Genomic DNA, 114,845 nt, shown 5'->3' on the forward strand with positions numbered 1-114,845 from the left:
CGACGCCACCCGCCGGTCCCTGGTCGAGGCGGCGGCGGAGCTCTTCGCCGAACGCGGCTACGACCGGACGACCGTACGCGCGATAGCCGCCCGTGCCGGCGTCAACCAGGCGCTCCTCTTCCGCTACTTCGGCTCGAAGACCGCCCTCTTCGGCGAAGTGGTGGCGAGGGACGGACGCCGGCAGCTCCGGGAGACGCCGGCCGAGCGACTGCTGGAGACCGCCCTGCGGAACCTCCTCGCGCCACCCGGCGACGCGCCGCCCGGGGACCGCTCCCTGGAAGTCTTCCTGCGCTCGGTCGGGGGCGACGACGAGGCCGCACGGACGAACCGGCGCCTGACCGAGGAGTACACCGGCGTACTGGCCGGCCTCACCGACGCGGACGACGCCGAGGTGCGCTCCGCCCTGGTCCTCGCCTGGCTCCTCGGCATCGGCCTCACCCGCGTCGTCGTCCGCCAGGAGCCCCTGGCCGGCGCCGACCCGGAGCACGTCTGCCGCCTGATGCTGACCGCTGCCCGCACGCTCCTGGAACACCTGCCCGTCGAATGACGCGCGTGGCACCGGGCCCGCCGGCGACCGGACGACCGGACGACCGGACGGCCGTCCGGCCGGACGGGTCAGGAGGCGGCGGCGAACGCGGCTTCCAGGCGCGGGACGTAGTCCACGAGGTCCTGGGCCCAGCAGCCGTACGTGTGGCCGCCCTTGCACGCGTTGCCCCAGCCGGCGCCGTTGCCGTAGTCGACGAAGTGGTAGGGGTACTTGAGGGCGTCCAGACGGTCCTTGACGTGCTGCGCCGCGGACTGCACCCAGAACTCGGCGTCGCTGGGGTTGCCGGCGCCGTTGCCGGTGTAGAGCGCGATGCCCATGCCCGCCAGCACGCCCATGTGCGTGGAGGGGTCCACCGCGTTCCAGCGCCAGTCGGCGTTCAGCACCGGGTACGGAGAGCCGAAGACCGCGTCGCTGGAGACCGTGGGCCCGAAGTTGAGGGCGCAGTCGGGGGAGCTGGAGCCGCACAGCGGCGCCCCGACGTTGGTGAGCGTGGCGACGACGGCGGCACGCATGACGAGGTGGTCCACCGAGAAGTCGCTGGCACCCGAGAACGAGGCGACCTGGCTGAACAGGCCCGGATGGTTCTGGGCGTAGTGCAGCGCGCCGAAGCCGCCCATCGAGATGCCGCCGACGGCCCGCCCCTGCTTGGTGGCCAGGGTGCGGAGGTTGGCGTCGATGAACGGGATCACCTGGTTGATGTGGAAGTTCTCCCAGTTCTGCGCCCCGGCCGCCGTCTTCTGGTCGAGCCAGTTGGTGTACCAGCCCCGCTTGCCCCCGTCCGGAATGACCGTGATCATCGACTTGGACGCGGTGAGGGCGGGGTAGGCCAGGTAGGGATTGCCCGGGTCGTCGGACGCACCGTGCAGCAGGTAGAACACCGGGTACCGCTTGGTCGGCTCGGCCGCGTAGTCGCTGGGCAGCAGGATCCGGATGCGGTGCGGTCCGGCGACCTGGCCGGTGTTGACGGTGACCACGAAGTTGGTGGCGGTGCCCGTCGCGGCGCCGGCCTGCGTCAGGCCGAAGCCGTCGGCCATGGGCGGCGGAGCGGAATCAGCGGCTTGTGCGGAAGGCGAGCCCATCATGAGGACGGCGGCGGCCATGGCGGTGGCCGCCGCCTTGGCGCGCAGGAGCCAGGAGGGCAGGACTGATCTCATCAGTGGGTCCTTGGGGTGGACTGATTGCCATCGGGACCGGTTACGTTCATCCGGCACCGACAATCTCTCGCAGCACCCCTGCCGATGCCATAGCGGACCTTGGCGCACCTGAGCCACTGGCGCAGGTGCGCCAACCGCCCGTAGGCTCCCCGGGTCGGCCGGCTCGACCGGTACCACACGGCGAGGGGGCCTCGTGCACGACGTGTTGGACCCTGATTCCGACCGGGGGCGGGTGTACCGCTGCCTGGTCGGTCATCCGCATGCGCCGGTCGGCGCGTTGGCGGCCCGCGTCGGTCTGGACGAGGCCGTCACGACGGCGGTGCTGGAGGAACTGGCGGCCGAGGACATCGTCGTGACGACGGATCCCGGGGGCCGGGCCTGGGAGGCGTTACCGCCGGCCCAGGTCGTCGAAGCGATGCTGCAGCGCGAGGCCGCCCGGCGGGCGGCGTTACGGCAGGCAGGCGCGGAGCTGGAGCGGCTCTACCGGTTCGCCAGGAAGGACGCCGGCCATTACGGCGCGCTGGAGGTCGTCGAGGACATCGCGCGCGTTCTGGCCGTCAGCCGGCAACTCCAGCACTCCGCGCGCCACCAGGTCCGGGTCATCGACGTGCCGCCGTACTCCGGAACCTCGGACCACTACCTGGACCAGGAGGCCCTGCAGCGCAGACGGATGGCCTCCGGGGTCGTCTACCGCACCATCTACCACGGATCGGTGTGCCAGGACCCGATCGCGGGACCCAACATGGCGCGCATGGTCGAGGCCGGCGAGCAGGCCCGGACCCTGGACGACCCGCCCATGAAGCTCGCCATCAGCGACGACGAACTGGCCGTCGTGACCCTCGCCGCCGACGACCACTCCGGTGTCGTCTCGCTCCTGATACGCCCGTCCGGCCTGTTCCTGGCCCTGTCGAACGTCTTCGAGTCCCTGTGGCGGCTCGCCGTTCCCGTGTCGGTGGCGGGGAACGACGCGCAGATCGACGCCCGCGACCGTCAGATCCTCACCATGATGGCCAGCGGTGCCACGGACGACGCCATCGCCCGGCGCCTGGGACTGGGCCGCCGCACCGTGGTGCGCCGGGTCTCCACGCTCCTGGCGAGGCTGGGCGCCACCACCCGGTTCCAGGCCGGAGTCCAGGCGGCCCGGCGCGGCTGGCTCTGAGCGGTGCGGGCGTCGTGGTGCTCGCTAGTGCGGCGGCGGCACGGGCACGGACGCCGAGACCCGGTGCAGGTGCACGACGACGTCGAAGGCGCTGCCGAGCGCCAGCGGCGGCGTCGGGTCGTTGGGGTACCGCCCCGGGACGACGAAGGTGGGGCGCGCCGTGTCCAGCCAGCCGGCCACGGCCGGATCGCGGCGGGCCCCGCGCAGATCGACGTAGAAGTCGCGGTGGCGCACCTTGTCGAGGGTGTACTCGTTGCTTCCGGGCGCGGCGGGGCCGACGCTGAAGGTTCCCGACTCGCCCGTCGCCGTCCGGGCGCGGTAGTCGCCGCCGTGGAAGGAGGTTCCGACGGCGAGATAGTCGCGGCCCGCGAGCTCGCGCAGGTCCGCACCCATGGTGACCGGGTAGTGCTCGGGCACCGCGGACTCGTAGGAGACGTGCCCGTTGTGGGCCGAGACCACGATCCGCTCGCCGGTCTGCCGCTGCCACCACACGGCGGTCTCCGCCATGATCCGGTCGCGGCGGCGGCTCGCGGCCTTCGCCTGGGCCGGGTCGCTCCAGTCAGTGGTGTACTCCGTCGCCATGTACGACAGGATCCGGGCCTCCTGCAGCACCCAGGGGTCCTGCTTCCCGGCCCTGGACAGCAGCTGGTACGCAGCCTCCGCGTCCTTCGCGATCGCCTTCCGTCCGTCGAGCGGCAGGGCGTTGTACGCGGCCATGCGCACGGCCACCCCGGTGGGCAGGGCGCGCAGAGCGGCGTAGCGGCGGCGGAGTTCGGGCAGGACGGCGGGTTCGTTGGCCTCCGCCCAGGTGAGGATGCGCTCGTACTGCTCCGGGTCGGCGTCGGAGAAGTCCATGCCCACGACGCGGATCTTGTGCGATCCGGTGCGGTTGTGCTTCCGCATCCACTCGAACAGCTGGGCGAGTTCCTCCGTGTTGAGCAGGGAGTACCCGTCCTGGAACTCCTCACGCATGATCTGCCGGACGTCGCCCTCGCCGGTGAGGAGGTACGTGTTCAGGCGGGTGGCCGCCGACCAGCTGATCTCCATGGCGTAGGCGGAGAAGCCCTCCCGTGCCACCAGCTGCCGGAACAGCCGGTCCTTCACGGTGAACAGTTCCTTCGAGCCGTGCGACGCCTCGCCGATGCCGACGATGGACGCGCCCCCGGTCATCGAGGCGAAGGCGGCCAGGTCGCCGCCGGGGGCGCCCGGCGCGGTGCTGCGCAGCGGGTGGGCGTACCGCTCCAGCCGGGTCACCACCTCGTGGTCCGGGGCCTGGGCGTGGGCCGGGAGGGAGGGGGAGGGGCCGGCCGCAGCCGCGGTGGCCGCGGCCGGCCCGAGAAGTGCCGTCAGAGCGAGCGTCGCAGCCATGGCACGACGTAAATTCCGGTGTGTCATACAGGAAGTTATACCGGGTGCCTTTTGGGGCTCGTGGGGAAGCCGGTGCCCTCGGTGCGATGCCTCCCGCGCCCCCGGCGCCCCCGGCGCTCTCGCGTCAGCCGACCCTGACCTTGAGGATGCGGCCGGACGCCTCGACGACGAAGAGGTCGCGCTGCGGGTCGTGGCCGCCGAACGCCCGGGGGACGCGGACGCTGGTGGGCATCCGCAGACCGCTGACCAGGACGCAGGACCGTCCGGTCGCCGGGTTCACGCGCACGAGTTCGCCGCTGCGGAAGCCGGCGACCACCAGGTCGCCGCCGAAGGCAGTGAGGTCGTCGAGGAACTTGATGTCCAGCGGGTTCGTGCTGAGGTCGGCGACCGTGGTGTGGTGCGCCGGGTCGTTCAGGGGGATGCGGACGACGGGGGACGCGGTGTCGAGGAGGACGCTCGCGTACAGCTGGTCGCCGATGATCTCCAGGCCGTTGGTGCCGAAGACGTTCGCCTTCTTCGTCCACTCCTCGTCCCTGGTGCCGTCCGGGCGGAACTTCAGGATGCCGGTGGCCAGTTCGCGGCTGACGTAGAAGTTCCCGGCGGCGTCGATGGCGAGGCCGTTGATGCCGGTGACCCCGTCGACGACCTTCTCCGGCTCCGGCCGGTCGGCGTCCGGGTCGAACCGCATGATGCCGCCGTGCGGGGTCAGGGGATTGACCCCGTAGTTGACGTACATCTTCCCGTCGGGGCCGCGCCGGATGCCGCCGGGCCCGGGGACCGGGAAGCCGGCCGTCAGCGTCCCGTCAGGGGCGTACGCCTCGACCCGGTGCTTGGTCACGTGTGAGACCCAGAGCCTGCCCCGGCCGTCGAACTCCATGTTCTCCCGCCAGTCGAGCAGCGGTATGCCGCCCTTCCGGAACACCTCCACGCTCGCGCGCTCCGGGCACGAGGCCAGGGCGGCGGCCCGCGACGGCACGGCGGTGGCACTCGCCGCCCACGGCCCGCCAAATACCAGCCCGGTCAGGAGAGTTGCTGTGAATGCTAACGAACGAATACGCATGCGCACCGTTGTACCGTCCCGCCCCCATCCCCACCAGTCACGAGGAGGCGTTGCGCGACGGGCCCCGCCTCCGGACGGTGCCGGGAGCGGGGCCCTGCCGCGACGTCCGCCGTCGCCGCGACGGCCTCACGGCGTCACCAGCGGTCGATGCCCATCGTCTTCGCCGCACTGTGAATCGCGTTGTAGTGCGGTATCGACATGTCGGACTTCTTCTGCTTCGGCGGCAGGTTGCGGTCGGTCTGCCGGAACTCGTCCCGCGCGGCGGCCAGCAGGCTGGTCCCGTAGCTGACCGGCACGTCGTCCTTGCCGTGAATGGGGTGGGACTTGGCCGCGGTCTGGCTTCCGGCGTTCGCCAGGATGCTGCGTGCCTGGTTGTACGCCGCCGGCTTGATGGTCTTCGGGTTGGCCAGCACGTGGGCGCTGGAGGCCGCGTGCCCGGTGCCGACGCCGACGGCGGCGGAGGCGGGCGCAACGGCCACGGCGATGGCTCCGGTCGCTACCGCCGCGGCCAGCCCTGCTCGGGTGATGAACTTCATGGTGACAGGCCCCTTCTCGTTCGGTGCGGGTGGATCTGCGCAGTTGGTGCGGTACCGAGTGGTAGCCAATCACGGGCACGTAGGTGCATCAGTGAAGACAGGACATTCTGATCCCCTGTGCGACCTGGGGGTCTTCCTGGGCGGACGTGCGGCACGACCGCGGTCGGGCTGGGGCCTCGCCGGGTCTCATCAGGCTGATTTGCGGCGCATCAGTCTGATAGGACTGTTAGGAAGGGTTGCCCCATTCTTCGCGGTAAGGCACCCTGCGCGGCATGCGTCATCCAGTGCCGGGGCGTTCCCGGGCGCACCCGCGTTCCGCTCGCCGCAGCAGGAAGGGAACCACCAGATGGTGGACGGGCGTGGCCGCCGCCCACACCGCACGGCCGACGCGCCCCCGATAACGCACCAGGGTCACCCACACCACCTGCGCGTCCTCCACGACCACGACGTTGCGTGCCGTGATCAGCCGCGAGGGCGCTTCCAGGACGACCGAGCCGGAGCCGTCCACGGCAACGCGCCAGCCCAGCACGTGTCCGGGCGAGGGCCGGGGCCCCAGGCGCAGCCCCAGGACGAGGACCCACGCCGCCACCAGCACCTGGCGCAGGGGAGTCGGAGCCCGTTCGAAGACAGCCCCGGCCCATTGCCGGGCCGTGAGCGTCCGGGCGGAAGACGTCGACAAGGCGAACGCCGAGGCGTAGTCCCAGCGATCGCAGCCTTTGCTGCCGTGCAGCGCGCCGGGCACCTCGACCCGGCGTACGCGTGCGGTGCCGGCCATGGGAACTCCTTCAACGGGAGGGGAAGCCGCCCCTGCATTGTCGCCCACGGCTTCACCGAGCGGGCGGGCGTCCCGGCAGCCGGCGGACGGGTCGTCAGGAGACCGGCGTGTCCCCGTCCTCGTCGAGGGCCCTGCCCGTTCCGTGCGTGGTCCCGTTCGCGTCGGGCTGCCCGAGGGTGACGTCGCCCCGGACGGTACCGGCCTGGATCACCTCCCCTGTGTACACCTGCCCCGAGACCTCGTTGTGCACGATGACGTGACCGTTCTGCTGGGCAGGACCGTCCAGGGGAGGCCGCCAGCGCGCACCGGCGAAGTGGCGGAGGGCCGCTGCGAGGTCCACCGGGACGGTGTCGGTGACGGACAGAGGAAGAATGAAGAACCAACCGTCGTTGCCGCGGAAGTACCGGGCGGGCTCGGGAGCGCCGGGGCGCAGCCGGACGTGCAGGGCGTAGGTCTTGGTGTCCTTCTTGCGGTGGATGAGCTTGCGCAGGGCGACGTCCTCCACGTCGGCCCACGCCAGCCGGTGCCGACGGCGCCCCAGGGTGAACGCCACGCTCTCCGCCGTCATGTGCAGCTCCATCAGCCGCGGCGGCATCAGCCAGCCGAGCAGCATGATCACCACCCCGAAGCCGCAGAAGACGACCGAGGAGAGCAGTGCCCTCCGCCAGTGACCCTCCACGCCGAAGCGGATGAACACCATTGCGGCGAAGACCAGGAGCGACGGCCAGTGAGCCATGCGGATCTGACGTTGCCTGCTCCGGGCCGTGAACGTGTGCCCGTCGGAGTGGACCGTCCAGCCCTTGCGCGAGGACAGCGCGGACTGTTCCGCGCCGACGACCAGGTCGCGAAAGCCGGTGGCGGCCGGGGCCGTGGCCGCCGTGGCGGGCGACGGCCCGACGGGCTGCAGGGGCCGGCCGTGGACGGCGGGCGAGTACGCCGCCGCGTGCGCCGGGGCGCCGGCGGCCAGGTGCTCCTGGAGTCGCAGGTGACGGAACCGGTAGACGCCCCCGCTGCGCTGCAGCAACCCGCCGTGGTGGGCGTCGCGCAGGAACTCCATCAGCGACCAGGGCACCCGCCCCACGGTCGCCAGGCAGCCCTTCGCCATCAGCCAGCGGCTCCACGAACTCATCAGCAGCAGCATCGCCGAGGCGCCGAACCAGCCGGCCACGGCCCGTGCCATGCCTTCGTCGAACGTTCCGTAGGTGTACCAGCCCAGCGCTCCCTGCCCGATGCCGATCGCCACGGCCACCGTGCCCATGGACAGCAGGGCGGCCGTGCGCTCGCTGCCCAGCACCTCGTCGGGCGTGCTCGCGTCCTCGGTGTCCGCGGGTGCGGCGATCGTGACCATGAGCACGGGTGCCACGACGGTGCTGCAGAGTGCCATCACCAGGTAGGGCCGCGGATCGTGCGTTCCCAGGGCCATCAAGGTGAACAACCCGGCCGGGACGACGACCACCGCGGCCGCCTTCAGGGCCCGCCCCACGGAGGCGGCGCGGCCCGCCGAGCGCAGGGCCGCACCGATGCGGAACGGGTTGGCGCGACGGCGCGGTCGCCACCGTTTGAAGCCGAACCACACCTCCACGGCGATCCACACGCCCATGGCGTGGACGAGGCCGCCGCTCACGGCGAGTTCCAGGCCCCATTGCGTGGTGAACCCGCCGAGGGCTCCCAGCCGGTCGCCGGAGGTCTGCCGGTCCACGAACCAGCCGCCGGCCGTCGCGGCGACCCGGGACAGGGCGAGGCACACCAGGAGGAGGACGAGCGGCGTCGTGAGGCGCACCAGGAGCGTGCGGTGCAGGTCCCACCAGGCCAGCTCGGTGGTGCGGCGTCGGGAGAGGTGGCCCGCGAGGGACGAGAGCCAGTGCCGGGCACGCCGGTGGTTCCACTGCCGCGGGGCGTGCAAGCGGTCCGGAGCGTGGGGCTGCTGGGTGAACACCGCCGGAATGATCAGGTCGAGGAGGTGCTTCTCCACCTCCTCCCGGGACCGGAACGGCCGGCGGGCCAGGTCCAGCGGGTCGGCGGGCGGTGTGCGGAAGCCCTGCCGGGCCAGCCAGATCATCAAGGGGCTCGACAGGGCCTGCGCGACGGGGCCGTCCGGCTGCTGGTCCACCTCGTCGAGCATCAGCTTCCAGCTGCGACGGGTCTGCGGCGCGGCGGAGTGCAGCAGATAGGCGGTGGCCTCCGCCAGGCCGACCGGCCGGGCCTCGATCACCGCGGCCCCCGCGATGGCCGCGCCCCTCTCCTCGCCCGCGCGGTACTCCGCGGTGCGGGACGTGAGGACGAGCGCGTCCTTGTCGCCGAGGGCACGGTCGATCTCGCGCACCACCACCGGACGCCGGTGCCCGGGAAGTTCGTCGAGCCCGTCGAGAACGGGCAGGATCCGCCGCTCCTGGACCAGCCGCGCCGCCGGATGCCTGCCGTCGACCCGCGGCAGACCGGGATGGTCCTCGGCGATCCGCCGGGCCAGCCACGCGCGGAAGTGCTCGCGGTCCGGGTCCCACGATTCCAGGGTCAGGACGACGGGCACGGGAGGCGCCTCACCGCTCACCCCGTCCTCAGGCAGCGCGCGTGGCCCGGGCGCGCCCGGTAAGCCCGGCGCACCCGGTATTCGCCTCGCCCCCGGCAGACAGCGCTCCGCCAGTTCCAGCGTCAGCAGCACCGCCAGCGTCGACTTGCCCGCGCCCGGTGCACCGAGCACCACCAGGCGGCGGCGGGCCAGGCCGAGGAAGGTGTCCGCCATCCTCGCGATCTGAGGGCCGTGCTGCTGGACGGGGTCCTTCCGGTCGCCGTGCGCCGCACCGTGCCGCGGCTCGGCCCAGGTCGCCTGCCAGTGCACGGACAAGGGGTCGGCCGATGCCAGGTCCCAGGCAGTGAGCTCCGCCGTCCACTGGGCGCGGATGCTGCGGGCCAGGGACCACGCGGCACGCTCCAACGGCTCCGCGCCGGGCGGCAGGTGCACACTGACGTTGCCGTGGACCTGCCCGATCTGCAGGACGTACTCCGCCGTGCCCTGCATGACGTTGTGGATGCGCGACTCGTCTGCCATGACGGCATTGTGGGCCAGAACGACGCCTGTTTCCCCTGCGTCGAACGGCAGTTGGTGGGGCGACACCCCCAACGGCTGTGACAGAACCGGGCGAACGTTCCAAGGAGGGCACTGCTTTCGTCGTCGGCGTCAGGACAGGATGCCCGTTACACCCTCCCGGGGGACACATCCCAACTCGACCGGGTGATCGGTGGATTGGGACGTTTTCTGCATGCGCAATCCGCGTAACCTCCCGGAGGGATGACGAGGTCATGCACGGCTCCGGTGACGGCGCCGCACGCACCGGGGTGGTCCGATGAGGACCGGTCGTCATCGAGTCATCCCACAGGGAGGGAGCAACGATGGGATCCGCCGTGACGTTCGCGGAGCTGAGCCGCCTCTTCGGAGAGGAACTGCCCCCGCGGACCGTCCTGTCGAGCTTGTCGCCGGCAGGCGCCGATCACCAGTGGGAACCCATGCTGGTGAGGACGGAGCACGGTACGACGGTGCTCTACGCCTGTCAGTACCGACAGGACGCGGCCAGCCCCGGTCTTCTCGCCGCACTGGGACTGGCACCCAGTACTCCGGGGCACACCACGACGTGCATTCCCGCGGGCGTCTCCCGCCACTGAACTGCCATTCGTCAAGGATGGCTGCTCGGATTGCTGACCTGGGAATCCGAGAGCGCACAACCAGCGAGTGCGGAAACCAGAGAAAGGGAATGGAATGGACAACGCCATCAGCTTCGAAGAGCTCGACGCCATCGCGGGAGAGGTGCTGCCGGAGCGCACCGTCATGGGCATCGTGGCCACTCCGTTCAACGCCCTCAGCGCCGGCCCCGGCCCCGACGGCGGCGCCGGTGCCGGTGCCGCCAGCAGCAGCTCCGCGGCCTCGGGCGGCGGCGTGTTCGCCCCGGCCCCGAGCGACCACGGCACCACCATCCTGTCGTCCTGCCAGTCCATCGACCGGCAGGGGACGCCCGGTCTGTTCGGCTCGCTCGGCCTGGGTTCCGAGCAGCCGACCAACAGCCTGACCTGCACCCCCGCGGCCATCTCCAGCCACTGATCCCCTAGCGGATCGCCGCACGCGCCCGGCGGGGGAGGGCCGCGAGCCTCCGGTCCTTCCCCGCCGCGACGCGGCCGTCGTCCGTCCCCGACTCCTGGAGTGCGCCCATGTCCCTGCCCTTCGCCCCGCGCACCGGCGAAGCCGGGCCGGCACCGGGGCGACGGCCGGCCCCGGCCGACCGGACGGGGGAGCCCGCTCTGGTGCCCGGCACCGAGCTGGTCGGCGAGTTCGAGGACTCCGGGTACCGCGAGCCACCCCAGCTGGTCTGCCGTCCCGACGGTCAGCTCGTACGGCTCCCCACCCTGCTCTACCAGGTCGTCAAGGCCCTGGACGCCCGGCGCCGGGAAAGGGACGACGACCGGTCACTGCCCGACCGCGAACCGGTCATGGCCGGGGTCGCGGCCGACCTCAGCCGGGAAACGGGCCGGCAGTTCACCACGGAACACGTCGCCTTCCTCATCGACGAGAAACTCGCCCCGCTCGGCGTCACCAGCCACAGCGACGGTTCGCCGCCGCCCCCGACCCCCGGAAGCGACCCGTTCCTCGCGTTCCGCTACCGGCTGGCGGTGCTGCCGGAGCGCGTCACCTGGATCCTCTCCGGGCTCTTCGCCTGGCTCTTCCGCCCGGTGCTGATCGTCCTCACCGTCAGTGCGTTCCTGGCGGGCGAGGCATGGCTGTGGACGACACAGGAAACGGGCGCCGCACTGCAGGAAGTGCTCACCTCCCCGGCGAACGTCCTCCTCGTCGTCCTCCTGGCCATCGCCTCCTGCGCTTTCCATGAATTCGGCCATGGCGCAGCGTGCCGTTACGGAGGCGTACGGCCCGGTGTCATGGGGTGCGGCATCTATCTGGTCTGGCCCGCCTTCTACACGGACATCACCCATTCCTACCGGCTGGGCCGTGCAGGACGCATCCGGGCCGACCTGGGCGGCGTCTACTTCAACGCGCTGTTCGTCCTCGGTCTGCTCGCACTCTATGCGGCAACCGGATTCCGGCCGCTCCTGGTGGCGATCCTCTCCGTCAACCTGGAAATCATCCAACAGCTGCTTCCCACACTCCGGTTCGACGGCTACTACATCGTCGCGGATCTCATCGGCATTCCGGACCTCTTCCGATACGTCGCCCCCATTCTCAAGCGGGTTGTGCTGCGGCAACCACAGGACGACCGGCTCCGGTCCCTCAAGCGGTGGCCCCAGATCGTGGTCGCCGTCTGGGTCATGTGCCTGGTCCCCGTGCTCGTTCTCCAACTGGGCATGCTGGTCTTCAATCTCCCGCAATTGCTCCGGGCCGACTGGCAGAAGGTCAACCTGCTGATCGAGAACGCCGGCGCCTCGGGCAACTACGCCCTCGGCATGACCTCGGCATGCCTCCAGATCCTGCTGCTCGCCCTTCCGCTCGCGGGCATCACGCTCGTCCTGGCGGGTCTGTCACGTTCCCTCGTCCGCTTGGCCTTCCGGCGCAGGGGTGCGGGAGGGGGCGACAGCACCGTCCGGCCGGTGCCGCCGGCGTAGACCCGCGTGGATACGATCAAGGAGGTGAGGGCAGCCGGAAGCGAGTGCCCCGGGCCGCGTGCCCTCCGCACCGCTGTCCCGCAAGGAGGCCGACATGACCGACTGGATCACCACCCCCATCGAGCCCCGCATCCTGCGCGGCGCCCTCGATGTGGAACGCACCGCGCACGGCGTCCTGCCCCACCGGTTGCCCGCCGCGGCCCGAAAACAGTTCCCCGACGACGCCGTCGCCATGGCCGAGACGAAGCCGTCCGGCGTGCGCCTGGCCTTCCGGACCCGGGCCACCGTCGTCGAGCTGGACGTGCTTCCCACGAAGATCGTCTACAAGGGCCTGCCCGGCCCGCAGGACGGCGTGTACGACCTGCTCGTCGACGGCCGCAGGACCGCCCAGGCCGCCGCGGCCGGCGGGAACGTCCGCACCCTCGACATGGCCACCGGGGCCACGGTCACCACGCCCGGTCCGCCCGGCACCGTCCGGTTCGCCGGGCTGCCCGAGGACATGAAGGACGTGGAGATCTGGCTGCCGCACGCGGAGATGACCGAGCTGCTCGCCCTGCGCACCGACGCCCCGGTCGATGACCCCGTGGACCGTGGCCGCAGGGTGTGGCTGCACCACGGCAGTTCGATCAGCCACGGCTCCTCCGCCGACAGCCCGACCGGGATCTGGCCGGCACTGGCCGCCGCCCGGGGCGGCGTGGAGCTGGTCAATCTGGGCCTGGGCGGCAACGCCCTCCTCGACCCGTTCGTCGCGCGCGCGATGCGGGACACCCCCGCGGACCTGATCAGCGTCAAGATCGGCATCAACCTGGTCAACACCGACCTGATGCGCCTGCGGGCCTTCGCCCCGGCGGTCCACGGCTTCCTCGACACCATCCGTGAGGGGCACCCCACCACGCCGTTGCTGGTCGTCTCGCCCGTACTCTGCCCCCTGCAGGAGGACACCCCTGGGCCCCTCGCACCCGACTTCGAGGGCGGGAGCATGGGCTTCCGGGCCATGGGCGACCCGTCGGATCCCTCACGGCTGACCCTGAACGTCATCCGGGCCGAGCTCTCCCGCCTCACCGCGCAACGGGCGGACGAGGACCCGAACCTGCACTACCTCGACGGCCGCTCGCTCTACGGCGAAGCGGACTTCGCCGAACTGCCGCTGCCCGACGGACTCCACCCGGACGCCGCCGGTCACCGTCGCATCGGCGAGCGTTTCGCCGAGTGCGCCTTCGGTGCCGGCGGCCCGTTCGCCGCGGCGTCCGGTCGGTGAACCAGGGCCGGGCCAGGACGCGCTGGGCGGGCTGAGCGTCCTGCGGACGCGGCCCGGCCTCACCGGGTCAGGAGGCGAGGCGCCGCCGTTCGCGGTCCGGCCAGTCCGGCAGGCTCATCAGCGGCGGCAGTTCCGCCGTCCGCGCGGCGCGCGGGACGACCTCGCCGGGGCGGTCGCCGGGCGTCATGACGACGCTGCCCCAGTGGTCGGGGAGCTCGCCGCCCAGGGCGCGGAACTCCGTCCGCAGGGCCACGTACAGGAGCTCGAACGCCTGCAACGAGATGTGGGCCCAGTTCCCCTTGACGTGCTCCTTGTAGCGGAGGTCGACCTGGCCGATGGCCGCGGCGCCGTGCCGGCGGCTGATCTGGTCGAGGATGCTGAACTCCGTGCCCCAGCCCACGGGGAAGACCAGCTCGGCCAGCGTCGAGCGCCGCGTGGCGTGCTCCCCGCTGAGGGGCTGGCGCATGCCGGCCAGTTCCGGGTGCAGCAGGGACAGCACCGGGCGGGCCATGGCCTCGGTGGTGCGACCTCCCTCGTAACGGTCGTAGAAGGCCCGCACGTGCTGAAGGGAGGCGTCGTGCAGCAGCGGCCCGACCAGCCGGGAGACCTTGGTGGAGTCGAACTTCAGGTGGTCGCCGTCGATGAAGACGACGATGTCGCCCTCGCTGGCCCAGATGCCCTTCCACATCACCGACCCCTTGCCGGAGTCCGGGATGTCGGCGATCGGCCCGGCCGTGGAGAAGCCGATCAGCCGGGCGCCGGCGCGGGCCGCGCGCTCGGCCGTGTCGTCGGTGGAGTCGTGATTGACGACCAGGACCTCGTCGACGGCACCGACCGCCACGAGGTCCTCGACGACCGGCGCCACCACGCCCTCGATGGTCGCGGCGCAGTTGCGGGCCGGGATGACGACGGAGACGCGCAGGGGAGCCCCGGTGGCCGTCGTACAGGCCCGCTTGGCGGCGGCCAGCTCAAGGGGGCTGTCCATGCCGGACCCGGGGAAGGTCTTGATCGTCACTGTGGCCGGGTCCCTCGTCGTTCCCATGCGGTTCACCTCCCACAACGACCGTAAGCGGCATGGCACGGCATCGGTAGGCGCGCGCACCCATCCGGATGGAACCCGGGTGGTGTGCCGCCCCCGGCCGGAAGCCGGCGGGCGTCGGCCGGCGGGCGTCGGCCGGTCAGTGGGGCGGTGCCTTGTCCGGGCCGGGCGCCGGGACGGGCTCCGGCTCGGGTTCGGGGCTGGGCGGCCGGGGGAGCGGGGCGGGGTCCGGTGGGGTCTGGGCGCGGGGTGCCCGGCTGTCGGCTCCGGCCGGCCCGGGGGCGGCGGCCGCCTCGGTCGCTGTGCGCATGGGGTTCTCCTGTCGGAGCACGGGCCGCCGCCCCGGCCATGGGTCACAGCGGTGGCCGTTCTGTTCCCCACCAGGCTGGGCCTCCCACCGCGCCCGCGCCACCCGTCACCGTCCGGGAGGGGCCATCGAGCGGTGGACGTCGTCCTGACGACGTCAGGACGACGTCAGGAAGCGACCGATCTCCCGGGCGACGATCCCGGGCTCGTCCAGCATGGACAGCACGTACGCGCCGGGTACCTCGGCGTACCGTCCTGCGGGCAGCAGCTCGGCCAGACGGCGGCCGTGCTCGGGCGGCATCACGCGATTGTCGGGCGACCACAGCACCAGTGCGTCCCCCGCGAACCGGCGCAGCGCCTCGGTGTCCCGGACGAGTTCCTTCCTGTCCAGCGGTCCGCGGCAGTAGGCCAGCAGGTCGCGCCGGACGCCGGGGTTGCGCAGCAGCGGCTCGGTCCAGCGGTGGACGAGGTCGTCCGGCAGCGGTCGCCGCGCCATCTGCCCGAACATCATGGGCAGCCGGCGGAGCGGGCCGATGCGCAGTTGCCGGGCGGCGAAGCGCAGGCCGCCCGGCAGCCGGACGGCGAGGGTCAGCGTCTTGCCGGGCAGGCCGGGCGGGAAGTTGTCGAACGCCTCGCACGGGAGGATCACCTGCCGGGCCACCCGCCGGTCCAGGCCGTGGGCGGTGAGGAACAGCGCCCCGCCCCAGTCGGTGTGCACCAGCGTGACGCCGTCGAGGTCGAGTGCGTCGAGGAAGTCGGCGACCAGACGGACCAGTCCGCGCAGGCTGAGGTCGGCGTCCGGCGCCATCGGCCGGCGGTGGGCCCCCAGCGGAAGGACGGGGCGCACGTACCGGAACCCCTCCGGGAGGAGTGGCAGGGCACGGTCCCACTGCTTGTGGTCCATCAGCAGCCCGTGCAGCAGGACGACCGGCGGCCCCGACCCGGTCTCGTCGTACTCGATGACTCCGGCCGGTAACGCGACGTCCTTCATGACGGCCTCCTGTCCGTGGTCATGACAGCACTGTAGAAGTACCGTCAAGCGCGCTCCCCCACCGCACGGGGCCCGGGCTACGCGCAGAGCCTCTGCTCCCGCACCCACTCGGCGAGGATCTTGGCGCAGCCGTCCACGGAGTCGCGCCACGTGCGGTCGGCCCCGGCCCCGGCTTCGTCGCTGACGTGCTTGATCAGGCGGAGGGGGATGCCCTCGCGGCGGGCGACGGTGGCGAGCGCGTAGCCCTCCATGTCGACCAGATCGGCCTGCTCGGCCAGGCGGGCGCGGGCGTCGGGGTCGGAGACGAACAGGTCACCGGTGGCCAGCGTCGGCCCGTCGGCGCCGGTCAGGGTGACGGGCGCGCCGTACGTGCGGCCGGTGAGCGCCCGCAGGACGGGGGTGTCGAGGTCGTGCTGGATCACCTTGGCCACCTCGTGGATGCCCTCCCAGCCCGGGCGGAGGGCACCGGCGGTGCCGAGGTTGATGATCTCGGACGGCCGCTCGCCCCGGGCCAGCACCGTGGCCAGCGCTGCCGTCGCGTTGACCTTGCCTATGCCGGTGAGGAGGACGGGGAGATCGCCGTCGAGATGGACGGCCTCCTCCCGGACGGCGACGACGAGCAGCGGGCGGTTGGGGTCGATCGTTCCGAGGAGACGCATGCGATCATGCTATTGACCCCGGAAGGCGAGCGACGACCGGGTGCGGGCGACGCTTTACGATCTTGCGGTCGGGAAGCACGGGAGGAGCACGTTGCGGTGACGGGGCCGGCTGACCATGTGCCGCCGATGCCGGGGGCGGTGCCGCCCTGGCCGGCGCCGAGCGGCATCGAGCAAGCGCTGTACGAGGCGAAGACGCGCGGCGACTGGCCCGCGTACTTCGACGTGCTGGCCGGCACCGACCTGTTCATGGTCGTCTCGCGCGCGAGCGCCGACGCACACCCCGGTTCGGTGGTCTTCACCCCGTCCTGGAACCCGCAGGCCGGCATCGCCTGCCTGGCGGTCTTCACCGAGGGCATGCTGCCGGCGCCCGCCGAGGACCCGGTCTTCCAGGGGTACTCCCTCGGCTGGTACGCCCGGGTGTGGGAGGACCGCGACCCGCCGTTCCTGGTCGTCAACCCCGGCAGCCCCTGCGAGGGCGTCCTCCCCGCCGGCCCCGCGCACCGGGCCGTGTGGCAACAGCACGCCGAACGCGTGACCAGCGGCAACAGCTGCTGCAACCGTGTGCACGGGCAGCTGCGCGCCCTGCACATCGGCGGGCCGTTGCACGGCCCCGTCGCGCACGGACTCGCCTGCGGAGCACACCTGTCCGTCCGCAACGGGGAACTCTGGAACGCCCTGGCCTACCACGGCGGGGGCTACCGCCACGAAAGACGCCGGCTGGCGGACTCGTGGGGGATCACCAGCCGGCAGGGCTGGCTGAACACCCAGGAACGACTGCTGACGGCGGACATGGTCAGCGGCGTCTGGGAGTTCACCCTGGGCATCCGGCACTCCCTGGCCCGCGACTTCGCCGGCCCCGTCGACCTGGAGTACTGGCGCAACGCGGCCGAGCGCGTCATCCGGCAGCGCTCCGCCCGGTCGGGCGGCGTGGAGATCACCCCCGACGGCGTCACCACCGTCGAGGCTCCCGGCGCGGCGGAAGTGGAGTCGCAGGTCGCCGGCGTACGGAGGCTGATCGGCCGGATAGCCCGCTACGAGGCCCGCTTCCGCGCCGACGGGATCCTGCCCGAGGGAGCCTTCGTACGCACGGCGGAGGCATGGGACTACGGGCGGGCGTCCGGCATGGCCCGCTGGGGACTGGGCGCGCGCTACTGCACCCTGCCCGAGGCCGAGCAGGCGGTGCTGCGCGCCGGCCGCGCGGCCCGGGCGAACTACCGCTCGTGGCAGGAGTTCTCCGCCGCCTTCATCCTCGGGCGCTGCCTCCACTTCGACGAGGAGGAGTTCGGCCCCTGGTACACGGACATGCTCGCCGCACATCAGGTCCTCGGCACCGACCCCGCCAGCCCGTGGCTCACCATCCCCTGGACGTAACGGCTGCGCCCGGACGGGCGGGTCACGGCCCCTTGCCCCAGATCTTCCGGTAGGCGGCGCGGTAGCCGGGCGGGTCCCAGCTCGTATGCCCGGCGCTGTTGGCGGCCGTGGCGATGTGCACGGGGGTGACGTAGTCGCTGGCCGGTTCGCCGGAGAAGGCGCGGTTGAACTCGTCGACGATCTGCCAGCCCTGCGCGGAGAGCGGCTCGGGGACGGTGGCCGCCTGGAACTGGCCGCCGTTGATGCGCTGGAAGGCCGAGGGGTCGCCGTCGCCCGCGCCGATGTTGAAGGGGGCCGCGGTGCCCTTCCTGCGGGCCGCGCGCAGGGCGGGGGCGGCGTCGGCGAAGTAGACGTCGTTGATGGCGACGGAGTGGGTCCAGCGGTCGCCGAAGCGGGAGAGGAGCGAGGAGACCGCCTGGGGGGTGCGGCTGCTGGTGTCCGGGATCGGGATGTTCTCCTCGTCCAGGACCCTCACGTCGGCGCACGTGGCGAGCTCCTTCTTGATCAGCTCGGACTTGTTCCTGGCGAACGGGATGGAGGCGTCGGTGAAGACGACGGCCCCGGCCGTGCCGTGGGAGTGCGCGATGACCCAGTCCGAGCTGACCTTCGCGACGTCCTCGACCCTGGTGGTGACGTTGGTGAAGAGCCCGGGGTCCTTGCTCGGGCCGGGGGAGCCGACGGCGTGCCAGCCGATGAGCGGGATGTGCTCCGCGTGGGCCTTGGCGACCTGCTGGGACGTCAGCCGGGGATCGAAGCCGCCGATGACGATGCCGGACGGCCGCAGGGCGATGGCCTGGCTGAACGCCGCCTGGATGCCGGCGGGCGTGCCCTGACCGTCGATCACCCGGGTGTTCCAGCCGATGGCCCGTGCGGCTTCCTGCACGCCCCGGGCGGTGCCCGCGACGCCGGGATTGGTCATGGTCTGCGCGACGTAGACGACGGTCTTGCCGGGAACGGCCCCCGGGCCCCTGGCGGGCGCGCTTCCCCCTGCCGGATCGTTCTTCCCGGCCTGCCGGACGGCCGCTTCGGCCCTGGCCAGGGCGGCGGGGCAGCCGGCCCGGGCCGGCGCTGCGGGGGAGGGCGCCGCGCCGGTCGACGCACCGCGTTCGCAGCCGACGAGGAGGCCGGCCGCCAGGGCCAGCACGGCCGTGCCGACGGACGGCCGGGTCACGGGGTGACCCTCGGCAGGTCGCGGAGGGACCGGGAGGGTTCCGCCCGCCGTTGCCGCAGCTGCCGGCGGGCCTCGTAGCCGGCCAGGCCGACGGCGATGAGCAGGGTGCTGCCGTTGAACAGCGGGGTGACCCAGAACTGGGCGCCGAGCTGGCCGATGCCGGCGAGGCCGATGGCGAGGACGGTGACGGCGACGAGGGTGCCCAGGGCGTTGGCCCGGCCGGGCCGGATCGCGGTGGAGCCGAGCAGGGCGCCGACGAAGGCGGGGAGCAGGTAGTCCATGCCGACGCTGGGGTTGCCGAGTTGCTGCTGGGCGGCGAGCAGGACACCGGCGATGCCGACGACCAGGCCCGAGCCGGTGAAGGCGTGGATGACGTAGCGCCGGGAGGGGATGCCGACCAGGTCGGCGGCGCGGGGGTTGGACCCGATGACGTACAGGTACCTGCCGAGCGGCAGCCGCTCCAGGAGCAGCCACAGCGCGGCGGTGAGGGCGAGGACGTAGAAGGCGGACACCGGCAGGCCGAGGAAGCGGGAGTCGTAGAGGGCGGTGAAGCCGGCCGGCAGGCCGTCCGGGCCGGGGACGATGCGGGCCCCACCGGTGATCCAGCCGGTGAAGGCGTACATGATGCTGCCGGTGCCGAGGGTGGCGATGAAGGAGTCGATCCTCGCGAATTCGACGACGACGCCGTTGACGGCACCGACGACCGCCCCGCCGAGGACCACGGCGAGGCAGGCGACGGGCCACGGCCACCCTTCGGCGACGACGAGCTGCATCGTCATGACGTGGGCGAGGCCGAGACCGTAGCCGATGGACAGGTCGAACTTGCCGGTGGCGATGGGGATCGTCGCGCCGAGCGCGAGGAGGGCGGGGATCGACTGGCTGGAGAGGACGGCGGAGACGTTGTCCAGCGTCGGGAAGGTGTCCGGCAGGGCGAGGGAGAAGGCCAGGAAGAGCAGGGCGGTCAGGGCCAGGAGGCCGTAGGCGCCGACGAGGTGCCCGAACCGGCGGCTCAGCGCGGGACGCTCACGCGCGGCGGCCGCCGACCGCGGACGGGACGAGGGGGACGACGGGGAAGGCGGGGTCATCGTCCGGACGTCCCGGTGACGGCGGGCATGGCCGACGCGGCGCGGGCGAGCGCGGTGACGGTGAGGGCGTCGCCGCTCAGCTCCACCGTCATGGTTCCCCGGACGAACACCAGGGCTCGATGGCACACGTGGGCGATCTCCTCGAAATCGGTGGAGAGGAGCAGCACGGCCACCCCGCCGGCCAGCGCGTCCTGCAGCAGGCGGTAGATCGCGGCCTTGGCGCCGACGTCCACTCCGGCGGTCGGCTCCTCCAGGATCAGCAGGCGCCGGCTCAGCCTGAGCCACCGGCCGATCATGACCTTCTGCTGGTTGCCGCCGGACAGGGTGGCGATCGGCGCCTCGCTGTCCGGCGGGTGCACCGAGAACCGCTCGATCAGGTCGGTGGCCTCGGCGCGTTCGCGCCCGGGGCTGATCCAGTGGGCGGCGTGCGCGGCGCCCGCACCGGGGTTGGCCAGGAAGTTCTCGCGCACGGTGAGCTCGGCGGCGCAGCCCTCGTCCTGGCGGTTGCTGGTGACGAAGCCGGTGCCCGCGCCCACGGCGTCCGTGACCGTGCCCGGCCGGTACGGGCGTCCGTCGAGGAGGGCCCGTCCGGCGAGGATCGGCCGGGAGCCGGCGAGGGCGCGGCCCAGTTCCATGTGCCCGGCGCCGGTGAGGCCGACCATGCCGAGGATCTCGCCGGCGTGCAGCTGCAGGCTGACCGGCGCGGTGTTCTCCGTCCGCACGCCGTCGAGGACGAGGACGGCCGGGCCCGGGGCGGGAGGCGTGATGCGGTGGTCGTCCGGTTCGTGGCCGACGATGTCGTGCACCAGCCGGGCGGGGCCGTAGCCGGCGAGCGGGCCGTGGCTGACGATGCGGCCGTCGCGCAGGACGGCGAAGGTGTCGGCGACCTTGTGCACCTCGTCGAGCCGGTGGGTGACGAAGACGATGGCGTGGCCGTGGTCGCGCAGGGTGTGCAGCACGTCGAAGAGCCGGGCGCAGTCCGCGGCCGGGAGGCTGGCGGTCGGCTCGTCCAGGACGATCAGCTCGGCCCGGGTGCACAGGGCGCGGGCGATGGCCACGAGGGAGCGTTCGGCCCGGGTGAGGTCGGCGACGACCGTGTCCGGGCCGAGGTGCGCGGCGACGATGCCCAGTGCCTCGGCGCACTGCCGGCGGGTCCGCCGCCAGGAGACCAGTCCCGCACGCCGCGGGTAGCCGGTGCCCAGGGCGATGTTCTCGGCGACCGTCATCCATTCGACGAGGCCCAGGTCCTGATGGATGAAGGACATGGTGCGGGTGGCCGCTTCGCTGCCGAGCGGATGGCCGGCCACGGTCACCTCGCCCTCGTCCGCGTGGTGGACGCCCGCGAGCACCTTGATGAGGGTGGACTTCCCGGCGCCGTTGGGGCCGAGCAGGGCCAGGACGCTGCCGTGGCCGATGTCGAGGTCGACCGCGTCGAGCGCGAGGGTGCCGCCGAACCGCTTGCTGAGTCCCCGTATACGGACGAGGGGCTCCGGGCCACGGCCTGGGGGAGGGGGGTTGTCGGGAGTGTGGTGCACGGACTTCTCCGGGAGTCGGCTGTCCGGGCCGTCAGGGGACCAGCTGGTGCATATCTGTCATTCCGCCGTTTTTGCCATGCTACGGCCCGCTCCGGCCCCGACGCCGGATGGGCCGTCAGATCGCGGGAATGTCGTCGATGTCGTCGAAGGACAGCTCGGCGAGGCCCGGTTTCCCGCCGGGCACCTCCAGGGGGCACTCGGCCCAGATGACCTTGCCCTCCGGGGTGTAGCGGGTGCCCCAGGACCGGGAGAGCTGCGCGACGAGGAACAGGCCGCGGCCTCCCTCGTCCGTGGTGGCCGCGTGGCGCAGGTGCGGGGCGGTACTGCTGGTGTCGGCGACCTCGCAGGTCAGGGCGCGGTCGTAGAGCAGGCGCACCTGGATGGGGCCGGAGCCGTACCGGACGGCGTTGGTGACCAGCTCGCTGAGCAGCAGCTCCGTGGAGAAGCTGATCTCCTCCAGCCCCCACTCCGTCAGCTTGCGGGTGACGGCCGAGCGCACGGAGGACACGAGCGCCGGATCGGCCGGCAGGTCCCAGGTGGCGATCCGGTGGGGATCCAGGACGTGCGTGCGGGCCACGAGCAGGGCGATGTCGTCGTCGGGATGCTCGGGCACCACTCCCTCGACGACCGCCCGGCAGGTCTCCTCCGGCGGCCGGTTCGGATGGGCCAGGGCGCTGCGCAGCTGCTCCAGGGCCTCGTCGAAGTCGCGGTCGCGGTCCTCGATGAGGCCGTCCGTGTACAGGACGAGCTGGCTGCCCTCGGCGAGGTGGAACTCGGCGGTCTCGAACGGCAGGCCGCCCAGCCCCAGCGGCGGGCCGGCCGGCAGGTCGGGGAAGCTGACGGTGCCGTCGGGGCGGACCAGCGCGGGCGGGCAGTGGCCGGCCCGGGCCATGGTGCACTGCTGCGACGTCGGATCGTAGATGGCGTACAGGCAGGTGGCGCCGATGATGCCGGTGATCCCGGCGAACGGGTCGTCGCCGCACTCCTCCCGGTCCAGGCGCCCCACGAGGTTGTCGAGGTGGGTGAGGACTTCGTCCGGGGGAAGGTCCAGCTCGGCGAAGTTGCGCGCGGCGGTGCGCAGCCGGCCCATGGTGGCGGCGGCGTGCAGCCCGTGCCCGACGACGTCCCCCACGACGAGCGCGACCCGGGCGCTGGAGAGGGGGATGACGTCGAACCAGTCCCCGCCGACCCCGGACTCGGCGGGCATGTAGCGGTGCGCGACCTCGACGGCGTTCTGCTCCGGGAAGCCCTGCGGCAGCAGGCTGCGCTGCAGGGCGAGGACCATGGCGTGCTCGCGGGTGTACCGGCGGGCGTTGTCGATGCAGATGGCGGCGCGCGTGGCGAGTTCCTGGGCCAGCGAACGGTCGTCGTCCCCGAAGGGGGCGGGGTCCTGCGCCCGGTAGAAGCTGGCTATGCCCAGGGCGATGCCGCGGGCGAGGAGCGGGACGGCGATGAGGGAGTGGACGTTGTGGGAGAGGATCCGCTGGGCGGCCGAGCGGTCCTGGGAGACCCAGCCCGCGGCGGACCTCAGGTCGGGCTCCAGCACGGTCCGCCCGCTGGTCAGACAGCGGAGCTGGGGGGTGGTCGGCCGGAAGTGCACCCGCTCCCCGACGGGGTAGAAGGGGCAGTCGTCGCGAATGCCGTGGACCACCGTGCGATGGAGGTCCTTGGTGGGGTCGGTCGGTTCGTCGCCCCGCAGCACCGCCTCGGGAAGGTCGATGGTGACGAAGTCGGCCAGGCGCGGGACGGCCATCTCGGCGAGCTCCCGGGCGGTGCTGTTCACGTCCAGGGTGGTGCCGATGCGGGTGCTGGCCTCGGACAGCAGCTCCAGGCGGCGCCGGGCCGCGACGGCGTACGTCCCCACTCCCGGCTCGCCCACCAGCACCAGCCGGCCGGCTGCCGTGTCCGCCGCACGGTCGGCGGCGCCGGGGGCCGGGGGCCGGCGGGCCGTCGTGGGGGACGGGCCGGGTGCCGTGGTGCCGGGTGGGTGCCCGCGCCGCTGCGCGGTGCCGGCCAGGGTCTCCTGCCCGAGGATGCCGGGAGAGGCGTCGGCCGGTGTGGAGAAGGTCAGGCGCTGCCGGCCCGCGGGGAGGATCGCCTCGATGACGACGCCCTCCACCCCGGAGGAGCTGGTCACCGGGTGACTCAGCAAGGTGACCCGCCGGTCTCCGGGCAGGGACACCTCGACGGCGGCCCGCCGGCCCGAGGAGATCAGCTCCGTGGCCTTCTCCTTGAGGATCATCTGGTCATGCCCGCCCAGCCCGCTCATGGCGAGCTCGCCCAGCTGCCCGTCGCCGGCCGGTACGCGGCGCCTGGCGTCGAGGTACGCCTGCAAGAGGGCGCGTTCCCGTGCCGAACTCTGCTCCAGCAGCCGCGCTTCGATGGCACTGGCCGCCTTGCGGATCACGATGTCGAGCGCCTCGTCCACATCGGTGTACGGATAGCCGAAGCAGAGGACACCTTCTATGTGGCCGCTGAGCAGGTCCCGGATGGGGATCGCCGAGCAGGCGTTCGACTGCGAGCGTTCGGCGAAGTGCTCGGCGCCGTAGACGTTGATGTGCCGCCGCTCCGCGAGCGCGAGGCCGATGCCGTTCGTCCCGCCGTACTTCTCGGCGAAGATGAAGCCGGGGACGCTCTGGATCGCGGCCAGGTGCCTGACCTGGGAGGTGTCACCGAAACGACGCTGCAGCACCGCCCCGCGGCCGTCGGCGAGGGCCACGTTCATGCTCCTGCCGGCGAACTTCGCCTGCAGCCGGTCCAGTACGGGCCCCGCCGCGCGGACGAGACGCCCCTCCAGGTCGAGGTCCTGCGTGAAGGGAAGTTCGCACCCGTCGGGCGTGAGGCCCAGGGACCGGGAGCGCTGCCACGAGTCGAGGATCTGGTTTCGCACCGCCGCCCCCTCGACCGTCCCCCCGCGAAGGAACTGCTCACGGGCGAGCACGGGGCCGACGTCCTCCGCCACGAGCCCCATCCGGATCACTTCCCTCATCGGTACGCGCGACCACCGCCACACCTGCGCCGGGCAGCTGCACTGTTGTTCCATTTTAGAACTTTGCTCACATAGCCGACCGAATACGGACGGCTGACCACCGCTACCGTCCGTCAGAGGACCGCGACCGGGGTGACGGGCGAGCCCGTCCCGCCCGGGATGTTCAAAGGGGCCACCAGCAGCAAGAACGTGTGGCGGCCGGCCGCGGCGCAGGCGGCGGACAGCGCCTCCAGGTCGAGGTTGTCCAGCAGCGGCACCCCCATCGCGGCGACCGCGAGGGCGTGGACGGGGGAGTGCACGCCCTCGACCGGCGAGGGGCGTACGTCGCTGTCACCGTCGCCGCCGAGCAGGGCGATGCCGCGTTCCGCCAGCAGCGGCACGGCATCCACGTGGAGGCCCGCGCACGCCGCGTCGGCGTCCCAGGCACCCCGTTCCCGGCGGCGACGGAACCGGCCGACCCGCAGCAGCACCGCGTCGCCCTCGCGGATCTCCACGCCGAGCGCCTCCTCCGCGGCGACGACGTCCGCGGCGTGCACCGCCTCTCCGGGCTCCAGCCAGGTGCGCCCCTGGACGGCGGGCAGGTCGAGGAGCACCCCTCTGGTCACCAGGGGGCCGAGCGCCGCGACGTCGCCGAAGCGGGCGCCGCCGGCACCGACCAGCTCCCGCGCCGTGCCGCCGTCGTAGAGCCGGCCACCGTGGGCGACGTGGGAGAGCGCGTCCAGATGGCTGACGCTCTTGCCGTGGTAGTCGGCGCCGATGAAGTCCTTGTGGGTGGCGGGATCGGGAGCCTCGACGTCGCCGAGGTCGGACATGTAGTGCAGGGCGGGCTTGCGGTTGTCCGGCCCGCTCGCGGTATCCCACGGTCGTGCCATCGGGACGACGGCCCCGGACAGCACCAGGGAGGCAGCCTGCCGGACGTGGTCCGCGGTCACCCGGTTCCAGGCCCCCCGGCCGGCGTCCGCCCACCGGCCCCACGTACGGACCGTCGCGAAGAGGGCGTCGAACTCCTCGCGGGAGACGGCCGGGCCGTTGCGGACGGCGGCGGACGGGGGAGTGGGGTCATCGGTGGAGTGGCCGCTCGCCATGCGTCAGACGCTAACGCCCGGCCGCCCCGCCTGCCCGTCGGGGAGCGAGCGGCGTCACCCCCGGCGAGTGGGCGCTGTCATTCCCCGTGGCCTGCGGTCGCCTCGGGATGCACGCTGTCGCGGAGGACGCGCAGGCACGCGAGGAAGGCCGGGAGCTGTTCGGGCGTCAGCAGGCCGGTGTACCAGCGTTCGATCGTGGCCAGGTAGTCCGGCAGGAGCCGTACGAGCCGGCCGGCGCCCTCGTCGGTCAGCACCGCGTAGGTGCTGCGGCGGTCGCCGGGGAAGGACTCCCGGCGCACCAGGCCGGCGCGCTGCAGACGGTCGACCACCCGCGTGATGCCGCTGGTGGACAGGGACGTCTGGGCGGCCAGGTCGCTCAGCCGCAGGCGTTGCCCGGGGGAGCGGCTCAGCCGCATCAAGGCGTTGAGGTCCAGTGACGACACGCCGTTCTCGTCGAGCACGGGCTGCAGCTTGGCGTTGAGCCCGGCATGGGCTTCCAGCAGGAGCCCCATCGCCGTGAGGCGGGGGTCGGTGAAGAGTTCCTCGGTGTCCACGCCCCGAACCCTACCCGAGACGCTTGATGCGCGGATAGTTGACACGAGGAATATCGGCGTGTAGTTATTTGTCTCAGCAATATTCCTCGCGTCAACTAACGCAGCTCACGAAGTCTTGGAGAGTCGAGTCCCATGGCACCTCAGATGTTTGCGATCACCCAGCGTTCCTTCGGCGGCCCGGAGGTGCTGCACTGCACGCAGGCCGAGCGCCCGCAGGCCGGCCCCGGCGAGGTGCTGGTCCGGGTCCGCGCGGCGGGCGTGAACCCGGTCGACGCGGCCGTCCGCGCCGGCCGTTTCCCCCTCTTCCCCGAGCCGCCCTTCGCCCTGGGCTGGGACGTCGCGGGCGAGGTCGTGGCGGTGGGCGAGGGCGTCACCCGCTTCGAGGTGGGTGCCGAGGTGTACGGCATGCCGCGGTTCCCCGAGGCCGCGGGCGCCTACGCCGAGTACGTCGTGGCCCCTGCCGGGCAACTCGCCCTCAAGCCCGCCGCGCTGACGACGGCGGAGGCCGGCGCCCTGCCGCTGGCCGGACTGACGGCCTGGCAGGCGCTGGTGGGCATCGCCCGGATCGACGCCGGGCAGCGAGTGCTGATCCACGCGGCGGCGGGTGGGGTCGGGCATCTCGCCGTGCAGATCGCCAAGGCCCGCGGCGCCCACGTCATCGCCACGGCACGGGCGGACAACCACGCGTTCGTGACGTCACTGGGTGCGGACGAGGTGATCGACTACACGACGACGGACTTCGCGACCGCTGCCGGCCCGGTGGACGTCGTGCTCGACCTGGTCGGCGGCGAGTACGCGCCGCGGTCCGTGCGCACGCTCCGGCCCGGCGGCCTGCTCGTCACCACGGTCGGCCACCATCCGGGGATGACCGCCGAGGAGGCGGAGCAGCACGGCGTCCGCTTCGAGACGGTGTTCGTCCAGCCCTCCGGCCCGGACCTGGAGAGCCTCGGCGAGCTGGCCGAGGCGGGGAAGCTGCGCGTCCACGTCGGACGGGAGGTTCCCCTGGCGGACGCGGCCACGGCCCATCGGCTCGGTGAGGCCGGCAGCGCCAAGGGCAAGACCGTCCTCATTCCCTGAAGGAAGCCGGCAGGCGCGGGGGCCGGAGGACGGAGCGGGCGAACGCACCGGCCGCCCGGCGGTCCGGCCCCCTCGGGGGAGGACCGGCTCGCCGGGCGGGCGGGGTCAGGCCGAGTGGCGTCGGCGGCGTACGTACAGGACGCCCGCCCCCAGGGCCGCCAGGACGAACGCGCCGGAGGCGCCGGAGGCGAGAGGGACCCAGGAGCGGGACGGGGTCGCGGGGGCGGCCTGTTCCCTGGCCGGCGCCTCAGCCTCTGCGTCGGCCCGTCCCCCGGCCTGTGCCGCGTCCGGGGCGTAGCCGCCGGCGAGGCCCTTGCGGTCGTAGGACGAACCGGGCAGCTTGTCGCCGTAGCGCTTGGTGACGAGCTGCTGGTACGCCGCGAGGGTGACGCGCGGCTTGCCCTGCAGAGCCACCTCGGCCTCCTTGTTGAGGGGCTCGACGGTGCCGCTGCCGCTCAGCCGGTACCAGGCGTGGATCTGCGGCTCCATGAAGGTCTGTGCCTGGTCGGTGCCGCGTTCGGCCGCGCTGATGTCCGTGTCGCCGTCGCGGATGCCCGCCAGTTGCCAGCTCCGGCCACTGCCCTGTCCCGGGGCGAGCAGGACGGCGGCCTGGTGGCCGTTGGCGGCCGAGACCCGCGAGGCGAGGTAGGAGAGGCGCAGGGCGGATGCGGCGGTGGCCTTGGTCTTGCCGGTGACGAACTCGGGCGCGAGCTCGTAGAGGGGGACCGGCTTCTTGAGGTCGAAGCCGGGTGCGGCGCCGGCGGCCCCGGGGTTCTGTGCGACGCCGCGCGGGGCGCCGGCCGTGCCGCCGTCCGCACCGGCAGCCGGAGTACGGCGCTCGGCGGACGTCAGGAACCGGGAGACGGTGTCGTGGACCTGGCCGGAGCGCAGCACCTGCTGGGCGGCGGTCACGTCGGCCGGGGCGGGGGCGGCCGGCCCGTCGGCGGCCTGCGCGGGCACGCTCGCGCAGAGCGTGGTGGCGGTGGCGGCGGCGAGCAGGGCGGCGGAGCGTCTGATCGTACGGGTGTGGTTCGGGCTCATGGTGTCTCGTCTCCTAGCCGTGGATGCCGATGCGCGAGTGGGTCCACCGGAAGGAGTTGTTTCCGGCGTAGGTGTTGTAGTTCCACCAGGTGTAGGTCTGGGTGCTGGGCCAGGGGTCGCCGACCGCGATCATGTTGCTGGCGCTGTCGTAGCCGTAGATGACGTTCATGTGGCCGCCGCCGGAGGTCCAGCCGATGCGGACGGCGAACGGGCGCCCGCCCGCGATCTCGCTCTGCGTCTCGCTGAAGGAGGCGTTGCGCCACAGGTCGGTGCCGCTGTTGCGGAAGCCCATGTTGCGCAGGCCGTTGGCCATGTCGCCCAGCGTCGCGGGCTGGTTGTTGCAGTCGAGGCCGCTGTTGCCCTGGGCGGCCAGGCGGCAGAAGTCGTACTGGTTGTAGTTGGTGTAGCCCCAGTAGTTGGCGATGGTCAGGCCGGAGGCGTCCCAGCACCACTGGTCGCGGACCTGCTTCTGCATGCCGATGTTGAGGAGCTTCTGCCCGCTGGGGCGCGAGGTGTCGCAGACCGGCAGGCCGCCGGTGTCCTCGCGGATGAACGCGTCGGCGAGGTAGTAGGTGCCGGACCAGATCCAGCGGGAGTTGTTCTCGACGACGTCGCCGGTGGTGCGGCAGGCCATGGGGATGCGGTCGCCGACCCGGGACGTTCCGGTGACGCCGGCGGAGAGCGACGGCGCGGAACGCTGGTTGACGGTGCTGAAGTTGCCCTGCCCGCCGACGACCGTGCCGGAGACGACGGCCTGGGCCTGCGGGGCGATGCTCAGCAGCAACCCGCCGGACAGCGCGGTGGCCATGGTGGTCAGAAGGGCCTTCCTGCCCCTTCTGCGGCCCGGCACGCGGGCCGGTGTGCGCGTTGATATATGACGTGACCTGCGGAATCTATGCATGGGGGGTTCCTCTTTTGCTGCTGTGCCGTTGTGCCTGATGTGGCAGAGGCTGTTGGTCAGGGGCGGCGGGCCCGGCGCCGCAGGAGTAGGAAGGCGGCGATGCCTCCGACGCCGGCGACCACCGCGGTGGCGCCGAGAGCCACCGTGCCGGGCGTCGGTTCGTCCTCGGCCGCGGTCCGGGGGGACGCGGCGGCCGCGGCCGTGTCCGCGGGCGGGTTCGCCGCGGCCGCAGACGCGGGCGCCGGTGCCGCGGTGTGCTGCGGCGCGACCGGGCCCGCCGGTGCGCCGGTGGGTGCCGTGAGGGACGCCGGCGTCACCTCGGTCCGGGACTCGGCGCGGCCGAGCGCCGGGAAGGCCGTCTGCACGGTGAGCGTCCATCGGCCGGCGGGCAGGGCCTCGGCGGTGGTGAAGGTTCCGGGCTCGCCGGGGACCGGCACGAACCGCCAGGGGCCGAGCGTCGTGCCGTCGGCCGAGGTCGCGGTGACGGTGCCGGCGACCTTCTCGTTCACGGGGTGGCCGTCGTCCTCCCAGGTCGCCTTGGTGGTGGGGTGGCCGGCGGCGACGCCCGTGACGGTCAGATGGATGGTGTCGCCGTGGGCGTGTGCCGCCGTCCCGGACCCCAGGACGAGCAGACCCGCGAGGGCGGCGGCCGCTGCCGTGCGGCGGCGATCGGGCATGAGCTGGTGACTCCGGTACGTGGGGGTGTGCGGGGATCCGGGGAGAAGAGGACGGCAGGGGCTCCCGCACGGCGGCCCCTGCCGTCGTGGAGTGGTTCAGGAGGCTTTCTGCAGGGTCCAGCTCTGGTAGCCGGAGCTGTCCGGCTTCTGGAGTTCGAGCAGCCACGCCCCGTAGTACGGTCGCTTGCCGACGCTCAGGACGAGCGAACCGTCGCCGGCGGCGAGGTGCAGGCCGTCACCGGAGCGGGTCAGCTTCCACTGCTGGGCGGCGTCGCCGGAGCAGGGCTGTTGCGCGACCCACTGGCCGACGCTCGCAGCGCCGCCGAGCTGCAGGCACTTGCCGGACACCGCCGAGCGCAGCCGCACGCTGCCGCGACCGTTGTCGTCGAGGTACCACTGCTGGGGCGTGAAGCCGTTGGGCTGGGAGCCGACGAGGACGGTGCCGTCCGCGGTCTTGCCGCCCCAGATCTCGGCCGCCATCCCGGTGTGCCCGTTGGTCAGCGTGTACCGGGTGCCGGGCTTGGTGGTGGTGCTGCTCACGGGCGGGGTGTGGAACGTCACCGCACGGCCGGGCCTGGCGTCGCGTCCGGCCTGGTCGCGGACCGCGACGGCGATCGTGTAGTCGGTGTCGGGCCGCAGGTGCTGGATCCGCGCCGAGTTGGGCTGGACCCAGGCCAGGTGGCTGCCGTTGAGCAGCAGCTGGTACCAGGCGGCGGAGGGCGCCGCGGGCCAGCTGACCACGGCCGAGTCGGACGTCAGCTGTCCGACGACGGGCACGGGGCCGGTCGACGGTCCGGTGCTGCCGGTCGGCTTCGGCGTCGGCGTGGGCGTCGGGTTGGGCCCGGGGTCGGGCCGCGTGCCGTTGCCGGTCATGAGGAACTGGTTGTTCGCGACGTTCCAGTGCGTGGCCAGGTAACTGCCGGGCTGCGGACTGGTGTGGAAGTAGTCGTCGTGGTTGCAGTCCAGACGCTCGTCGTGGCCCCGCTCGGTGCAGACGTTGCGCATGGTGGGGTAGTACGGCGCGTCCGAGTAGCACATGACGTCCCACTCGTCGGTGCAGTGCGCGGCGCGGCTGGTGTTCGGGGCGCTGTTGTTCACCGCACCCAGGTTGTGGCCCAGTTCGTGCGCGGCGGTGGAGCCGCCCCAGCATCCGGCGTCCGTACGGCCGTAGGAGGGACCGAAGTTGCTGAGGTTGGTGGGGCCGGGACGTTCGTCACCGTTGAAGGTGCCGATACCGCAGTAGACCTTGGCGTCCGCGAAAATCATGTACTTGCGGTCGCGGCGGTCGAAACCCTTCGCCGCGAGGGCGGAGTTCATCGCGCTGAACTCCGACAGTGCGGAGCCCGGCACCTCGACGTTGAGCACGGACGGCGTGCAGTCGGCACCGGTGACGAACCGGATGTGCCGTACGCCGCCGGTCTCCTGGGCGCTGGCGAAGTAGATGGTGTCGGCGTCGGCGGCCCATGTGCGGAACGAGCCCAGGTATTCGGCGTACCGGTCGTTGCCGGGGGCGTGGACGTACACCACTTGCACGCGATTGCCGGTGGTTCCGTCACCGTCGCACTGCACGGTCTGGCCGGGGGCCGCCGCCTTTCCGCCCGGGGTGCCCGGGGTGGGCGCGGGGGCGGCGGGCGGCGTCTTGGCGGCGGCGCTGCCGGCCTGGCGGGCGTCGACGGTGGCCGTGGTGCCGGCGGAGGGCTGCCCCGGGGACGCCTTCTCGGTGTCCGTGGCGGGGCGGTCCGGTGATGCGGCCGTGTCCTGGGTCTTCACCGCGGGCGGGGTGTCCTTGGCGATGTCCACGCCCTTGGGCGGCTTGTCGGGCCCGTGCGTGCACCGGCCGTCGGTGGTCCGCAGGACACCGGCGCAGCGGTCGCCCTTGGGCGCGGGGTCCAGGCCCTTGTAGACGAGGCCCTGCGCACGGTCGTCGTCGGGTATTCGGGTCACCGGTTCCGGCGTCCTGTCGTGCGCGGGTGCCGGAGCCGGACCGTCGGCCGTCGTCTGTGCGGCGACGGTCCCGGGCCGGGACGACTCGCGGTCGAAGACGCCGCCGAGCACCGCCGCACCGGTCAGCGCCCCCGCTGTGACGGCAACTGCCGCAACGAACATGCCGCGTTTTCGTCGCCGTTGCCGAACCTGTCTTCTGCGTCCGGGCAAAGCCACTCCTCATTTCTGTGGGGGAGTTGTGGGGGTGGCCGGAAGTGTGCCAGAGCAGACGCTCCGTCAGACAGGGGCGTTTAGTGCTGCGCATTCGGGTGCATGCTTCAGGGAGATGAACGTGCGGCGGCGGAAGTGAAGGCCAAGTCCCCTTGAATTACGGAGACTTGAGTCGGCGGCAGTTAAAGGTCCATTCCAATGAATGGCGATTCCCGAGCCCCTGCTTAATAAGATCGTTACCTCGGAATGACTGATTCCGTTTGTGTGCAATTGCATAGCGTGGCGGCGATATCACCCCTTGATCATCTTCTTGGGGATTTCTTTATGTGACTCATGAGTAACTCGAAGGGGGGCTCATGGGCCGCAATTGCGGCCGACCGGGGCAATCCCGGCCCCGGTCTGTCCGGGTGTCGCGAACCGGTGCCGTGAAGCGCGAACCGGTGCCGTGAAGGGGGCGGGGGAGTCCCGAGCCGCTCCGCATACGCCGACGGCCGGCGGGTGGCCGTGGGCGGGCACCGATGCCGAAGGGCATCGGTTGCCGCACCACTGCCACCCGCCGGCCGTTGTGCCGGTTCAGGCGGGTCCGTCCGTGTCTGTCCGGGTCAGACCGTCGGGGCCGGGTAGGTCGGGTACTCCACCCCGGAGACGTGCTGGACGACGCGGATGACCTGGCAGGAGTAGCCGAACTCGTTGTCGTACCAGAGGTAGAGGATGGCGTTGTCGCCGTCGACCTTGGTGGCGCCGGCGTCGACGATCGAGGCGTGCCGCGAGCCGACGAAGTCCATGGACACGGCGTCGGGGGCGGTGGTGAAGTCGATCTGGCGCTTCAGCGGCGAGTTCAGCGAGACGTCGCGGAGGTACTCCAGGACCTCCTCGCGGGTGGTCTCGCGACCGAGCCGCAGGCTGAGGATCGCGATCGAGACGTCCGGCACCGGGACGCGGATCGAGCTGCCGGTGATCGGCGCCTTGAGGTCCGGCAGGGCCTTGGCGACGGCGGAGGCGGCGCCGGTCTCCGTGATGACCATGTTGAGCGGCGCGGAACGGCCGCGACGGTCGGCCTTGTGGTAGTTGTCCAGGAGGTTCTGGTCGTTGGTGAACGAGTGGACGGTCTCCACGTGGCCGCGCAGCACGCCGTACTCGTCGTCCATCGCCTTCAGCGGCGGGACGATCGCGTTCGTGGTGCAGGAGGCGCAGGACAGGATCTGCTCGTCCGGCTTGATCGTGTCGTGGTTGACACCGTGGACGATGTTGGGGACGTCGCCCTTGCCCGGCGCGGTCAGGACGACCTTGTCGATGCCGGGGCGCAGGTGCTTCGACAGACCCTCGCGGTCGCGCCACTTGCCGGTGTTGTCGATGAGGATGGCGTTGTCGATGCCGTACGCCGTGTAGTCGACCTCGGACGGGTCGTTGGCGTAGATCACCTTGATCTCGTTGCCGTTGGCGACGATCGTGCTGTTCGCCTCGTCGACGGTGATCGTGCCCTGGAACTGGCCGTGGATGGAGTCGCGGCGCAGCAGGGAGGCGCGCTTGACGATGTCCTGGTCGCCGCCCTGGCGGACCACGATGGCGCGCAGGCGCAGGCCGTTGCCGGAGCCGGCCTTCTCGATGAGCAGACGGGCGACGAGGCGGCCGATGCGGCCGAAACCGTACAGGACGACGTCGCGCGACTCGCGGCGCTCGATCTTGTTGGCGCCCGTGGCGCCGGCGACGGCCCCGGCGGTGAATTCCGCCACCGAAAGACCGCGGTCATCGGCCTTGTAGGTGGCGGCGAGCATGCCGATGTCGATCTGGGAGGGGCCGAGATCGAGAGTGGTGAGAGCCTGCAGGAACGGGAGGGTCTCGGTGACCGAGAGCTCCTCGCCGGCTATCTGGCGGGCGAACCGGTGGGTCTTGAGAATGCTGACCACCGACTTGTTCACCAGGGAGCGGCTGTGAAGGAGGACCGTGACGTCCCGCTCCCGCTGCAGCTTCCCGATGATCGGGATCATCGACTCCGCGATCTCCTCGCGGTTCTTCCAGTTAGTGAACGCGTCTTCGTTGACAGTCACAGGCTTATCTCTCGATCGAGCTAGGCGGTGCTCATATGCTAACCCCACGCCGCTTTGATCAATCGGGGGGTGCCCGGGGCTGGGGGGCGGTGATCGGGGGCGGGGCGGGTGAAGGGGCTGGGAATCGAAGGCGGGGTCGGGTGGAATGTCCGGCATTGATGCGTATTGCCCATGCCTGTTGTCTGTGTGATCTCCGTGAACCACGGCTCTGATGTGATCCGCGTCGCGGCGCGGGGGCTGCCGTCGGCCGGAGCGGAGTGGTCGCGTCGCGCTCATCTGTGACGGCCGGGCGGCCCCGCCGGCCGAGGCTCCCGCGCCAGGGCCGGCGGATGCGTGCCGGGCGGCCGACGTCCTGGCCGCCCCCCCCGGGTGCGCGGGAGCGCCGGGTACGGGCCGGTCGCGGTCGGCGCGGGGCTCACGGCGGCGCAGGCCGCCCGTCCCTCAAGAGCAGCTGACTGACCGTCGGCGGATGGGGCACCGGGCGGCAGGGGCCAAAGGGCGGTGGTGCAGGATGACTTCGCGCGCCGGGTCACCTTCACGGTCCGGCGCGATCGTGATTTCTCGGAACAGGCAGGTACAAGGTGACGCATCGTTACTCCGGGCTTACGGCGGCGCTCGGCGCCGGCGCTCCGGTCTCCGGGAGCGAGAGGGGACGCCGGTGAACCGCGACCTCACGGCGCACGACGTCATCGTCGCGGGCATCGCCCTGGCCGCCGGCCTGGCCGCGGCCCTCGTCCTGCGGGTCATCCTGCGCTGGCTCGCCGAACGGGCCCGCAGGACCAAGTGGGCCGGGGACGACATCATCGTCGACGTGCTGCGCACGCTCGCCCCCTGGTCCGCCGTGGCGGGCGGCGTGGCCGCGGCGGCCGCGGCCCTTCCGCTCACGCGCTCGGTCGGCCACGTCGTCAACGAGATACTGACGACGTTCGTCATCCTGACCGCGACGTCCACCGCGGCGCGGGTGGTCGGCGGCCTCGTGCGGTCGGTGGCGCAGTCCCGCTCCGGGGTGGCCGGCTCGGCCACGATCTTCGTCAACATCACGCGCATCGCGGTCATGGCGATGGGCTTCCTCGTCGTCCTGCAGACCCTCGGCATATCGATAGCGCCGCTGCTCACCGCCCTCGGCGTGGGTGGTCTCGCGATCGCCCTGGCGCTGAAGGACACGCTGGCCAATCTCTTCGCGGGTGTGCACATCCTCGTCTCGAAGACGGTGCAGCCCGGTGACTACATCCGGCTCAGCACCGGCGAGGAGGGCTACGTCGTCGACGTCAACTGGCGCAACACGGTGGTGGAGCAGCTCAACAACAACCGGGTCATCATCCCCAACGCCAAGCTCGCCGGCACGAACATGACCAACTTCACCCGCCCCGAGCAGAAGCTGTCCGTCACCGTACAGGTGGGCGTCGGCTACGAGAGCGACCTGGAGCACGTCGAGCGGGTCACCAACGAGGTCGTCGAGAGCGTGATGAAGGACATCGGCGGCGCCGTCCCCGACCATGAGCCGGCCGTCCGGTTCCACACCTTCGGAGACTCCAGGATCGGCTTCTCGGTGATCCTCGGGGTCGGCGAGTACAGCGACAAATACCGCATCAAGCACGAATTCATCAAGCGTCTGCACCAGCGTTACCGCGACGAGGGCATCCGCATCCCCGCTCCGGCGCGGACCGTGTCCCTGCAGCCGGGCGCGGAGGCAGTGATCCCGCACCCGCGCGTCCCGCTCGACGCCCTGACGGAGGCTGAGCCCCGTGTCTGACCGGAGCGGACCGCAACGCGCGTAGTCCCGCCCCGCCCCCATCCCCCGTCACCTGACGTCTTCGCCTTGCGCAGGGCGCTCGCGGACGGTGTCGGGGGCGGGGGGCCCGTAGGAGCGCCTGCCGGCCGCGTACCACCAGACGGTCGCCAGCAGCAGTACGGCGGCCAGGGCGACGGGCGCGTAGTTGAAGCTCCGGGACGTCACGGGGTAGCTCTGCGGAAGCAGGAAGAGCACGGTCACGAACGCCACCCACAGCACGGCGATCCCGCCGATGAGCGGCCCCCGCCTGCCGAGCGTCCACGGGCCGGGCCGGAAGGCGCGGCGATGACGCAACCTCAGGTAGATGGGGATGGCATAGGCGGGGGTGATGCCGATGACGTTGATGGCCGTGATCGCTCCGTACGCCGTGGGGCTGTAGAGGGAGGGAAGGGCGAGGAGGCCGGCGACGACGACCGACAGCCACACGGCGGGGCGCGGGGTGCCGGTACGGGCGTCGACCCGGCGCCAGATGCGGGAGCCGGGCAGGGCGCCGTCGCGCGAGAAGGCGAAGACCATGCGGGAGCACGCGGCGACCTCGGCGTTGCCGCAGAACAGCTGGGCGACGATGACGATCAGCAGCAGCGCCTTGGCGGCGGACGGGCCGAGCGCGTCGAGGAAGATCTGGGCGGGCGGGACGCCGGTGCCGGAGTTCCGTGTCCCGGCGTAGTCCTGGATGGCGAACGTCAGCCCGGCCAGCAGCAGGAGCCCGGCACCCCACGACCAGGCGATGGCGTGCACGATGCCGCGGGGCGCGTTGGTCCGGGCCTCGGTGGTCTCCTCGGACAGATGGGCGGAGGCGTCGTAGCCGCTGAAGGTGTACTGCGCCAGCAGCAGACCGATGAGGACCACGTACCACTGCGCGCTCCACCCCGTCTCGTTGACGAATGTGCCGAAGACGAAGGACGGCGACCGGTGGTGGCTCGGCACGAGGGTCAGCGCGCCCACGATGACGGTGACGCCGGCCAGGTGCCACCAGACGCTGACCGAGTTGAGGACGCTGACGAGCCGCACGCCGAAGAGGTTCAGAACGGCGTGCAGGGCGAGGATGCACAAGAAGATCACGAACGTGGAGCCGGGCGTGGGCTCGAAGCCCCACTGGAGGCCGGCGAACGCCCCGGCGAACTGGGCGGCCCCGTAATCGATGCCGGCGATGGCCCCGAGCAGCCCCAGCAGGTTCAGCCAGCCCGTGTACCAGCCCCAGCGCCGGCCTCCGAGGCGGTCGGCCATGTAATAGAGGGCGCCGCTGGTCGGGTAGGCGCTGGTGACCTCGGCGAGACCGGCACCGACGCACAGCACCATCGCACCGACCGCGATCCAGCCCCACAGCATCACGGCCGGCCCGCCGGTGGTCAGACCGAAGCCGTAGAGCGTCATGCAGCCGGAGAGGACCGAGATCACGGAGAACGAAATGGCGAAGTTCCCGTGCCGCCCCATGCGGCGCGTCAGCTGCGGCCGGTACCCCAGCTGACGTAAGAAGGCGTCGTCCGACGGGGCGTCCGGTAACGATCGACGTACGGCACTGGACGATCTCGGGCCGAACACGGCAGTGACCTCCTGGGTACGGATCCGGTGGGCGCTTCAGTATCGAGGGCCCAAGAGCCGAAGAGGAGAGGGCACCCTTGCGCGACCCGCAGCCACCGCCGCCCGCGTGGCGCCTCGATCCCCTCCTTCGACGCCGGTCTCGTGCAGACCGTCGGCCTCCCGCGGGACGTCGCACGGATCCCCATGCCCGGCCTGGGATGCGCCGGCGGGGCCGCGGGTCTCGCGCGCGTGCACGATTATGTGAGGGCCTTCCCGGTCGTCCACCCCGGCGGCCCGAAGATCATCGACGCCGTGTGCCGCTCCCTCGGCCTGTCACCCGTCGCCCTCACGCACACGCGCGCCTCGCTCGCCGACCACGGCAACATCTCCTCCGCCTCCGTCCTCGACGTCCTCCGCAGAACCATGACCACACGTCCCGTCCCGGCCCCGGGGATCCCACGGTGTGCTCATGGCCTTCGGCCCCGGCTTCACCGTGGAGCTGCTCCTGCTCCGCTGGTGAGTACACCCAAGGAGTGGAGCCTGCTCCCCACAGGGAGTAGTGCGAGCCTGTTGCGCCAAGTGCGACCCGGTGGCTGCTTTAAGGATGGGCACATGTCACTGCCCGCTCTGCCTCCTCTGCGCCTTCTGGCCCGTCGCGTCGTCCCGGCCGTGCTGGCCGCCCACGTCGTACTGGCCGCCGTTCACCCCGCATCCGCCGCATCCGCTGTGCAAACGGCCGCCGGTTGCACACCGGCCGCCTGTGGCTCGGTCATCGTCGCCCCGCTGTCCCAGGCGCCCCCGGACAGCGGCCCCTGCACCAGCCCGGAACCCGTCGTGTGCATGATCCGCAGCGAGACGCCGAGCGAGCGCAAGGTCTCCCGCGAACAGCGGATCCGCTACCACGGGCTGCTGGAGGACATGGAGCGCAAGGCGTGCAGAATGCGGGCCCGGGGGCGCTCGGAGGAAGACATCGCCCGCACGCTGGTCCAGATGCGCAACGACGCCAAGGACATCGTCCGCGCCGGCATGACCCCGCAACAGGTCGCGGAGCTGGAAGCCCGCAACCAGGCGAAGTACGGCAACCCCCTCGGCCCGACGGCGGAGCAGCTGTACGCCAAGTACGGTTCCTGGGAAGAGGTCAGTGCCGCCGCCACGCGCACGAGCGAGGCCGTGGACCACGAGCTCGGCCTGGAATTCCGGCACTGCTCCTGCGACGCCCTCCGGGCGGCCTGACACCTCGGCCACCGATGAGCGCGGCCCCGGGCGCGAAAAGCGTTTGACGCCCGCCGGCCTCCGGCGATCGGATGGCGCCCCATGAGCACAGGGCAGATGCATCCCGGCGAGCACCCCCTCGGCGACGCCCTCGTAAGACGCCTGATCGAAGGACAGTTCCCCCAGTGGGCGGGGCTGGCGGTGGAGCGGTTTCCGTCCGGTGGCACCGTCAACGCCATGTACCGGCTCGGCGACGGCATGGTCGTCCGGCTGCCGCTGGTGCGGGGCGGAGTCGAGGACGTACTGGCGGAGCGGGAGTGGCTGCCCCGCCTCGGGGCCCGGTTGCCCACGGCCGTCCCCGAGGTGCTCGGGGCCGGGCAGCCCGCCGAGGGGTATCCGTGGCCGTGGTCGGTGTACCGGTGGATGGCGGGGGAGCCCCCGGAGGCGGGGGCGTTGAGCGAACCCGTGCTCCTGGCCGGGGACCTGGCCCGGTTCGTGGCGGCCATGCGGAGCATCACGCTGCCGGGGGCGCCGCGGGCGCACCGCGGCGGGCCGCTCGCCTCGCTCGACGCATCGACCCGGGCGGCGATCGAGGAACTGCGCGGGCTCCCGCAGGAGGGCGTCGACTGCGATGCCGTTGCTGCTGTGTGGGAGGACGCGCTGCACGCCCCGGTCTGGGACGGGCCGCCGGTGTGGCTGCACGCCGATCTGATGCCGGGCAATCTGCTGGTGGACGGCGGCAGGCTGACGTCGGTGATCGACTTCGGGTGCACGGGGGTGGGCGATCCGGCCTGCGATCTGTTCCCGGCGTGGAACCTCCTGCCGGCCGGAGCGAGAGGGGTCTTCCGCGAGGCGCTCGGCGTGGACGACGCGACCTGGAGCCGCGGCCGGGGCCGGACGCTCTCGCAGGCGCTGATCGCCCTGCCGTACTACCGGAAGACGAACCCGGCGATGGCGGACAACGCCCGGCACGTGATCCGGGCGGTGCTGGGAGACGGGTAGGCACGACGGCAGAGGCGGGAGACGCCGGTTCCTGTGGCCCCACGAGGCCGCACAGGGCCGCAACGGGTGGCGGACGGCGCAGTCCGGGGTGGTGGGCGGTCGCGTACTCCGCCGCACCGCTGTGAAACGCTGCACCGGGATGCCCGGCAGGCCGGTTCGCCGGGCCGGAAGCCAGGAAGCGCGGCGAAGAGAAATGTCAGACAGTGCGGGCTGGGCGTCTGCCCCTGCGGCCCATCGTGATGCCATCGAGGCGGAGACCGCCAGGTTCGTGGAGGTGGTCGAGGGCGCAGACCTTGCGGCCCCGGTGCCCGGCTGTCCGGGCTGGACGCTCGTGGACCTGGTCCGGCACGCCGGCAGCGTGCAGCGCTGGTTCTCCGTCCTGCTGCGCCAGCTCGTCCAGCAACCTCCGCGGAGCCGCGACGTCGACCTGCAGTTGCCGGCTCGGGAGGACGGGTACGCCGCCTGGCTCGCGGCGAGCGCGGCCGAGGCCCGGAGCGTCTTCGCGGTCACCGACCCGGAGGCCCCGATGTGGGCGTGGGGCGCCGACCAGCATGCGGGGTTCTGGGTGCGGCGGATGCTGTTCGAGACGCTGGTGCACCGGGCCGACGCGGAGTTCGCCGTGGGACGGCGACCTGTGATCGACCGCGATCTCGCGACCGACGGTGTGGACGAGTTCCTGGTCAACCTGCCCTTCGCCGCGTTCTTTGCCCCCAAGGTCGCCGACCTGCGGGGCAACGGCGAAACGGTGCGTTTCCGCTGCACCGACACCGACGGCGACTGGCTGGTCCGCCTCCGGCCCGACGGCTTCGGCATCGTCGCGGGTGACGAGGGCCCTGCGGACGTCACCGTGCAGGGAACCGCCGGGGACCTGCTCCTCCTCGTGTACGGCCGTCTCGACCGTCGCTCCGACGCCTTCGAGGTCCACGGGGACGAGGAACTGCTGACGCGCTGGTTCGCCCACTCCGCGTTCTGAGACCGGCCTCGCACACGGGCGGCCACGCGACGACGTCGGGTGGCCGCTCCCCCCGACGGCCCGTCGGCTACCCCGCACGCCGCGTGATCAGCGCCTCCAGGCCGTCCAGGATCCGCTCCAGGCCGAAGGTCAGGGCCTGGTCCTGGGCGAGGGGCTCGGCTGCAGAGGCCATCGCGGACACCAGGGACGGGTAGCCGTCACCGTGTTCCCGCATCACTTCGCCCAGGAGCGCCACCAGTCGGGCCTCGGGCCCCTCTTCGCCGGTCGCGCGTGACTGGAGGGCGATGCCGCGGACGTGGCTGGTCAGCAGGACCACCGCGTCTAGGCGCTCGGCGCCCGTGAGCCCCGTTCCGTCCAGCGCGGCCAGCGCGTGCTCCGTCCAGGACAGCTCGTTCGGCCCCATGAGGCGCGGCCCGACCGTCGCGTCCAGCAGCCACGGGTGACGGGCGAAGACCCCGGCGAGGGCGTGGGACCAGCCCGTCAGACGCGTGCGCCAGTCGCCGGCCGCGGGCTCCGGCGGAGCGGCGATCGCCGCCTCCACCATCAGCGCGACGAGCTCCGCCCTGCCCGGGACGTAGCGGTACAGCGACATCTTCGTCTTTCCGAGCTGCTCCGCCAGCCGCTGCATCGACAGGGTGGACAGTCCCTCCGCGTCGGCGATCGTGACGCCCGCGCGGGCGATGCCGTCGAGGCTCAGCGCCGGCTTGGGGCCGCGCTTGGGCTGGGGATGCGGGCCCCAGAGCAGCCGCATCACGTCGTCGGCCATGACCTCTCCTCTTGTCCTCTTGCACGAATCCAAAACTGTGTCTACCGTACACAATCAGAAACAGCGTCCGACGGACGCAGTTATTGGCGAGGGAGTCGCAGGTCTCATGGGCAAGAAGGTTCTGATCTCGGGTGCGAGCATCGCCGGTCCGGCGCTGGCGTACTGGCTTGGCCGTCACGGCTTCGACGTGACCGTCGTCGAGCTGGCCCCCGGCCTGCGCGAAGGCGGGCAGGCCGTCGACTTCCGCGGGGACACGCACCTGTCCGTGCTGGAGCGCATGGGTGTGCTCGACGACCTCCGGCGGATCCGGACCGGCGGCAGCCCCATGGTCTGCGTCGACGAGCGGGGAAGGACGCGGCTGCGTCTGCCCGCCGACTTCGCCGGCGGCGACATCGAGGTGCTGCGCGGCGATCTCGCCCGCGTCCTGTACGAACACAGCCTGCCGTACGCCGACTACCTCTTCGGCGACTCCGTCAGCGAACTCCGGCAGGACGCCGCCGGTGTCCACGTCCGGTTCCGCAGTGGCCGGTCGGCACCTTCGACCTCGTCATCGGTGCCGACGGGCTGCACTCCACCGTCCGCCGGCTCGCCTTCGGGCCGGAGGACGACTACGTCAGCCACCTCGGGTACTACGCGGCCACCTGGAGCCTGCCCCACCACACGGGTCTCGGCTTCGGCGAAGGGTCCGTCGGCGTCAACGTGCCCGGGCGCTTCGCCAGCGTCGGCACGGACAACCGGAACCCGGAGACGGCCCGCGCCTTCTTCGTCTTCGCCGCCGACCGGCTGACGTACGACCGCCACGACCAGGAGCAGCAGAAGGCGATCGTCGCCCAGGCGTTCGCGGGGGTCGGGTGGGACGTTCCGCGGCTCCTGGAGACCCTGAAGGACGCGGACGAGCTGTACTTCGACTCCATCAGCCGGGCCGACGTCCCTCGCTGGTCCAACGGCCGCGTCGCCCTCCTGGGCGACGCGGCCTGCGGGGCCACCATCGGCGGCATGGGGACGGGCACCGCCGTCGTCGCCGCGTACGTCCTCGCCGGCGAGCTGGCGGCGGCCGACGGCGACCACACCCTCGCCTTCGCCCACTACGAGGATCTGCTGCGGGAGTACGCCCAGGGCTGTCAGAAGGGCGGCGACCGCACCGGCAGGTTCCTCGCCCCCGGCAGGCTCGGGATCCGCATCCGCAACTGGATGCTGAGCCGGCCCCGCGTCCTCGACTGGATGCTGGAGGAGGGCAAGAAGGTCGCCGGCATCGACCTCCCCGACTACGGACTCCCGGACTCCCGGACGCTCGCCGGGAGCGGGCGGCGGGCCGGGGCCGGAGCTAGCTCTGCACCTCGCGCACCCAGGCCGTGAGGCCCGCCACGAAACCGGCCCGCTGAGTGGGTGTCAGGCCGTCCAGGGCGCGCAGCAGGGGCTCGCCGCGCAGGGCGACGAAGGTTTCGAGCGGCCGGCGGTACGGCTCGGCCAGGGACACCAGGATCCGGCGGCGGTTCGCCGGGTCCTCGGTGCGTTCCACGACCCCGGCCCGGCTCAGGCCGCCGACCAGCTCGCTGGCGGTGGGCACCGACACGTGGAGCCGCCGGGCGATCTCGCTCACGGTCAGCGGCTCTCCGGCCAGCAGCTGCGGCAGTACGGCGCCGTGGCGCGGCGTCAGCCCGTGCGTCTCCATCGCCTCGCGCAGGGGCGCCGGCATGAGTCCCCGTACGACCGCACCGCGGTAGTACGGCTCCAGGAGCGGCACAAGGCCGACGATGCGTGTTTCGTCCGCGGTCGGCGTCCGGGGCGTCTTCCCGGTCTCGGAGGTGTCGTGCATACTGCGAGTGTAGATGCTTTGTATATCCAAACTATTTGGATAGTCGAAAGGTGGTCTCGCGATGCCGTCGCTCAGCTACCGCGATGCGGTCAACGACGCCCTGGAACGGATGGAGGACCTCGGATACGAGCGGGGAAAGGGGGTCGACCTCGCCAACCACGGGCCGATGGGCGCGGAGGCGCTGGCCCTGCTCGGCCAGGAGGACGCGGTCGCCCGCTGGGTGGGGCGCTACCGGCGGGCGATGGAACACCACGAACCGCCCGCCGCCCGCTTCGCCCTCGACCCCGCGGACGAAGCCTCCTGGCGCCCGGCCCTCGGGGAGTTCCACCGGGCCGGCGACTGGGAACTGCTCTTCGCCCGCGAACTCGCCGGGGCGCACTGGCGCGAGGTCCTGGCCCGCTGGTGGCCGCTCCTGCTTCCGGGCCTCTTCGCCGGCCTGACGCACGGCCTGATCCGCACCGCCCACGCGGTGCGCGGACTGTACGCCGCGGGCGAGAAGCCGGAACGCCTCCAACTGACCGAACTCTCCCGTGGCCTGGCCTACTGGGCAGCCCGCTACGCCGAGCTGCCCGGACAGCCGCGGCTGGGCGGTCCCCACGGGTTGCCCGCCGCGGTTGCCGCCCTGCCCCGCATGCCGCAGGAGGGCGGCCTCGGCCCGGCAGTGGCCCGCCGGCGCCTGGACGCCCTCGGCCGACTGCCCGCCTACCACGACTCCTTGCAGTGGCTGGCCCCCGACCAGGCGCCACGCCTGCTGAGCGAGATGACGGCGCAGTTCGCCGACGTCTACCTCGGCCACCCCGAGGCGCCCCCGGTGCCGCTCGTCCACGGCGTGACCGCGCCGGCGGCCGTACGCCTCGTGCTTCCGCACCTGCCGGACGCGCTGCACGTGCCGACGCTGGCCCGGCTGTGGCAGGTGCAGGCAACCTTCCTGCTGACCTTCACCGTCGACCGCCGCGACGAGGACACCACCGCCTGGCGGTCGGAGATCCCCGACCTGCCCCCGATCGGCGAACTGGGCGCCCGCGCCGCCGAACACGGCGACGAGCACGTCATCAAGCTCGCCGAGGCGTGCCTGCGCGAGTACGCGCTGAAGCCCGACCCGCGCTATCCCGCGGCCGCGTATGCGGCGCTGCGGCGCATCACCCCCCTCGATGCCGGGGGAGGGGCCGGGGGCTGGAGCCGGACCGCGCCCTAGCCGCGCGGAGGCATTGCCACCGCCACGACTATCAACTTAGGCTTACCTAAGTTGATAGTCGTGGCGGTGGTGTGGGCGTGCCGTGCGCTCCCGCCTCGCCATGCCCTGCGTCGGGACGAGGCGCGAGACGGGCCACTGACGGGCCACTACGGAAGGGGCTGTACATGACCAGCGCGAAGCGTGACACGGGGCATGAGTCGACACCGGTGGGCTGGGCGGAGCGCGTCACCGTGATGCAACTGGCCTTCGGTCAGATGGGGACGCACGTGCTGGGTGCGGCCGTACGCCTGGGCGTCTTCGAGCAGGTGGGGGAGGGCGAACGCACGGTTGCCGAACTCGCCCGCGTGCTCGGCACCCAGCCCCAGGCCACCCACCGGCTGCTGCGTGCCCTCGCCGGCCTGCAGCTGCTCACCGAGACCGCGCCCGGCACGTTCGCGACCACTCCGGCCGGCGATCTGCTGCGCTCCGGCGTCCCCGGCGCCTTGTCGTCGCTCGCCCGGGTGCTCACCGATCCGTCGATGACGCGCGGCTGGGACCATCTGGAGCAGAGCATCCGGACCGGCGAGACGGGGTTCGACGCGGTCTTCGGCACGGACTTCTTCAGCTACCTCAAGGAACGCCCCGAGCTGTCCGCCGAATTCAACGCGGCGATGGGCCAGGCCACGCAGGTCGTGGCCGAAGTGCTGCCGGCACACTACGACTTCGGCCGCTTCGGCACCGTCGTCGACGTGGGCGGCGGCGACGGAACGCTCCTCTCCGCCGTCCTTCGCGCACACCCCGGCCCCCGGGGCGTCCTCTACGACACCGCGGAGGGGCTCGCCCAGGCCCCCGCCCTGCTCGCCCGCGAGAAGCTCACCGACCGCGTCACCCTCACGGCCGGCGACTTCTTCGCGTCGGCTCCGGCCGGCGGCGACCTCTATCTCCTCAAGAGCGTGGTCCACGACTGGAACGACGAGCAGTGCGTCACCCTTCTCCGCAACATCAGGGAGGTCATCCCCGGTCACGGCTCCCTGGTGTTGGTCGAACCGGTCCTGCCGGCCGTCGTATCGGCCGAAACCCACCCCCTGGCCTACCTCAGCGACCTCAACATGCTCGTGAACCTCGGCGGCAGGGAACGCACCGCGGACGACTTCGCCGCCCTGTGCACCGCGGCGGGCTTCACGCTCGACACCATCACCCCGCTGCCCCGGCCGAACGTCTTCCACGTCATCGAGGCGAAGCCGTCCTGAACCGAGGGGCGTGGGCGTCCCGGTGCCGCACTGCGGCACCGGGACGGATGTATGAGCAGCTGATCTACGGACCCCGGGGGCTCAGGGACCGGTGTCACCCGGGTGGGAGCAGAGCCCGCCGCGGTAGTTGCTGTCGTACCAGGCTCCCGTCGCGTCGAAGTCCAGGTTGGTGCGGCCCGGGCCGACGCAGCGGTGGTAGTCGCCGCGTGGCCACCGCTTGACCTGGATCCAGACGTTGGTGTTGGTGGCGCAGTGCTCGTAAAAGGCGCGTTCGCCGCCGCTGCCCTTGTTCCAGCCGCAGGCGTTGATCCTGTCGGGGGCCGCGCTCGCCGGCGCGGCCACCGAACAGGCCAGCGCACCGGCCAGCGCGAACGCGGCCAGGCCGAGCCGGGGGCCGCGGCGGGCGGACCTCGCGCGTGATGAACCGTGAGCCTTCATGCGTCTCTTCCTCTCGACCGATGGAGGCGGTCGGCGCCTTGGTTCCTTGGTTCCCTTGGTCCCTTGGCGCCTTCGACGTTCAGACTGGCCCGTATGCGCGCATCGCGGCCAGACGCTTCGAAGGTGGTCGAAGAGGGAGAAAAGTATTACCGCGCTACGCCTTGCGGAGGCGGTCGATGATGCCGTCGAGATCGCGCGTGAACATGTAGTCGCGGACGAAGTGGCCGCCGGGCTCCTCGTGCCACTCGTGCGGAATGCCGGCGTTGCCGAGGAGGCCGCGGAACTCCCGCTGGCCGGCCAGCACCTGGGTCTCGTTGGCCCTGTCGAACCAGTTGACCGGGTCGGGACTGGTTCCGGCCACGAGGAAGACCCGCTTGTTCCGGTAGCTCTCGATGCGCTCGACCGGGTTGTCGGCGCTGACCCTGGCCTGGTCCCACAGCGGCGCGCCGTAGACCGTACCGCCGCCCAGGTCCGCGGCCGCGGAGGAGAGGTTGGCCCAGTGCACGACCAGGCCCGAGTCGCGGCGCAGGCTGGCCGGGCCGGAGTGGGCGCTCACCGAGGCGAAGTGGCCGTAGTACTTGGCGGCGTACTTCAGTGCGCCGAAGCCGCCCATCGAGAACCCCGAGACCGCACGGCCGTCGTATTCGGCGAACGTCCGGAAGTTCGCCTCGATCCAGGGGAGCAGCTGGGCGATGTGGAAGGTCTCCCAGTTCCGGGGGCCGGTGCGGGAGCTGACCGGGTTGGAGTACCAGCCCGCGCGTCCGCCGTCGGGCATCACGACGATGATCGGCTTGCCGGCGGTCCAGGCGCGGATGCCCTTGCGGTCGAAGTCGATGAAGTCCTCGGCGCCGCCGTGGAACAGATAGAGGACGGGGTAGGTGCGCCCGCTGGTGTGGTAGTCGTCGGGAAGCAGGACGTTGACGCCGGGGTTCCAGCCGATCGCGTCCGTCGCGAACCGGTAGTACCACATGCGGGGGTCGTTCTCGTTGCGGTCCACGATGCGCAGCCCGAAGCCGTCGCCGGCCGCACTGGCCGCCGATGCCGCGGCGACGACGCTCCCGCCGCCGAGCGCCATCGCCGCGGAGATTCCGCCGACGGCCTTCAAGACGCCTCTACGGGTGGGGCGGTGCTCGCTCACCATGTCCTCCTGGACGAAACGGTTGTGATGACGTGGACCCGGGCGCGACAGTAGCCACGGCCGATGAAAAAACGATGACCTGACGCCGGGCGCGGCATCATGGAAGTCATGATGCGAAGGGGGAGAGACGGTGTGAGCAGCGGGGAGTTGGTCTTCGGGCTCTACGCGGACGAGGCCGGACTGGAGTGGGTCGGAGGCATCGTGCGGTCCGCGGCGGCCTCGCACGGTGTCCGTGTGGTGCGGTGGGAGGAGAACGGGTTCCCGGAGCCGGACGCGCGGGTGGAGGACCTGTACGAGGACCTGGCGGAGCAGTGGTCGTACGAGCACCCGGGGGAGGAGCCGGCGGGACGGCGACCGGTGGAGCTCCGCATCGGCCTGACCTGCTCCCCGCCGCTGTGGCAGGCACTGCGCGAGACAGTGATCGGGCAACTGTGTCCGCCCGACGGCACGCCCCACGTCTGCCGGGTCCCCTGGGCCGCCATGTGATGCGCCGCCGTCCGCGGTCGGCCGGAAAGCGCCCCCGGAGGGCGCATCGGCGCGCTGTGCGGTGCGCCACGGGGGCTGTAGCGTGCCCAGCGTTTCCCATCGGCATGGGTTCCGTTTCCCGACCAGGAAAGGGCATTCGATGAGAAAGAGACACAGACGCACCGGCCGACTGGTCAGCGCCCTCGTGGCGTCGGCCTCGGCCGCGATGCTGCTGGGCACCACCCCGGCGCCCGCGACCGCCGCGAACCGGGTGGGCATCACCGTCTTCGGTTCCTCCATCGCCGCGGCCCGCAACGCGGACGGGCGCCTGGAGCTCTTCGGCACCAACAGCGGTGACGGCGTCTTCCACCGCTACCAGACCCGTGCGGGCGGCACGTGGTCTCCCTGGGCGCAGTTCGACGGTGCGCTGCGCGCCGTGGCCGCCGAGACGAACGCCGACGGCCGTGTGGAGCTCTTCGGCGTGAACGGCGCCGGGAACATCTACCACCGCTGGCAGACCCCCGATTCCAGCACCCCGTGGTCCAACTGGGAGCAGCTCGACGGGCTGCTGACGTCCGTCGCCGTGGCCCGCAACGCGGACGGACGGCTCGAACTCTTCGGCACCAACAGCGTCGGGAACATCTTCCACCGCTGGCAGACGGCCATCGGCGGCCCGTGGTCGGGCTGGGAACAGATCGAGGGCGGCCTGACCCAGGTCGCCGCGGAGACCAACGCCGACGGCCGCATCGAGCTCTTCGGCGTCAACGGCGCCGGGGCGGTCTTCCACAAGTGGCAGACCGCCCTCGGCGGCCGGTGGTCCAACTGGGAGCAGCTCGACGGCCAGCTGACGTCCATCGCCGCGGCCCGCAACGCGGACGGACGCCTGGAGATCTTCGGCACGAACAGCGCCGACGCCGTCTACCACCGCTGGCAGACCGCCATCGGCGGGCCCTGGTCGCGGTGGGAGCAGTTCGACGGCGGGCTGAGCCAGGTCGCCGCGGAGACCAACGCCGACGGCCGCATCGAGCTCTTCGGCGTCAACAGCGGAGGCTACCCTTACCATCGCCGGCAGACGACCATCGGCGGCCCGTGGTCGGGCTGGGAGCTGTTCGACGGGCTGCTGAGGCCCTGAACGTCCCCATGGTCAAGGCGAAGACCTCCTACGGACCGTCGGCCCGGGAGGTCTTCGCACTGTCGGAGTGGCCGGGCGGCGGGCCGGCCCCGCACGGCGGACGGCCGGTCGGAGGGTGAGCATGGACACGCGTACGGACCCCGTCCCCCTGCACCGGCTGCAGGTCCCGTTGCCGCAGGTGCCGCCGTTCGCCATGGGCTCCTTCGACTCCCTCGGCCCCGACTCCCGGGCCGGCTACCCCCACCGGCACACCTTCTACGAGATCGTCTACGTGACCGGCGGCTCGGGCGCCCACGTCATCGACCTCGTCCGCCGGCCGCTGAGCCCGCCCCACCTGTGCTTCCTGCTGCCCGGCCAGGTGCACTACTGGGAGCGGACGAACGACCTGAGCGGCGTCCTGATGCTGTTCACCGAGGACTTCCTGCTGGCCCGGCCCGGCGACCGGCAGCTCCTGCGCGCCCTCGGCGAGCGCTCCTGGCTGCACCTGCCCTCCGGCCCCGCCGACGACCGCGCCGGCATCGGCTCGCTGATCCGGTCGATGCAGCAGGAGTACACCGCCCGGGGCGCCGGCTACGTCTCCGTCCTGGAGGCGTACCTGCACATCCTCCTCGTCCGGGCGCTGCGCCTGCCCGCCGTGCCGGAGACCTCCGCGACCCCGGGCCGGGCCGCGGAGGTCTCCCGGGAGTTCGGGCTGCTCCTCACCGAGACCGCGGGTGCCGAGGGGACCGTCGGGGCCTACGCGGCGCGCCTGGGCGTTTCGGTCGGTTACCTGAACGAGGCGGTGAAGCAGGCGACCGGACGGACGCCCGGAGAACTGGTGCGTGCGGCACGGACCCTGGAGGCGAAGCGGCTGCTGGCGGGGTCGAGCCTGGGCGTGGGCCAGGTCGCGCGGCGGGTGGGGTTCACGGACCCCGCGTACTTCTGCCGCTTCTTCCGGCGGGAGACGGGCGTCAGCCCGGGAGCCTTCCGGCGCACGGCGGCGACGGCCGGGGCAGCGGATGCACCCGCGACCCGCGGGAATCACCACGTTCACTGAACGGAGTCCATCGATCCGCCCGGCCGCCCTCCCTAGGTTCGTCAGCGAGCCACTCACCCCCAGGAGGCCGACCATGGCGGACGAGCACACCCACACCGGCGACCCCGCATCCCCGGGGCGGCACCCCTTCAGCCGCAAGACGCTGCTCAAGGCGGCACTCGTCGCCGTGCCCCTGCCCGCGCTGCTCGGCAGCGGCGTGGCCCTCGCGCGCGACCACGGCCCGTCGGACGCGCCCCTCGCCCCGACGCCGTACTGCGACGACGGGGACGACCCGACGCCGCCGCAGATCGAGGGCCCCTACTTCAAGCCGGACTCCCCCGAACGGCCCTCCCTGCTGGAGCCCGGGACGCGGGGCACCCGGCTCACGGTCAGCGGCTACGTCTTCGGGCCGACCTGCCGCCCGGTCGCCCGCGCCCTGCTGGACTTCTGGCAGGCGGACGCGACCGGCGCCTACGACAACCGGGGATTCCGGCTGAGAGGACACCAGTACACCGACGCGCGCGGGGCGTTCACCCTGACTACGATCGTCCCCGGCCTCTACCCGGGCCGCACCCGGCACCTGCACGTCAAGGTCCAGGCGCCCGGCGGCCCCGTCCTCACCACCCAGCTCTACTTCCCCGGCGAGCCCCGCAACACCACCGATCCGATCTTCCACCCGGCGCTGCTGATGAACGTCCGACAGGCCGGCCCCGCGCTGCAGGCGACGTTCGACTTCGTCATCGGCGGAAGCCGCACGTAGCCGGCCGCGAGCCGGTGCCGCCCCGCCGGACGACCGCCGCCCGCCCCGGGACGTACGGGGCGGGCGGCGGCGTGCGGGGTCGGCGGCAGCGGTCAGCGCGGCACCGCATCCCGGTGGCGGGCCACCGCACGGCGCAGGGCCCGGTCGACGGCGGGCAGCGCGTCGGCGACGTCCGTGTGGACGACGTACTCCACCGTGGCCACGGTGTGCAGCCCCTGGACGAGGAAGGTGTACTCCCGGTCCCGCTCCAGCAGCAGGACGATCGGTTTGCCGAACGCACTGGCCCAGCCCACTTCGATGTGCGTGCCGGGGGAGGCCGGACAGCCCGGCAGGGCGACGAACGCGTCGGCCTTGCGGATCTCCTCCTGGTCGATGCGGGTGCACTCCTCCGGGCGCATCAGCTCCGCCCCCCACGCCTCCCGGCGGTGGGCGTTGTGGACGGAGAGCCCCTGCGCCTCGAAGTGCTTGATCAGGGTGTCGAAGGGGGCCCGGGCATCGCCGGGCATCTCCCCGGTGGCCGGGTCCAGGAGCTGGAGGAAGGGGCCGGCGAGGAAGACCGAGCGGATGCCCGGACTCGATTCGGTGGTCATCGGTCAGTCAGTCCTAGTCCTTGTCGAAGGTCGTCGCGGAAACGCCGTCAGTCCTTGCGGAAGCACTGGATGTAGGCGTCCCCGCTCGTGCCGTGCGTGTACTCCGTGGTCTCGTACGCGACGTACGGGTGACGCTCGACGCGGATGCTGCGGAAGTGCGGCAGGTACTGCCAGCGCAGCTCCGGCCTGGTGCTGAAGAACGGGATGAACACCCCGCCGGGACGCAGCACGCGCACGACCTCCGGCACGGTCCTCGCCCACAGCTCCTTGTCCGTCCAGACGTCCATGTCCAGGGCCGGGTCGAAGAACATGCCGTCGATGCTCTCCGACGGCAGCTCGAAGACGCGCCGGAAGAAGTCGCCGCGCTCGATGGAGAGCGTCCCGGGCAGGTCCGGGTGGCGGGCGCGGAAGAGGTCCTCGACCTCGTCGAAGAGCTCCAGCACCGTGTGGCTGCGCGTGGCGGGGTTGCCCGCGATGCGCAGGGCGGACAGCCCGAGGCCCAGCCCGACCTCGTAGAAGTCGTGGCCGTACTCGCACAGCATGTCGGCGCTCGCCCACATGAGGTCGCGCTCCCACGCCTGCATCGCCTGCTCGCCGCCGATGCTCAGGGTCACCTCGCCGTCGTTCTCGACGAGCTCGATGGGGGGTGTGCTCTGGTTCCGCATGACAACCGTCCTTCCTCCGTTGGATGGTGCCGGTGCTGCTGTCTTCACGTGCTGCGCGGGACGACTCCGAAGTGGCGCCGGGCGGTGGAGACGGCGAGGTCCTGCACGGCGAAGACCGTGAAGTAGTAAGCCTGTGGTGCGGTCCCGGCCGCGAACCGCACCCGGAACGTCACGTCCCTGGCCCGGTCGGCCGTGCCCCGGACCTTCACCGTGCGCGGCTCGACCACGGTGTCGTCGCGCAGGTAGGTCGGGACGAACAGGCCGAGCCGCACGGGACCGGGCCGGGACGCCGTGAGCGCGGCGCGCACCTCCAGCACGCCGCCCTGCTCCACCTCGTCCTCGGCGTAGGCCAGGAGGGCGGGCGCCCCGGGCACCCGGAACGTGACGTCACCGCAGCGCATGCAGACCGCGCACGTGGTGTCCAGGACGTACGGGAGCAGGCCGCGCCGCGTGAACTCCTGGGCGGGCCGGCCGCAGTGACAGGTCACCTCGCGCACCCGTGGGTCGAGGGAGCTGCGGTCACCGAAGTAGGCCGGGTAGTTCATGATCTCGTTCTCGGGGTTCTCCGCGACCTGCTCGGCGACCGCGTGGTCGAGGGACTGCAGGTCCGCCGTGAGCGAGGCGAGGATCTCCTCGGGCGACCGGTCGGCCAGATGAGTGGGCCGGGCTGCCCAGAGGTCCACCTTGCGGGCGAGCTTCGTCAGCCGCGGCCGCAGCGCGTGGTTGTGCGGCAGCAGCTCGGAGGCGAGCAGGGCAGTGAGCCGCTGTCCCACGGTGATCAGCAGCGGGTCGGGCCGGTGGTCGGCAGGCCGGGGCGCGGCAGGCGCTTCCTCCCCCGGGCCGGCCGGCATGCCGAAGCGCATGAACGCCGGGTAGGGGTGCGACCCGGCCAGACTGGCGTTGAGGGTGTCCACCGAGTCCGCACCGGTGAGGGCGGCGCGCATCCACGCCACGTTCTCCGGCCGGTCGGAATCGTGGACGGACACCGCGGAGACGACCGTGCGGGCGGGGCCGTCGAGGGCGTTGAGCAGCAGCTGGTACTTGGGGTCGTAGAGCGCGAGGTCGGCGAGCGGGCCGCTGTTGCAGGCGCTGAGGACCACCTCCACGGCCTCCACGCGGTGGAGGGGCACCAGTTTGTCCTCGGGCTTGTAGCACGGCAGCCCGTACGCGCAGCGGGGACCGAGGAGGCCCGGGACGGCGGGGACGGCGGGGTTGAGCCCGCAGACGGTGAACTCGCCGAGGTTGACGCTGTCGTCCTTGCCGTGGCCCTGGAAGACCACCCTGCGCCAGCGGGTGCCGAGGATCTCGCCCTGGATGTCGGTCCGTTCGAAGTCCCGGTCGTCGAAGACCCGCACGCCGGGCAGGTGGGGCGGGCGGTCGGTGTCGGTGAACAGGCCCAGCGCGTCCACGTCCCGGCCGGCCACGGCGTACTGCTTGGCCACGTTCCAGGCCACCGAGGTGCCGTCGCGCCCGCTCAGGAGGGTCAGCGCGTGCCCGGCGCCGCGGTAGGTGGCCAGCAGCAGCGCCCGTACGGGGGAGAGGTTGAGGCGGTCGTACCGGCCGACGACGAGCAGCGTCCCGGGGTACCGGTCGTGGAACCCGGCCGCATCGTCGAGCTCCTTCTCGTCCACCCACCGGCGGGCGAACGGACCGGCCAGCTCCGCGACTCCCGGCGGCAGGTCCTCGGCCCCGAGCACGACCCCCAGGTCCAGGGGTGCGGGCGTGTGGACGCCGTCGTAGAGGCCGTTGGCCGCGCTCACGCCGGAGACGAGATCGGCACGGCCGTCGACGGGTACGGGAACGGGCGTCCGGCCGGGGGCCGCCAGGAATTCCGCGACGGCGTCGGGGAACCGGTCGAGGGCGACCGGGCGGAAGACTCCGGGGCCCGGTACGGCGGACGACGGCTGGTGCCGCTGGTAGCTGACGGCAGGGTTCATGGGGAGACACCTCGTGTTCGTGCGCTGACCTGGGGCCGGCCCGGGCGCGGGCCGGCACGAAAGGGGGAGGGACGAGAGGGAGAAGACCGAGGACGGCAGGAGGAATGGGCAGGGCAGAGGGACGGGCCGGCGGGCGGTGGGGCCCTGGCGGGCCGGTGCCCGCTCATGCCGCCTGCTCCGCCGCGACGACCGCACCACGGCCCAGCAGGTCCCGGCAGGCGAAGGCCAGGGCGGCCCCGGCCGCCGCCACCACGGCCGCCACCGCGAACACCCCCCGCGGCCCGGCCGGATCCATCAGCAGCCCGCCCGCCTGCTGCCCCACGGCGTCGCCCACCACCGTCGCCAGGGAGGCCCAGGTGAACGCCTCCGTCAGCAACCGGCTGTCGGCGACCCGGCTGACCAGGGTCATCTCACTGGCCGACACCAGGGCGATGGGCACGCTGCCCACGGCCAGGGCCACCCCCAGCGTCAGCTCGGACACGGCCAGCAGGGGCAGCGCCGTCCCCACGGCATAGGCCGACACCAGCCGCGGAAACCTCCGGTGCACCGCCACCTCCGACTGCGAGCGCCCCAGCCACAGGGCCCCCACCGCACTGCCGACGCCCCAGCAGGCGTACACGACGCCCGTGCTGCCCGGCGATCCGTGGTCGTCGACGAACGCCGGAATGGCCAGCGTCATCAGCCCGATGGGCACCGCGCACACGGCCATCACCGCCGTGAGCGCCAGCATGGCCGGTTCCCTGAGCGGGCCCAGCAGGTGGTGCGGACCGTCGCCCGGCGGTGCGCCCTTCTGCCGGGGCTCCGAGGGAAGCCGGGTCATGGCGAGCCCCAGCGCTCCGGCGCCGCCGATCGTCGCCACCGTCGCCAGTGCGAGCCCGGCGGACCCCGGGAGCATCAGGGCCGCCAGCATCAGCGGCGCACCGATCACGAGGAACTCGGTGAGCAGGGCCTCCCACAAATAGGCGATCTCCCGCTCGTCGTCGGCGAGCGGCAGCCGCGCCCACAGCGACCGCATGCACGCGTTGGCGGGCGGCAGGGCCACCCCGGCGACGACGGCCGCGACCGGCTGGGCCCAGTCGCCCGGCCGGGTGACCCACACCAGCAGGCCCAGCGCGGACGGATAGACCAGCCCGGTGGCGACGAGCACCGGCCGCCGGCCCCTGCGGTCGACGTACCGCGCGACGAGGGGACTGCCGGCCGCCATGCCCAGCGTGTACAGCGCGGCCACCAGCCCGGCCTGTGCGTAACTGCCGCCCTGTTCCCGCACCACCAGCACCATGGCCAGCGACATCAGGTACACGGGCAGCCGGGAGACCACGCTCCAGCAGGCCGCCCCCACCACGTGATGGCGCGTCAGCAGGTTGATGAACCGGCGGGGCAACCCGTTCGTCACTGTCTCGGTCTCCGTTCGCTGGCGGTGCGGTCCGGTGCGGTCCGGCCGGGCACGGGGCTACGGGTGCGCGGCGCCGGCCTCCCGGGGCCGCACGGTGGGCGCCACATCGATGGTGAAGGCGCCGAGGACCTCGCGCATGCGGTGCTCCACCTCGCCGATCGACGTGCCGGTCACATGGACGTACCCGGACGCGTTGTGCGAGGCGCGGCGTGCCGCGACCGCGTCACCGACGCCCACCTTGAGAACGGCGTCGACGACCCCGGGGATGCGCAACAGCTCCTCCCGGGGGGTGATGGCGCGGACGACGCCCGAGCCGGGCAGCGGGAGCAGCAGGTCGCCCGCGCAGCGGCGCTCGCCGTACCGGAGGCGGGGGCGCCGGCCGAGGTAGACGTCGAGGGTGGCCCCGAAGACGTCGAAGCCGTAGGCGTGCCCGTGGTTGGCGGTGATCTCGCAGCCCGCCAGCCGCACCCCGATCTCGCCCGCGAACACCTCTCCGTCGATCAGGAAGAACTCCATGTGCACGTAGCCGTGGTCCAGGCCCATGCCGGTGGCGATGCGCTGGAGCACGCCCCGCAGGTCCACGGGCGGGCCCTCACCGGTGGCCACGCTGATGTTGGCGTTCATCGCACCGTCGACGATGTCCAGCGGACGGCACGGCATGGCGCTGGGCCAGGCGTCCAGGACCTCCCCGTCGTGGACGAGCGCGCACACCTCCCACTCGGTGCCGCCCAGGTACTCCTCCACCATCCACTCCCGCGTGCCGGAGAGGACCCGGTCCGGGCAGGCCGGTCCGGTCAGCCGGAAGGTGTCCACACAGGCGAAGGAGTCCACGGGCTTGAGGACCAGCGGCCAGCCGCACACGGCCGCGAAGCGTTCGACGTCGGCCGCGTCCGCCACGCGCGCGTACCGGGCGGTGCGCAGCCCCAGTTCCCGGAACTTGTCCTTCATGGCGGCCTTGTCCCGCACCCACGTCACCTGTCGTTCCGTCAGGTGCGGCAGCCCGGCCAGCGCCGCGAACCGCTGGGCGACGGACTGCCGGGGCTCGGAGGGGTTGCAGAAGCGGTCGGGCCGGGCGGGCAGCGCGGCCGCCCACTCCGTGTAGCGCCGGGCCTCCTCCTCCAGCGGCACGCCCTCGCGCACCCAGAACGCCGGCAGGTGCGCGGTTTCGCGCAGGTAGTCGTCCGACAGGTCCCGGCGCACCTCGGCGAAGCGCAGCAGCACCAGCCGGCCGGCCAGGGCCCCGGCCGCGTAGCGGGTGAAGCTGCAGGCCCGGTCGTCGGCCATCAGCAGGACGGGGGCGCTCCCGGTCACACGGCCTCCAGGGTCTGGCGCAGGGTCTTGACGGCCAGGATCTGCTCCTGTTCGGAGAGCTCCGGGGACAAGGGCACGCACAGGGTGCGGTCGAGCAGGTCCCGGGTGCGGGCGAACCCGTCGCGGCTGATCGTCAGGGGCCGGCCGGGGGCGAGGCTCCAGGGGAAGCCGTCGGCGTAGAGGGAGCGCCGGCCGGTGATCACGGGGTGTTCCGGCAGGAGGTACTTGCCGAGCGTCCAGTTGGCGACGCCGCGCGCGGTGAGCGCGGCGACGGCCGCGTCGCGCAGTTCCCGGCTCTCCCAGCGGAAGCGCAGGCTGATCTTCACGTCCCCCGCGGCCCTCGGCAGGACCGTGAGGTCCGTGCGGTCCGGCAGGTTGTCCATGGCGATGGCGTGCTGCCGCTCCAGGCCGGCGAGCAGCTCGTCGAGGTGGCGGAACTGCTGGAACTGGATGGCCGCCACGCCCTCGCTGGTGACGAAGTTCTCCCCGTAGTGGGCGTCCGCGTTCCACGTCGGGTAGCAGCCGGGCACCCGGGCGGACCCGTGGTCGTGGTAGCAGCGCATGGTCGCCCACGCGGCGGGATCGCCGGTGACGAGCAGTCCGCCCTCGCCCGAGGTGAGGACCTTGTTGTGATGGAAGCTGAACGTGCCGGCGTACCCGGCCGTCCCGGCGTGCCGGCCGTCGGGGAAGCGGGCGCCCAGGGCCTGGGCACAGTCCTCGACGACGTACGGCACGCCGTCCGGCAGCCGGGCCACCGTTCCCTCCATGTGGGCGACGATCACCCGCTCGGTGCCGGGCGGCAGCAGGGCGGGGTCGAGGGAGAGGGAGTCGTCGACGTCGACGAGCACGGGGATCAGGCCGCTGGAGAGGACCGCCCCCGCCACCGCGACGAAGGTGACCGCCGGGATGTGGACGAGGTCGCCGGTGCGCGGCCTGGTGGAGATCAGCGCCAGCCGGAGGGCCTCGGTGCAGTTGTGCAGGGCCAGGACGTGCCGGGCGCCCAGGCGTTGGGCGACCCGGCGCTCCAGCCGGGAGGCGATGGACTCGCCCTCCGTCTGGTAGCGGAAGAGCACGGCGTGCTCGATCGCCTCGCGCAGCTCGTGCATGTCCGACCAGTCGAGGTAGTTGGCCCCGTAGGGCAGGAATCGCTGTCCCAGGCGCTTGTCGAGACTCATGGCGCATCAGGCTCCGTGATCGGGTACGCGGCGGCGTCGACGACCATTTCCTGGCCCCGGTAGTTGCGCAGCAGCAGGCCGTCGGGGTGGGGGGTGAAGTACGGCTGGGCGACGGGGATCTTGCCGATCATCGTGGTGAGGACGTACTGCGGCACCCCGAACCCGGTGATGTGGCCCTGCAGGCCCTCCATGATCTCCCAGCCCTTCTCCACGGAGGTCATGAAGTGCGAGACACCGGTGACGTTGTCGCAGTGGTAGAGGTAGTAGGGGCGGACGCGGATGCGCAGCAGCTCCGTCATCAGCGTGCGCATCGTGGTGACGTCGTCGTTGATCCCGCGCAGCAGCACGGTCTGGTTGCCCACCGGGATGCCGTGCCGCAGCAGGCGGTCCACGGCGGCGGCGGACTCCGCGGTGATCTCCTTGGGATGGTTGAAGTGCGTGTTGAGCCACACCGGGTGGTGGCGCGCGAGCATGGCGCACAGGCCGTCGGTGATGCGCTGCGGCAGCAGCACCGGGAACCGGCTGCCGATGCGGATGATCTCCACGCTCGGGATCGCCCGCAGCCCGGAGACGATCTCCTCCAGCCGGGCGTCCTGGTACGACAGCGGGTCGCCGCCGGTGAGCAGCACGTCCCGGATCTCCGGGTGGTCGGCGATGTAGCGCAGGTCCTCGTCGAACGACCCGCCCTCGTCGTCACGGAAGTAGGTGCCGGACACGTCGGTGGTGTGGAACTTGCGGGTGCAGTGCCGGCAGTAGACGGGGCACGCCTCGGTGATCAGCATGATCACCCGGTCCGGGTACTTGTGCACCACCCTGTTGGTCTTGCGGTAGTACATGTCCCCGACGGGGTCGACGTCGGAGCCGGGGAACTCCGTGAGCTCGCCCGGCGCGGGCACGGCCTGCAGCCGGACCGGGCACGTGGGGTCGTCGGGGTCCATCAGGGACGCGTAGTAGGGGGTGATGCTCCAGCGGTACTTGCCGGCCGACCCGGCGATGGCCTTCTCCTCGTCGGCGGTGAGGCGGATCCAGCGCCGCGCCTTGTCGAGGGTGTTGATGCGTTTGCGCATGTGCCAGCGCCAGTCGTCCCACTCCGCCGGGGGGATGCGGGGCCGGAAGCCGGCGGGGTCTGCGGTGACGTCGTGTTCGCCGGGTGTGCCGGACATGGCGGCTCCAGTGTCGACAGGCGATCGGTGACTCGAAGGCGGGGCGGCCCCTCGGCCCACCGCCGGGGTGGTCCTCGGGGCAGCGCGGTCACGGCGGGGCGAGCGAGAGCTGACGGACGCTACGGGCGATGCGCTGGGCACCACGCAGGTCGTCCGCGGTGGACTCCACCGCGCTCCACAGCGCGTCGGCCCGGGGCGGCTCCGGCAGAGGACTCCTGCCGGAGCCGTCGGCGACGGGCACGGAGACCACCCGGCGCACCCGCTCGGCCAGAGCCCTCTGTGCCTCGCCCAGGGGCGGCAGGAAACAGACGGGGGCGATCCGTGCCCGGGCGAGCCCCACCGCCGCCAGCGTCGGGGAGGCCAGGAAGACCTCGCCGGCGGCGTGCAGCGCGTCGACGTCCACGTCGGCGGCACGGCTCGACCGCACCTCCCCGGAGGCGCCGAGGCCCCGGAGGGCGGAACGGACGGCGGCGAGCCCGGTGTCGCACACCACGTCGCAGTGGCCCGCCCGGTCCGCCGCCGCCCGGACCAGCGCCTGCAACGGCCCGTCGGCGAACGCCCGCGCCTCGCCGTCCGGAACGCCCCACAGCGACAGGAGCAGCAGGGCACCGGCGCGGCCGCGGTCCCGGGCCGTGCGGACGGGTGCGAGCGTCCCGGTGGCCCGGACGCCCGGTCCCGGCGGCCCGGGGGCGGGCAGCCAGCCGGGCCGGTGCAGCCATCGCACCGCCCGCCCGACCGCGCCGGGCCTCCCGGCCCCCCGTTCGCCGGAGGGTTCGCCGGAGAAGAGGTGCACCACCGGTACGCCCAGGGCCAGCAGCCGTTCGGTGGCCGCCTCGTCGTCGCAGACCAGGGCCGCGTCCGGCGGACCGCCGGCGGACGCCTCGGTGGTGACGGCCAGTCCGCCGAGGTGCGCGGCGACGCGGCGACGGGCGAGCAGGGAGTCCAGCTCGTCGTCCCGCGACACCAGCAGCACCCGCTGCCGCGCCGGGCCGGATCCCGGCGGCACCGGTGCGCGGCGGCCGGCACCGTGGGTGCTGCGCCCGGTCCCCGGGCGGCCGTCGGAGGGCGGCGGGGCGTCCGCGCCGCCGGGGGTCAGTACCGCCACGGCGGCACCGTCCCGAGCCGGGCGACGTCGTCGCTGTATCCCGCGGCCGTCGTGGAGCAGCCCGAGCACAGCTCGGGACCGTGGGCGCGGAAGAAACCGGCGTGCGCCCGGAAGACGGGCGTGTCGAGCGCCACCGCGCCGTTCTCCCGCAACGGGGCACCGCCTGCCGGGCCGTCGCCGTCCTCGCGGTGCGGCAGGCAGCTGCAGGCGTACATCCGCCCGAACCGCCCGTCGACGTAGATGACGTCGTCCACGACGTGACACAGCGGCCGGGAGGCGCGCGGGGTCAGGGACTCGCCGAAGTACCGTTCCCGCTCCTCCGGGGTGTCCCCGTAGAACCGTTTGCCCAGGGGCACCAGCGCGGTGTCCGGGTCGGCGTCGTAGAGGGGGTCGCACACCTGCCGCACATGCGAGGGGTCGGGGTAGGTGATGGTGCGGTCCAGCTTCAGGGCGGACAGCTCCCACTGCACCACGCCCGCTTCGGTGAGGACCTTCTGCAGCTGTGGCATCTCCGTGTAGTTGTGCGGCCCGACGACGGTGTTGACCCGCGGCAGGACGCCGAGCGCCGCGGCGGCGCGCAGCCCGCTCAGCCCGTTGTCGAACATGCCGGGGGAGCGGCGGTAGACGTCGTGGGTCGCTCCCGAGGCGCCGTCCAGGCTGACGATCACCTGGGCCAGGCCGGCTGCGGCGAGCCGCTCCGCCATCCTCGGCAGCATCATCCCATTCGTGATGAGCGACATCCGCATGCCCGCCGCCGTGCCCCTGCGCACCAGCTCCACGACGTCCCGGTGCATGAGCGGCTCGCCCCCGGTGAAGCGCACGTACCGCACCCCGGCCTCCAGGGCCTCGGGCAGCAGCTCGTCGAAGTCCTCGACGGAGAAGCGGTAGGCGTCGCGGGAGAGCGCGAACTCGCACATGAAACAGTCGGCGTTGCAGGCTTCCAGGATCCTGATGAAGAGGTAGCGGTGACGCTCACGCATCGAGGCGGGGCCTTTCGGGTCGTTCACGGCAAGGGACGGGCGACCGACCGGGGACGGGCGGGAGAACGGAGGGCACGATGCGGCCGCAGTCGTGGTGGTGGCCGGGGCGCGGGACGGACGGGTGCGGGCGTCAGGCGCCACGGGCCGGCGTCGGCCCTGCTATGGCCAGCAGCGCCTCGGCGACCTGGGCCGCGCCGCCGGTGCCGACGGCCGCGGTGAGAGCGCCCCAGTCGGCGCCGCCTGCCGCCCGCCGCACCGCGGCCAGGACGGCGGCACGCAGGCCGGCCGCCCCGGGCGTGCCGTCCGCTCTCGCGGCCACGCGGCCGATGCCGCCGTAGATCAGCTCCAAGGCGTGGTCCTCGCCCTTCGCGCGCAGCCCGAGCGCCTCCTCCTCCCGGAAGACGTTCTCGGGCCAGACGACCCGTACGTCCACGCCGACGGCCCGGCTGTGGAAGCGGCCGTTGAAGATCTGGCTGAGGTTCTGCGGCGGCAGGCAGACCGTGGGCACCCCCAGCCTGCCCGCCTCCAACAGGGTGGTGAGACCCGGAGAGGCGAGGAGGACGTCGCAGCGGGTCAGTTCGGACAGGAACGCGCTGTGGGGGAGCGGCCCCGCCGTGACCCGCAGCCCGGCAGGGGGCCGCTCGACGAGGCCGCCGAGGAGGCCGGCCGGGAGGTTGCCGGCCAGGTGCGCCTCCTGCACGCCGTGCTCGGCCAGCGCGTCGAGGACGGCGGGGACGACGACGCGGGGGTACGCCGTCCGGTCGGGGAGGCGGGGGGCGCCGAGGCCGCCCAGGCTGACCAGGGCCTTGCGCCAGGTCCGCGTGCCGGGCGTGCCGGGCGTGCCGGTGGAGCCGGCCGGGGGAGTGCCGATGACCGCCTCGACCCAGCGGAGCGAGGCGACGGACGCCAGGATTCCCTCGCACTCGGGGGGAAGGCCGACGCACTGCTGGGCGCAGTAGACGGTCGCGTCCAGAGGCAGCGCCGCACGGTCCCCCTCGGTCCACAGGAAGGGCAGGCTGTCCACGAACACCGTCGGCACACCGGCCGCCTGCAGCGCCGTCGCGATCGCGCCGTCCAGGACGACCACGGCCGCCCGTACCCCGTGCGACCGCACGATCCGCCCGACGGCGGCGCGCCGGTCGGCCGCGGCGTCCGGCAGGTCGTACCAGTGTTCGACGGAGTGCTCGGCCAGCAGGGGACGGCCGAGTCCGGAGGCGAGTCCGACGAACCGCAGCGGCAGCCGCGCCCGCTCGCGCAGCGCGGAGAGGACCGCGCTCAGCTTCCCGGAGCTGCCCCAGCCGAACTCGGCCCCCGCGAGGGCGACGGTGACGGGCCCGCGGCGGGGTGCCGGCCCCGGGAGAACGGCGGCCGGCCGGAGGGCCGGCGGTCGTACGTCGGGAACACGGCGCATCGGTGCCTTTCCGGTTTCCTCGGGCGGGCGGCTGCCCGCCGGGCGAACGAAGGACGGACGCGCCGCGGAGAGCGGGGGAGCGGACGCGCTGCGAACGAAGGGTGCCGGGCCAACGTTCACGCATGCGTCCCCGCCGCACAAGGGCCCTATCGGCAGATTCCAGTCAGCAGCGGAGGAGTCAGCTGACAGTAGATAAGTACGTTAAATCCTCTTTTAGTTGTCGCTCCGGCATGACGGCGCGAGGCCCGGGACGGCCCGTGCCGCACGAGGCGCCAGTGACGGGGGCGGGGGTGCCGGGCCATGGCGTGCGCCGGGGGCGTGCATCCCGGCGAATGCCAACGGAGTGGCCTTAATGAGCCGGAGCCGGACTTCCTGTGGCTAGGCTGCCCGCATGGGCTACCTAGAGGCCGGCGCCCTCGCCCACACCCTGGCCGACGGGCGCGAGCTGTTCCGCGACGTGTCCTTCCGCGTGCCGGGAGGCGAGACCGTCGCCCTGATCGGTGACAACGGCGCGGGCAAGACCACCCTCCTGCGCATGCTCTCGGGAGCACTGCCCGTCCCGCACGGCACCGTGCGCCGCCAGGGGGCCGTGGCGGTCATGCCGCAGTTCATCGGCGGCGTCCGCGACGGCCGGACCGTGCGCGACCTGCTGCTGTCCGTGGCACCCCCGCCCCAGCAGGCGGCCGCGGCCGCCGTCGACGCGGCCGAGCTCGCGCTGATGGAGAACGACGACGAGGCCGCCCAGCTGCGCTACGCCGAGGTCCTCACCTCCTGGGGCGAGGCCGGCGGCTACGAGTGCGAGGTGCTCTGGGACACCGTCACCGTCGCCGCCCTCGGCCTGCCCTTCTCCACCGCCCAGCACCGCGACGTGGCCACGCTCTCCGGCGGCGAGCAGAAGCGCCTCGTCCTGGAGGCGCTGCTGCGCGGTCCGGCCGGACTGCTCCTGCTGGACGAGCCGGACAACTACCTCGACGTCCCCGGCAAGCGCTGGCTGGAGGAACAACTCCTCCGCACGCGCAAGGGCGTCCTGCTCGTCACCCACGACCGGGAGGTGCTGAGCCGCACGGCCACCCAGGTCGTCACCCTCGAAGGCGGCTCGGCCTGGACCCACGGGGGCGGCTTCGCCACCTGGCACGCCGCCCGCGAGGCCCGCTGGGAACGGGTGGCGGAACTGCGGCGTCGCTGGAGCGAGAAGCACGACCAGCTCAAGGAACTCGTCCGCACCCTGCGGCAGCAGGCGTCCATCAGCGACGAGATGGCCTCCCGCTACCACGCCGCCCAGACCAGGCTGGCGAAGTACGAGGCGGCCGGCCCCCCACCGGCCCCGCCCCGGACCCAGCGCGTCGCCCCCGCCCTGCGCGGCGGCCGCACCGGCCTCAGGGCGATCACCTGCCGGAACCTCGAACTGACCGGCCTCATGCGCCCCTTCGACCTGGAGGTCTTCTTCGGCGACCGCGTCTGCGTCCTCGGGTCCAACGGCTCGGGCAAGAGCCACTTCCTGCGCCTGCTGGACGAGTCGGCCGGCGACGCCCCGCCCACCGTCGGGCACTCCGGCACATGCCGCCTGGGGGCCCGGGTGCGACCCGGGCTGTTCGCCCAGACCCACCGGCACCCGGAGTGGGCGGGCCGCACCCCCGCCGACATCCTCGGCCGCGGCGACGGCGACCGGCAGGGCGTGGACCTGCAGGACGCCATGTCGGCCCTGAGCCGCTACGGGCTCGCCGGCGCCGGCCGGCAGCCCTTCGAGACCCTCTCCGGCGGCCAGCAGGCCAGGTTCCAGATCCTCCTCCTGGAACTGGCCGGCGCCACGCTCCTGCTCCTGGACGAGCCCACCGACAACCTGGACCTGATCTCCGCCGAAGCCCTGGAACAGGCCCTGAACGCCTTCACGGGCACGGTCGTCGCCGTCACCCACGACCGCTGGTTCGCCCGTGCCTTCAGCCGCTACCTGGTCTTCCGGGAGGACGGCCGGGTCGTGGAGACCTCCGAACCCGTCTGGGACGAGGGGCGCGTGGTGCGCGCCCGCGGCTGAGAGACCCGAGCATGGTGTGCCGCCCCCTTCGTCATCGCATGCCCAGGTCGTTCCGGTGGGGCCGAGGGCGCGGCGAGGCGTCCCGTGCGGTGCACCCAGGAGAGCGCCGCGGCACAGGCGAGACCGAGGACGACGAGCGCGAGCCAGGGCAGGGCGGTGGCCCCGGCGGCGCGGGCGGCGTCGAGCGCGGCGCCGGTGAGGAGGTTTCCGACAGTGATGCCGATTCCGCAGATGGTGTTGTAGAGCCCGTAGTGGGTGGCCACCAGGCGGCCGCCGGAGAGCCGGACGACGATGTCCATCTCGAAGGGGTAGGCGATCATCGTTCCCAGCGCGAGCAGGAGCGCGGTGAGGCACGGGGGCACGGCGGCGAGCAGCCACAGGCCGGGCCCGCCGGCCGGTACGGGCACGGCGGTCGCCAGGAGCAGGGGCGCGAACGCCACGCCCATGGTGAGCACCCCCAGGCCGAGGGCCCGGCCCGGTTCCGTGCGGGCCCTGCACCAAGCGGTGACCTTGGTCTGGAAGAGGATCGTGCTCAAGCCCGAGGCCCCGAAGAGCGCGGCGACGGCCGCGGTGCCGAACGTGCCGTCGCCGCCCAGCCGCCGTACTTCCAGGGGCAGGGCGAGGTAGACCTGGAAGGACAGCACGTACGAGCCGGTCATGGCGGCGGAGAACAGCAGGAAGGGCCGGTTGGCCAGGATGCCGCGCCACTGGGCCCGCAGGCTCTGCGCACCGGGTCCGGCGTCCTGGCTGCCGTCGCCCCGCCGGGCGGGCAGGGAACGGATCTGCACGACGCTCAGCAGCGCGAAGATGCCGGCGGCGGTCAGGCAGGTGGTGCGGAAGCCGGCTCCGGTGAGGACCATGCCTGCCAACGGGCCGAGCAGGATGCCGGCCTGGTAGAAGACGTTGAACAGCGCGAAGGCTTCCACGCGGCGCTCGCCGGCGTCGGTGGCCAGGTAGGCCCGTACGGCCGGGTTGAACAGGGCGCCGGCGAGTCCGGTGGCGGCGGAGGCGGCCAGCAGGGCGGGGAGCGCGTCGACGAGGCCGAGGGCCGCGAAGCCGGCCGTCCGCAGGAGACAGCCGGTGACGATCAGTGGTTTGTAGCCGAACCGGTCGGCCAGGGCACCGCCGACCAGGAACATGCCCTGCTGGCTGAAGTTGCGCACGCCCAGGACCAGTCCGACGAGCCATCCGGCCAGGCCGAGCGTTCCGGACAGGTGCGCGGCGAGGTAGGGCATCAGCATGTAGAAGCCGAGGTTGATGGTGAACTGGTTGACCATCAGCAGCTGGACGCTGTGGGGATGGGAGCGCATCTCCGTGAGGGCGTTGTTCACTTCGGACGCTCCTGCGTGCCCGTCCCGGCGGGGGTGCGGCCGGTCCGGCCGGCACGGTCGTCGGCCGGGGCGGCGCCGGTCAGGGTGAGCGGGTCGACCACGTCGGTGCAGCGGGTCCAGCGGGTGACTTCCTTCTCGTCGAGCCGGCCGACCACCTCCGGCTCGGACGCGGGGGGCTGGTCGAGCAGACCGTGGGCGGCGCAGTAGTCGTCGTCGTAGACGGTGCCGAGGTAGCGCTGCGGGCCGTCGGGGAAGACCGCCGCGATGCGGGTGTCCGCGGGCAGCGTGCGGGCCAGCCAGCCGGCGACCAGGGCGACAGCGCCGACGCTCCAGCCGCCGGTGGCGTAATGGGACGCGGCCAGTTGGCGGCAGGTCCACACGGACTCCGCGGGGGCGACCCAGTGGATCTCGGAGAACTGGTCGTACGCGACGTTGCGGGGATGGATGCTCGAACCGAGGCCGCGCATCAGCCGGGGCCGGGCGGGCTGGCCGAAAATGGTCGAGCCGATGGTGTCGACGCCGACGAGCTTCAGGCCGGGGAAGAGCTGGCGCAGGACGCGCGAGACGCCGGCGGAGTGGCCGCCGGTGCCGACGCTGCACACGAGCACGTCGATGTGACCGAGCTGGGAGGCCAGTTCGAGGGCCAGGGGTGCGTAGGCGGTGGTGTTGTCGGGGTTGTTGTACTGGTCGGGGCACCAGGATCCGGGGTGCCGGGCCAGCAGATGGGCGACGCGGTCGCGTCGGGCCTGTTGCCAGCCGCCGGTGGGGTGGGGTTCGGAGACGACGTTCACCCGGGCGCCGTAGGCGGCCAGCAGGTGGGTCATCGACCGCTCCAGGCCCGGATCGGTGACGACCGTGACCGGGTGGCCGTGGACCATGCCGGCGAGGGCGAGGCCCAGCCCGAGCGTGCCGCTGCTGGACTCGACGATCCGGCCGCCGGGGCGCAGGTCGCCACGGGCGCGGGCGCGTTCGACCATGTGCAGGCCGGGACGGTCCTTGATGCCACCGGGGTTGAAGCCCTCCAGCTTCGCCCAGAACCCGCGGCCGGCGGGGGCCAGCGGCTCGGACACCCGGAGGACGGGGGTGTTCCCCACCAGCCCGGACATGTCCTGGGCGCGAGCGGAGCCCGTGGGGGAGGAGGCAGCAGGGATTGCAGAATGCATCGTTGTCGCTTTCGCTCGATGAGTGTCGGAGGGGGAGTGCTCATCTCGCGCCGGCCCGGCCGGAAGAGGGTCCTGTTCTCCGGGTCGGTCGACGGCGCGGCGTTCATGCCGTGGCCGGTACGTACGGCCCGCGGCGGCGAAGCTCCGGATCCGCCGGGGGCGGACGGTGGTGAGCCGGCACCGGCGGTCGCGAAGGCCGGCGTGGCCGAGGGGAACCGGGCCGCGGGCAGGCGCCGGCACCGGCGGTGCGGGCGCGTTCGGCCGGCTGTGCGCCGGGTGCCGGACGGTCGGTGGGAGCTGCGTGCGCCGGCTGCGGCAGGGGCCGGTCTAGATCCGCAGGACCGTTGAGCCGCCTGTCGTGGGCGGGTGCGCCATGAGGTCACCGGTCCCCGTCGTGCTCGTCACCGACGGGTGCGGCGGCGCGGGGACGCCCCGGCACGACAGGCAGGGGAGGGGGAGGCCGGCGCCGTGCTGCGGCTGGCCCGACATGCAGGTCTGTTCGCTGTGGCCGGGCTCGTGACCGTCATGCCCCTGGACGCCGCAACGGTCGCCCGCCGTGTCGCCCGAGGCGCTGCCGGTGGTGCGCTGCGCCGGCCCGGAGGGGCCGGGGCCGCCCTGGGCCGGGGCCTGGATGGCCGAAGCGGCCGAGAGCGCGGAGACGTGGCCTTCGGCGGATTCGGCGCTCAGCCCGTGGGTGTAGAGCAGGCCCAGAAGGAGCGCGGCCAACCACAGCAGTCGCCGCAGCCCCACCCGTGACGGGTGGGAGCGCAGCACACAGGAGGTGGGCCGGGCCGTGACCATGCCGTGATCGTACGGCTTTTCGTGTGGCGTGCATATAGGTGGGGCAGGCGTGGGGGTGGGTGACGCAGGTGACGGCCCCTCGCTTGCGCGTTCGCTGCTGTTAAGGTAAGCCTTACCTACTCCGTATCGACATCGATCACCCTCTGGGGGACTCCGTGACGACTGCAGTTGCCGCTTCCGGGACGGTTGCCGTTCCCCAGGCAGCCGGCCGCGTGGACGTCCTCCGGGAGACCTACGCACGGTTGACGGAGGTGCTGCAACCCCTCGTCCGTCTGGACGTGACGTCCAGGGCGGGCGGGGCGCAGGTCACCGGCGAGCGGCTCGTCCAGGACGCCGCCCTGCGGGAGTGGCTCGTCGACATGGCGGGCCGGCGGATCGCCGACGGCCACGGGGTGACGCCCCGTCGGGACGTCGCGGCCCTCGACGTGCTGCACCAGTACGCCTTCCTGGCGACGTCGGCCATGAGCGGGCCCTGGTTCCTGGAGCGGCGCGTGCCGTGGGTCGGACCGGACGGCATCGGGTACGACGCGGCCTCGGGCTCGCTCACCGTCTCCCCCTCCTACATCAGCTGTCTGCCCGACGACCCGGCCGCCGGACAGCCCGGCGTCCGCGTCGTCGCGGACGAGGAGCAGCTGCGCACGGTGCTGCGCCACGCCGTCGCCCACCACCTCGGACCCGTCCTGGAGGAGTTCCGGCCCTTGCTGCGCCGGGGGCCCCGCGCGGTGTGGGGCCTGGCGACCGACGAGCTCGCCGAGAGCATCTGGTACGTGGGCCGGACGACCGGCCAGGAGCGCCGTGCCGTGGAGGCGGCGGAGGCACTGCTGCCGGGCCGCACCGCGCCCTTCGTGGGCGCGGCCGGCTTCCGGCCCTGCACGGACGCGGCCGAGAAGGCGGCCGGCGAGGCCACCCGCACCCGCAACACCTGCTGCATGTGGTACACGCTCGGCCCGGAGAAGCTCTGCGTCACCTGCCCGCGCCGCAACCGCGGCTAGAGCGGGCGCTCCACGGGCGGCGCGGGCCGCCGGGGAGCGGGGGCGGAGAGCCGCTCGGCTCCCTGCGGCACGGGAACGGCGGCGAAGATCGCGTCCTGCTGTTCCTGGAGCTCCTTGGCCCGTTCCGGAGAGGTGCCGGGCAGGCGCTGCTCCTCGTACAGCTTGTGCGTGACCTCCTGGGCGTTCTTGCTCGCCGGCGTGTGGAACTGGACCTCGAAGAGGTGCCCGGAGAAGGGTGCCTTCCAGGCCGCGTTGATCCCCTTGTAGCCCTTGGCGCGGCCCCAGGTGTTGGACCACTTGGCGCTGTCGTTGCCCCACACGGACAGCAGGTGCGAGGCCATGGCGACGCCGGTGGCGTAGCGGCCGTCGGGCCACTGCAGGGTGTAGCGCACGGAGTCCTTGATGTCGGCCAGGGCCTCGTTCACGTTCTGTCCCTGATGTTCCTTCAGGGACGTGGCGACCTTGCGCTTGAGCGAGTCGGGCGACTTCAGGCGGTGGTCGAAGCCGATCAGCTCGGCCGAGCTGAGCCGCGCGGCGGCCCGCACCTGCGGGCTGATGGCACGCTCGGCCTTCCTGGCCTGCTCGACGAACGCGTCGACGCGGGAGTTGTCCGCGGCGTTCAGCTCCAGACCGCCCTCGCCGTGCCAGCCGCCTCCGTCACCGCCGTCGGCCAGGCCGGCCTTGCCCACCTTGTCGGTGAGGGATGCCGTCGTCTGCGCGGCCGCGGCCTGGGCGCCGGGAGCCGTACCCAGGCCGAGTGCCAGGGCGAGCGCGGCCGCGGCCACGGTGCGGGACGTCAAGGTGCCGACGTTCATGGGCGTTCTCGTTCCTCTCCCCAAGGGCGGTCCCGCGTACTGTCCCCGCGAGGCTGACCGCATCCGGTGACTATGTCACCGGCTGTATCAGCGGACCACCGCCTCCAGGGGGAACGGCCGAGGGGCCTGTGCTTTCCGGCCATGTGCGGTCAGGGTGGGGTAATCGGTGTAGCCGGTGGCTCCGCCCACGTACATCGTGTACGCGTCGCGCACCGGGTTGAGGGGCGCGTCGGCCTGGAGGCGTTCGACGAGGTCGGGGTTGGCGAGGAAGGCGCGGCCCAGGGAGATCAGGTCGGCCCCCGCGGCCAGCAGGCGTTCCCCGGCGCCCCGCCCGCCGTCGGCGGGCAGCGGGTCCGGCCAGCCCAGGTCCGGGTTGGCCATCAGGATGCCGGGCCAGGCGTTGCGGACGGTGGCGAAGAGGGGGTTGGCGGGGTCGGCGAATTCGAGGTGGAGGTAGGCCAGGTCCATGTCCGCGAGGGCGTCGAGGAGTGCGGGGTAGAGGTGCTGGGTGTCGCCTTCCTCGATGCCGTTGACGGTGTTGGCCGGAGAGATGCGCACGCCCACCCGCCCGGGGCCTATCGCCTCGGCCACGGCGCGGGTCACCTCCACCGCGAAGCGGATGCGGTTCGCCACGGAACCGCCGTAGGCGTCGGTGCGGTGATTGGTGTTGCGCGCCATGAACTGGTGGAGGAGCTGCCCGTTGGCGGCGTGGACCTCCACGCCGGCGAAGCCCGCCGCGACGGCGTTGCGGGCGGCCTGGGCGAAGTCGGCGATCGTGGACCGGATGTCCGGTGCGGTCATCTCGCGGGGCGTGACGGAGGGCACGCGCCCGCCCGGGGTGTGGATCGTCTCCGGGAGCGCAATGGGGGAGGGGGCGAGGGGAGTCAGTCCGCTGTTGAGCGGGTGCCCGACCCGGCCTCCGTGCTGGAGCTGCAGGAACATCCTTCCGCCCGCCGCGCGCACCGCTTCCGTGACGCCCCGCCACCCGGCCACGTGTTCCGGACCGTGGATCGCGGGAATGCCGGGGTAGGTCTGGCCCACGGCGTTCGGTGTGGTGCCCTCGGCGATGATCAGGCCGGCCGAGGCGCGCTGTGCGTAGTACGTGGCCATGAGGGAGCCGGGAACGCCGTCGGCCCCGGCCCGGTTCCGGGTGAGCGGTGCCATGACCAGGCGGTTGGGCAGCTGGAGGGGGCCGAGGCGGGTGGGCTGGAAGAGGCTGGAGTTTACGGTCGTCTGCGTCATGCCCGTACCGTAGGAAGTGACACTGGTGTCAGGTTCAAGTACGGGGCACGGCGGATGTGGCCGGGTCGCACGGATGAGGGGGATCGGGTGCGGATCGGAGAACTGGCCGAGCGCACGGGCGTGAGCGAACGCTCACTGCGCTATTACGAGAAGCAGGGGCTGCTCAGGGCCGAGCGGACCCCGGGCGGTCACCGCGAGTTCGGGGAGTGGGCCGTCGACCGGGTCATCCGCATCCAGGCCCTCTTCGCCGCGGGCCTGAGCAGCGCGAAGATCGCGCAGCTGCTGCCCTGCCTGCGGGACGCGGACGGGGGGCCGTCCGCGCGGGCGACGGGACGGCTCGTGGCCGAACTGGCCGAGGAGCGCGAGCGGATAGACGGGCTGATCAGGGATCTGGTCCGCTCCCGGGACGTCCTGGACGAGGCGATCGACATGGCGGCCCGGCCCCGGGACGAGCTCGTCGGACCCTGAGCCCGGCCTCACCCTCCGTCACCGTCCCGACGTGTGTGAGCCTCTCTCCGAGTACCCCCGGAACACCCCCCTCCGTATAAGTGGCCGCATCGGCTCTGGCAAGATCGTGCAGCACATCGTGCCTCCGGCCGTACGGGCGGCCCGCCTTGGCCGGGCACGGGGAACAACCAACGGGGAAAGTGAGAACAGATGCGCGCGTGGACTCGTGCGGTCCCGGCGACGGTGGGTGCCCTGGTGCTCGCCCTGGCGCTGACCGGCTGTAACGATTCGGGTTCCGGGAAGAAGAGCCACGGCGGCTCCAGCTCCGGTTCCTCCGGCTCCCGTTCCGACGCGAAGGCGAAGGACGAGAAGAAGACCTACCGCCTGGGCGAGGCCAGCCCGGAGCAGGAAAGCGCCAAGCAGGCGTCCGACGGAGCCAAGTTCACGGTCACACCGACCAAGGTGGAGACCGGCACCAAGGCCGACATGGACAACTCCGGGCTCAAGAAGGACGACGAGAAGGACGGAGCGAAGATCCCCGTCTACGTCTGGTCGACGCTCACCCACAAGAGCGGCAAGCCCATGGAGCTCGGTGACATGGACGACGACCTGGTCGTCCGGACCGACAAGGGCCAGCGCACCCGGGCCCTCATCGTCATCATGGGCGAGGCGAAGTGGCCCAACTGCCCGGCGACGGACCGCAGCAAGCAGATGAACCCGGGTCAGTCGGCGGAGGTCTGCACGGCCTTCCTCATCCCCGAGGGCCAGAAGGCGGCGGCGGTGGAGGTGACCCGCGGCTGGTACAAGGAGCCGCTGGAGTGGCCGGTCGCGTCCTGACCGGCCGCCGCCCGGGGAACGGCGAACGGGACCGGCGGTGCGCTCCGCCGGTCCCGTCCGGCTTCGCCGGGCCGGTCACCTACACGGGCGAAGTTCACGGAGGCCGCCGGTAGGCGGCGTTCTCCTGGGCATGCCTGCAGGGGGTGGCCGGGCGGGAGGATGCGGTGGCGGCGTGCGAGAAGTGCAGGGCCGTGGTGTCGCGGCAGGGTGCTGACACCGTCACGTCGTTGGGGTACGCGCTGTTCGCGACGCGCTGGCTCCAGGCTCCCCTGTACTTCGGCCTGGTGGCGGCGCAGGCCGTCTACGTGTACGAGTTCTTCGGTGAGCTCCGCAGTCTGATCGGGGGTGTGGCCGGCGGGAACTCGGACGAGAACACGGTGATGCTCGCCGTGCTGAAGCTCGTCGACGTGGTGATGATCGCCAATCTTCTGATCATGGTGATCGTCGGCGGGTACGAGACGTTCGTCTCCCGCATCGGCCTGCAGGGTCACCGCGACCAGCCGGAGTGGCTCTCGCACGTCAACTCCAACGTGCTGAAGGTCAAGCTGGCGATGGCGATCGTCGGCATCTCCTCGATCCACCTGCTGCAGATGTTCGTGAACATCCACCACACGTCCCGGCAGGAACTGCTGTGGGGGACCGTCATCCACATGGCCTTCATCGCCTCCGCGTGCATCCTCGCCTTCATGGCCGGACCGATGGAGGCCAAGGCCGCCATCCTCGAACACCAGGGTGCGTCCCATATCCCGGCTCAGCCCGCCGCTTCCGGTCACGGTGCCCGCCCCGGTCACCCTGCTCCCCCGGGCGCGCCCGCCCCGCCGGCCGGCGGGGCGGATGACCAGCGCGAATAGCCCAGTTCCCCACCGCCCCCCGACGCACCGGAAGGCCGGCCGCTCCCTCACGGGAGCGGCCGGCCTTCCGGCTTGTGCGCCGCCTCGTTCGAGGCGTCGCGTGGGGCGGGTGCCGTCAGGCGCGGGCGGCGTCGACGTCGTACGTCTTGGCGACGTCGTCGAGGACCGAGTTGGCGCCGTAGAGGCCCACGGCCAGCATCCAGGTGATGTCGTTGGCCTCGTGGACCTGCCCCTTGAGCTGCTTCCAGAGCGGGTTGGCCTGGAACTTCTCCTGGCTCTTCTTCGAGGCGCCCTGCGGGTCGGGGTAGGCGGTGACGAAGATGTCGTCCGCGTCGACCTTCTTGATCTGCTCCTCGGAGATGTCGGCGTTGAAGCCGGTGCCCTTGGCGTCCTCGGGCTTGTCGAAGCCGAGGTCCTTCAGGATGACACCGATGTAGGTGTCCTCCTTGTACAGGCGCGTCGGGCCGTCGACGAAGCGGACGACGGAGACGGAGGGGTTGGAACCCTTCTTCTTGCGGACGGCCTCACCGACCGCCTTGGCGCGCTTGTCGAAGGCGGCGACCTTCTCGTCGGCGAGCTGCTCCTTGCCGAGCGCCTTGCCGACGAGCTTGAGGTTGTCCTTCCACGTCGCGCCGGTGTCCTCGGTGAAGACGGTGGGCGCGATGCCCGACAGCTGCTTGTACAGCTTCTCGTGACGGACCTTCGCCGAAAGGATCAGGTCCGGCTTGAGGGCCTGGATCTTCTCCAGGCTGGGCTCTTCGAGCATGCCGACCGGCTTGGCCTTGCCGCCGTACTTGGCCGCGTCGTCACCGAAGTAGGCGGGCAGCTTCTCGTCGGGGGAGGCGAAGGTCGTGTAACCGACGACCTCCGACTGCAGGGCCAGCGTGGCGTCGACGAACGTCATGTCCAGCGCCACCACACGCTTCGGAGCCTTCTTCAGCTCCGTCTTGCCCATGGCGTGGTCGATGGTGCGCGGGAACGCAGCGCCGACGGCCGAGGACTTGTCGCTCTTGTCGTCCGTATCCTTGTCCGAGCCTCCGCCACAGGCGGCGGTGGCGAGCAAGCCTGCGGTGACAGCGACGGCTCCGACAGTGCGGCTGAAACGACTGAGCCACTTGGCTCTCATCGGCGAGGTCCCTTCTCTGTTCGCGTTGTGCGCCATAAGGATAGGCTCACCTAAGTGGCCAAAATTCGCCGTGGAGGGGATCGTGATCGAAGCGCTACCTGCGCCACCCGTAAAAAAGGGGCGGATGCAGCAGGTTGCGTCCGAAAGGGCAAGAAAGCGGCGAATATGGACATTCGTCTTGGTGGGGCTGCTGGCGCTGGCGGTGCTGCTCAGCATCGGGCTCGGTGCGCAGTCGCTCGGCCCGGGCCAGGTCTGGCACGGACTGTGGAACGCCACCGACAGCGAAGGGGACGTCATCGTCCGCTCGCTGCGCCTGCCCAGGACCGTGACCGCCCTCGTCGCCGGTCTCGCGCTGGGCGCCGCGGGAGCCCTGATGCAGGGGCACACCCGTAACCCCATCGCCGACCCGGTCCTCCTCGGCATCAGTGCCGGCGCGGGCATGGGCGTCGTGGCGTCCCTCTTCCTGATCGGCGTCAGCAGCCTGTACGGCTACGTGTGGTTCGGGTTCCTCGGGGCCGCGCTCGCCGGCGCCCTGGTGTACGCGGTGGGCGCGCTCACCCGTGGCGGTGCCACGCCCGTGACCCTCGCCCTGGCCGGTGCCGCCGTCCACGCCCTGTTCACGGCGCTCACCGCCGGCATGGTGCTCTTCGACCGGCAGGCCCTGGAGACCTACCGCTTCTGGACGGTGGGCTCGGTCAGCGGACAGCCCCTCGGCCTCACGCTGCAGGCCCTGCCGTTCATCGTGGTCGGGCTGGTGCTGGCCGCGCTGAACACCCCCGGCCTGAACGCGCTCTCGCTCGGCGAGGACGTGGCCCGGATGCTCGGCGTGCGCATCGGGCTGAACCGGGCGCTGGGCATGGCGGCCATCACGCTGCTGACCGGCACGGCGGTCGCCGTGTGCGGGCCCATCGGCTTCGTCGGCCTGGTCGGCACGCACATCGCCCGGTACCTCTCCGGGCCGGACTACCGCTGGATCGTGGCCCAGGCCGCGCTCATCGGCGCGACCCTCATGCTCACGGCGGACACCCTCGGGCGGCTGGTGGCCCGCCCCGGGGAACTGCAGGTGGGCATCATGCTGGCGCTCATCGGCGCGCCGGTCTTCATCCAGCTCGTACGCCGCCGCCAGGCGGTGAGGATATGAGCGACACGTCGACACGCGACGGCGCGCCCGGGGCCGTGGTCCCCGGGCGCATCCCCCTGCGCGCCGGACCCGTCTCCCTGGTGTGGCGGCCGCGCACCCTGCTCGTTCCGCTGCTGACGCTCGGCGTCCTCTTCCTCGGGGTGCTCGTCAACTGCGGCCGCGGCGACATCGACATCCCGGTCGGCGACGTGGCCCAGGCCCTCTTCGGCGGCGGGGACGAAGGCAACCGCATGGTGGTGACGGAGCTGCGCCTGCCCCGCTCGGTGACGGGCCTGCTCGTCGGCGCCGCGCTGGCGCTGGCAGGCGCCATCGTCCAGGGCCTCGCCCGCAACCCCCTGGCGAGCCCGGACATCCTGGGCATCACGGCGGGTTCGGGCGTCGGCGCGGTGACGGTCATCGTCTTCGGCGGCGCCTACGGAGGCGTCGGCGGCTCCCTGGCCAGCGTCGGCATCCCCACCGCCGCGATGGCGGGCGGGCTCCTGGCGGCCGTCGCCGTCTACGCGCTGGCCGTACGGCGCGGCCTGTCCGGCTACCGCGTGCTGCTGGTGGGCGTCGGCGTCAACGCCATCCTCACCAGCGTGCTGTCGTGGCTGCTGCTCAAGGCCGACATCGTCGACGCCGGGCGCGCGCTGCTGTGGCTCAACGGCAGCCTGAACGGTGCCTCGTGGGACACCCTGCGGCCGGTCATGTGGACGCTGCTGGTGCTCATGCCCGTGGCCCTGCTGCTCTCCTTCCCCTTCGGCGCGCTGGTCTTCGACGACGACACCGCCCGCGGCCTCGGCGTCCGCATGACCGCGACCCGGGTGGCACTGCTGTTCACGGCCGTGCTGCTGACCGCCGCCGCGACCGCCGCCGCGGGGCCGATCGCCTTCGTGGCGCTGGCCTGCCCGCAGCTCGCGGTCCGGCTGCTGCGCACGGGCACGCCGCCGCTGCTCGCCTCCGCGCTGATCGGCGCGGCGGTCACGGTCTGGGCCGACGTGCTCGGGCGCACCGCCTTCGGAAACATCGAACTGCCCGTCGGCATCCTCACGGCCGCACTGGGTGCCCCGTACCTGCTGTACTTGCTCATTCGGAGCGGAAGGGCCCGCACGTCATGACCGAGACCACCCGTACCCCGTCCGCGGCACCCGAGGACGCCGGTGCCGTGCGCCCCGAGGTGCGGCTGCGCGCCGAGGGGCTGACGCTCTCCTACGGCGACCGGACGGTCGTGCGCGAGCTCGACCTCGACATCACGGACGGCACGGTCACCGCCGTCATCGGGCCGAACGGCTGTGGCAAGTCCACGCTCCTGCGGGCCTTCGGGCGGCTGATGAAGCCCACCGCGGGGACCGTCCTGCTCGACGGCCGGCCCATCCACGGCATCCCCACGCGCGAGGTCGCCGAACGTGTGGGCCTGCTCCCGCAGTCGCCGGCGGCCCCCGAAGGGCTGAGCGTCGCCGACCTGGTGGCGCGCGGACGGCACCCGCACCAGAGCTGGTACCGGAGGTGGTCCTCGGACGACGAGGCGGCCGTCGAGCAGGCCCTGCGCGCCACGGGGATGTTCGATCTGGCGGAGCGGACGCTGGACGAGCTGTCCGGCGGACAGCGGCAGCGCGCCTGGATCGCCATGGCGCTGGCGCAGGAGACCGAGCTGCTGCTGCTGGACGAGCCGACCAACCACCTCGACCTGGCGCACCAGATCGAGGTGCTGGACCTCGTGCGCGAGCTGCACCTGACGACGGGCCGCACCGTGGTCGTGGTGCTGCACGACCTCTCGCTCGCGGCGCGGTACGCCGACCGGCTGGTGGCGATGAAGGACGGGCGGGTGGTCGCCCAGGGCGCGCCGTCGGAGGTGCTCACCGAGGACCTGGTGGCGGAGGTCTTCGGCCTGCGCGCCCGGGTCCGTCTCGACGAGGAGACGGGCTCCCCGCTCGTCATCCCGCTGAGCAGGCACGGAGCCAAGGCGGCTGACGGGGCGTAAGGTCCCGCGGGGCGGGGCGGGTGTGCACGGGGTGAGAGTTGCACACGGCAGGCGATAGGTTAGCCTTACCTAAGTCGGTGGGTGGCGAGAATGCACTCCCCCCACCGGGCTTCGCTTTGCCCGCCCAGCTCCGCTCGTGACCGAAGGATCCCACCATGCTGCGTGCTCGTCTCCTCGACCGACAGGCGCAACGTGAGTCCGCTGCCCGCACCTACGCCCGGTCCATCCCGGTGGCGCCCGTCGCCGCCTCCGGCGCCGAGGTGACCGGAGCCGACGGCCGTACGTACCTCGACTGTCTCTCCGGTGCCGGCACCCTCGCCCTCGGCCACAACCACCCGGACGTCGTCGCCGCGTTGCAGGACGTCATCGGCTCCGGCGCCCCGCTGCACGCCCTCGACATGATCACCCCGCAGAAGGACGCCTTCAGCGAGGAACTGCTCAAGCGGCTCCCCGGCACGCTGCACGACAACGCCAAGCTCCACTTCTGCAGCCCGGCCGGCACCGACGCCGTCGAGGCGGCGCTCAAGCTCGCCCGCAACGCCACCGGACGGCAGGGCGTCTTCGCCTTCACCGGCGCCTACCACGGCATGACCCTCGGCGCGTCCTCCGTGTCCGGTCCCGGCCGGATGCGCCGCGGCTCGGCCGAGTTCGGGCCGGCCGAGGCCCAGCCCGTGACCCGGCTGCCCTACCCGTACGGCTACCGCTGCCCGTTCGGCGTCGGCGCCGACGAGGCGGGTGTGCTCTCCGCCCGCCTGATGGAGAGCTACATCACCGACCCCAGCAGCGGCGTCGGCAAGCCCGCCGCCGTCATCCTCGAAGTGATCCAGGGCGAGGGCGGCGTCGTGCCCGGCCCCGACGCGTGGCTGCGCGAGGTGCGCCGCATCACCGCCGAGCACGGCATCCTGCTCATCATCGACGAGGTGCAGACCGGCATCGGCCGCACCGGCGACTTCTGGGCCTGTGAGCGCGCCGGCGTCACCCCCGACATCCTCGTCACCTCCAAGGCCGTGGGCGGCGGCCTGCCGCTGGCGCTCATCGCCTACCGCCCCGACCTCGACACCTGGCAGCCCGGCGACCACACCGGCACCTTCCGCGGCAACACCCTGGCCATGGTCGCCGGCGAGATCACCCTGCGGACCATAGCGGAGCAGCAACTGGCCGAGCGTGCCGCCAAGCTGGGCGAGCGCATCCGCACCGGCCTGCGCGAGCTGGCCACCGACCACCCGCAGATCGCCGAGGTCCGCGGCCGCGGCCTGATGATCGGCGCCGAGCTCGTCGACCCGACCGCCGAGCCGGACGCCCTCGGCTCCCGCCCCGGCAACCCGGCGTTCGCCCGCTCCCTGCAGCAGGCGTGCCTGGAGCGCGGCCTCATCCTCGAACTCGGCGGCCGCGGCGACACCGTGCTGCGTCTGCTGCCCCCGCTGGTCCTCACCGACGAGCAGGCCGACGCCGTGCTGAACCGCATCGCCGACTCCCTGTCCGCCGTCGCCGCGGAGCGTGCCGCATGAGCCAGGCCCCCCGCCCCGACGCCGTCGCCGACCCGGCGTCCCCGCACGCCCTGCGCCGGCTGACCTCCGTCGCGCTCGACGCCCTGGCCGACGGCGCCGCCGCCCGCGGCGGCCCGCTGCCCGCCGGCGGTCCGGACACGGTCGCCGCCCGCACCCGCGCCCTGTGCGCACCCGTCCTGCCCGACGAGGGAGTGGGCGCGGAGGACGCCCTCTACGGCATCGCCCGCGCGGCCGCCGAGGGCGCCGCCGACCCCTCCGACCCGCACTGTGTGGCGCACCTGCACTGCCCGCCGCTCGCGGTCGCCGCGGCGGCGGACCTGGTCGCCTCCGCGCTCAACCCGTCGATGGACTCCTGGGACCAGGCGCCCGCCGCCGCGGTCATCGAGGAGGAGGTCACCGCCGCCCTCGCGCACCTGGTGTACGCGGGCCGGCCGGAGCCCGACGCGGTCATCACCAGCGGCGGCACCGAGTCCAACCTGGTCGCCCTGCTCCTGGCCCGGGAGCGGGCCCGCGCCACCGGGGCCCGGGCGCTGCAGGTGTTCGTCGGCGCCAATGCCCACCACAGCGTGCGCAGGGCCGCGTGGATGCTCGGCCTGCCCACCCCGGTCGTCGTGGACTGCCCGGGCGGCCGGATGAGCCCGGCGGCACTGGCCCGGGCGCTGGCCGACTGCGGCCCGGGCCCCGCCCTGGTGGTCGCCACGGCCGGCACCACGGACGAGGGTCTCATCGACCCGCTGCCCGAACTCGCCGACGTGGCACGCACGCACGGCGCCGAGCTGCACGTCGACGCGGCCTACGGTGGCCCCCTGCTGTTCAGCGAGCGGCTCGCGCCCCGCCTGGCCGGCATCGAGCACGCGGTGTCGGTCACGTACGACCTGCACAAGCTGGGCTGGCAGCCGGTCGCCGCCGGTGTGCTCGCGGTCGTCGACGCCGACGTGCTGGAGCCGCTGGCGCTGACCGCGGACTACCTCAACGCCGACGACGACACCGAGGCCGGCCTGCCCGACCTGCTCGGCCGCTCCATCCGCACCTCGCGCCGCCCGGACGTCCTGAAGATCGCGGCGACCCTGCGCGCCCTCGGCCGGCGGGGCATGGGCGCCACGGTGGAGCACTGCGTCGAGACCGCCGCGGAGTTCGCCCGCGCCGTCGAGGACCACCCGGCGCTGCGCCTGCGCGCCGGCAGCCCCGGCATCAGCACCGTGCTGTTCCGGCCGGTGGCCGCCGACGCCCTGCCCCGCGAGGCGGGCGACGAGCTCGTCGCCGCCGTCCGGCGCGACCTGCTCGCCGAGGGCCGCGCGGTCCTGGGCCGGGCCCTGGTGCCCGACGCCGACGGAACGCCGCGCCTCTGGCTGAAGGTGACGCTCCTTCATCCGCGCACCACCGCGGACGACCTGGGCGGCCTCCTCAAGCTCGTCACCGAACGGGCCGAGGCTCCCGTGGCGGCCGGCACCGGCGGCTGACCGTCCCGGCCGCGGCTTGGAATGCCGCCGGGAATGATTTAGCTTAGCCTCGCCTAACTAGTCGGGGGTGTCCGGTCGCGCACAGGCGCGCCGGGCACCCCCGGGCCGCCCCGAGGGGAACCATGAACACCATCGCCATCGACGGCGCAACCGCCGTCATATCCAGACCGGACGCCCCGGCCCTGCGCGTCGAGCGCTACGACGGCCCGGCCGCCGCCGACCGCCTCCCGCTCTGGGTGGGCGCCTACGAGGACGTCTACGCCCACGCCCTCGACCTCAGCGACCACAACGACCCGCCGATCGCCGAGCGCCTGGAGCGCCACTGCGCCCGCCCCGGCTTCGAGCTCGTCGCCGCCTTCGACGAGGACCGCGTCGCCGGCCTCGTCTACGGCTACACCCTGCCCGAGGACTCCCTGTGGTGGGAGGGCCTCACCCCCGCTCCCGACCCGGAGTTCGTCCGCGAACACCCCGGACGCACGGTCGGCGTCTGCGAACTCCTCGTCGGCGTCCCGTGGCGCCGCGACGGCATCGGCGGCGGCCTCCTCGACGCCTTCCTCGCCCAGCGCCCCGAGGAGCGGGCCGCCGCCCTGGTCGCCGACGGCAACGCCGTCGTCCTCGGCCGCTACGCCGGCTACGGGTTCGCCCCCGTCGGCACCATGGAGCCCTACCCCGGCTGGCGCCCGCACACCATGATCGTGCGCCCGCTGCGCCAGGGCTGACCCGCAGGCCCCCGCACCGCACCGAACGTCCCTCCCCAGCAGCAAGGCAGCCGCCGTGTCCATAGAACTCCCGCCGTCCGCAGCGCCCCGCTCCGCCCACCCGCAGGACACCCTCCCCGCACACGTGCAGCGCCGGCTCCTCGAACTCGCCGGGACCGGGACCCCGGTGGCCGCCTACCTCTACGACGGTGACGTCGCCGCGTCCCGCGCCCGCGAGCTGCGCGCGGCCCTGCCCGCATGGGCGGCCGTCTACTACGCCGTCAAGGCCAACTCCTTCCCCGGGATCGTCGAGGCGCTCGCCCCGCACGTCGACGGCTTCGAGGTCGCCTCGCTGTCCGAACTCGCCCTCGCCACCGCCGCCAAGCCCACCGCACCCGGCACCATGACACCGGTCCTCGCGGCGGGACCGGCGAAGTCCGTACCCGTCCTGACCGGCCTGGTCGAGGCGGGCGCCGAGGCCATCAACGCCGAGAGCCCCCTGGAGCTGCACCGCATCAGCCGCATCGCCCAGGAGCGCGGCACCACCGCCCGGGTCGCGCTGCGCGTCAACCCGGCCGAGATCCCCGTCACCGGCTCCCTCCACATGGGCGGCGCCGCCTCACAGTTCGGCATCCCCGAGCCCGACGTCGCGGACGCCGTCCGCATCGCCCAGAGCCTGCCGGCGATCGACCTCATCGGCTTCCACATCCACGCCGCCTCCAACAACCTCGACGCCGTGACCCACGCGGCCTACGTGCGCTGGTGCCTGGAGTGGAGCGTCGCCACCGCCGCCCGGCACGGCATCGACCTCCGCCACATCGACGTCGGCGGCGGCATCGGCGTCGACTTCGAGGGGGACTTCCACGGCAAGAAGCCGTTCGACACCGTCCGCTTCGGCGAGCTCATGGCGGCCCTCGAACCCCCGGCCGGCGTCAAGGTCGCCTTCGAACCCGGGCGCTTCCTCGTCGCCGACTGCGGCTGGTACGCCGCCGAGGTCACCGACGTCAAGCACTCCTACGGGCAGTCGTTCGCCGCCCTGCGCGGCGGCATCAACCACTTCCAGCTCCCCACCTCCTGGGACATCGTCCACAACGTCGCCGTCCTGCCCGTCGACACCTGGCCGCAGGACTGCCCGCGCCCCGAGGCCGCCGGCACCCGCGTCACGTTCGTCGGCGAGCTCTGCACCCCCGAGGACACCCTGCTGCGCGACGTCCGCGTCGACCGCGTCCGCGCCGGCGACATCGCCGTCTTCCCCTACGCGGGCTCCTACGGCTGGGAGTTCGCCATGCACTCCTTCCTCGGCCACCCCGTCGCCGACCGCATCCTGCTCTGAGCCGGGCCCCGAGCCCCGCCCGCACCCCGGAGTCCCCCGATGACCCACCCGACGCAGCCGCCCACGGCCGCCGACCCCGCCGGCCGACCCGACCCCCTCGACCACCCCGACGTGCTGCGCGCCGCCGACTCGGCGGCCACCGAGACGCTGCTGCGTGCCTACGTCCGGGAGACCGCCACCGACGTCCCCGCCGCCGGCCACGACCTGCACCTCGACTTCCCCGCCAGCGGACTGCGCCTGGCCGTGCCCGTCCGCTACCGCTCGGCCACCGGCTGGCACCGCTTCGGCGACCCGGTCGTCCTCGGCACGGGCCGGGACGTCCCCCCGCCCGCCGACGTCACGCTCGTCGCCTCCGCGGCCGTCCGCGAGTCCACCACCGGCCGCGGACACCCCGCCCACCTGGGCACCGACGCCGCCGGCCGGGTCCTGAACTCCGCCGGCCGCGTCGCCGCCCACCTGGCAGCCCGCCGCGCCGAGGGCGACGGCACCACCGGACCCACCCCCTACCTCGACGCCGAACAGGCCCTCCTGCTCGGCCACCCCTTCCACCCGGCCCCCAAGAGCCGCGAGGAGGCCACCGAGAGGGAACTCGCGGCCTACTCGCCCGAGCTGCGCGGATCGTTCGCCCTGCACTGGTTCGCCGCCCACCCCGACATCGTCGTGGGGGAGAGCTGGGACGGCCGCCCCGTCGCCGACCTGCTGCGCCCTGCCGCCGCCGGCCTCGACCTGCCCGCGGGCACCGTGCCCGTACCCGCCCACCCCTGGCAGGCCCGGGACGTCCTCGACCGGCCGGAGGTGCGGCAGCTCGTCGAGGACGGCCTGCTCACCCCCCTCGGCCCCGCCGGCGCCCCCTGGTACCCGACGTCCTCGGTGCGCACCGTCCACCGCCCCGGCGCCGACGTGATGCTCAAGCTCTCCCTCGGCATGCGCATCACCAACTCCCGCCGCAACAACCTGCGCGGCGAGATGCGCCTCGGCGTCAGCGCCGCCCGGCTGCTCGCCGCCGGCCCCGCCGACTGGCTGCGCGCCGAACACCCCGACTTCGCGATCCTCCGCGACTTCGCCTGGATCTCCGCCGGCACCTCCGGCGCCGAGACCGGACTGGAGACCGCCGTCCGCGACAACCCCTTCCGCGGCGGCGACCGCGAAGGACTGTGCGTCGCCGGCCTGCTGGCCGAACGCACCGGCCCCGGCGACGGATCGGCCCCCCGCCACCGCTCGCTGCTCGCCGAAGCGGTCGCCCGCGCCGCCCACGCCCACGGCACGACGGTCGCCGAGGCCGCCGCCCGCTGGCTGGAGCGCTACCTCGACGTCCTCGCCGTCCCCCTCGTCCGGCTCCAGGCCCGCTACGGCATCGCCCTCGAACCGCACCACCAGAACACCCTCGTCGCCCTCGGCGAGGACGGCCTGCCCGCAGCCGGCTGGTACCGCGACAGCCAGGGCTACTACCTCGCCGAGTCCCGCGCCGCCGACATCGAGCGCCTCCTGCCCGGCGCCACCGCCGACGTCGAGCTCGTCTTCGCCGACGCCTTCGTCGACGAACGCGTCGGCTACTACCTCTACATCAGCAACCTGCTCGGCCTCGTCGGCGCGCTCGGCGCCCAGGGCCTGGCCGACGAACGGGACCTGCTGCGCGTGCTGCGCACCCGGCTGGAGCGGCTGCGCGCCGCCGAGCCCGGCGCGAAGGGCCTGCTGGACCTGCTGCTCGACACCCCGGTGCTGCGCTGCAAGGGCAACTACCTCACCTGCGTGGACGGGCTCGACGAACTCGTCGGCGACGTGCACACCCAGTCCGTCTACATCGACCTTCCCAACCCCCTCGCGGAGGCCCTGCGTTGAGCGCCCAGACCCCCTATGACCTCGTCGGCGTCGGCATCGGCCCGTTCAACCTCTCGCTGGCGGCCCTCGCGGACGGCGTCGCGGACCTGAACGCCCTCTTCCTCGACGCGAAGCCCGCCTTCTCCTGGCACCCCGGCCTGCTCATGGAGGGCACCACCCTCCAGGTGCCCTTCCTCGCCGACCTCGTGACCATGGCCGACCCCACCAGCCCCTGGTCGTACCTGAACTACCTGCGGTCCCACGACCGCATGTTCCCGTTCTTCTTCTCCGAGCGCTTCCTCATCCCGCGCCGCGAGTACGACCACTACTGCCGCTGGGTCGCCGAGAGCCTGCCCTCCTGCCGCTTCGACGCCCACGTCACCGCCGTCGAGTGGGACGAGAGCGCCGACGCCTTCGCCGTGACCCACCGCTCCGCCGACGGCACCGCCACCCGCGTCCTCGCCCGCCAGGTCGTCCTCGGCGTCGGCACCAACCCCGTCGTGCCCGAGCCGCTGCGTCCCCTGCTGACCGACGAGCACCGCGGCCGGGTGCTGCACAGCGCCGACTACCGCACCCACCGCGAGGCCCTCGCCGCCGCCGACGACGTCACCGTCATCGGCGCCGGCCAGTCCGGCGCCGAGGTCGTCCTCGACCTCATCCGCCGCCAGGACGGCCAGGGCCTGGGCGGCCCGTTCACCCGCTGGCTCGCCCGCACCCCCGCGTTCGCTCCGATGGAGTACTCCAAGATCGGCCTGGAGCACTTCACGCCGGACTACATCCGCTACTTCCGCGCCCTGCCCGAGGAGCGCCGCGAACACCTCGTGCGCGAACAGTGGCAGCTGTACAAGGGCGTCAGCGCCGACACCCTCGGCGCGATCCACGACGAGCTGTACGAGCGCACCATCGGCGGCGGCCGCCCCCGCGCGGACCTGCACCCGGGCGTCGAACTGCGCGCCGTCGAGACGGACGGCGACGGATACGTGCTGACGTGCCGTCACAGCCCGCAGGACAGCGAGTTCACCTTCCGCACGTCGGCGATCGTCGCGGCCACCGGATACAGCGCCGTCCGCCCCGCCTTCCTCGACGCCATGGCCGACCTGGTGGACTGGGACGACCGGCAGCGCTACCACGTCGACGGCGACTACCGCGTCGCCCTCGACCCGCGCGTCGGCGGCACCCTCTACGTCCAGAACGCCGAGATGCACACCCACGGGGTCGGCGCCCCGGACCTCACCCTCGGCGCCTGGCGCGCAGCCAAGATCCTCAACGCCGTGTGCGGCAGCGCCGTGCTGCCCGTACCGGAGCAGGCCGCCTGGACGACCTTCGGCGCCCCCGGCACCGCGCCCGCCGCCGCGGACCTGCGACCGGACCCGATCGGAACCCTCCGGTGACCGCGGCCCGGCAGGCCGGGGGAGCGGCACCCGCGCGACCGGGCCTGCCACTGCGGGCCGTCCTGATCGCCGTGATCGCGCTCTACCTGATCGCCGAGACCGCACTGGCCCCCTTCCTCCCCCAGCTCTTCGAGCGCCTCTACGGCGTCGACGACCCGGGAGCGACGGGCCTCTACCTGTGGATCTGCCGCATCGTCGGGCTGATCGCGCTCCCGCTGTGGGGGCTGGCGGCCCGCCGCCGGCCGCTGCACCAGCTCGTGGTCACCGGACTGTGCTCGGCGGCCGCCGTGGACGTCGTCCTCGGCTTCGCCCCGAGCTACGCCGCCTTCACCGCACTGTCGGCGGCCTCCGTGGCCGCCAACGCCTCGCTGCTGCTCGCCTACCCGGCCTTCATCGCCGAGCACACGCGCAGGGCGGCCCAGGAGCAGAGCGACGCCGAACACGCCGAACTGGCCGCGGTGCGCTCCATCGTCCTCGTCTTCCACGTGGCGGCGGTCGCGGCCACCCTGGTCGGTGCGGGCGTGCTCGCGCTGCCCGACCCACGGCTGGGCGTCTCGGCGTTCGCCGTCGTCGACGTGATCCTCGCCGTCCTCATCCTGCGCGTCCTGCGCCGGTTGCCGGCCGGGGAGAAGGAGAAGCCCGGGGCCGCGCCGGCCCGCACCGCCGGACCGCGCCGCAGCCGCTGGATACTGCTGGCGCAGGCCGCGCTCATCGGCGTCGCCTTCGACTTCGCGCTCGCCGTGGCCCGCCCGTTCTTCACCGAGTTCGCCGAGGGTCTGGGCAGCGGCTCCCTGGGCGGCGCCGTGCTGTTCTTCCTGCCCAGCGTGGGCGCGCTGATGACGCTGCCGCTGGCACGCCGCTGCCACGACCGGTTCGGCCGGCGGCTGCTGCCGGTGTCGGCCCTGGTCTGCGCGGCCGGGTTCCTGTGGCAGTACGCCGCCGACGGCCTGCCCGCGCTCGTCAGCGGCCGGCTGCTGGCCGGCCTGGGCCTGGGACTCGCCCAGGTGGCCGTGGAGATGCGGATGTTCCAGACCACCGGCACCGCCGGCCCCGCCTTCACCGCCGTGGAGACCGTACGCTCCGCCGGCCTGCTCGCCGCGCCCCTGATCTCGGCGGCCGTCGTCTCCCACGACCTCGCCCTGCCGCTGACGGTCGCCGCCGCGGCCCTGGCCTGCGTCGCCGTGGCCTCCCTGGCCACGGCCCCGGCCTCCGCCGCCCCGGGCCCCGCGCCCCGTCCCCCCGCCCCCGAACCGATCCCCGTCACCGTCCCCGCCGACGCACCCGTGTACGCCAAGGAGTACGACCGATGAACCGCGCCACCCGAGACACCTGGGCCGAGGCAGGACGACGACTGCTGGTCAAGGCCGTCGAGGAGTTCGCCTACGAGGAGCTGCTGACGCCGCGGCCCGACGCGGCGGCCGGCACCGACGCGTACCGCCTCGACTTCGCCGACGGCGTCCACTGGACCTTCCGCGCCACCCGCGGCACCTTCGCCACCTGGCGGCTCGCCGGCACGCCCGTACGCCACCCGGCCCCCGCCGACGGCGACGCCGGCCCCGAGCGCTTCCTCCTCGACGCCCGCGACCTGCTCGGCTGGGACGGCCCCACCACCGCCGAGGTGCTGCGCGAGCTGACCGCCACCCGCCGCGCCGACGCCCAGGCCCTCACCCGGGCCCTGCCCGCCGCCCGCCTCGCCGACCTGGACCACCTCGACCTGGAGGCCCACCAGGACGGGCACCCCTGCATGCTGCTCAACAAGGGCCGCCTCGGCTTCTCCGCCGCCGACTCGGCCGCGTACGCCCCCGAGACCGCCGACGCCGTCCACCTGATCTGGGCCGCCGTCCACACCGGCCTCGCCACCTACGCGGGCGTCCCGGGCCTGGACGCCGAGACCCTCCTGCAGGAGGAGCTCGACGACGACGTCCGCGAGCGCTTCGCCGCCACGCTGGAGGCGGCCTGCGCCGACGGCCCCCACGCCCCGTCCGACTTCGCGTGGCTGCCGGTGCACCCCTTCCACTGGGACGAGGCCGTCGAGACCCTCTTCGCCTCCTACCTCGCCGACGGCCGCATCGTCCGGCTCGGCGAGAGCCCGGACCGCTACCGCCCGCTGCAGTCGATCCGCACCCTCGCCAACCTCGACCACCCGCACCGCCGCAACGTCAAGGTGCCCCTGCTCATCCGCAACACCCTGGTGTGGCGCGGCCTGAAGACCGAGCCCACGCACGCCGCCCCCGACGTCAGCGCCTGGCTGCACGGCATCCGCGCCAACGACCCGTTCCTGAGCGAGGAGCTGCGCTTCCACCCGCTCGGCGAGGTCGCCGCCGTCTCCGTGGCCCACCCCCTCTACGACTCCGTGACGGACGCCCCGTACCGCTTCCACGAGCTGCTGGGCGCCGTCTGGCGCGAGCCCGTGGGCGCCCTGCTCGGCGACGGCGAGCAGGCCCGCACCATGGCGGCCCTGCTCAAGACCGGCTCCGACGGCCGCGCGCTCGTCAGCGAACTCGTGGAGCGCTCCGGCCTGCCGGCCCAGAAGTGGCTGGAGACGTTCTTCGCCGCCCTGCTCCCCGGTCTGCTGCACTACCTCTACCGCTACGGCACGGCCTTCTGCCCGCACGGCGAGAACACCGTCGTCCTCTACGACGCGAACGACACCCCGATCGGCATCGCGGTCAAGGACTTCGCCGAGGACGTCAACCTCCTGCCCGGCGACCACCCCGAGTACGCCGCCCTGACCGAGCGCGCCGACCGCATCCTGCTCCGCTGGCCCGCCCACGAGCTCGCCCACTCCCTGCTCAGCGCTGTCTTCGCCGGACATTTCCGCTTCTTCGCGCCGCTCGTCGCCGAGCACCTGGACGTGCCCGAGAACACCTTCTGGGCCATGGTCCGCGCCGAGATCGAGCGCTACCACGCCCGCTTCCCGGAGCTCGCCGACCGCTTCGACGGCTTCGGCCTCCTCGCACCCGACTTCGACCGGGTCGCCCTCAACCGCGAGCAGTTGCTCGGCGGCGGCTTCCACGACCGCGCCGAGAAGGACGAGGGCTTCGACGTCGTCCACGGCCGCGTCACCAACCCCCTCGCCACCGCCGCTTCCGAGGAGGAGAAGTGATGACGGACCCCACCGCCTTCGACCGGCTGCGCGCCGAGGCCGAGGCCGGCCGCCTGGAAGAGGTCGTCGTCGCCGTCCCCGACCTGCAGGGCCGGCTCCAGGGCAGCCGCCTGGCGGCGCCCTACTTCCTCGACGAGGCCGCCGCGAACGGCTTCAACGCCTGCGTCTACCTGCTCGCCACCGACGCCGAGATGAACACCGGCCCCGGCTACGCCATCGACGCCTGGCAGAGCGGCTTCGGCGACTTCGTGCTGCGCCCCGACCCCGACACGGTGCGCATGCCCGGCTGGGACCAGGGCACGGCCTTCGTCCTGGCCGACGCCACCTGGCCCGGCGGCGAGCCCGTGCGCGTCGCCCCCCGCCGCATCCTCCGCGAACAGCTCGACCGGCTCGCCGGCCACGGCCTCACCGCCCTCGCCGGCACCGAGCTGGAGTTCCTGGTCTTCAACGACACGTACGCCCAGGCGTGGGACCGCCGCTACCACGGCCTGGAGCCCGCCACCCGCTACAACGTCGACTACTCCCTCCAGGGCCTCTCCGGCGTCGAGCCCCTCGTCCGCCGCATACGCCGCGAGATGACCCGGGCCGGGCTGCGCATGGAGACCGCACGCGGCGAGGTCCACCCGGGCCAGTACGAGATCGTCTTCCGCTACGACGAGGCGATGACGACCTGCGACAACCACGTCTTCTTCAAGAACGGCGTCAAGCAGCTCGCCGCGGAGGAGGGCAAGGCCGTCACCTTCATGCCGAAGTTCGACGAGGGCGAGGGCAACTCCTGCCACATCCACCTCTCGCTGCGCGGCACCGACGGGTCGGCCGTCCTCGCCGACCCGGCGGCCGAGGACGGCATGTCCGACCTCATGCGGCACTTCATCGCCGGACAGCTGGCCTGCCTGGCCGACTTCACGCTCCTGATGGCGCCCAACGTGAACTCGTACAAGCGGCTGCGCCCCGGGGCGTTCGCCCCGACCGGCATCGGCTGGGGACGCGACAACCGCACCTGCCCCGTCCGCGTCGTCGGCGCCGGCCACTCCCTGCGCATCGAGCACCGTGTCCCGGGCGGCGACGCCAACCCCTATCTGGCCATGGCGGCCGCCGTGGCCGCAGGCCTCTACGGCATCGAGAACGAACTCCCGCTCCCGGCGCCCCACGAGTCCAACGCCCTGGCGGATCCCTCCGTCCCCCGCCTGCCGGGCTCGCTCACGGCGGCGCTGCACCGGTGGGAGAACAGCGCCTTCGCGGCCAAGGTCTTCGGCTCCGACGTCGTCGGCCACATCGCCCAGGCGGCACGGACCGAGCTGGAGGCGTTCGAGAGCGCGGTCACCGACTGGGAGCGGGTACGAGGCTTCGAGCGGCTGTGAGGTGAACCCCACGGGCCCCCGGGGCGCCGTGGCCGTCCCGACCGACGGTCCACGGCGCCCCGGGGGCCTTCGGCGATTTCATCGTGCCTTAAACACCTCTCGCGAGGATCAACGGGCCCCGGGCGGCCGCCCCGCTCTCCCGGGGCCGTGGCGCGGCGAGCGCCGCGCGGTGCCGCAGCCGCAAGCTGCCGGAGCGTGAGGAAGCCCGTGGAATTCACCGACATGGCCGGACTGAGCGTCCGGCCGGGGACGCTGACCGTCTGGCGCCCGGTAGCCCTCGACGAGCACCCCGCGTCCTGGACGGCGGACGCGCGGCCCGCCTCCCACGCGCAGGAAGCACACGTCACCCCGTGGCTGGAGGAGCCCCGCCCCTCGCCTTCGTGGATCGCGACGGCCTTCGAGCTGCCCGGACCGCTGAGCACCGATGCGCTGGAGACCGCGCTGTCGCTGTGGACCGACCGGCACGAGTCGCTGCGCAGCCACCTCGCCCCCGACGCGACCGGCCTGCGCCGCACCACGCTGGCACCGGGAGCGGTGGCCGTCCGCGGGTCGGTGGTGGGCACCTGCCTCGGCGGTGACGCGCTGGCGCACCGCATCGAGGAGGTGTTCGACCGGGAAGCCGTGCCGCCGGCCTGGCCCTCGTACCTCTTCGCGACCGTGACGCGCCCCGACTCCACCACGCTCTACGTGGCCTGCGACCACTCCAACGTGGACGGCTACTCCATGGCCCTCGCCGCGTACGAGATCCGCCGGCTGTACGAGGCCGCGCTGCACGGGATGCGGCTGGAGCTGGCCGAGGTGGGCAGCTTCCTGGACTTCGCCGCGCACGAGCGGCAGGCGGCGCAGTTGGTGGGCGGCGACCACGAAACGGTGGTCCGGTGGCGGGAGTTCATGGCGGCGACCGGCGGGCGCATGCCGGACTTCCCCGTCCCGGTCGAGGCGGACGACGCCTCGTCCCCCCAGCACAACGGCCTGGAGTGGCTGCTCGACGCCGACGAGGCGGCCGCTTTCGACGCCCTCTGCCGCCGGTCCGGCGGCAGCTTCTGTGCCGGCCTGCTGGCCTGCCTGGCGATGGCGGCCGACGTACAGGGCGACGTCACCCGGAAGCGGGGGAGCTTCAGCACGCTCATGCCGTTCCACACGCGCAACCAGGCGCAGTGGACGTGGTCCGTGGGGTGGTACGTGGGGCTGGCGCCCCTGCGGTTCGCGGTCCGCGCCGAGGACGGGTTCGCCGCCCTGACGGGACGTGCCATGGCGGCGCTGCAGGAGGCCCGGCGGATGGCGGAGGTGCCGGTCACCAGGGTCACGGAGCTGCTCGGAGCACCGGTGGAACCCCGGTTCGTCGTCTCGTACATGGACTTCCGGCACGTACCCGGGGCCCGGCAATGGGCCGACTGGAAGGCCGCCATGGTGCGCAGCCACCGGATTCATCCGCACGAGGTCTACCTGTGGATCAACCGCACCCACGAGGGCGCGTACGTGAGTTTCCGCCACCCGCGTACGGAACAGGCCGAAAAAACGATTCTTCGCTATCTCGAAGACGTCCGGCGCGCAATGGCGGACACCGTCGGCGGCAAGGAGGCAGCCGCATGAGGAGGATCGGGACAATGGGCTGCGCTCCCCACCCGTGCGGCGCGCTCGTTGTGACGCGACTGTGACGGCGCGCGTGGCTTCCGTCATAGCCTGTCGTGGTCTGCCCTGATCTCCTTGGGCACATGCGCAGCCCTCTCCTCTCCCTTCCCGTCCTCATGGCCGGTGTCCTCCTGCTCGCAGCGTGCGGATCGGAAGGGAAGGCCGGCTCGCGGAGTGACGCTCCTCCTCACGATTCCCCCTGCGGGGCACAGCCCTCCGGTACGGCCACGGCCTCCGACGGCGTCCGGATCACCGGTGTGAGCCGGGACGCAGGCCATTGCGCGGAGTTCGAGGTCACCAACCACGAGGCCGAGCCGTTCACCTACACGATCACGTTCACCTTCCTGTCGGGTGCCGGAGAGGCGCTGGCGAGTCAGAAGGAGACGATCCCGTCCGTCGAGCCCGGCCGGACCGTGAAGCGCACCGTCACCCTGAGCGGTACCGCCGCGCTGCCCTCCGCCATGCGAGGCCCGGCGCGCGTGAAGATCGCCGAAGTGAGGAGCGTCCCCACCGGCGAAGCGCCCTCCCCGGCGGGCTCCTGCCCGCCCTCGGGAGTCCGCGTCTACACCGATGACGGCGATGCCGCCATGGGGCTCCGCCTCGCGGGCATCAACCTGGAGAACTGCGGGACGCGTACGACGCGGCTCAACGGCTACCCGGAGCTCCAGCTCCTCGACAAGGCCCACAAGCCCGTCGACGGCGTGAAGGTCCTGCAGGGCGGCAGCGCCATCGCCACCGGCACCGGAGCCGACGGCGTCCCTCAGCCGCTGGCCCTGGAGCCGGGCGAACGCGCCTACGCCCTTCTCGTCTGGCGCAACACCGTCGAAGGCGGCGACCCCGTGAACGCCCCGTACGTGAGGGTGCGGGCGACGCCGGGTGCCGCCCCCGTGACGGTGACCCCGGAGCTCGACCTGGGCACGACGGGAAAGCTGGGGGTCGGCCCCTGGAAGAAGGACGAGTCGAAGGCGCCGGGCGCCGGCGGCGGCGCGTCGTCCGGTACGCAGTCGCCCGAGCGGCCGCCGGGACGCCCGTAGCCCCTCAACCGCTGCGGAGCCCATCGACGAAGGCGTCGACCACTGCAGCCTGCGTGTCCGCGGAAAACCGCTGAGGATCGAACAGGGCCTGGACCACCAAGCCGTGGACGAAGGCGACCGCCGCCGCCGCGAGGTGGTCGACGTCGGCGGTGGCCGGGATCTCGCCGAGCGCCCGGGCGGCCTCCAGGTGGGGGCGCAGAGCAGCGCGCATACGGACGTAGCGCTCTCCCTGGTCGGCGCAGAGGCCCTCGTCGGCCAGGGCCAGGTCCCACGAGCTGACCCAGATCCGATTGCGTGCGGTGTTGTCCCGGCCGATCGGCAGGGTGTCCAGCAGGAGGACGCGGAGCGCGGCCAGCCCCTCCTGGGGGCGGGCGCGACGGGGGCGGTCGGCGCTGCTCTTCTCCAGGAGTTCGAGGGCGTGGACGACCAGGGCGCGTTTGGCCGGGAAGTAGTGCATGAGCAGTCCGGTGGAGACGCCCATCTCGGCTGCCACGGCGCGCAGCGTCAGGCCGCCGAACCCTTTGGCGGCCAGTACGCGCCACACGGCTTGCGAGACGTCCCCACGGCGGGCTTCATGATCGACAGGAGCAGGTGCCATGGGGCTAGGATACGTACCGAACGCTCGTTACGTATCTCGACGCCCACGGAGGACCCCGTGTTCGCCCTACCGCTCGACGACAACGCCCAGCTGCGCCCCCTGGAGCCTTGGCAGGCACAGGAGTTCCTCGACCACATGGACCGCGCCCGGCCCACGGTGGACCCCTGGATCCCGTGGGCGACGCGCAGCACCGACCTGGAATCCGCGACCGCCGTCCTCCAGGGCTACGCCGACAACCACGCCAAGGACGCCGCCCGCATCTACGGGATCTGGCTGGACGACGTGCTGGTCGGCGGCGTCATGTTCCCGCACTTCGACGCCGCCCTGGGTGTCTGCGAGGTCGGTTGCTGGCTGGAGGCGGCGGGGGAGGGCCGCGGACTGGTGTACCGCGCGAGCCGCATACTCATCGACTGGGCCTTCCGGGAGCGCGGGATGAGCCGCGTGGAGTGGCGGACCACCCCGGCCAACAAGCGCAGCATTGAGGTGGCACGCCGCCTCGGGATGACCCGCGAGGGCGTGTTGCGGCAGGCGTACCCGTACCGGGGAGTCCGGCACGACAAGGAGGTCTGGTCCGTCCTCGCCGAGGAATGGAACGGCTGAGACGCCGGGACGGCCCGGCCCGGACCCTTGCCGCGGCCGGGCCGCCCGGTGTGCGGGTGCTGCTGCCTCAGGCCGCAGCAGTGCCGATTACTTGTGGCAGTCGATGTTGTTCCACCACCAGTAATTCAGCTCGCGCCAGGTGTTGGGACCGATGATGCCGTCGGCCGGCAGCCCGGCGCACTGCTGGAACGCCTGGGTCGCTCTCTTGGTGTCGGGCCCGAAGTCGCCGTCGTACTTGACGTGCCGGTCCAGCACGCTGTCCAGCTGGCACTGGGCCTGCTTGACCGGCAGCCCTTTGGAACCGAGCGAGAGGGTCGGCTCGTCGTCGGTGTAGTCGCATGTGTAGCGGGGGACGCCTGCAGGGGCCTGCGAGGACGCCTGGGCCTGGGTGGCGATTCCGCCGAGCCCCAGGAACGCGGTGGCGGCCACGATGCCCGCCGCCCTGACCGTACGCGTCAACTGCATGACGTTCTCCTCCATGTCACGTGCCGGACTTGTCGTTCGTGCTGGTGCGCGGACCCAGCTTGCGGGCCGGTGCCCCACCACGTCGTCCTCATTCGGTCTTGGGCGAAACACCGCCGCCCGGCCGCGACAAGCCCGGCCCGGACCGGGCAGGCAGGAGGGTGAGGCTCACCTCGGCTCCGTGCCTTCCGGGTGGCCGCCCGGAAGGCACGGAGCGGTGGGACTCACTTGTCCGTCAGTGGGTGTACAGCCACCAGTAGTAGCGGTACTTGTCGTTGTTGTATTCGCGCTTGCACTTGTATTCGCGCCACTTGTTGTGGCTCTGGCCCTCCTTGCCGGCCTTCTGGCAGGAGTTCTCGTCGTCATAGGGGCCGTGCTTTTCCCAGCCCTTCGTTTCGTCGTCCTGCGGGCTTGCGGCGCTGCTCGTCGGGCTGGGGGACTCCTCCGACGGAGCTGCGACGGCCGCCCCCGCCGTTCCGGCCATCAGCAGCCCCGCGGTGACCGCCGCCACCGCCGGCGCGAGGCGGAAGGTCCTCGATTTCATGAGGTTTCCCTCTCTCTTGGGCATCTGCCCTGATGGTGGCCGCGGAACGCAGCCTCCGGAAGGCCGGTGCCCCGGGCGTGCGGGAGCGGGATCCCGACGCCGTCCCGCGCGGGCGGGCCTGAACTTCACGCGGCGTGAGGAGGCGGGGCTGCCACATGACAACCTCCGCTTCCGCCTCGACGAGCAGGGCCGACGCCGCCGACGCTGTGAGCGGAGCCATAGGCCGCGGCGCGCCCGTCTGCGATCATGCGCCGATGGGAGCGGGAGGCGAGCACGCGCGGCTGTGGACCGCGGCCGGCAGCCCGCAGGTGGAGTTGCTGGCCGCCCGTTTCGAACACTTCGCCTTCGACCGGCACAGCCACGAGCAGCTCTCCGTCGGCGTCATCGAGCAGGGCGCGGAGGGCCTGCACGTGGCCGGCGGCAAGGTCGTCATACCGGCCGGGCAGCTGGTGATCCTCAACCCCGGGCAGGTGCACACCGGTTTCGCCGCCGCGGAGTCCGGCTGGCGGTACCGGATGTTCTACTTCGACACCGCGATGGTCGACGAGCTGGCCCACGCCCACCTGGGGGCCCGGAACGTCTGGTTCCCGGACACGGCCGTGCGGGACGCCGGGCTGTTCTCCCGGCTGCGGTGCGTCCACCGGGAGCAGGAGCGCGCCGCCGACCCCCTCACCGCCGAGTCCCTGCTGATCGGCGGCCTCGGCGCGGTGCTGCGCCGGCACGCCCGTACCGGCCGGGTGTCCGCCGCCGGGGCCCCGCGGGACGTGCGCCGCGGCCCGGAGCTGGCCCGGCAGTTGCTGCACGACCGGTGGACCGAGCCCGTCACCGTCGCGGAGCTCAGCGCCGCCGCGGGCATGCCGCGGGCGTCGCTCATCGCCGCCTTCCGCCAGGCGTACGGGTTGCCGCCGCACGCCTATCTGCTGCGGCTGCGCGCCAACCGGGCCCGCCGCCTGCTGCTGGCCGGCCAGAGGCCGGCAGAGGTGGCGGCGGCCACGGGCTTCGCCGACCAGGCGCACCTGACCCGTATCTGCAAGCGCTACTTCGGGGTGACGCCGGGAGCCATCCGTCCCTGAACCCCATCGCGCAGCGTGGCGATCATTCCGCGACTTTCGTTCAAGACCGCCACCCGCCCGCGCCGCCAAGCTGTGCCGCAGCCGTGCAGCGAGAGACGAAAGGCGGCTTGAACACATGGTGTGGGCAATAGCGGTGTCCCCGCTCGTCATGGTGCTGGGAATGATCACGGGGCTACGCCGGCCCGCGCACTGGGCGGCCCTCGCGGGCGCCGCCCTCGCGGCGGCACTGATCTGGTGGCTGCCGGACTTCACGCTGCCGGGCGACGAACTGGCCACGGGGGCCGGGGGAGCGGGGCTGCTGGTGCTGAACGCCGCCGCGGTGATGCTGCCCGGCGTCTACCTCAGTCAGGTGCTCACCCGCCGGGAGGTGCACCGGTCGCTGCAGGAGTGGGTGCGCGGACTGCCCCTGCCGGGACCCGCGAAGATCGCCCTGGTGGTGGCGGGTATCGCCCCCACGGTGGAGTCGCTCACCGGCTTCGGGGTGTCGCTGCTCGTCACCGTGCCCGTGCTGCTCGCCCTCGCGCCGGCTCCGACAGCCCTGCGGCAGGCCATGCTCGGCATGAACATCATGCCCTGGGGCACCCTCGGCCTCGCCACCGTCATCGGCGCCACGCTCACGGGGACGGAGGTGTCCGCTCTGGGCACCGCCACGGCGGTCACCAGCAGCTTGGTCTTTCCGCTGGTCACCGTCTGGGCTGCGCTCCTGGCCCGGCCGCAGCGCCGGTTGCGTACCTCCGCCGTGGCCGCGGCCGCGGGCGGGGCGCTCTCGCTCGGGCTGCTGGCGCTCAACCGGGCGGGTGTGGTCCAGCCGGCGGGCGTCATGGCCGGGCTGCTCACGACGGGCATCGGCCTGACGCTCTGCGCCGTCCGCCGGCCCCGCACCGGCGGCGCGGAGCCCACCGGCCGGCTGCTGCCGCCGCGCGCGGTCCTGCACGCCTACGGCCTCGTCCTCGGCGGCATCGCCCTCACCCGCGCGGCAACGGCCGCCGGAGTCCCTGCCGTGGCACTGCACGCGGGCAACGCGAGCTTCGCGCTCCTGACTTCACCGGGCCTGCCCCTGCTGGCCGCCGCCCTCCTCCTGGACGGCGGACGCCCGAACGGCCCGGACGCCCGCGCCGCGCTGGCACGCGTCGGCCGGCCGCTGCTGGCCCTGACCGGGTTCGTCGTCCTCGGCCGGCTGATGGCCGACAGCGGCATGATCGGGGAGCTGGGGTCGGCGGTCGCCGGGGCTCCGCCGCTGGTCGTCGCGCTGGCCGCACCCGCACTCGGCATGCTGAGCGGCTTCATCACCGGCTCGAACGTCGGCGGCAACGCGATGATGATGCCGCTTCAGGAGCGGCTCGCCCCGAGCGGCGCCGGACTCGACACGTGGTTCGCGGCCTTGCAGAACAGCGCGGCGGGCCACACCGTCTTCACCTCACTACCGATGATCATGCTGATTCTGGCGGTGGCCGGCGACCGCGCGAAGACCGGTGACGTCTCGGAGCACACCCTCCTGCGCTTCGGCCTCCGCGTGGCGGCCGCCGTCTACGCCGCACTGGCGGCCACGGCGATGGTCCTCGTCTCCTGCGCGTGACCACCGGGCCGGTGTGCCTGTCAGGAACCTGCCATGTCCTTGTAGGGCCTGGTTCCGACGATCAAGATGGGCGTCTGTAACGGCTGCATGAATGGAATGTTTACCGGAACAGGCACCCACGGGGGGTATCTGCATGGTCGTCGATGTCCGTGAGGTCGCTCGGGCCTACCTGCGTCGCGTCAATTGGGGAGCGGGACCTTACATGCGGGATTCGAGGCTTCCGATATACCGGAAGAGCTGGTCCGCAAGATAGCCGGCCGTTTCCACGAGCAGCCGCACCGGCCCAACGACCCCGAAGCCCGGGACCAGTACCTGCAGATGGCCGACGAGGCGAGGGCTCAGCTCTCCTGCATGACCGACATGGGAATCAAGGTCCGCCTCTACCCGCACCCCGGGCAGCCCTACGGCACGTCCCGGGAGCTCTGCGACGCCCTCGACGCGGGGGAGGACCTGTACGTCTACCCCACCGAGCACGGGCACGGGCCGGCGGGGTACGAGGACCCGGACAACCCGCTCCTGCTGCGGTCGGGCGTCGAGATCGACGGTGCCCGCGCCCTCCACAACGACGTCCTGCGGGCCACGCACGACTACTTCGGGCATTATCTGGCCCGGGCCCCGTTCAACCTCCGGGGCGAGCTGGCCGTGGCCTACGCGCATCTGGGGATGTTTTCCCCCGAGGTGCACGGAGCGGTGCTCAACGAGTTTGTCGGGCAGATTTCGTGGTTCTATTACGGACCGCACATCCTCCGGGCGGACGGTTCCGTTCCACGCTGTGGTGACGACGACTGGATCCCTCCCTCGGAGCGCCCGTTCGCGGATCAGAAAGTCAATCTCATGCCGTCCGAATGGGTTGCGGAATTCCTGGAGTGGGGTCGTGCGCAGAGCGCTGCGCACGACGTCGTGGAACGTTGCGAGGAGTTGGTATGAGTCCGCGTCCGAGGATCCTCGACGGAGGTACGGCGACCGGCCTGCAGGCGGCCGGCATCGCCATCGCCGAGCCCTGGCTCACCAGCGCGGCGCTGCGCGACGCAGCGGGCACGGACGCGCTGGTGGGCGTCCACGCACAGTTCCTGCGCACCGGCAGCGACGTCCTCACCGCCAACACCTTCCGCGCCAACACCCGGGCGCTGTCCCGCATGGGCGTGGCGGAGGACGAGCACGCCGACTACGTCCACCGGGCCGTGGACTGCGCCGTACGGGCCCGCCGGGACGCCGCCGCGCCGCACGCACTGGTGGCCGCCTCGGTCGCCCCCGTGGAGGACTGCTACACCCCGGCCCTCACCCCGGACCGGGACGCCCTGCGCCGCGAACACCGGTGGATGGCCGGCGTCCTGGCGGACTCGGAGGCCGATCTCGTCCTGGTCGAGACGCAGTGCACCCGCCGGGAGGCGGTGATCGCCGTCGAGGCCGCCGCCGAGCGCGGGCTGACGGCCTGGGTCAGCTTCGTCGTCACCGCCGAGGCGACGCTCCCCGACGGCGACGCGCTCCGGGACGCGGCACGGGCCTGCGTCGAGGCGGGCGCGAGCGCCGTGTCGGTCAACTGCCTGCCCCACGCGGCCGTTCCCCGTGCACTGGAACTGCTCGGCGACCTCGGTGTGACCGTGGGCGTCTACCCCAACCTGGAGGACCGCGCGGCGCTCGACGAATGGGAGCACAGCACGCACAGCCTGCCTCCGGCCCTGTCGCCCGCCGCCTTCGCCGACCTGGCACACGGCTGGGCCACCGAGTTCGGGCTCGGCTTCGTCGGAGGCTGCTGCGGAACCGCACCCGAGCACATCAGCGCCCTGGCCGCCAGGCGTCCCGCGGGGGCGACTTCGTGATATTCCTCGCGCGTGGCCCGGACGATCACCTCGGCTACGCTTCCCGGGGCGGGGAGGCCCCCGCCCCGGCATGGTGGGGCCGGGTGCACGCGGCAGTGGGAGGGGTGGCGTGGTGACGCTCAGGGAGTACGCCACGGCGGACGGCCTGTCCGCCGGCTACTGGAGCGCCGGTCCGGAGGATCCCAGGGCCTCGGCCGCATGGCTCACCGCGAACCGGTGGCCCCAGGACGGCGTGCACTTCCTGGAGGTCCCGGCCGCCCGCGCGGCCTGCGCGGTGCGCACCCAGGACGACCACACCGGATTTCCCCGCATGAACTGCACCGACATCGTGGCCGGTACGGGCCGCGACGTGACACAGCCGGAGGCGGAGCTGGCGCAGGCCCGGGCCGAGGGGCTGCGCCAGCTGAACGTCTGCGCCCTCGGCTACGGCCGGTCCGTCTTCCCCACGCACGTTCCCGCGGACACCGCGGAGTCCGGCGCATCGACGGACGGCGCGGCGGCCGGGGCGCCGGGTGCCGCGGGCCCCGCCTTCGACGCGGGTGCCCTGGTCACCGCTCTCGAAGAGCACGCGGAGGCCCGGGGACGGCTGCTCACCTTCCTCCACCTCGACGAGGCGGACCCGGTGCTGCCGGTCCTGAGGGACCGCGGCTGGCACGTGGGCATCACCGACCAGTACTTCCTGATCGAGGACATCGGCGCGGACGAGGCCGGCTACCTCGCCCGCTTCCCTGCGGACCGACGCCGCCGGCTGCGGCGTGAGTTGGCCTCGCTCGGCGAGGCCGGCGCGACAGCCGAGATCCACCGGGGCGACACGGTGACCGACGAGATCCAGCAGGACGTCGCGCGCCTGGAGGCGTGCGCGGACGAGAAGCACGGCATCCCCGGCGACCCGGCCCGCCTGTTGCGCGTCAACGAACGACTGCGCACCGCCCTCGGCCCCCGCTACGGCGTGGCGCTGGTCCGCGACCGTGCCGGCCGGGCCGTCGCGAGCGCCACCCTGGCCCTGGGCACCCGCGACGTCCTGCTGCGCATGGTCGGGCTCGGCCCCGGCAGCGAGGAGACCGGCGCGTACTTCCACGCCGCCTACTACCTGCCCATGCGACTGGCCCGCAGCACAGGAGCCACCCGGGTCCTGCTCGGCCCCGGCAGCGGCACCCCCAAACTGCGCAGGGGGGCCACGGCGAAGCCGCTGCTGAGCGCCGTACCGCCCGGCGCCGTCGCGCACGGCGCACTGCTGCGCCGTACGGACGCGGCCTTCGCCGCCCGCCCCTGACGGTCCCTGGCCCCGGGACCGGCCCGGCGCGCGTGACCCTGTGACCGGCGATCGTCCCGCCGACGCCAACGGACCCGGGCCCGCCACGGTCCGGACCCCACCCGTTCAATTCCGCCCCTCTTGCCACCCCTGAAGGATCGAGGTCGCCGTGCACCACCCTCCCACCGTCCTGATCATCGGCATCGGACCGTTGCGTGAACGATTCTTCGCAGCGGCGGAGCGCAGGGGCGTCGACACGATCCTCGTGGACGAGACCGCCTACTCCCGCTACGACCGCCTGGCCACCGAGAACCACGCCTGGCGCCTGACGGACCATCAGGACCCCGGACCCGACCTGCACCTGCTGGACTCGCTCGCCGGCCGGGTGGACGGCGTGCTGGCCCTGACCGACTGGGGAACCCGCATCGCCGCCCGGCTCGCGAAGGAATGGGGCCTGCCCGGCGCCGGCACGGCCGTGGCCGACGGCCTGGCCCACAAGGCCGACGTCCGCCGCCGCCTGGCCGGCACCGGGGCCGGACTGCCCTTCGCCCTCACCGCGGACGCCGACGAGGCCGCGGAACTGCTGCGTTCCGCACCGTCCGGCGCCGTCATCGTCAAGCCCGTCGACGGCGCGGCCAGCCTCGGCGTCCGCCGGGTGTCCGACCCGGCCGGCCTCGCCGACGCGATAGCGGCCGTGCGGAACACGACGGGTCAGCCGCAGGCCCTCGTCGAGCACTTCGTGCCGGGGCCCGAGGTGTCTCTGGAGGCCGTCGTCTCGGGCGGACGCGTCCTGTTCGTGGGAGTCACCGAGAAGACCTGCGCCGCACCGCCGTCGTTCGTGGAGACCCGGCATGTGATCGACCCCGCCGCCCAGGAGCGGCTGGCCCCCTCGGCGACCCGCTTCGTCGAGACCGTGGTGACGGCCCTGGACATCGACAGCGCCGTGCTGCACCTGGAGGCCAAGCACGACGGCGACCGCTGGCACCTGATCGAGGCGGCCTTCCGTCCCGCCGGCGGGCTGATCAGCGACGTGCTGCTGCGGGCCACCGGGCTGGACCTGTACGACGCCGCGCTCTCGATCGCCCTCGGCGACCAGGACCCCGCGCGCCCCCGGACGGAGCGGACGCCGCAGGTGGCGGCCGTGGAGTTCGTGGCCGCCACCGGCACCGTGGCCGACGCCCCAACGATGGCGGGCGTGCGCGACGGGCTGCCGCTCGTCTCGCACGCCGAACGCCTGCTGCCGCCCGGCACGACCCTGGGCGCCGTGGACGCCAACTGGTGGCGCGCCGGCTACGTCCTGGGCAGCGGACCGGACCGCGGCGAGCTGCTGGCACAGCTGTCCCGGGCCAACTCCCGGCTGCTCGATCTCCTCGGCCTGACCAGGGTGCCCGACGCGTGAGCAGCACGAGTCAGGGACCGCTGCCCCGGCTCATGGTCTCGGCGATGATCGTCGACGCGGTGGGTTCGGGGATGTTCATGCCGTTCGCGCTGCTGTACTTCGTACGGGTGCAGCACCTGGGCGTCGGAACCGTCGGCACCACACTCACGGTGGCGAACCTCGTGCTGATCCTGGCAAGCGCCCCCCTGGGACGCCTGGTACAGACGTACGGCTCGATGCGCTCGCTCATCGCGGGCAACGCCGTGCGCGCCCCGCTGTTCGTCCTCTACGCACTGACCCTGCCCGCCCCCGTCGCCGTGGGCGCGCTGGTGCTGTCCGCCGTACTGGACAAGGCGGTGTGGGTCTCCCTCGGCGCCACCATCGCCCGGCTGGCGCGCGGCCCCCAGGCGCGACGAGCGTTCAGCACCGTGGGCTGGGCCCGCAACATCGGCCTGTGCCTGGGGTCCCTGGCCGGCGGCGCACTGGCCTCGGCCCAGAGCGCGACCGGCCTCCGCGTGATCGTGCTGATCAACGCGGTCAGCTTCGCCGTCACCGCGGCGGCGCTGCTGCGACTGCGCGGACAGGCCGACGCGTCGGCACCGGCCGCCGGAGAAGAGGCCGCCCGGCGGAAGGCCGAGCGGGAGCCGACCGGTGGTGGCGCCCTGCAGGTGCTGCGCCTGCCGGGCTTCGCCCTGCTGAGCGCCGCCAAGACCTGCTTCGCGGTGTGCGCCACGGTCGTGTCGATGTTCACCGGCCTGTACCTCGTGGACCACGCCGGCCTGGACGGCTGGGCGGCGGGGACCGTACTGGCCGTGAACGGCGGCCTCGTCGTGCTGCTGCAGCAGTCGCTGGTCAAACGTACCGCGGACCGTCCCGCCCCGCGGATGATGCTCGCCGGCGGCGCCCTGTACGCCGTGTCCGGCCTCGGCTTCGCGCTGATCGCCCCCCTGGGGGACACGGTGCTGCCCGCGGTCACACTGGCCGTCGCGCTGGTCGCGATGACGCTCTACACGCTCGGCGAGATCGTGATCGCCCCGGCCAGCGACGGCTACGCCGCGGACCTCGCGGAACCCGGCTCGGAGGCGACCTGCATGTCGGTCTATCAGGCATCCTGGTCCCTCGCCTCGGTGGCCGTCCCGGTCGCCGGCTCCTGGCTGCTGATCGCCTCGGCCTCCGCGATCTGGATCGCCTTCACGGCCGTGGCCCTGCTGGGCACCGTCCTCAGCGCCCTCCTCGCCCGCACCCGGGCGCCGGCGTCCGCGCCGGCCTGACCGCCCGGCCGTGCCGCTACGGGGCACGGCCGGTCACCTCCGTCACCCCGGTCACCTCCGCTGCCGCGGTCCCTCGGCCGGGCGGACGGGCTCGGTTCCCCGTCGGCTGCGCGCCGCCCCTGGCACGGGCGGCCGCGCGCCACCCGTAGCCGGTCGCTCCCCGCGGCTCGAACACCGACAGCACCACGGCCGACAGCAGTGCCAGCAGAGCCGCACGTACGCGCCCTGCACGGCCCCCGGTTGCCGGCCGAGCCGGCCCACCGACACGGTGGTGTGCGCGGCCAGGGCCAGTTAGCGCTGCCGGGGAGAGAACGGTCCCACGGCGCGAACCCGGCCGTGCGGCGACGGCGAGGTGCACGGCGACGAGGAGGGCGGCCCGGCCGGGCGTCGGGTCGGTCTCGGCATGCCGTCACCGCCGGACGGGAGTATGGTCCGAATGAGGACGGTGGAGCCGCGCTCACCAGGCGTAGCGCGCCGTCCGCCACGACCCGCGTCCGGCGCTGCCGCGGGCGCGAGTGCGGGCCGGTGACGGCAACCCGCAGGGCGTCCGGTCCGCTGCGCCCGGCTCCGCCCGCGCCGGCAGAACCCCCGGCCGGTGAGGAGCTCCTCTGTGACTGGGCGCAGTGAGCAGCCGGGTGCGACGGATCCCCTGGGCGAGGCGCTGGCGACCGCCGTGCACCGCACGGGGGCCATGGCCGGGAGCGTCTATCTGCTGGACCCACAGGAACCGGTCCTGGGCCTGGTGGTGATGTGCGGGACCGCGGTCGACGCCGCCGAGCCCTGGTGGCGGATGCCCCTGGCCTCCCAGGCCCCGCTCCCGGAGGCGGTGCGGGAGGAGCGCCTGGTGTGGGTGGGTTCCCAGGAGGACATGGCCCGCCGCTACCCGCGCGCCGCGATGGCCTTTCCCTTCCAGCTCGCGCTGGCCGCCACCCCGCTCAGGGGCGTCGGCGGCTGCTGGGGAGCACTGGTGCTGCTGTGGCCTCCCACCCGTCCGGATCACCTCACCCTTCGCCGACGCGGGCACATCGTGTTCAGCGCCCGGCGCATCGCCCGGGTTCTGGACGAAGCCGCACACCCGCCGGCCATACCGGAACGGCCCCATCTGGTACCCGTGCACCACACCGACGCCGGACCGGGACGCTCCGCACGCGCGGCGTCCGGCTTCGTCGAACGTCTGCCCCTCGGTGCCCTCGCCCTGGACATGGAAGGCCGTATCACCTTCCTCAACACCGCCGCCGTCGGACTGCTGGGCCGCTCCGCCGACGATCTGCTGGGCACCTTGCCGTGGCAGTCCCTCCCCTGGCTGGACACCCCCGACTGCGCGGACACCTACCGCACGGCCGTGAGCAGCCGCGAACCGCTCGCCATGACGGTCCTGCGTCCACCGGACCGTCGGCTCGACTTCCGCCTCTACCCGGACGACAGCGGTATGAGCGTCCTCATCACGCCGTGCCCCACCGGCGCCCGCCCGGACCAGCAGGCCCCCGGCGCGCCACCGCCCGGCGCCCCCTCCACGGGCAGGATCTTCCGGCTGATGCACCTGGCCGCCGCACTCACCGAGACCGTGAGCGTCCAGGACGTCATCGACCTGACCGCCGATCAGGTGCTGCCCGCCTTCGGCGCCCGCGGCATGATCATGTCCACCGCTGAAGCCGGCCGGCTGCGGGCCATCGGTCACCGCGGCTACGAGCCCGACGTCATCGCGCGCCTTGAGGGCCTGCCCATCGACGCCGACCTGACCCCTGTCGGCCGCGCCCTCGTCACCGGCGCACCCTCCTTCTTCGCCGACCGCGCCGAACTGACCCGCAGTTACCCCCGGGCGCCCCAGATCAGTGACAAGCAGGCGTGGGCGATCCTTCCGCTGATCACCTCCGGCCACCCCATCGGCTGCTGCGTCCTCGCCTACGACCATCCGCACGCCTTCACCGCCGGTGAACGCTCCGTCCTCACGCCGCTGGCGGGCCTCATCGCCCAGGCACTGGACCGCGCGCGCCTCTACGACGCCAAGCACAACCTCGCCCACGCCCTCCAGCAGACCCTCCTGCCCCACACCCTGCCCGCCATGAACGGGCTCGACGTCGCGGCCCGCTATCTGCCCGGCAGTTACGGCATCGACGTGGGCGGCGACTTCTACGACCTCATCCGTCTCACCGACACCACCGCCGCCGCGGTCATCGGCGACGTACAGGGCCACGACGTGACGGCCGCCGCCCTCATGGGACAGGTCCGCACCGCCGTCCACTCCCACGCCACCGCCGGCGCGACGCCCGACGAGGTCCTCATCCGCACCGACCGCGACCTCGCCGACCTGGAGGCGGGCCGCTTCGCGACCTGCCTCTACGCCCACCTCGACCTCGCCCACCACCGGGCGGTCCTCGCGAGCGCCGGGCATCCGCCCCCGCTCCTGCGGCATCCGGGCGGGCCGGGGTACGTCGTCGACGTCGACCCCGGTCCACCGCTGGGGCTCGGTCTCGGGGCGCCCTACCCGGTCACCACCCTGACCGTGCCCGCCGGGGCCGTCCTCGCCCTCTACACCGACGGCCTCGTGGAAATCCCCGGCACCGACATCGGCAGGACCACCGCCGAACTCGCCCGGCACCTCGCGGCCTCCGGTGACCTGGCCCTCCACCACCTCATCGACAGCCTCGTCCAGCACACCCGACCCACCGGCCGGCACACCGACGACATCGCCCTGCTCCTCCTGCAGCCCACCAACGGGGCGACCGGCTCCGGATGAGCCGGTGGCCGGCGCACCGGGCCGCCGGCCTAGGGTGACGCTATGGGTAACGTCTTCGGGGGCGGGGAACTGGACCTCTACATGAGCAACGGCGGCACGGAGGTGTTCGTCGAGGTGCTGACGCTTGCGGTGTCCGATCTCGTCGAGGAGCCGTGGGACTTCCGGTTCGCCGCCCTCCTCGCCCTCCAGGACCAGAACTGCATGGGCCGGGGCGTCGTCGGGTTCGAGCTCGAAGAGGTCGACTGGGGCGCGTCGCCCGAGGAGCGGATGAGGAACAAGGCGTTCGTCCTGCGCGTCATCGACCTCGCTCTGAGTGAGCACCGGTGGGACGAACTGACCTACGATCCCCCCTTCGTCGCCACGTACCTGCGCACGTTCAGGACGATGGTCGAGGCGTTCGACCCGGCGTTCCACGACGGCTCCGCCCACGGCTTCCCCGGACCGGAGGAAGCGGCGATGGCCTCGTGCGTACGGCACCGGGTCCTCACCGGGATGCCGCACTGGGACGTGTGCGTCTTCTGCAACGGGTAGCCGCGCCGGAACACCCCCTCAGAGCCGGTGTACCCGGGCGGCTTCCTGGACCCAGTGCCAGTCGACCGGAGCCCACTGCTTCTTCAGGGCCGTGCGCTCCTTGGCGTAGCCGCGCAGCGCGGCCTCGACGGCCTGACCCAGGTCACCGAGGTCGGCGGGTATGGGCACACGCAGGATCAGGTGCTGCTTGTTGTGGACGAGGAGCAGCTCACCGGCGGGCGAGCAGGACATGAGGGTGAAGCGGGTCAGGGGTTTGAAGGTCTTGGTCCCGGTGTCCAGCTTCGCCCGTAGCTGCCCGTCTCTGTTCCAGGCGTAGAGGCCGTAGCGGTTGAGGTGGAAGGCATGGCCGCGGCCCGGGTCGGCGACCACCGTGAAGCAGAAGCCGGTGAAGGGGCTGTCCCGCCACGGGTCCATTCCGTGCAGGCGTCCCGTCATCTCCCCCTGGTCGTTGAGCAGGGCGAAGACGAACGGCTGGCCGCGGCTGCCGCCACGGAACGTACGGGCGAAGACCGGAACGACGAAGAGGTCGTCGGAGAGCGGTGCGGGCCGTCCGAGACCGGACCGGTCCCACCTGTAGCGGTCCGTCTCCGGTGTCAGGAGCTCCAGGAGTGACGGCCTCGGCCGGTTGTCCAGACCCACCGGCTCGCCCTGGTACAGCACCTGCGGTCGCAGATCGGCCTCGGTGTGGTGGGCCGGCCGGGGATCGAGAGAGGCGATGGCCCGCACACTCGGCTTGGAACCCGCACCCAGGGCGCCACCGTCCGCCAGCCCGACGATGTTGGCGATGCTGTTGCCGTACCGGTGGACTCCGTACTCCGTGGTCACGCACAGCAGGCGGCCCGACGGAGTGACACTGATCGAACTGGCGAAGTGATCGCTCGGCACCAGCTTGTCCGAGTAAGTCCGCCCGCGCGTCGCATAGGTGGCCGTGACGGCACTCAGGTCGGGCGCCATCAGAGTGGTGCAGTCGGGGTGGGCGTTCACCGAGAGCGTGCCGTCCGGCAGGACGCACAGGGTCATGTCGTTCCCGTTGGCCACGGCCGACGGCGTGCCGTCCGGCAGCGACGAGCAGCAGAGCGCGGTCGCCAGCGGGGCGCCCTCGGGCGAGTAGCGGGTGATGATCCGGTACCCGAAGTTCGCCACGGCCGGGTCCGCTTCGTCCTCGCTGACGTTCCACGTGTGCCGGTACACGCCGTACAGCGCGTACGTATCGCCGGACGGGGCGACTACGGCGTCGTATGCCGTGACTCCCCATCCCGTCGAGTAGAGCGCGGACAGGTCCATGCGGTGGTGGTCCACGAGGGACGCGGGCAGGGGCAGCGGAAGCGTGTGCAGCATGGCGAACATTCTTCACGGAGCCACTGACAATCCGTCCGTCCCCGTGCTCCGCGGCCTCCCGCCGCCCCGTCGGTGAAGCCGGGATCACGCGCCCGGCATGGGCAGCAGCGTGGGGTTGTCGCCGTTGACGATCTGCGTCGTCCGGTGCGTGAGGTGCTCCGTGAACTCCGGGTGCGTCAGGATGTAGAAGCGCTCCTCGCGCATCGCCTGCAGCACCGCGTCACCGACGGCGCGCGGGGCGAGGCCGAGTGCGAACGCCCGCCGGGCGGCATCCATGGACCAGCCCTCCGGCCAGGGGCCCGCATCGGCAAAACGGGCCGGCCGGTTGCGCCGGCAATCGAGGATGTTCGTGTCGACCAGACCGGGACACAGCACGGAGATCCTCGGCTTGAAGCCTCCGCCGACGAGTTCGAGATGAATGGTCTCCGACAACGTGACGAGGGCCGACTTCGACGCACCGTACAGCGAGCCACCCGTCATCAGGCCCGCCACGGACGCGGTGTTGACGATGTGCGCTTCCTCGTCCTGCTCGATCATGACGGGCAGGAAGGCGTGGATTCCGTGCACCACACCCATCAGGTTCACCCCGAGCACCCAGGCCCAGTCGTCGAGCGTGCTCTTCCAGCTCGGCTTGGTGCCGGCGAAGACGCCCGCGTTGTTGCACAGCACGTGTACGGCGCCGTACGTGCTGAGCGTCGACTCGGCGAGCGAGGCGACGTCCTCCGCCTTTGACACGTCAGCCAGCACGGCGTGTACGTCCGCGCCCCCGTCACGCAGCTCCGCCGTCGTGGAATGCAGCACCGCCTCTTCCACGTCGCTCAACACCACACGCATCCCCGCGTCGACGAACGCCTCGGCCATTCCACGGCCGATACCGCTCGCCGCACCGGTGATGACGGCGACTTTGTTCTCCAGGTCGTCCATTTTCCCTCCGCATCGCGCCGGGCCGCGTCACGCTTCCACGGTAGGGAACGAGCGGCTGCCCGGCATCCGCCTGAGGCCGGAGACGGCACGCCGCGCACGGTCGTCCGCGACGTACAGGTGTCCGTCACGGGCTGGCCGGCCCGGAGCCGGTGAACGGTCGTCACGACGGCAGGGACGTTCGCGGCGCGCTTCGGCACCCGGATCCGGGGTACCGGCCGGGAGCAGCACGCATCCACTTCACGCGCGTGGACGAAGGGAAGGCATCATGGCCGACCGCACGGCAGGGACCACCTACGACGGCTCGGGCGATTCGCTGGCCAACCCCGAGGTGAAGCGCGGCACGCTCTCACTGACCCAGTCGGAGGACGGCGTGCCGACGCTGACGGTGAGCGGGGGAAACGCCATCGCGAAGGGAATCCGCGTGGTGGACGAGTCGGGCAAACTGATCGCGGCCTACGTGGGGTTCTCCGTCGACGACATCAGCGTGGCGAAGTCCCTGCCGAGCGCGATATCCGGTGCCGTCGCGCACTCTCTCGACGACATGTCGGAAACGCAGGCCGCGAAGGTCGAGGCACCGTCCGGCGTCATCGTCGGACACAAGGGCCCCGACACCCCGGTGAAGCTGAGCCCCGGAGAGTTCCGCGAGCAGGCCGTCGCCACCCTGGCGGGGGACCTCATCGACATCTCGCGCGACCTTCGCCGCTGACACCCGCCGCGGCGCCGGCGCCGGCCGGCCATGACTCGCCGTACCCGTACCCGGCCGTCGACGGCCCCGGCCTGCCGTCAGCGGAGAACCACGGCGGAGATACCTGGCCCGCATAGGGTCGGCGACATCATGGTCCTCATAGCGAGCACGAGGTGTGTGCGATGAACGATGAACTGTCCGCTGAGGCAGCCGCCTTGCAGCCCCTGGCGGTGGGCGCTCCCGTGCCCCCGCGGAATGATGTGGAGACCGACGGACTCGCGGCCCGGACCGTCCTTGCTTCACGGAAGGGCATCGTGCTGGCAGAGCCGGTTGCCACGGACGAGGAGACCCTTGCCTCCCGAGGAGACGGCGCCTTCGATGTCGACAGGGAGGCCGATGCCGGCCCGCTGCCCATCAGCACCCCCATCGGGCGCGCCTGCATACTCGATGACGTGACGGGCGATCTGCTCGGCAGCGTCAGCTGGCACGCGGTCGGTTACGGACCCGCCGTGTCATGCCTGGCATGGAACATCGGCATCGTCCTGCTACCGTCCGCCCGCGGGCGCGGCGTCGGCAGCACGGCCACCCGTCTGCTCGCCGAGCACCTCTTCGCCACGACCGACGTGTTCCGGGTGGAACTCTCCACCGACGTCACGAACGTGGCCGCGCAGCAGACGGCGCAACGCGCCGGCTTCCACCGGGAAGGCGTCATCCGCGGAGCCCAATTGCGCAAGGGCCGCCGCCGGGACCTCGTCGGCTACAGCCTCCTGCGCAGTGACCTGTGAACCCGGCCGACGCCGGCACGGTCGACCGCATGGAACGTGCCAGGGGCCGGGCACCCCACCCGGCCCCTCGGGCTGTCAGACGACGGTCCCGCCCGCATTGCGGATCAGCCGCTGGAGCACCTTCACCGTGGTGATGTAGTCCGCGTCGTCGATGCCCTCGTGCAGGGCGGCCCGGATCGCGGGGGCATTGCGCGCGAGGTCGACGCGGGCCTGTTCCCCGTCCTCGGAGAGCCACAGCCGGTCCTCGGCGTCCCGGGTCAGCCAGCCGCGCTCCAGAAGCACTTCGGCCTCCGCAGCCAAGTCGTCCTCGGGCCGGATGTAGGAGGCCATGGCCTCCCGGAGCTCGGCAAGGGTCATCCCGGCACCGTCGGGAGAAATGTCGTTCTTCGACAGGTTGCGCAGCAGCCAGAACTGGGGCTGGGTGTAGCCCTTTTCGGCCTGCTGGGCCCGGGTGTACGCGATGAGGGCCTCGTAGGCGACACCGGTCCAGTATGCGGCGGGCTGCCCGGCGAGTTCGGCGTCGGACATCTGCTGGGTCGTCATGGGGTGTCCCCTCCTGGTACTTCGGTGCGGATCCTGCAGGCCGTGCAGGCTGTGCAGGCCGTGCGGAGACAGTAGGACCTCAAGTGCGGTTGAGGGCAAGCCGGTGATCTTCCCGTCAGCGTCTACGGCTTCTGTGAAGCCCATGCGCATGAGGAAGCGGTGGCACTGAGCCGGACGGACCGGAGGGGGCGTATCCGGCGCCGGCGCACAGTCCGTCATGTGGGTGGACGCCAGTGCGGCAGACGACGCCGCCCCGGGTGCGCACGTCACGCCACTGACGCGTATCGGCCATTCTCCGGGAAGGCCAGGCTCGGCATGGCCGACCGCACTACCGTCACCCCATCATCCGACCCGGAGGAGGCGCAGCTTGGGCGAGTACGGTGACGGTGGTGCGGAGGGCGACCAGCAGCAGTCGCCGCTGCCCGCCGGGGCCTCGTGAGCGGGGCATCGGAGGCCGAGAGCCTTCTCGAGGCAGGGCTGCACAAGTGGCGCGCCTCCAAGGACCATTCGCAGGGCGTTGAGGCCGTCCAGCGGTACCTCGCACCTGGCCGGCCGCCGCCCTTTCCTTGGGGCGTCATCGAGTTGGAGAACCACGTACGCGGCCGTCGACTGGGCGGACCCTATGCAAAGGGGGAGGCCCGGCTGTACATCCTGGCCTTCGCGGGCCCGGTGCCCTACGTCAAGGTCGGTCGAACAACGAACCTGCCGGATCGTCTGACGAAGCTGATCCGCGAGGCGCGCGTTCACGGCTACTCACTCGTGGACGGCTGGAAGTCGCCCGTATCCGACAGAAGCAAGAAGTGGGAGAAAGGGCTCTTGGCATCCATGCCCAAGGACGCCCTCGACGACGATCGCGAATACTTCCACGGCGCCGACTTTGCGCGCGCCGTCAGGCTCGCTGAGAAGATCATCGAAGCCGACACGGCCACGATCGCTGTGGTGGACTCCTGCCATCCGCTGACAACCCCGGCACCCGTTCGCTGAACGGCAGCAGCCTCAGCCCTTGCCGCTGAGCCCAGCGAGGCGGGTCCCGTCGAGGACGCCGGCCGACGTCCGGGCTCGAAGACGTGGCGGCATCGGTTCGCCGCCCAACTACCGGCGGTCCGACGCAGGATGACCCCGCTCCCCGAACCCTTTCCCGCGTAGATCGTTGTCGTAGGTACGACGGCGGGAGGGGCTGGGCGTGGCGGGCAGCGAGGCGTGGTGAGCTACGACGCGCCGGGGGAGGGCAGCCTCTGGCGGCATCGGGGCTTTCTCCGGTACTGGAGCGCCAACGCCGTCGACCTCGTGGGCAGCGGGGTCACACAGGTGGCACTTCCGCTGGTCGCGGTGGTGGCGCTGCACGCCTCCGTCTGGCAGGTAGCGCTGTTGTCGTTCGCCCAGAAACTTCCGCCCCTGCTGGTGTCGCTCCCCGCCGGGGCGCTCGCGGACCGGCACCGCAAGCGTCCCGTGATGGTGGGCGCGGCGCTGGTCAGTGGTGCGGCCTTCCTCGTCGTCCCGCTCGCCGACGCCCTGGGCCGGTTGTCCCTGGGGGTGCTGTACGGGGTGGCGCTGGTGAGTGCGGTTTCGGAAGTATTCGGCTCCACCGCTCGTATCAGTTTCCTCCCTTCGCTGTTGCCCCGTTCGCGGCTGCTGGAGGCCAATTCCAAGCTCGGCGGCATCAATTCGCTGGCCGACAGTGCCGGCTCACAGCTCGGTGGCGCCATGGTCGCCGTCCTCGGTGCCGCCCATGCCATTTACCTGGACGTCGCTTCCTACCTGGCCTGTGCCCTCCTCCTCGTCCGTATCCGCACCCCCGAACCGGCCGCGGCGCGGGCCACGAAGAACACGACCTTCCGGACCGAGATTGCCGAGGGAGTGCGCTATGTGTGGGCCCATTCCACGATCCGGCCATTGGTGCTCGCTGCCACCGCCTACGTCGCCGTCATGGCCTTTCTCACCACGCTGTGGTCCGTCTACCTGCTGCGACAACTGCACTACTCCAGTACGGCACTGGGCATGACGCTGAGCGTGGCCGCGCTGGGCGGGTTCTGCGGTGCGCTCGTCGCCCGCCCGCTCGTCGTCCGGTACGGACCGGTGCGCATCATGCTCACCGCCCTGGCCCTGGCTCCGTTCACCGAGGTGCCGCTCCTGCTCGCCACGCCCGGTCGTGCCTGGCAGGTGGCCATCGGTCTGGGAATGTTCGTCCAGTTGGGGTGTGCCGTCGTCCAGGGCGCCCCCCAGCGCACTCTCCGCCAGGCCGTCTGTGACCCCGCGCTGCAGGGGCGCATGCTCGCCACGAGTCGTTGGGTCGTCTACGGCTCCCAGCCGGTGGCCGCTCTCCTCGCCGGCGCCCTCGGGACCTGGCTCGGACTGTGGAACGCCCTGGCCATCGGCACCGTCGCCCTGGCCGTCCCGCTCCTCGTACTGCGATCTTCCTCGCTCCCCGGCGTGCCTCAGGGCACTGCCGCCCCCGAAAAAGCCCAACGGGCAAGCGTGTGCCCGCAAAAGGAAGGTGATGCCGCATGAGCCCTGGAGGAAATCCGGGCCGGTCCCGTCAACCCCGCCCCGCCGGACGGTACGTACCCGCCAGGGGAATCTACACGGAGTCGGCGCGTCTTCAGCGGCTGGACTGGTTTCGCTCCATTACGCAGCTGGGGCTGGGCTCCTTGCAGCACACACAGCTCGATGCCGGCAAGCTGACCGGAAACATCGAGGGATTCGTCGGCACTGTCGAAATCCCGGTCGGCGTGGCCGGGCCCTTGCTGTTCTGCGGCGAGAACGTCCAGGGCGAGATGTATGCCCCTATGGCGACCACGGAGGGTGCTCTCGTCTCATCGGCGACGCGGGGAGCCCTGGCCGTCACCATGGCGGGTGGCGTCAGTACCCGCGCCGTCTCACAGGCGATGACGCGTGCACCCGTCTTCGCCTTTTTCCGGCTGTCGGCCGCCGATCGGTTCGGCTCGGCGATCGGCCGGCACCTCGGCGACCTCCGCACGGCCATCCGGCAGGTCTCCCATCATGCCGAACTCGTCTCGATCGAACCCGTGGTGCTGGGCAGGACCGTTCACCTGAGGTTCAGGTACACCACCGGGGACGCGGCAGGGCAGAACATGACCACTGCGTGCACCTGGCACGCTTGTCAGTGGATTCTGGAGCAGCCACACCTGGTCGGCGACGGGGAACTCGAGTCCTTCATCATCGAGGGAAACTCCTCCGGCGACAAGAAGGCGTCGTCCCAGGCCATGGCGGAAGGCCGCGGCATCAGAGTGTCCGCCGACTGCCTCCTGCCAGGAGGCATCGTCGAGCGAGTCCTGAAGACAACCCCCGACGAGCTGGTCAGGGGCTACCAGCACATCGCGGCCGGAGCTGTGCACAGCGGAGTGCTGGGCTCCAATGCGAACACCGCCAACATGGTCGCAGCGATTTTCGCTGCGACAGGCCAGGACATCGCCTGTGTTCACGAGTCGGGCGTGGGACAGTTCATCCTCGAACGGACGCCGGAGGGCGTCTACGCGAGCATGACCCTGCCCGGCCTGGCGGTCGGCACGGTCGGGGGCGGTACTCACCTCCCCACGCAGCACGAACTCCTGGAAGCGATGGGGTGCACGGGCCGGGGAACCGCGGCCCGGCTGGCGGAAATCATCGCCGGCTTCGCACTGGCCCTGGACCTCTCGACGGTCTCCGCAGCCGTTTCCGGGCAGTTCGCCAGCGCCCATGAACGCCTCGGGCGCAACAGGCCGGTCCACTGGTTCCGGCTCGACGAACTCGACGCCCCGTTCTTCGAATCGGCGCTGGGTCACTCCGGAATGCCTGGCGTCAAGGTCAGAGGCGTCGAGGCCGTCGACATTCCCATGGGCCCCAGCGTGCTGTCGGAGCTGACGTCGCGGACGGTGAAGAAGGCCGTCGGGCTCTTTCCGATGCAGCTGAGGGTCGACCACGACGACGCGGAGCAGAAGCTCGACGTCATGGTCAAGGTCAAGCCCACCGACCGGGAGGTCATCAAGATGGCCGGACTGGCCGCCGCCCTGTGCGGTGGCCCGGTGGCGACCCACTACCGCAGGTTCGACCAACGTCTGGGATTCGTGGGATGCGACGTGCGGGAACTGGCCCTGTACGAGCAGACCGACACCCGGTTCACCAGCCTGCTGCCGAAGCCGTACCGAACCTATCGCGACGACCGGCGGGAGGCGTACGTCATCGTGATGGAGTGCCTCGGCGACGTGGAGCTGATGGACACGTCGGACAAGGGGCACGGGTGGTCACGCCGGCACCTCGGCATCGCCCTGCGGGACCTCGGGCAACTCCACTCCGTCTGGTACGGCAAGGAATCGTCGCTCCGCCG

Annotated in this window: 101 protein-coding genes and 2 pseudogenes (2 of these 103 cut by a window edge); 55 read left to right on the forward strand and 48 right to left on the reverse strand. The window is 72.4% G+C overall.

Translation table 11 applies throughout. From position 1 onward, the window contains the following. On the forward strand, positions 1-547 hold the 3' portion of the coding sequence (locus LE181_RS03450; RefSeq protein ID WP_225659436.1) for a TetR/AcrR family transcriptional regulator. 44 nt of this gene lie to the left of the window's left edge; the window shows 547 of its 591 coding nt (coding positions 45-591); its start codon lies off the left edge, out of view; the stop codon is at positions 545-547. 68 nt (positions 548-615) lie between these two features. On the opposite strand, the gene LE181_RS03455 is transcribed toward LE181_RS03450, so the two are convergent. Further along, positions 616-1,701 (reverse strand): alpha/beta hydrolase, encoded by a 1,086-nt coding sequence (locus tag LE181_RS03455; protein WP_225659437.1) that lies wholly within the window; start codon positions 1,699-1,701, stop codon positions 616-618. Positions 1,702-1,894: 193 nt separating this feature from the next. Here LE181_RS03455 and LE181_RS32385 point away from each other — a divergent pair, with 193 nt between their 5' ends. After that, entirely contained in the window at positions 1,895-2,860 is a 966-nt protein-coding gene (locus tag LE181_RS32385; protein WP_225659439.1) for a helix-turn-helix transcriptional regulator, read from the forward strand. A 24-nt stretch (positions 2,861-2,884) separates the two neighbouring features. Here LE181_RS32385 and LE181_RS03465 read toward each other — a convergent pair whose 3' ends face one another. The 5 genes from LE181_RS03465 to LE181_RS03485 all read right to left on the reverse strand — a co-directional run bounded on the left by LE181_RS03465 (position 2,885) and on the right by LE181_RS03485 (position 9,645). Next, positions 2,885-4,228 carry an erythromycin esterase family protein gene (locus tag LE181_RS03465; protein WP_225659441.1) on the reverse strand — a complete coding sequence of 448 codons (1,344 nt, stop codon included), beginning with the start codon at positions 4,226-4,228 and terminating at the stop codon, positions 2,885-2,887. 124 nt (positions 4,229-4,352) lie between these two features. Beyond that, positions 4,353-5,156: an SMP-30/gluconolactonase/LRE family protein gene (locus tag LE181_RS03470; protein ID WP_225659443.1), complete on the reverse strand. Its 804-nt coding sequence runs from the start codon at positions 5,154-5,156 to the stop codon at positions 4,353-4,355. Between the two features lie 266 nt (positions 5,157-5,422). Further along, complete coding sequence (locus LE181_RS03475; RefSeq protein ID WP_225659444.1) at positions 5,423-5,824, reverse strand: hypothetical protein; 402 nt, start codon at positions 5,822-5,824, stop codon at positions 5,423-5,425. A 277-nt stretch (positions 5,825-6,101) separates the two neighbouring features. Further along, positions 6,102-6,599 carry a DUF2867 domain-containing protein gene (locus tag LE181_RS03480; protein ID WP_225659445.1) on the reverse strand — a complete coding sequence of 166 codons (498 nt, stop codon included), beginning with the start codon at positions 6,597-6,599 and terminating at the stop codon, positions 6,102-6,104. A 94-nt stretch (positions 6,600-6,693) separates the two neighbouring features. Then, a complete protein-coding gene (locus tag LE181_RS03485; RefSeq protein ID WP_225659447.1) occupies positions 6,694-9,645 on the reverse strand; it encodes a hypothetical protein in 2,952 nt (983 codons plus the stop codon). Positions 9,646-9,986: 341 nt separating this feature from the next. Here LE181_RS03485 and LE181_RS03490 point away from each other — a divergent pair, with 341 nt between their 5' ends. The 4 genes from LE181_RS03490 to LE181_RS03505 all read left to right on the forward strand — a co-directional run bounded on the left by LE181_RS03490 (position 9,987) and on the right by LE181_RS03505 (position 13,458). Next, the gene (locus tag LE181_RS03490) at positions 9,987-10,256 is read left to right on the forward strand and encodes a hypothetical protein (protein WP_225659448.1); all 270 of its coding nucleotides are present in this window, start codon (positions 9,987-9,989) and stop codon (positions 10,254-10,256) included. 94 nt (positions 10,257-10,350) lie between these two features. Further along, positions 10,351-10,689 (forward strand): hypothetical protein, encoded by a 339-nt coding sequence (locus LE181_RS03495; protein ID WP_225659449.1) that lies wholly within the window; start codon positions 10,351-10,353, stop codon positions 10,687-10,689. Between the two features lie 107 nt (positions 10,690-10,796). After that, positions 10,797-12,200: a zinc metalloprotease gene (locus tag LE181_RS03500; RefSeq protein WP_225659450.1), complete on the forward strand. Its 1,404-nt coding sequence runs from the start codon at positions 10,797-10,799 to the stop codon at positions 12,198-12,200. Positions 12,201-12,294: 94 nt separating this feature from the next. After that, positions 12,295-13,458 carry a GDSL-type esterase/lipase family protein gene (locus tag LE181_RS03505; RefSeq protein ID WP_225659451.1) on the forward strand — a complete coding sequence of 388 codons (1,164 nt, stop codon included), beginning with the start codon at positions 12,295-12,297 and terminating at the stop codon, positions 13,456-13,458. A 67-nt stretch (positions 13,459-13,525) separates the two neighbouring features. On the opposite strand, the gene LE181_RS03510 is transcribed toward LE181_RS03505, so the two are convergent. From LE181_RS03510 to LE181_RS03525, 4 genes are all read right to left on the reverse strand, one after another. Beyond that, complete coding sequence (locus tag LE181_RS03510; protein WP_225659452.1) at positions 13,526-14,500, reverse strand: glycosyltransferase; 975 nt, start codon at positions 14,498-14,500, stop codon at positions 13,526-13,528. 136 nt (positions 14,501-14,636) lie between these two features. Then, positions 14,637-14,807: a hypothetical protein gene (locus LE181_RS03515; protein ID WP_225659453.1), complete on the reverse strand. Its 171-nt coding sequence runs from the start codon at positions 14,805-14,807 to the stop codon at positions 14,637-14,639. 153 nt (positions 14,808-14,960) lie between these two features. Further along, on the reverse strand, positions 14,961-15,794 hold the full coding sequence (locus tag LE181_RS03520; protein ID WP_225659454.1) for an alpha/beta fold hydrolase: 834 nt from the start codon (positions 15,792-15,794) through the stop codon (positions 14,961-14,963). A gap of 77 nt (positions 15,795-15,871) precedes the next feature. Next, positions 15,872-16,453, reverse strand: a complete 582-nt coding sequence (locus LE181_RS03525; RefSeq protein WP_225659455.1) for a nucleosidase — start codon at positions 16,451-16,453, stop codon at positions 15,872-15,874. 126 nt (positions 16,454-16,579) lie between these two features. Between LE181_RS03525 and LE181_RS03530 the strand changes: the two genes are divergently transcribed. Further along, positions 16,580-17,824 (forward strand): DUF1266 domain-containing protein, encoded by a 1,245-nt coding sequence (locus LE181_RS03530; protein ID WP_225659618.1) that lies wholly within the window; start codon positions 16,580-16,582, stop codon positions 17,822-17,824. A gap of 22 nt (positions 17,825-17,846) precedes the next feature. Here LE181_RS03530 and LE181_RS03535 read toward each other — a convergent pair whose 3' ends face one another. The 6 genes from LE181_RS03535 to LE181_RS03560 all read right to left on the reverse strand — a co-directional run bounded on the left by LE181_RS03535 (position 17,847) and on the right by LE181_RS03560 (position 26,243). Next, on the reverse strand, positions 17,847-18,995 hold the full coding sequence (locus LE181_RS03535; RefSeq protein WP_225659456.1) for a substrate-binding domain-containing protein: 1,149 nt from the start codon (positions 18,993-18,995) through the stop codon (positions 17,847-17,849). After that, positions 18,992-20,080 (reverse strand): ABC transporter permease, encoded by a 1,089-nt coding sequence (locus tag LE181_RS03540; protein ID WP_225659457.1) that lies wholly within the window; start codon positions 20,078-20,080, stop codon positions 18,992-18,994. The genes LE181_RS03535 and LE181_RS03540 overlap by 4 nt, the downstream gene beginning before the upstream one ends. Then, a complete protein-coding gene (locus LE181_RS03545) occupies positions 20,077-21,615 on the reverse strand; it encodes a sugar ABC transporter ATP-binding protein (protein ID WP_225659459.1) in 1,539 nt (512 codons plus the stop codon). Before LE181_RS03545 ends, LE181_RS03540 begins: the two co-directional genes overlap by 4 nt. A 115-nt stretch (positions 21,616-21,730) precedes the next feature. Next, the gene (locus tag LE181_RS03550) at positions 21,731-24,586 is read right to left on the reverse strand and encodes a SpoIIE family protein phosphatase (RefSeq protein ID WP_225659460.1); all 2,856 of its coding nucleotides are present in this window, start codon (positions 24,584-24,586) and stop codon (positions 21,731-21,733) included. A gap of 131 nt (positions 24,587-24,717) precedes the next feature. Further along, on the reverse strand, positions 24,718-25,689 hold the full coding sequence (locus LE181_RS03555; protein ID WP_225659463.1) for a cyclase family protein: 972 nt from the start codon (positions 25,687-25,689) through the stop codon (positions 24,718-24,720). Between the two features lie 77 nt (positions 25,690-25,766). After that, entirely contained in the window at positions 25,767-26,243 is a 477-nt protein-coding gene (locus tag LE181_RS03560) for a MarR family winged helix-turn-helix transcriptional regulator (RefSeq protein WP_225659464.1), read from the reverse strand. 132 nt (positions 26,244-26,375) lie between these two features. Here LE181_RS03560 and LE181_RS03565 point away from each other — a divergent pair, with 132 nt between their 5' ends. Further along, positions 26,376-27,320 (forward strand): NADP-dependent oxidoreductase, encoded by a 945-nt coding sequence (locus LE181_RS03565; RefSeq protein ID WP_225659465.1) that lies wholly within the window; start codon positions 26,376-26,378, stop codon positions 27,318-27,320. Positions 27,321-27,425: 105 nt separating this feature from the next. Here LE181_RS03565 and LE181_RS03570 read toward each other — a convergent pair whose 3' ends face one another. From LE181_RS03570 to LE181_RS03590, 5 genes are all read right to left on the reverse strand, one after another. Next, positions 27,426-28,361: a hypothetical protein gene (locus LE181_RS03570; RefSeq protein WP_225659466.1), complete on the reverse strand. Its 936-nt coding sequence runs from the start codon at positions 28,359-28,361 to the stop codon at positions 27,426-27,428. Positions 28,362-28,374: 13 nt separating this feature from the next. Further along, positions 28,375-29,169 (reverse strand): papain-like cysteine protease family protein, encoded by a 795-nt coding sequence (locus tag LE181_RS03575; RefSeq protein ID WP_225659467.1) that lies wholly within the window; start codon positions 29,167-29,169, stop codon positions 28,375-28,377. Positions 29,170-29,318: 149 nt separating this feature from the next. Further along, positions 29,319-29,939 (reverse strand): hypothetical protein, encoded by a 621-nt coding sequence (locus LE181_RS03580; RefSeq protein ID WP_225659468.1) that lies wholly within the window; start codon positions 29,937-29,939, stop codon positions 29,319-29,321. Between the two features lie 96 nt (positions 29,940-30,035). Beyond that, a complete protein-coding gene (locus LE181_RS03585) occupies positions 30,036-32,045 on the reverse strand; it encodes an RICIN domain-containing protein (RefSeq protein WP_225659469.1) in 2,010 nt (669 codons plus the stop codon). 650 nt (positions 32,046-32,695) lie between these two features. Beyond that, positions 32,696-34,141 carry a glyceraldehyde-3-phosphate dehydrogenase gene (locus LE181_RS03590; protein WP_225659470.1) on the reverse strand — a complete coding sequence of 482 codons (1,446 nt, stop codon included), beginning with the start codon at positions 34,139-34,141 and terminating at the stop codon, positions 32,696-32,698. A 658-nt stretch (positions 34,142-34,799) separates the two neighbouring features. Between LE181_RS03590 and LE181_RS03595 the strand changes: the two genes are divergently transcribed. Continuing rightward, positions 34,800-35,894, forward strand: coding sequence for a mechanosensitive ion channel family protein (locus LE181_RS03595; protein ID WP_225659472.1), 1,095 nt, complete (start codon positions 34,800-34,802; stop codon positions 35,892-35,894). 48 nt (positions 35,895-35,942) lie between these two features. Here the strand turns inward: LE181_RS03595 and LE181_RS03600 are convergent, their stop codons facing one another. Beyond that, complete coding sequence (locus LE181_RS03600; protein ID WP_225659474.1) at positions 35,943-37,475, reverse strand: amino acid permease; 1,533 nt, start codon at positions 37,473-37,475, stop codon at positions 35,943-35,945. 183 nt (positions 37,476-37,658) lie between these two features. On the opposite strand from LE181_RS03600, the pseudogene LE181_RS03605 reads away from it, so the two are divergent. The 4 genes and pseudogenes from LE181_RS03605 to LE181_RS03620 all read left to right on the forward strand — a co-directional run. Continuing rightward, a pseudogene (locus tag LE181_RS03605) lies at positions 37,659-37,811 on the forward strand (hypothetical protein); the annotation flags it as partial. Positions 37,812-38,066: 255 nt separating this feature from the next. After that, positions 38,067-38,687: a hypothetical protein gene (locus LE181_RS03610; RefSeq protein ID WP_225659620.1), complete on the forward strand. Its 621-nt coding sequence runs from the start codon at positions 38,067-38,069 to the stop codon at positions 38,685-38,687. Positions 38,688-38,768: 81 nt separating this feature from the next. Next, on the forward strand, positions 38,769-39,668 hold the full coding sequence (locus LE181_RS03615; RefSeq protein WP_225659475.1) for an aminoglycoside phosphotransferase family protein: 900 nt from the start codon (positions 38,769-38,771) through the stop codon (positions 39,666-39,668). Between the two features lie 193 nt (positions 39,669-39,861). Next, entirely contained in the window at positions 39,862-40,641 is a 780-nt protein-coding gene (locus LE181_RS03620; protein WP_225659476.1) for a maleylpyruvate isomerase family mycothiol-dependent enzyme, read from the forward strand. Between the two features lie 67 nt (positions 40,642-40,708). Here the strand turns inward: LE181_RS03620 and LE181_RS03625 are convergent, their stop codons facing one another. Then, entirely contained in the window at positions 40,709-41,407 is a 699-nt protein-coding gene (locus LE181_RS03625; RefSeq protein ID WP_225659477.1) for a TetR/AcrR family transcriptional regulator, read from the reverse strand. Positions 41,408-41,513: 106 nt separating this feature from the next. Here LE181_RS03625 and LE181_RS32100 point away from each other — a divergent pair. Both LE181_RS32100 and LE181_RS32105 read left to right on the forward strand, forming a co-directional pair. Beyond that, positions 41,514-41,879: pseudogene (locus LE181_RS32100) on the forward strand (FAD-dependent oxidoreductase); the annotation flags it as partial. Positions 41,880-41,971: 92 nt separating this feature from the next. Continuing rightward, on the forward strand, positions 41,972-42,763 hold the full coding sequence (locus tag LE181_RS32105; protein ID WP_263868414.1) for a Rossmann-fold NAD(P)-binding domain-containing protein: 792 nt from the start codon (positions 41,972-41,974) through the stop codon (positions 42,761-42,763). On the opposite strand, the gene LE181_RS03635 is transcribed toward LE181_RS32105, so the two are convergent. Continuing rightward, a complete protein-coding gene (locus tag LE181_RS03635) occupies positions 42,732-43,223 on the reverse strand; it encodes a MarR family winged helix-turn-helix transcriptional regulator (protein ID WP_225659478.1) in 492 nt (163 codons plus the stop codon). The two genes, LE181_RS32105 and LE181_RS03635, sit on opposite strands and share 32 nt — an antisense overlap. A 61-nt stretch (positions 43,224-43,284) precedes the next feature. Here LE181_RS03635 and LE181_RS03640 point away from each other — a divergent pair, with 61 nt between their 5' ends. Further along, complete coding sequence (locus LE181_RS03640; RefSeq protein WP_225659479.1) at positions 43,285-44,418, forward strand: questin oxidase family protein; 1,134 nt, start codon at positions 43,285-43,287, stop codon at positions 44,416-44,418. A 164-nt stretch (positions 44,419-44,582) separates the two neighbouring features. Next, on the forward strand, positions 44,583-45,647 hold the full coding sequence (locus LE181_RS03645) for a methyltransferase (protein WP_372458228.1): 1,065 nt from the start codon (positions 44,583-44,585) through the stop codon (positions 45,645-45,647). Positions 45,648-45,728: 81 nt separating this feature from the next. Here LE181_RS03645 and LE181_RS03650 read toward each other — a convergent pair whose 3' ends face one another. Both LE181_RS03650 and LE181_RS03655 read right to left on the reverse strand, forming a co-directional pair. Then, on the reverse strand, positions 45,729-46,085 hold the full coding sequence (locus tag LE181_RS03650) for a DUF6355 family natural product biosynthesis protein (RefSeq protein WP_225659480.1): 357 nt from the start codon (positions 46,083-46,085) through the stop codon (positions 45,729-45,731). A 154-nt stretch (positions 46,086-46,239) separates the two neighbouring features. Beyond that, a complete protein-coding gene (locus LE181_RS03655; protein WP_225659481.1) occupies positions 46,240-47,226 on the reverse strand; it encodes an alpha/beta hydrolase in 987 nt (328 codons plus the stop codon). 129 nt (positions 47,227-47,355) lie between these two features. On the opposite strand from LE181_RS03655, the gene LE181_RS03660 reads away from it, so the two are divergent. From LE181_RS03660 to LE181_RS03675, 4 genes are all read left to right on the forward strand, one after another. Beyond that, on the forward strand, positions 47,356-47,709 hold the full coding sequence (locus LE181_RS03660; protein WP_225659633.1) for a hypothetical protein: 354 nt from the start codon (positions 47,356-47,358) through the stop codon (positions 47,707-47,709). Between the two features lie 139 nt (positions 47,710-47,848). Then, entirely contained in the window at positions 47,849-48,820 is a 972-nt protein-coding gene (locus tag LE181_RS03665; RefSeq protein WP_225659483.1) for a PLL family lectin, read from the forward strand. Between the two features lie 121 nt (positions 48,821-48,941). Then, positions 48,942-49,856: a helix-turn-helix transcriptional regulator gene (locus LE181_RS03670; RefSeq protein ID WP_225659486.1), complete on the forward strand. Its 915-nt coding sequence runs from the start codon at positions 48,942-48,944 to the stop codon at positions 49,854-49,856. Between the two features lie 73 nt (positions 49,857-49,929). Then, a complete protein-coding gene (locus LE181_RS03675) occupies positions 49,930-50,595 on the forward strand; it encodes a dioxygenase family protein (protein ID WP_225659488.1) in 666 nt (221 codons plus the stop codon). 92 nt (positions 50,596-50,687) lie between these two features. On the opposite strand, the gene LE181_RS03680 is transcribed toward LE181_RS03675, so the two are convergent. From LE181_RS03680 to LE181_RS03725, 10 genes are all read right to left on the reverse strand, one after another. After that, a complete protein-coding gene (locus LE181_RS03680; RefSeq protein ID WP_225659489.1) occupies positions 50,688-51,185 on the reverse strand; it encodes a nucleoside 2-deoxyribosyltransferase in 498 nt (165 codons plus the stop codon). 47 nt (positions 51,186-51,232) lie between these two features. After that, positions 51,233-51,850, reverse strand: coding sequence for a class I SAM-dependent methyltransferase (locus tag LE181_RS03685; protein ID WP_225659490.1), 618 nt, complete (start codon positions 51,848-51,850; stop codon positions 51,233-51,235). Between the two features lie 44 nt (positions 51,851-51,894). Then, a complete protein-coding gene (locus LE181_RS03690) occupies positions 51,895-53,787 on the reverse strand; it encodes a hypothetical protein (RefSeq protein ID WP_225659491.1) in 1,893 nt (630 codons plus the stop codon). Between the two features lie 163 nt (positions 53,788-53,950). Beyond that, a complete protein-coding gene (locus LE181_RS03695; RefSeq protein ID WP_225659492.1) occupies positions 53,951-55,180 on the reverse strand; it encodes an MFS transporter in 1,230 nt (409 codons plus the stop codon). A gap of 57 nt (positions 55,181-55,237) precedes the next feature. After that, positions 55,238-56,491 carry an ATP-grasp domain-containing protein gene (locus LE181_RS03700; RefSeq protein WP_225659493.1) on the reverse strand — a complete coding sequence of 418 codons (1,254 nt, stop codon included), beginning with the start codon at positions 56,489-56,491 and terminating at the stop codon, positions 55,238-55,240. Beyond that, positions 56,488-57,666 carry a DegT/DnrJ/EryC1/StrS family aminotransferase gene (locus LE181_RS03705; RefSeq protein WP_225659494.1) on the reverse strand — a complete coding sequence of 393 codons (1,179 nt, stop codon included), beginning with the start codon at positions 57,664-57,666 and terminating at the stop codon, positions 56,488-56,490. Before LE181_RS03705 ends, LE181_RS03700 begins: the two co-directional genes overlap by 4 nt. Next, a complete protein-coding gene (blsG, locus tag LE181_RS03710) occupies positions 57,663-58,829 on the reverse strand; it encodes an arginine 2,3-aminomutase (protein ID WP_225659495.1) in 1,167 nt (388 codons plus the stop codon). Before blsG ends, LE181_RS03705 begins: the two co-directional genes overlap by 4 nt. Before the next feature lie 88 nt (positions 58,830-58,917). Next, on the reverse strand, positions 58,918-59,934 hold the full coding sequence (blsF, locus tag LE181_RS03715; protein WP_225659496.1) for a CGA synthase-related protein: 1,017 nt from the start codon (positions 59,932-59,934) through the stop codon (positions 58,918-58,920). Further along, entirely contained in the window at positions 59,922-60,914 is a 993-nt protein-coding gene (gene blsE, locus LE181_RS03720; protein WP_225659498.1) for a cytosylglucuronate decarboxylase, read from the reverse strand. The genes blsF and blsE overlap by 13 nt, the downstream gene beginning before the upstream one ends. 130 nt (positions 60,915-61,044) lie before the next feature. Beyond that, positions 61,045-62,325, reverse strand: a complete 1,281-nt coding sequence (locus LE181_RS03725) for a hydroxymethylcytosylglucuronate/cytosylglucuronate synthase (protein WP_225659499.1) — start codon at positions 62,323-62,325, stop codon at positions 61,045-61,047. Between the two features lie 391 nt (positions 62,326-62,716). Here LE181_RS03725 and LE181_RS32730 point away from each other — a divergent pair, with 391 nt between their 5' ends. After that, complete coding sequence (locus tag LE181_RS32730; RefSeq protein WP_225659500.1) at positions 62,717-64,357, forward strand: ABC-F family ATP-binding cassette domain-containing protein; 1,641 nt, start codon at positions 62,717-62,719, stop codon at positions 64,355-64,357. On the opposite strand, the gene LE181_RS03735 is transcribed toward LE181_RS32730, so the two are convergent. The 3 genes from LE181_RS03735 to LE181_RS03745 all read right to left on the reverse strand — a co-directional run bounded on the left by LE181_RS03735 (position 64,270) and on the right by LE181_RS03745 (position 67,652). Then, positions 64,270-65,667 (reverse strand): MFS transporter, encoded by a 1,398-nt coding sequence (locus LE181_RS03735; RefSeq protein ID WP_263868418.1) that lies wholly within the window; start codon positions 65,665-65,667, stop codon positions 64,270-64,272. The genes LE181_RS32730 and LE181_RS03735 overlap by 88 nt on opposite strands. 17 nt (positions 65,668-65,684) lie before the next feature. Further along, positions 65,685-66,851 (reverse strand): PLP-dependent cysteine synthase family protein, encoded by a 1,167-nt coding sequence (locus tag LE181_RS03740; protein ID WP_308103060.1) that lies wholly within the window; start codon positions 66,849-66,851, stop codon positions 65,685-65,687. Positions 66,852-67,178: 327 nt separating this feature from the next. Further along, positions 67,179-67,652 carry a hypothetical protein gene (locus LE181_RS03745; RefSeq protein WP_225659502.1) on the reverse strand — a complete coding sequence of 158 codons (474 nt, stop codon included), beginning with the start codon at positions 67,650-67,652 and terminating at the stop codon, positions 67,179-67,181. Positions 67,653-67,807: 155 nt separating this feature from the next. Here LE181_RS03745 and LE181_RS32390 point away from each other — a divergent pair, with 155 nt between their 5' ends. Continuing rightward, the gene (locus LE181_RS32390) at positions 67,808-68,644 is read left to right on the forward strand and encodes a (2Fe-2S)-binding protein (RefSeq protein WP_225659503.1); all 837 of its coding nucleotides are present in this window, start codon (positions 67,808-67,810) and stop codon (positions 68,642-68,644) included. Here the strand turns inward: LE181_RS32390 and LE181_RS03755 are convergent. Together LE181_RS03755 and LE181_RS03760 are read right to left on the reverse strand one after the other, a co-directional pair. Further along, complete coding sequence (locus LE181_RS03755; protein ID WP_225659504.1) at positions 68,641-69,459, reverse strand: ATP nucleotide 3'-pyrophosphokinase; 819 nt, start codon at positions 69,457-69,459, stop codon at positions 68,641-68,643. The two genes, LE181_RS32390 and LE181_RS03755, sit on opposite strands and share 4 nt — an antisense overlap. Before the next feature lie 87 nt (positions 69,460-69,546). Further along, entirely contained in the window at positions 69,547-70,701 is a 1,155-nt protein-coding gene (locus tag LE181_RS03760) for an alkene reductase (RefSeq protein WP_225659505.1), read from the reverse strand. Positions 70,702-70,788: 87 nt separating this feature from the next. Between LE181_RS03760 and LE181_RS03765 the strand changes: the two genes are divergently transcribed. The 3 genes from LE181_RS03765 to LE181_RS03775 all read left to right on the forward strand — a co-directional run bounded on the left by LE181_RS03765 (position 70,789) and on the right by LE181_RS03775 (position 72,836). Continuing rightward, positions 70,789-71,169, forward strand: coding sequence for a MerR family transcriptional regulator (locus tag LE181_RS03765; RefSeq protein ID WP_225659507.1), 381 nt, complete (start codon positions 70,789-70,791; stop codon positions 71,167-71,169). A gap of 189 nt (positions 71,170-71,358) precedes the next feature. Further along, positions 71,359-71,985 carry a hypothetical protein gene (locus LE181_RS03770; RefSeq protein WP_225659508.1) on the forward strand — a complete coding sequence of 209 codons (627 nt, stop codon included), beginning with the start codon at positions 71,359-71,361 and terminating at the stop codon, positions 71,983-71,985. Between the two features lie 227 nt (positions 71,986-72,212). Continuing rightward, on the forward strand, positions 72,213-72,836 hold the full coding sequence (locus LE181_RS03775) for a TIGR00645 family protein (protein ID WP_225659510.1): 624 nt from the start codon (positions 72,213-72,215) through the stop codon (positions 72,834-72,836). Between the two features lie 115 nt (positions 72,837-72,951). On the opposite strand, the gene LE181_RS03780 is transcribed toward LE181_RS03775, so the two are convergent. Next, positions 72,952-73,962, reverse strand: a complete 1,011-nt coding sequence (locus LE181_RS03780; RefSeq protein WP_225659511.1) for an ABC transporter substrate-binding protein — start codon at positions 73,960-73,962, stop codon at positions 72,952-72,954. Between the two features lie 181 nt (positions 73,963-74,143). Between LE181_RS03780 and LE181_RS03785 the strand changes: the two genes are divergently transcribed. From LE181_RS03785 to LE181_RS03850, 14 genes are all read left to right on the forward strand, one after another. Beyond that, positions 74,144-75,103, forward strand: coding sequence for a FecCD family ABC transporter permease (locus LE181_RS03785; RefSeq protein WP_225659513.1), 960 nt, complete (start codon positions 74,144-74,146; stop codon positions 75,101-75,103). Then, complete coding sequence (locus LE181_RS03790; protein WP_225659514.1) at positions 75,100-76,200, forward strand: FecCD family ABC transporter permease; 1,101 nt, start codon at positions 75,100-75,102, stop codon at positions 76,198-76,200. Before LE181_RS03785 ends, LE181_RS03790 begins: the two co-directional genes overlap by 4 nt. Beyond that, positions 76,197-77,063 carry an ABC transporter ATP-binding protein gene (locus LE181_RS03795; RefSeq protein ID WP_225659515.1) on the forward strand — a complete coding sequence of 289 codons (867 nt, stop codon included), beginning with the start codon at positions 76,197-76,199 and terminating at the stop codon, positions 77,061-77,063. Before LE181_RS03790 ends, LE181_RS03795 begins: the two co-directional genes overlap by 4 nt. A gap of 155 nt (positions 77,064-77,218) precedes the next feature. Further along, entirely contained in the window at positions 77,219-78,571 is a 1,353-nt protein-coding gene (locus LE181_RS03800; RefSeq protein WP_225659516.1) for a diaminobutyrate--2-oxoglutarate transaminase family protein, read from the forward strand. Then, positions 78,568-80,031: a pyridoxal phosphate-dependent decarboxylase family protein gene (locus LE181_RS03805; RefSeq protein WP_225659517.1), complete on the forward strand. Its 1,464-nt coding sequence runs from the start codon at positions 78,568-78,570 to the stop codon at positions 80,029-80,031. The genes LE181_RS03800 and LE181_RS03805 overlap by 4 nt, the downstream gene beginning before the upstream one ends. Before the next feature lie 122 nt (positions 80,032-80,153). Further along, a complete protein-coding gene (locus LE181_RS03810) occupies positions 80,154-80,750 on the forward strand; it encodes a GNAT family N-acetyltransferase (protein WP_225659518.1) in 597 nt (198 codons plus the stop codon). 55 nt (positions 80,751-80,805) lie between these two features. Continuing rightward, on the forward strand, positions 80,806-82,062 hold the full coding sequence (locus LE181_RS03815) for an alanine racemase (RefSeq protein WP_225659519.1): 1,257 nt from the start codon (positions 80,806-80,808) through the stop codon (positions 82,060-82,062). Between the two features lie 39 nt (positions 82,063-82,101). Then, the gene (locus LE181_RS03820; RefSeq protein ID WP_225659520.1) at positions 82,102-83,901 is read left to right on the forward strand and encodes an IucA/IucC family protein; all 1,800 of its coding nucleotides are present in this window, start codon (positions 82,102-82,104) and stop codon (positions 83,899-83,901) included. Further along, positions 83,898-85,271 carry a lysine N(6)-hydroxylase/L-ornithine N(5)-oxygenase family protein gene (locus LE181_RS03825; RefSeq protein WP_225659521.1) on the forward strand — a complete coding sequence of 458 codons (1,374 nt, stop codon included), beginning with the start codon at positions 83,898-83,900 and terminating at the stop codon, positions 85,269-85,271. Before LE181_RS03820 ends, LE181_RS03825 begins: the two co-directional genes overlap by 4 nt. After that, positions 85,268-86,581: an MFS transporter gene (locus tag LE181_RS03830; protein ID WP_225659522.1), complete on the forward strand. Its 1,314-nt coding sequence runs from the start codon at positions 85,268-85,270 to the stop codon at positions 86,579-86,581. The genes LE181_RS03825 and LE181_RS03830 overlap by 4 nt, the downstream gene beginning before the upstream one ends. Then, complete coding sequence (locus tag LE181_RS03835; protein WP_225659523.1) at positions 86,578-88,377, forward strand: IucA/IucC family protein; 1,800 nt, start codon at positions 86,578-86,580, stop codon at positions 88,375-88,377. The genes LE181_RS03830 and LE181_RS03835 overlap by 4 nt, the downstream gene beginning before the upstream one ends. Beyond that, positions 88,377-89,738: a glutamine synthetase family protein gene (locus LE181_RS03840; protein WP_225659524.1), complete on the forward strand. Its 1,362-nt coding sequence runs from the start codon at positions 88,377-88,379 to the stop codon at positions 89,736-89,738. Before LE181_RS03835 ends, LE181_RS03840 begins: the two co-directional genes overlap by 1 nt. A gap of 207 nt (positions 89,739-89,945) precedes the next feature. Beyond that, the gene (locus LE181_RS03845; protein WP_225659525.1) at positions 89,946-91,331 is read left to right on the forward strand and encodes a condensation domain-containing protein; all 1,386 of its coding nucleotides are present in this window, start codon (positions 89,946-89,948) and stop codon (positions 91,329-91,331) included. A gap of 122 nt (positions 91,332-91,453) precedes the next feature. Further along, positions 91,454-92,404 carry a DUF4232 domain-containing protein gene (locus LE181_RS03850; RefSeq protein ID WP_225659527.1) on the forward strand — a complete coding sequence of 317 codons (951 nt, stop codon included), beginning with the start codon at positions 91,454-91,456 and terminating at the stop codon, positions 92,402-92,404. A gap of 4 nt (positions 92,405-92,408) precedes the next feature. On the opposite strand, the gene LE181_RS03855 is transcribed toward LE181_RS03850, so the two are convergent. Further along, positions 92,409-93,002, reverse strand: coding sequence for a TetR/AcrR family transcriptional regulator (locus LE181_RS03855; RefSeq protein ID WP_225659528.1), 594 nt, complete (start codon positions 93,000-93,002; stop codon positions 92,409-92,411). 57 nt (positions 93,003-93,059) lie between these two features. Between LE181_RS03855 and LE181_RS03860 the strand changes: the two genes are divergently transcribed. Further along, on the forward strand, positions 93,060-93,602 hold the full coding sequence (locus tag LE181_RS03860; RefSeq protein WP_225659530.1) for a GNAT family N-acetyltransferase: 543 nt from the start codon (positions 93,060-93,062) through the stop codon (positions 93,600-93,602). Positions 93,603-93,689: 87 nt separating this feature from the next. Here LE181_RS03860 and LE181_RS03865 read toward each other — a convergent pair whose 3' ends face one another. Together LE181_RS03865 and LE181_RS03870 are read right to left on the reverse strand one after the other, a co-directional pair. After that, the gene (locus tag LE181_RS03865; protein ID WP_225659531.1) at positions 93,690-94,067 is read right to left on the reverse strand and encodes a peptidoglycan-binding domain-containing protein; all 378 of its coding nucleotides are present in this window, start codon (positions 94,065-94,067) and stop codon (positions 93,690-93,692) included. 232 nt (positions 94,068-94,299) lie between these two features. Then, a complete protein-coding gene (locus tag LE181_RS03870; protein ID WP_225659533.1) occupies positions 94,300-94,608 on the reverse strand; it encodes a hypothetical protein in 309 nt (102 codons plus the stop codon). Between the two features lie 254 nt (positions 94,609-94,862). On the opposite strand from LE181_RS03870, the gene LE181_RS03875 reads away from it, so the two are divergent. The 9 genes from LE181_RS03875 to LE181_RS03915 all read left to right on the forward strand — a co-directional run bounded on the left by LE181_RS03875 (position 94,863) and on the right by LE181_RS03915 (position 106,246). Continuing rightward, the gene (locus LE181_RS03875) at positions 94,863-95,681 is read left to right on the forward strand and encodes an AraC family transcriptional regulator (RefSeq protein ID WP_225659535.1); all 819 of its coding nucleotides are present in this window, start codon (positions 94,863-94,865) and stop codon (positions 95,679-95,681) included. Between the two features lie 115 nt (positions 95,682-95,796). Next, a complete protein-coding gene (locus LE181_RS03880; protein ID WP_225659537.1) occupies positions 95,797-97,257 on the forward strand; it encodes an L-lactate permease in 1,461 nt (486 codons plus the stop codon). A 351-nt stretch (positions 97,258-97,608) separates the two neighbouring features. Further along, positions 97,609-98,184: a hypothetical protein gene (locus LE181_RS03885; RefSeq protein ID WP_225659538.1), complete on the forward strand. Its 576-nt coding sequence runs from the start codon at positions 97,609-97,611 to the stop codon at positions 98,182-98,184. Next, positions 98,181-99,077: a homocysteine S-methyltransferase family protein gene (locus LE181_RS03890; RefSeq protein WP_225659539.1), complete on the forward strand. Its 897-nt coding sequence runs from the start codon at positions 98,181-98,183 to the stop codon at positions 99,075-99,077. Before LE181_RS03885 ends, LE181_RS03890 begins: the two co-directional genes overlap by 4 nt. A 109-nt stretch (positions 99,078-99,186) precedes the next feature. Next, complete coding sequence (locus LE181_RS03895) at positions 99,187-100,350, forward strand: peptidogalycan biosysnthesis protein (protein WP_225659541.1); 1,164 nt, start codon at positions 99,187-99,189, stop codon at positions 100,348-100,350. A gap of 148 nt (positions 100,351-100,498) precedes the next feature. Then, on the forward strand, positions 100,499-101,728 hold the full coding sequence (locus LE181_RS03900; RefSeq protein ID WP_225659543.1) for an ATP-grasp domain-containing protein: 1,230 nt from the start codon (positions 100,499-100,501) through the stop codon (positions 101,726-101,728). Further along, positions 101,725-102,978, forward strand: coding sequence for an MFS transporter (locus LE181_RS03905; RefSeq protein ID WP_225659545.1), 1,254 nt, complete (start codon positions 101,725-101,727; stop codon positions 102,976-102,978). The genes LE181_RS03900 and LE181_RS03905 overlap by 4 nt, the downstream gene beginning before the upstream one ends. A gap of 610 nt (positions 102,979-103,588) precedes the next feature. Beyond that, a complete protein-coding gene (locus LE181_RS03910) occupies positions 103,589-105,715 on the forward strand; it encodes a SpoIIE family protein phosphatase (RefSeq protein WP_372458230.1) in 2,127 nt (708 codons plus the stop codon). A gap of 42 nt (positions 105,716-105,757) precedes the next feature. Then, positions 105,758-106,246: a hypothetical protein gene (locus LE181_RS03915; RefSeq protein WP_225659547.1), complete on the forward strand. Its 489-nt coding sequence runs from the start codon at positions 105,758-105,760 to the stop codon at positions 106,244-106,246. A gap of 18 nt (positions 106,247-106,264) precedes the next feature. Here LE181_RS03915 and LE181_RS03920 read toward each other — a convergent pair whose 3' ends face one another. Together LE181_RS03920 and LE181_RS03925 are read right to left on the reverse strand one after the other, a co-directional pair. After that, positions 106,265-107,584 carry a hypothetical protein gene (locus LE181_RS03920; RefSeq protein WP_225659549.1) on the reverse strand — a complete coding sequence of 440 codons (1,320 nt, stop codon included), beginning with the start codon at positions 107,582-107,584 and terminating at the stop codon, positions 106,265-106,267. Between the two features lie 84 nt (positions 107,585-107,668). Continuing rightward, a complete protein-coding gene (locus LE181_RS03925) occupies positions 107,669-108,508 on the reverse strand; it encodes an SDR family NAD(P)-dependent oxidoreductase (protein WP_225659551.1) in 840 nt (279 codons plus the stop codon). A 265-nt stretch (positions 108,509-108,773) separates the two neighbouring features. Here LE181_RS03925 and LE181_RS03930 point away from each other — a divergent pair, with 265 nt between their 5' ends. After that, positions 108,774-109,214 carry a hypothetical protein gene (locus tag LE181_RS03930; protein WP_225659553.1) on the forward strand — a complete coding sequence of 147 codons (441 nt, stop codon included), beginning with the start codon at positions 108,774-108,776 and terminating at the stop codon, positions 109,212-109,214. Positions 109,215-109,375: 161 nt separating this feature from the next. Further along, positions 109,376-109,978, forward strand: coding sequence for a GNAT family N-acetyltransferase (locus tag LE181_RS03935; RefSeq protein ID WP_225659555.1), 603 nt, complete (start codon positions 109,376-109,378; stop codon positions 109,976-109,978). Between the two features lie 75 nt (positions 109,979-110,053). Here LE181_RS03935 and LE181_RS03940 read toward each other — a convergent pair whose 3' ends face one another. Then, positions 110,054-110,521 carry a winged helix DNA-binding protein gene (locus LE181_RS03940; RefSeq protein WP_225659557.1) on the reverse strand — a complete coding sequence of 156 codons (468 nt, stop codon included), beginning with the start codon at positions 110,519-110,521 and terminating at the stop codon, positions 110,054-110,056. 435 nt (positions 110,522-110,956) lie between these two features. Between LE181_RS03940 and LE181_RS03945 the strand changes: the two genes are divergently transcribed. From LE181_RS03945 to LE181_RS03955, 3 genes are all read left to right on the forward strand, one after another. Continuing rightward, on the forward strand, positions 110,957-111,505 hold the full coding sequence (locus LE181_RS03945) for a hypothetical protein (protein ID WP_225659558.1): 549 nt from the start codon (positions 110,957-110,959) through the stop codon (positions 111,503-111,505). 219 nt (positions 111,506-111,724) lie between these two features. Beyond that, entirely contained in the window at positions 111,725-113,029 is a 1,305-nt protein-coding gene (locus tag LE181_RS03950) for an MFS transporter (RefSeq protein ID WP_225659560.1), read from the forward strand. After that, positions 113,026-114,845: the 5' portion of a hydroxymethylglutaryl-coenzyme A reductase family protein gene (locus LE181_RS03955; RefSeq protein ID WP_225659562.1), read on the forward strand. 598 nt of this gene lie beyond the right edge of the window; the window shows 1,820 of its 2,418 coding nt (coding positions 1-1,820); its start codon is at positions 113,026-113,028; its stop codon lies beyond the right edge, outside the window. The genes LE181_RS03950 and LE181_RS03955 overlap by 4 nt, the downstream gene beginning before the upstream one ends.

The sequence above is a fragment of the Streptomyces sichuanensis genome, assembly GCF_020328095.1.
GTDB lineage: Bacteria > Actinomycetota > Actinomycetes > Streptomycetales > Streptomycetaceae > Streptomyces > Streptomyces cinnamoneus.

Coding starts and splice junctions, on each gene's coding strand:
- LE181_RS03810 (WP_225659518.1), top strand. CDS start 80,154: ATGAACACCATCGCCATCGACGGCGCAACCGCCGTCATATCCAGACCG.
- LE181_RS03675 (WP_225659488.1), top strand. CDS start 49,930: ATGGCGGACGAGCACACCCACACCGGCGACCCCGCATCCCCGGGGCGG.
- LE181_RS03790 (WP_225659514.1), top strand. CDS start 75,100: ATGAGCGACACGTCGACACGCGACGGCGCGCCCGGGGCCGTGGTCCCC.
- LE181_RS03640 (WP_225659479.1), top strand. CDS start 43,285: ATGCCGTCGCTCAGCTACCGCGATGCGGTCAACGACGCCCTGGAACGG.
- LE181_RS03670 (WP_225659486.1), top strand. CDS start 48,942: ATGGACACGCGTACGGACCCCGTCCCCCTGCACCGGCTGCAGGTCCCG.
- LE181_RS03850 (WP_225659527.1), top strand. CDS start 91,454: ATGCGCAGCCCTCTCCTCTCCCTTCCCGTCCTCATGGCCGGTGTCCTC.
- LE181_RS03925 (WP_225659551.1), bottom strand. CDS start 108,508: ATGGACGACCTGGAGAACAAAGTCGCCGTCATCACCGGTGCGGCGAGC.
- LE181_RS03645 (WP_372458228.1), top strand. CDS start 44,583: ATGACCAGCGCGAAGCGTGACACGGGGCATGAGTCGACACCGGTGGGC.
- LE181_RS32730 (WP_225659500.1), top strand. CDS start 62,717: ATGGGCTACCTAGAGGCCGGCGCCCTCGCCCACACCCTGGCCGACGGG.
- LE181_RS03680 (WP_225659489.1), bottom strand. CDS start 51,185: ATGACCACCGAATCGAGTCCGGGCATCCGCTCGGTCTTCCTCGCCGGC.
- LE181_RS03865 (WP_225659531.1), bottom strand. CDS start 94,067: ATGCAGTTGACGCGTACGGTCAGGGCGGCGGGCATCGTGGCCGCCACC.
- LE181_RS03855 (WP_225659528.1), bottom strand. CDS start 93,002: ATGGCACCTGCTCCTGTCGATCATGAAGCCCGCCGTGGGGACGTCTCG.
- LE181_RS03550 (WP_225659460.1), bottom strand. CDS start 24,586: ATGGGGCTCGTGGCGGAGGACGTCGGCCCCGTGCTCGCCCGTGAGCAG.
- LE181_RS03780 (WP_225659511.1), bottom strand. CDS start 73,962: ATGAGAGCCAAGTGGCTCAGTCGTTTCAGCCGCACTGTCGGAGCCGTC.
- LE181_RS03685 (WP_225659490.1), bottom strand. CDS start 51,850: ATGCGGAACCAGAGCACACCCCCCATCGAGCTCGTCGAGAACGACGGC.
- LE181_RS03635 (WP_225659478.1), bottom strand. CDS start 43,223: ATGCACGACACCTCCGAGACCGGGAAGACGCCCCGGACGCCGACCGCG.
- LE181_RS03800 (WP_225659516.1), top strand. CDS start 77,219: ATGCTGCGTGCTCGTCTCCTCGACCGACAGGCGCAACGTGAGTCCGCT.
- LE181_RS03935 (WP_225659555.1), top strand. CDS start 109,376: ATGAACGATGAACTGTCCGCTGAGGCAGCCGCCTTGCAGCCCCTGGCG.
- LE181_RS03885 (WP_225659538.1), top strand. CDS start 97,609: ATGACCGACATGGGAATCAAGGTCCGCCTCTACCCGCACCCCGGGCAG.
- LE181_RS03740 (WP_308103060.1), bottom strand. CDS start 66,851: ATGCATTCTGCAATCCCTGCTGCCTCCTCCCCCACGGGCTCCGCTCGC.
- LE181_RS03575 (WP_225659467.1), bottom strand. CDS start 29,169: ATGGCCACCGCGCTGTCCGGCGGGTTGCTGCTGAGCATCGCCCCGCAG.
- LE181_RS03555 (WP_225659463.1), bottom strand. CDS start 25,689: ATGGCGAGCGGCCACTCCACCGATGACCCCACTCCCCCGTCCGCCGCC.
- LE181_RS03570 (WP_225659466.1), bottom strand. CDS start 28,361: ATGAGCCCGAACCACACCCGTACGATCAGACGCTCCGCCGCCCTGCTC.
- LE181_RS03735 (WP_263868418.1), bottom strand. CDS start 65,667: ATGCGCTCCCATCCCCACAGCGTCCAGCTGCTGATGGTCAACCAGTTC.
- LE181_RS03890 (WP_225659539.1), top strand. CDS start 98,181: ATGAGTCCGCGTCCGAGGATCCTCGACGGAGGTACGGCGACCGGCCTG.
- LE181_RS03580 (WP_225659468.1), bottom strand. CDS start 29,939: ATGCCCGATCGCCGCCGCACGGCAGCGGCCGCCGCCCTCGCGGGTCTG.
- LE181_RS03770 (WP_225659508.1), top strand. CDS start 71,359: ATGCGCGCGTGGACTCGTGCGGTCCCGGCGACGGTGGGTGCCCTGGTG.
- LE181_RS03525 (WP_225659455.1), bottom strand. CDS start 16,453: ATGCGTCTCCTCGGAACGATCGACCCCAACCGCCCGCTGCTCGTCGTC.
- LE181_RS03515 (WP_225659453.1), bottom strand. CDS start 14,807: ATGCGCACAGCGACCGAGGCGGCCGCCGCCCCCGGGCCGGCCGGAGCC.
- blsE (WP_225659498.1), bottom strand. CDS start 60,914: ATGCGTGAGCGTCACCGCTACCTCTTCATCAGGATCCTGGAAGCCTGC.
- LE181_RS03505 (WP_225659451.1), top strand. CDS start 12,295: ATGACCGACTGGATCACCACCCCCATCGAGCCCCGCATCCTGCGCGGC.
- LE181_RS03725 (WP_225659499.1), bottom strand. CDS start 62,325: ATGCGCCGTGTTCCCGACGTACGACCGCCGGCCCTCCGGCCGGCCGCC.
- LE181_RS03610 (WP_225659620.1), top strand. CDS start 38,067: ATGTCACTGCCCGCTCTGCCTCCTCTGCGCCTTCTGGCCCGTCGCGTC.
- blsG (WP_225659495.1), bottom strand. CDS start 58,829: ATGTCCGGCACACCCGGCGAACACGACGTCACCGCAGACCCCGCCGGC.
- LE181_RS03585 (WP_225659469.1), bottom strand. CDS start 32,045: ATGTTCGTTGCGGCAGTTGCCGTCACAGCGGGGGCGCTGACCGGTGCG.
- LE181_RS03795 (WP_225659515.1), top strand. CDS start 76,197: ATGACCGAGACCACCCGTACCCCGTCCGCGGCACCCGAGGACGCCGGT.
- LE181_RS03620 (WP_225659476.1), top strand. CDS start 39,862: ATGTCAGACAGTGCGGGCTGGGCGTCTGCCCCTGCGGCCCATCGTGAT.
- LE181_RS03530 (WP_225659618.1), top strand. CDS start 16,580: ATGCCGGGGGCGGTGCCGCCCTGGCCGGCGCCGAGCGGCATCGAGCAA.
- LE181_RS03760 (WP_225659505.1), bottom strand. CDS start 70,701: ATGACGCAGACGACCGTAAACTCCAGCCTCTTCCAGCCCACCCGCCTC.
- LE181_RS03930 (WP_225659553.1), top strand. CDS start 108,774: ATGGCCGACCGCACGGCAGGGACCACCTACGACGGCTCGGGCGATTCG.
- LE181_RS03745 (WP_225659502.1), bottom strand. CDS start 67,652: ATGGTCACGGCCCGGCCCACCTCCTGTGTGCTGCGCTCCCACCCGTCA.
- LE181_RS03915 (WP_225659547.1), top strand. CDS start 105,758: ATGGGTAACGTCTTCGGGGGCGGGGAACTGGACCTCTACATGAGCAAC.
- LE181_RS03690 (WP_225659491.1), bottom strand. CDS start 53,787: ATGAACCCTGCCGTCAGCTACCAGCGGCACCAGCCGTCGTCCGCCGTA.
- LE181_RS03705 (WP_225659494.1), bottom strand. CDS start 57,666: ATGAGTCTCGACAAGCGCCTGGGACAGCGATTCCTGCCCTACGGGGCC.
- LE181_RS03485 (WP_225659447.1), bottom strand. CDS start 9,645: ATGGCAGACGAGTCGCGCATCCACAACGTCATGCAGGGCACGGCGGAG.
- LE181_RS03650 (WP_225659480.1), bottom strand. CDS start 46,085: ATGAAGGCTCACGGTTCATCACGCGCGAGGTCCGCCCGCCGCGGCCCC.
- LE181_RS03835 (WP_225659523.1), top strand. CDS start 86,578: ATGAACCGCGCCACCCGAGACACCTGGGCCGAGGCAGGACGACGACTG.
- LE181_RS03520 (WP_225659454.1), bottom strand. CDS start 15,794: ATGAAGGACGTCGCGTTACCGGCCGGAGTCATCGAGTACGACGAGACC.
- LE181_RS03625 (WP_225659477.1), bottom strand. CDS start 41,407: ATGGCCGACGACGTGATGCGGCTGCTCTGGGGCCCGCATCCCCAGCCC.
- LE181_RS03510 (WP_225659452.1), bottom strand. CDS start 14,500: ATGGGAACGACGAGGGACCCGGCCACAGTGACGATCAAGACCTTCCCC.
- LE181_RS03755 (WP_225659504.1), bottom strand. CDS start 69,459: ATGAACGTCGGCACCTTGACGTCCCGCACCGTGGCCGCGGCCGCGCTC.
- LE181_RS03840 (WP_225659524.1), top strand. CDS start 88,377: ATGACGGACCCCACCGCCTTCGACCGGCTGCGCGCCGAGGCCGAGGCC.
- LE181_RS03495 (WP_225659449.1), top strand. CDS start 10,351: ATGGACAACGCCATCAGCTTCGAAGAGCTCGACGCCATCGCGGGAGAG.
- LE181_RS03880 (WP_225659537.1), top strand. CDS start 95,797: ATGGTGTGGGCAATAGCGGTGTCCCCGCTCGTCATGGTGCTGGGAATG.
- LE181_RS03500 (WP_225659450.1), top strand. CDS start 10,797: ATGTCCCTGCCCTTCGCCCCGCGCACCGGCGAAGCCGGGCCGGCACCG.
- LE181_RS03805 (WP_225659517.1), top strand. CDS start 78,568: ATGAGCCAGGCCCCCCGCCCCGACGCCGTCGCCGACCCGGCGTCCCCG.
- LE181_RS03490 (WP_225659448.1), top strand. CDS start 9,987: ATGGGATCCGCCGTGACGTTCGCGGAGCTGAGCCGCCTCTTCGGAGAG.
- LE181_RS03665 (WP_225659483.1), top strand. CDS start 47,849: ATGAGAAAGAGACACAGACGCACCGGCCGACTGGTCAGCGCCCTCGTG.
- LE181_RS03820 (WP_225659520.1), top strand. CDS start 82,102: ATGACCCACCCGACGCAGCCGCCCACGGCCGCCGACCCCGCCGGCCGA.
- LE181_RS03540 (WP_225659457.1), bottom strand. CDS start 20,080: ATGACCCCGCCTTCCCCGTCGTCCCCCTCGTCCCGTCCGCGGTCGGCG.
- LE181_RS03475 (WP_225659444.1), bottom strand. CDS start 5,824: ATGAAGTTCATCACCCGAGCAGGGCTGGCCGCGGCGGTAGCGACCGGA.
- LE181_RS03940 (WP_225659557.1), bottom strand. CDS start 110,521: ATGACGACCCAGCAGATGTCCGACGCCGAACTCGCCGGGCAGCCCGCC.
- LE181_RS03920 (WP_225659549.1), bottom strand. CDS start 107,584: ATGCTGCACACGCTTCCGCTGCCCCTGCCCGCGTCCCTCGTGGACCAC.
- LE181_RS03465 (WP_225659441.1), bottom strand. CDS start 4,228: ATGGCTGCGACGCTCGCTCTGACGGCACTTCTCGGGCCGGCCGCGGCC.
- LE181_RS03615 (WP_225659475.1), top strand. CDS start 38,769: ATGAGCACAGGGCAGATGCATCCCGGCGAGCACCCCCTCGGCGACGCC.
- LE181_RS03655 (WP_225659481.1), bottom strand. CDS start 47,226: ATGGTGAGCGAGCACCGCCCCACCCGTAGAGGCGTCTTGAAGGCCGTC.
- LE181_RS03480 (WP_225659445.1), bottom strand. CDS start 6,599: ATGGCCGGCACCGCACGCGTACGCCGGGTCGAGGTGCCCGGCGCGCTG.
- LE181_RS03455 (WP_225659437.1), bottom strand. CDS start 1,701: ATGAGATCAGTCCTGCCCTCCTGGCTCCTGCGCGCCAAGGCGGCGGCC.
- LE181_RS03565 (WP_225659465.1), top strand. CDS start 26,376: ATGGCACCTCAGATGTTTGCGATCACCCAGCGTTCCTTCGGCGGCCCG.
- LE181_RS03875 (WP_225659535.1), top strand. CDS start 94,863: ATGGGAGCGGGAGGCGAGCACGCGCGGCTGTGGACCGCGGCCGGCAGC.
- LE181_RS03870 (WP_225659533.1), bottom strand. CDS start 94,608: ATGAAATCGAGGACCTTCCGCCTCGCGCCGGCGGTGGCGGCGGTCACC.